Source organism: Cobetia sp. BMC6, from assembly GCF_029991385.1.
GTDB lineage: Bacteria > Pseudomonadota > Gammaproteobacteria > Pseudomonadales > Halomonadaceae > Cobetia.
In genome coordinates this window covers 632694-740466 of sequence record NZ_JAKUMF010000002.1, presented here as the reverse complement: position 1 = coordinate 740466, position 107773 = coordinate 632694, and the positions used below count along the sequence as shown (strand labels likewise).

General features: G+C 63.1%; 95 protein-coding genes, 2 tRNA genes and 1 riboswitch (1 of these 98 running past the window's edge). Of the genes, 38 read left to right on the top strand and 59 right to left on the bottom strand.

From position 1 onward, the window contains the following. Positions 1-681 precede the first annotated feature (681 nt). Complete coding sequence (locus MKZ40_RS07415; protein WP_043335079.1) at positions 682-1035, top strand: hypothetical protein; 354 nt, start codon at positions 682-684, stop codon at positions 1033-1035. 258 nt (positions 1036-1293) lie between these two features. Here the strand turns inward: MKZ40_RS07415 and MKZ40_RS07410 are convergent, their stop codons facing one another. The 6 genes from MKZ40_RS07410 to MKZ40_RS07385 form a co-directional block, all read right to left on the bottom strand. Then, positions 1294-2205: a LysR substrate-binding domain-containing protein gene (locus tag MKZ40_RS07410; protein WP_253062196.1), complete on the bottom strand. Its 912-nt coding sequence runs from the start codon at positions 2203-2205 to the stop codon at positions 1294-1296. A gap of 138 nt (positions 2206-2343) precedes the next feature. Next, entirely contained in the window at positions 2344-3888 is a 1545-nt protein-coding gene (locus tag MKZ40_RS07405; protein WP_175089877.1) for an amino acid racemase, read from the bottom strand. Positions 3889-3979: 91 nt separating this feature from the next. After that, a complete protein-coding gene (locus MKZ40_RS07400; RefSeq protein WP_175089876.1) occupies positions 3980-5302 on the bottom strand; it encodes a dicarboxylate/amino acid:cation symporter in 1323 nt (440 codons plus the stop codon). Between the two features lie 315 nt (positions 5303-5617). Next, positions 5618-6607 carry an ABC transporter substrate-binding protein gene (locus tag MKZ40_RS07395; protein WP_175089875.1) on the bottom strand — a complete coding sequence of 330 codons (990 nt, stop codon included), beginning with the start codon at positions 6605-6607 and terminating at the stop codon, positions 5618-5620. A gap of 293 nt (positions 6608-6900) precedes the next feature. Then, a complete protein-coding gene (locus MKZ40_RS07390) occupies positions 6901-7602 on the bottom strand; it encodes a pseudouridine synthase (protein ID WP_175089874.1) in 702 nt (233 codons plus the stop codon). Continuing rightward, complete coding sequence (locus MKZ40_RS07385; RefSeq protein ID WP_175089873.1) at positions 7602-8516, bottom strand: nitrilase family protein; 915 nt, start codon at positions 8514-8516, stop codon at positions 7602-7604. Before MKZ40_RS07385 ends, MKZ40_RS07390 begins: the two co-directional genes overlap by 1 nt. Before the next feature lie 330 nt (positions 8517-8846). Between MKZ40_RS07385 and MKZ40_RS07380 the strand changes: the two genes are divergently transcribed. Genes MKZ40_RS07380 through MKZ40_RS07370 form a run of 3 tightly spaced genes read left to right on the top strand, consistent with a single transcriptional unit; the run spans position 8847 to position 11283 of the window. Further along, on the top strand, positions 8847-9224 hold the full coding sequence (locus MKZ40_RS07380; RefSeq protein WP_175089872.1) for a DUF1904 family protein: 378 nt from the start codon (positions 8847-8849) through the stop codon (positions 9222-9224). Further along, a complete protein-coding gene (gene rarD, locus MKZ40_RS07375) occupies positions 9221-10171 on the top strand; it encodes an EamA family transporter RarD (RefSeq protein ID WP_175089870.1) in 951 nt (316 codons plus the stop codon). The genes MKZ40_RS07380 and rarD overlap by 4 nt, the downstream gene beginning before the upstream one ends. 47 nt (positions 10172-10218) lie before the next feature. Beyond that, entirely contained in the window at positions 10219-11283 is a 1065-nt protein-coding gene (locus tag MKZ40_RS07370; protein ID WP_175089868.1) for a YihY/virulence factor BrkB family protein, read from the top strand. Positions 11284-11450: 167 nt separating this feature from the next. Here the strand turns inward: MKZ40_RS07370 and MKZ40_RS07365 are convergent, their stop codons facing one another. Next, positions 11451-11882 carry an OsmC family protein gene (locus MKZ40_RS07365; protein WP_175089859.1) on the bottom strand — a complete coding sequence of 144 codons (432 nt, stop codon included), beginning with the start codon at positions 11880-11882 and terminating at the stop codon, positions 11451-11453. A 419-nt stretch (positions 11883-12301) separates the two neighbouring features. Here MKZ40_RS07365 and MKZ40_RS07360 point away from each other — a divergent pair, with 419 nt between their 5' ends. Together MKZ40_RS07360 and MKZ40_RS07355 are read left to right on the top strand one after the other, a co-directional pair. Beyond that, positions 12302-12799: a hypothetical protein gene (locus tag MKZ40_RS07360; RefSeq protein WP_175089858.1), complete on the top strand. Its 498-nt coding sequence runs from the start codon at positions 12302-12304 to the stop codon at positions 12797-12799. 399 nt (positions 12800-13198) lie between these two features. After that, positions 13199-14362: an NADH:flavin oxidoreductase gene (locus tag MKZ40_RS07355; RefSeq protein WP_175089857.1), complete on the top strand. Its 1164-nt coding sequence runs from the start codon at positions 13199-13201 to the stop codon at positions 14360-14362. 115 nt (positions 14363-14477) lie between these two features. Here the strand turns inward: MKZ40_RS07355 and MKZ40_RS07350 are convergent, their stop codons facing one another. The 9 genes from MKZ40_RS07350 to MKZ40_RS07310 form a co-directional block, all read right to left on the bottom strand. Next, positions 14478-15650: an NAD-dependent epimerase/dehydratase family protein gene (locus tag MKZ40_RS07350; RefSeq protein ID WP_348994693.1), complete on the bottom strand. Its 1173-nt coding sequence runs from the start codon at positions 15648-15650 to the stop codon at positions 14478-14480. Next, the gene (locus MKZ40_RS07345) at positions 15647-17431 is read right to left on the bottom strand and encodes a hypothetical protein (protein WP_175089855.1); all 1785 of its coding nucleotides are present in this window, start codon (positions 17429-17431) and stop codon (positions 15647-15649) included. Before MKZ40_RS07345 ends, MKZ40_RS07350 begins: the two co-directional genes overlap by 4 nt. Positions 17432-17544: 113 nt before the next feature. Then, positions 17545-19236, bottom strand: a complete 1692-nt coding sequence (locus MKZ40_RS07340) for a glycosyltransferase family 39 protein (RefSeq protein ID WP_254627102.1) — start codon at positions 19234-19236, stop codon at positions 17545-17547. A gap of 101 nt (positions 19237-19337) precedes the next feature. Next, positions 19338-19814, bottom strand: a complete 477-nt coding sequence (locus tag MKZ40_RS07335; protein ID WP_254627101.1) for a lipid-A-disaccharide synthase N-terminal domain-containing protein — start codon at positions 19812-19814, stop codon at positions 19338-19340. Next, complete coding sequence (locus MKZ40_RS07330; protein ID WP_282627821.1) at positions 19814-20698, bottom strand: glycosyltransferase family 2 protein; 885 nt, start codon at positions 20696-20698, stop codon at positions 19814-19816. Before MKZ40_RS07330 ends, MKZ40_RS07335 begins: the two co-directional genes overlap by 1 nt. 331 nt (positions 20699-21029) lie before the next feature. Then, on the bottom strand, positions 21030-22211 hold the full coding sequence (gene rlmF, locus MKZ40_RS07325; protein ID WP_175089854.1) for a 23S rRNA (adenine(1618)-N(6))-methyltransferase RlmF: 1182 nt from the start codon (positions 22209-22211) through the stop codon (positions 21030-21032). 86 nt (positions 22212-22297) lie between these two features. After that, positions 22298-23179 carry a siderophore-iron reductase FhuF gene (fhuF, locus tag MKZ40_RS07320; protein ID WP_175089853.1) on the bottom strand — a complete coding sequence of 294 codons (882 nt, stop codon included), beginning with the start codon at positions 23177-23179 and terminating at the stop codon, positions 22298-22300. A 141-nt stretch (positions 23180-23320) separates the two neighbouring features. Next, positions 23321-23716: a DUF393 domain-containing protein gene (locus MKZ40_RS07315; RefSeq protein ID WP_175089852.1), complete on the bottom strand. Its 396-nt coding sequence runs from the start codon at positions 23714-23716 to the stop codon at positions 23321-23323. Positions 23717-23785: 69 nt separating this feature from the next. Further along, positions 23786-24382, bottom strand: a complete 597-nt coding sequence (locus MKZ40_RS07310; RefSeq protein WP_175089851.1) for a RimK/LysX family protein — start codon at positions 24380-24382, stop codon at positions 23786-23788. A 267-nt stretch (positions 24383-24649) separates the two neighbouring features. Here MKZ40_RS07310 and MKZ40_RS07305 point away from each other — a divergent pair, with 267 nt between their 5' ends. Beyond that, complete coding sequence (locus MKZ40_RS07305; RefSeq protein WP_175089850.1) at positions 24650-25336, top strand: DUF4396 domain-containing protein; 687 nt, start codon at positions 24650-24652, stop codon at positions 25334-25336. Between the two features lie 166 nt (positions 25337-25502). Here MKZ40_RS07305 and MKZ40_RS07300 read toward each other — a convergent pair whose 3' ends face one another. From MKZ40_RS07300 to MKZ40_RS07275, 6 genes are all read right to left on the bottom strand, one after another. Continuing rightward, the gene (locus MKZ40_RS07300; RefSeq protein WP_175089849.1) at positions 25503-26231 is read right to left on the bottom strand and encodes a YebC/PmpR family DNA-binding transcriptional regulator; all 729 of its coding nucleotides are present in this window, start codon (positions 26229-26231) and stop codon (positions 25503-25505) included. A gap of 205 nt (positions 26232-26436) precedes the next feature. Further along, entirely contained in the window at positions 26437-26790 is a 354-nt protein-coding gene (locus MKZ40_RS07295; protein WP_175089848.1) for a TusE/DsrC/DsvC family sulfur relay protein, read from the bottom strand. 56 nt (positions 26791-26846) lie between these two features. Further along, positions 26847-27137: a sulfurtransferase complex subunit TusB gene (gene tusB / locus MKZ40_RS07290; protein ID WP_175089847.1), complete on the bottom strand. Its 291-nt coding sequence runs from the start codon at positions 27135-27137 to the stop codon at positions 26847-26849. A 121-nt stretch (positions 27138-27258) separates the two neighbouring features. Further along, positions 27259-27669, bottom strand: a complete 411-nt coding sequence (gene tusC / locus MKZ40_RS07285; protein WP_254627100.1) for a sulfurtransferase complex subunit TusC — start codon at positions 27667-27669, stop codon at positions 27259-27261. Between the two features lie 55 nt (positions 27670-27724). Beyond that, complete coding sequence (gene tusD, locus MKZ40_RS07280) at positions 27725-28114, bottom strand: sulfurtransferase complex subunit TusD (RefSeq protein ID WP_043335054.1); 390 nt, start codon at positions 28112-28114, stop codon at positions 27725-27727. Between the two features lie 127 nt (positions 28115-28241). Further along, positions 28242-28910 carry a Bax inhibitor-1/YccA family protein gene (locus tag MKZ40_RS07275; protein ID WP_175089846.1) on the bottom strand — a complete coding sequence of 223 codons (669 nt, stop codon included), beginning with the start codon at positions 28908-28910 and terminating at the stop codon, positions 28242-28244. 254 nt (positions 28911-29164) lie between these two features. Here MKZ40_RS07275 and MKZ40_RS07270 point away from each other — a divergent pair. The 3 genes from MKZ40_RS07270 (at position 29165) to MKZ40_RS07260 (ending at position 31013) form a co-directional block, all read left to right on the top strand. Next, positions 29165-29255, top strand: a tRNA-Ser gene (locus tag MKZ40_RS07270). Positions 29256-29488: 233 nt separating this feature from the next. Then, positions 29489-29579, top strand: a tRNA-Ser gene (locus MKZ40_RS07265). Between the two features lie 222 nt (positions 29580-29801). Further along, on the top strand, positions 29802-31013 hold the full coding sequence (locus MKZ40_RS07260; RefSeq protein ID WP_175089845.1) for a DEAD/DEAH box helicase: 1212 nt from the start codon (positions 29802-29804) through the stop codon (positions 31011-31013). A 157-nt stretch (positions 31014-31170) separates the two neighbouring features. Here the strand turns inward: MKZ40_RS07260 and MKZ40_RS07255 are convergent, their stop codons facing one another. From MKZ40_RS07255 to MKZ40_RS07245, 3 genes are all read right to left on the bottom strand, one after another. Beyond that, on the bottom strand, positions 31171-32295 hold the full coding sequence (locus MKZ40_RS07255) for a GGDEF domain-containing protein (RefSeq protein WP_175089844.1): 1125 nt from the start codon (positions 32293-32295) through the stop codon (positions 31171-31173). Between the two features lie 185 nt (positions 32296-32480). Continuing rightward, positions 32481-34190 (bottom strand): potassium/proton antiporter, encoded by a 1710-nt coding sequence (locus MKZ40_RS07250; RefSeq protein ID WP_175089843.1) that lies wholly within the window; start codon positions 34188-34190, stop codon positions 32481-32483. Positions 34191-34327: 137 nt separating this feature from the next. Next, positions 34328-35293, bottom strand: coding sequence for a hypothetical protein (locus tag MKZ40_RS07245; protein WP_175089842.1), 966 nt, complete (start codon positions 35291-35293; stop codon positions 34328-34330). A gap of 187 nt (positions 35294-35480) precedes the next feature. Further along, a riboswitch (TPP riboswitch) is annotated at positions 35481-35594 on the top strand. Positions 35595-35652: 58 nt separating this feature from the next. Here MKZ40_RS07245 and MKZ40_RS07240 point away from each other — a divergent pair. The 3 genes from MKZ40_RS07240 to MKZ40_RS07230 all read left to right on the top strand — a co-directional run bounded on the left by MKZ40_RS07240 (position 35653) and on the right by MKZ40_RS07230 (position 38600). Beyond that, positions 35653-36405 (top strand): ABC transporter ATP-binding protein, encoded by a 753-nt coding sequence (locus MKZ40_RS07240; RefSeq protein WP_253062105.1) that lies wholly within the window; start codon positions 35653-35655, stop codon positions 36403-36405. Next, positions 36402-37169: an ABC transporter permease gene (locus MKZ40_RS07235; RefSeq protein WP_175089841.1), complete on the top strand. Its 768-nt coding sequence runs from the start codon at positions 36402-36404 to the stop codon at positions 37167-37169. Before MKZ40_RS07240 ends, MKZ40_RS07235 begins: the two co-directional genes overlap by 4 nt. Before the next feature lie 138 nt (positions 37170-37307). Next, positions 37308-38600, top strand: a complete 1293-nt coding sequence (locus tag MKZ40_RS07230; RefSeq protein ID WP_254627099.1) for an ABC transporter substrate-binding protein — start codon at positions 37308-37310, stop codon at positions 38598-38600. 113 nt (positions 38601-38713) lie between these two features. On the opposite strand, the gene MKZ40_RS07225 is transcribed toward MKZ40_RS07230, so the two are convergent. The 3 genes from MKZ40_RS07225 to MKZ40_RS07215 form a co-directional block, all read right to left on the bottom strand. Further along, positions 38714-39982, bottom strand: a complete 1269-nt coding sequence (locus MKZ40_RS07225) for an MFS transporter (RefSeq protein ID WP_175089840.1) — start codon at positions 39980-39982, stop codon at positions 38714-38716. Further along, entirely contained in the window at positions 39979-40803 is an 825-nt protein-coding gene (locus MKZ40_RS07220) for an alpha/beta fold hydrolase (protein ID WP_306424376.1), read from the bottom strand. Before MKZ40_RS07220 ends, MKZ40_RS07225 begins: the two co-directional genes overlap by 4 nt. A 153-nt stretch (positions 40804-40956) precedes the next feature. Further along, positions 40957-41865: a LysR substrate-binding domain-containing protein gene (locus MKZ40_RS07215; protein ID WP_175089838.1), complete on the bottom strand. Its 909-nt coding sequence runs from the start codon at positions 41863-41865 to the stop codon at positions 40957-40959. Positions 41866-42079: 214 nt separating this feature from the next. Here MKZ40_RS07215 and MKZ40_RS07210 point away from each other — a divergent pair, with 214 nt between their 5' ends. The 3 genes from MKZ40_RS07210 to MKZ40_RS07200 all read left to right on the top strand — a co-directional run bounded on the left by MKZ40_RS07210 (position 42080) and on the right by MKZ40_RS07200 (position 45541). Next, entirely contained in the window at positions 42080-43132 is a 1053-nt protein-coding gene (locus MKZ40_RS07210) for a YeiH family protein (protein WP_253062109.1), read from the top strand. 177 nt (positions 43133-43309) lie between these two features. Further along, positions 43310-43576 (top strand): GrxA family glutaredoxin, encoded by a 267-nt coding sequence (locus MKZ40_RS07205; protein ID WP_043335038.1) that lies wholly within the window; start codon positions 43310-43312, stop codon positions 43574-43576. A gap of 207 nt (positions 43577-43783) precedes the next feature. Next, the gene (locus tag MKZ40_RS07200; RefSeq protein ID WP_175089837.1) at positions 43784-45541 is read left to right on the top strand and encodes a monovalent cation:proton antiporter-2 (CPA2) family protein; all 1758 of its coding nucleotides are present in this window, start codon (positions 43784-43786) and stop codon (positions 45539-45541) included. A gap of 147 nt (positions 45542-45688) precedes the next feature. Here the strand turns inward: MKZ40_RS07200 and MKZ40_RS07195 are convergent, their stop codons facing one another. Beyond that, positions 45689-46555: a DMT family transporter gene (locus tag MKZ40_RS07195; RefSeq protein ID WP_225348118.1), complete on the bottom strand. Its 867-nt coding sequence runs from the start codon at positions 46553-46555 to the stop codon at positions 45689-45691. 149 nt (positions 46556-46704) lie between these two features. Here MKZ40_RS07195 and MKZ40_RS07190 point away from each other — a divergent pair, with 149 nt between their 5' ends. Continuing rightward, the gene (locus tag MKZ40_RS07190; protein WP_153635428.1) at positions 46705-47487 is read left to right on the top strand and encodes a DUF1338 family protein; all 783 of its coding nucleotides are present in this window, start codon (positions 46705-46707) and stop codon (positions 47485-47487) included. A gap of 461 nt (positions 47488-47948) precedes the next feature. Here MKZ40_RS07190 and nhaD read toward each other — a convergent pair whose 3' ends face one another. Further along, positions 47949-49238, bottom strand: a complete 1290-nt coding sequence (gene nhaD / locus MKZ40_RS07185; protein WP_175089836.1) for a sodium:proton antiporter NhaD — start codon at positions 49236-49238, stop codon at positions 47949-47951. Positions 49239-49509: 271 nt separating this feature from the next. Between nhaD and MKZ40_RS07180 the strand changes: the two genes are divergently transcribed. The 5 genes from MKZ40_RS07180 (at position 49510) to MKZ40_RS07160 (ending at position 54164) form a co-directional block, all read left to right on the top strand. Continuing rightward, positions 49510-50412, top strand: a complete 903-nt coding sequence (locus MKZ40_RS07180; protein ID WP_043335030.1) for an acyltransferase — start codon at positions 49510-49512, stop codon at positions 50410-50412. Continuing rightward, positions 50402-51355, top strand: a complete 954-nt coding sequence (locus tag MKZ40_RS07175) for a LysM peptidoglycan-binding domain-containing protein (RefSeq protein ID WP_153635426.1) — start codon at positions 50402-50404, stop codon at positions 51353-51355. The genes MKZ40_RS07180 and MKZ40_RS07175 overlap by 11 nt, the downstream gene beginning before the upstream one ends. 236 nt (positions 51356-51591) lie before the next feature. Beyond that, a complete protein-coding gene (locus MKZ40_RS07170) occupies positions 51592-52749 on the top strand; it encodes a glycosyltransferase family 1 protein (protein ID WP_175089835.1) in 1158 nt (385 codons plus the stop codon). Next, positions 52721-53272, top strand: a complete 552-nt coding sequence (locus MKZ40_RS07165; RefSeq protein ID WP_043335024.1) for a phosphatase PAP2 family protein — start codon at positions 52721-52723, stop codon at positions 53270-53272. Before MKZ40_RS07170 ends, MKZ40_RS07165 begins: the two co-directional genes overlap by 29 nt. 85 nt (positions 53273-53357) lie before the next feature. Beyond that, the gene (locus MKZ40_RS07160; RefSeq protein WP_175089834.1) at positions 53358-54164 is read left to right on the top strand and encodes an alpha-ketoglutarate-dependent dioxygenase AlkB; all 807 of its coding nucleotides are present in this window, start codon (positions 53358-53360) and stop codon (positions 54162-54164) included. Positions 54165-54272: 108 nt separating this feature from the next. Here the strand turns inward: MKZ40_RS07160 and MKZ40_RS07155 are convergent, their stop codons facing one another. Beyond that, positions 54273-55169, bottom strand: coding sequence for a LysR family transcriptional regulator (locus MKZ40_RS07155; RefSeq protein WP_107335169.1), 897 nt, complete (start codon positions 55167-55169; stop codon positions 54273-54275). A gap of 399 nt (positions 55170-55568) precedes the next feature. Between MKZ40_RS07155 and MKZ40_RS07150 the strand changes: the two genes are divergently transcribed. From MKZ40_RS07150 to MKZ40_RS07140, 3 genes are all read left to right on the top strand, one after another. Beyond that, positions 55569-56270, top strand: coding sequence for a CoA transferase subunit A (locus tag MKZ40_RS07150; protein WP_043334485.1), 702 nt, complete (start codon positions 55569-55571; stop codon positions 56268-56270). A 127-nt stretch (positions 56271-56397) separates the two neighbouring features. Then, on the top strand, positions 56398-57060 hold the full coding sequence (locus MKZ40_RS07145) for a 3-oxoacid CoA-transferase subunit B (RefSeq protein WP_175089833.1): 663 nt from the start codon (positions 56398-56400) through the stop codon (positions 57058-57060). 637 nt (positions 57061-57697) lie between these two features. Next, on the top strand, positions 57698-57904 hold the full coding sequence (locus tag MKZ40_RS07140; protein ID WP_175089832.1) for a cold-shock protein: 207 nt from the start codon (positions 57698-57700) through the stop codon (positions 57902-57904). A gap of 249 nt (positions 57905-58153) precedes the next feature. Here MKZ40_RS07140 and gcvT read toward each other — a convergent pair whose 3' ends face one another. Together gcvT and MKZ40_RS07130 are read right to left on the bottom strand one after the other, a co-directional pair. Beyond that, a complete protein-coding gene (gene gcvT / locus MKZ40_RS07135) occupies positions 58154-59269 on the bottom strand; it encodes a glycine cleavage system aminomethyltransferase GcvT (protein ID WP_282627824.1) in 1116 nt (371 codons plus the stop codon). Positions 59270-59497: 228 nt separating this feature from the next. Further along, the gene (locus MKZ40_RS07130; protein WP_175089830.1) at positions 59498-60865 is read right to left on the bottom strand and encodes a sodium:alanine symporter family protein; all 1368 of its coding nucleotides are present in this window, start codon (positions 60863-60865) and stop codon (positions 59498-59500) included. Between the two features lie 868 nt (positions 60866-61733). Between MKZ40_RS07130 and gcvH the strand changes: the two genes are divergently transcribed. Together gcvH and gcvP are read left to right on the top strand one after the other, a co-directional pair. Then, a complete protein-coding gene (gene gcvH, locus MKZ40_RS07125) occupies positions 61734-62126 on the top strand; it encodes a glycine cleavage system protein GcvH (protein WP_175089829.1) in 393 nt (130 codons plus the stop codon). 310 nt (positions 62127-62436) lie between these two features. Beyond that, on the top strand, positions 62437-65331 hold the full coding sequence (gene gcvP / locus MKZ40_RS07120) for an aminomethyl-transferring glycine dehydrogenase (protein WP_175089828.1): 2895 nt from the start codon (positions 62437-62439) through the stop codon (positions 65329-65331). 195 nt (positions 65332-65526) lie between these two features. On the opposite strand, the gene MKZ40_RS07115 is transcribed toward gcvP, so the two are convergent. The 7 genes from MKZ40_RS07115 to MKZ40_RS07085 form a co-directional block, all read right to left on the bottom strand. Beyond that, positions 65527-67269, bottom strand: a complete 1743-nt coding sequence (locus MKZ40_RS07115) for an ABC transporter substrate-binding protein (RefSeq protein ID WP_175089827.1) — start codon at positions 67267-67269, stop codon at positions 65527-65529. Positions 67270-67475: 206 nt separating this feature from the next. Continuing rightward, on the bottom strand, positions 67476-69521 hold the full coding sequence (locus MKZ40_RS07110; RefSeq protein WP_175089826.1) for a DUF4955 domain-containing protein: 2046 nt from the start codon (positions 69519-69521) through the stop codon (positions 67476-67478). 143 nt (positions 69522-69664) lie between these two features. Further along, positions 69665-69937, bottom strand: coding sequence for a DUF2160 domain-containing protein (locus MKZ40_RS07105; RefSeq protein WP_175089903.1), 273 nt, complete (start codon positions 69935-69937; stop codon positions 69665-69667). A 73-nt stretch (positions 69938-70010) separates the two neighbouring features. Beyond that, entirely contained in the window at positions 70011-70811 is an 801-nt protein-coding gene (locus MKZ40_RS07100) for a carbohydrate ABC transporter permease (protein ID WP_043334505.1), read from the bottom strand. A gap of 11 nt (positions 70812-70822) precedes the next feature. Next, positions 70823-71692, bottom strand: a complete 870-nt coding sequence (locus MKZ40_RS07095) for a sugar ABC transporter permease (protein ID WP_043334509.1) — start codon at positions 71690-71692, stop codon at positions 70823-70825. Beyond that, the gene (locus MKZ40_RS07090) at positions 71692-72930 is read right to left on the bottom strand and encodes an ABC transporter ATP-binding protein (RefSeq protein WP_175089825.1); all 1239 of its coding nucleotides are present in this window, start codon (positions 72928-72930) and stop codon (positions 71692-71694) included. The genes MKZ40_RS07095 and MKZ40_RS07090 overlap by 1 nt, the downstream gene beginning before the upstream one ends. Continuing rightward, entirely contained in the window at positions 72930-74084 is a 1155-nt protein-coding gene (locus MKZ40_RS07085; RefSeq protein WP_175089824.1) for an ABC transporter ATP-binding protein, read from the bottom strand. Before MKZ40_RS07085 ends, MKZ40_RS07090 begins: the two co-directional genes overlap by 1 nt. Positions 74085-74535: 451 nt before the next feature. On the opposite strand from MKZ40_RS07085, the gene MKZ40_RS07080 reads away from it, so the two are divergent. Further along, positions 74536-76704, top strand: coding sequence for a sigma-54 dependent transcriptional regulator (locus MKZ40_RS07080; protein ID WP_175089823.1), 2169 nt, complete (start codon positions 74536-74538; stop codon positions 76702-76704). Positions 76705-76929: 225 nt separating this feature from the next. Here MKZ40_RS07080 and MKZ40_RS07075 read toward each other — a convergent pair whose 3' ends face one another. The 6 genes from MKZ40_RS07075 to MKZ40_RS07050 all read right to left on the bottom strand — a co-directional run bounded on the left by MKZ40_RS07075 (position 76930) and on the right by MKZ40_RS07050 (position 82664). Continuing rightward, positions 76930-77781 carry an ABC transporter permease gene (locus MKZ40_RS07075; protein ID WP_175089822.1) on the bottom strand — a complete coding sequence of 284 codons (852 nt, stop codon included), beginning with the start codon at positions 77779-77781 and terminating at the stop codon, positions 76930-76932. A 3-nt stretch (positions 77782-77784) separates the two neighbouring features. After that, positions 77785-79086, bottom strand: a complete 1302-nt coding sequence (locus MKZ40_RS07070) for an ABC transporter permease (protein WP_175089821.1) — start codon at positions 79084-79086, stop codon at positions 77785-77787. Between the two features lie 174 nt (positions 79087-79260). Further along, entirely contained in the window at positions 79261-80397 is a 1137-nt protein-coding gene (locus MKZ40_RS07065; RefSeq protein ID WP_225347830.1) for an extracellular solute-binding protein, read from the bottom strand. Between the two features lie 162 nt (positions 80398-80559). Beyond that, positions 80560-81708 carry an ABC transporter ATP-binding protein gene (locus tag MKZ40_RS07060; RefSeq protein WP_175089820.1) on the bottom strand — a complete coding sequence of 383 codons (1149 nt, stop codon included), beginning with the start codon at positions 81706-81708 and terminating at the stop codon, positions 80560-80562. A 368-nt stretch (positions 81709-82076) separates the two neighbouring features. Beyond that, on the bottom strand, positions 82077-82238 hold the full coding sequence (locus MKZ40_RS07055; RefSeq protein WP_043334518.1) for a YqaE/Pmp3 family membrane protein: 162 nt from the start codon (positions 82236-82238) through the stop codon (positions 82077-82079). Positions 82239-82385: 147 nt separating this feature from the next. Then, positions 82386-82664 (bottom strand): hypothetical protein, encoded by a 279-nt coding sequence (locus tag MKZ40_RS07050; protein ID WP_175089819.1) that lies wholly within the window; start codon positions 82662-82664, stop codon positions 82386-82388. A 375-nt stretch (positions 82665-83039) separates the two neighbouring features. Between MKZ40_RS07050 and MKZ40_RS07045 the strand changes: the two genes are divergently transcribed. The 4 genes from MKZ40_RS07045 to MKZ40_RS07030 all read left to right on the top strand — a co-directional run bounded on the left by MKZ40_RS07045 (position 83040) and on the right by MKZ40_RS07030 (position 87991). Further along, positions 83040-83789, top strand: coding sequence for a glutathione peroxidase (locus MKZ40_RS07045; protein ID WP_107335176.1), 750 nt, complete (start codon positions 83040-83042; stop codon positions 83787-83789). Between the two features lie 113 nt (positions 83790-83902). Next, a complete protein-coding gene (locus MKZ40_RS07040) occupies positions 83903-85387 on the top strand; it encodes a dihydrolipoyl dehydrogenase (protein WP_175089818.1) in 1485 nt (494 codons plus the stop codon). A 158-nt stretch (positions 85388-85545) separates the two neighbouring features. After that, the gene (locus tag MKZ40_RS07035) at positions 85546-85965 is read left to right on the top strand and encodes a CBS domain-containing protein (RefSeq protein WP_175089817.1); all 420 of its coding nucleotides are present in this window, start codon (positions 85546-85548) and stop codon (positions 85963-85965) included. A 604-nt stretch (positions 85966-86569) separates the two neighbouring features. After that, positions 86570-87991: a D-serine ammonia-lyase gene (locus MKZ40_RS07030; RefSeq protein WP_175089816.1), complete on the top strand. Its 1422-nt coding sequence runs from the start codon at positions 86570-86572 to the stop codon at positions 87989-87991. 10 nt (positions 87992-88001) lie between these two features. Here the strand turns inward: MKZ40_RS07030 and MKZ40_RS07025 are convergent, their stop codons facing one another. Continuing rightward, positions 88002-88586: a VTT domain-containing protein gene (locus tag MKZ40_RS07025; RefSeq protein ID WP_175089815.1), complete on the bottom strand. Its 585-nt coding sequence runs from the start codon at positions 88584-88586 to the stop codon at positions 88002-88004. 109 nt (positions 88587-88695) lie between these two features. Continuing rightward, a complete protein-coding gene (glcC, locus tag MKZ40_RS07020) occupies positions 88696-89511 on the bottom strand; it encodes a transcriptional regulator GlcC (protein ID WP_175089814.1) in 816 nt (271 codons plus the stop codon). A 413-nt stretch (positions 89512-89924) separates the two neighbouring features. Here glcC and glcD point away from each other — a divergent pair, with 413 nt between their 5' ends. The 4 genes from glcD (at position 89925) to MKZ40_RS07000 (ending at position 94556) form a co-directional block, all read left to right on the top strand. Beyond that, positions 89925-91424, top strand: a complete 1500-nt coding sequence (gene glcD / locus MKZ40_RS07015; RefSeq protein ID WP_175089813.1) for a glycolate oxidase subunit GlcD — start codon at positions 89925-89927, stop codon at positions 91422-91424. Between the two features lie 68 nt (positions 91425-91492). Beyond that, a complete protein-coding gene (gene glcE / locus MKZ40_RS07010) occupies positions 91493-92695 on the top strand; it encodes a glycolate oxidase subunit GlcE (protein ID WP_348994692.1) in 1203 nt (400 codons plus the stop codon). A gap of 28 nt (positions 92696-92723) precedes the next feature. After that, positions 92724-94070, top strand: coding sequence for a glycolate oxidase subunit GlcF (gene glcF, locus MKZ40_RS07005; protein WP_175089812.1), 1347 nt, complete (start codon positions 92724-92726; stop codon positions 94068-94070). Positions 94071-94148: 78 nt separating this feature from the next. Next, the gene (locus tag MKZ40_RS07000) at positions 94149-94556 is read left to right on the top strand and encodes a heme-binding protein (protein ID WP_175089811.1); all 408 of its coding nucleotides are present in this window, start codon (positions 94149-94151) and stop codon (positions 94554-94556) included. A gap of 147 nt (positions 94557-94703) precedes the next feature. Here MKZ40_RS07000 and MKZ40_RS06995 read toward each other — a convergent pair whose 3' ends face one another. Then, positions 94704-95609, bottom strand: coding sequence for a LysR family transcriptional regulator (locus MKZ40_RS06995; RefSeq protein WP_175089810.1), 906 nt, complete (start codon positions 95607-95609; stop codon positions 94704-94706). Positions 95610-95801: 192 nt separating this feature from the next. Here MKZ40_RS06995 and mgrA point away from each other — a divergent pair, with 192 nt between their 5' ends. Next, positions 95802-96830 (top strand): L-glyceraldehyde 3-phosphate reductase, encoded by a 1029-nt coding sequence (gene mgrA / locus MKZ40_RS06990; protein WP_175089809.1) that lies wholly within the window; start codon positions 95802-95804, stop codon positions 96828-96830. Positions 96831-96942: 112 nt separating this feature from the next. On the opposite strand, the gene xylB is transcribed toward mgrA, so the two are convergent. From xylB to MKZ40_RS06950, 8 genes are all read right to left on the bottom strand, one after another. Next, positions 96943-98460, bottom strand: coding sequence for a xylulokinase (gene xylB, locus MKZ40_RS06985; RefSeq protein WP_175089808.1), 1518 nt, complete (start codon positions 98458-98460; stop codon positions 96943-96945). Positions 98461-98484: 24 nt separating this feature from the next. Then, positions 98485-99186, bottom strand: a complete 702-nt coding sequence (locus tag MKZ40_RS06980) for a nucleoside/nucleotide kinase family protein (RefSeq protein WP_348994691.1) — start codon at positions 99184-99186, stop codon at positions 98485-98487. Between the two features lie 59 nt (positions 99187-99245). Next, complete coding sequence (locus MKZ40_RS06975; RefSeq protein ID WP_175089807.1) at positions 99246-100088, bottom strand: L-iditol 2-dehydrogenase; 843 nt, start codon at positions 100086-100088, stop codon at positions 99246-99248. A gap of 21 nt (positions 100089-100109) precedes the next feature. Next, entirely contained in the window at positions 100110-100820 is a 711-nt protein-coding gene (locus MKZ40_RS06970; protein ID WP_254627098.1) for an HAD family phosphatase, read from the bottom strand. Between the two features lie 41 nt (positions 100821-100861). Continuing rightward, complete coding sequence (ugpC, locus tag MKZ40_RS06965; protein WP_175089806.1) at positions 100862-102109, bottom strand: sn-glycerol-3-phosphate ABC transporter ATP-binding protein UgpC; 1248 nt, start codon at positions 102107-102109, stop codon at positions 100862-100864. A gap of 211 nt (positions 102110-102320) precedes the next feature. Further along, positions 102321-103208 carry a carbohydrate ABC transporter permease gene (locus MKZ40_RS06960; RefSeq protein WP_217485876.1) on the bottom strand — a complete coding sequence of 296 codons (888 nt, stop codon included), beginning with the start codon at positions 103206-103208 and terminating at the stop codon, positions 102321-102323. A 28-nt stretch (positions 103209-103236) separates the two neighbouring features. After that, positions 103237-104124: a sugar ABC transporter permease gene (locus MKZ40_RS06955; protein WP_043334545.1), complete on the bottom strand. Its 888-nt coding sequence runs from the start codon at positions 104122-104124 to the stop codon at positions 103237-103239. Between the two features lie 256 nt (positions 104125-104380). Beyond that, a complete protein-coding gene (locus MKZ40_RS06950; protein ID WP_107335189.1) occupies positions 104381-105724 on the bottom strand; it encodes a sugar ABC transporter substrate-binding protein in 1344 nt (447 codons plus the stop codon). A gap of 173 nt (positions 105725-105897) precedes the next feature. Between MKZ40_RS06950 and MKZ40_RS06945 the strand changes: the two genes are divergently transcribed. Beyond that, positions 105898-106155, top strand: a complete 258-nt coding sequence (locus MKZ40_RS06945) for a hypothetical protein (RefSeq protein ID WP_175089803.1) — start codon at positions 105898-105900, stop codon at positions 106153-106155. Between the two features lie 429 nt (positions 106156-106584). Here the strand turns inward: MKZ40_RS06945 and MKZ40_RS06940 are convergent, their stop codons facing one another. After that, complete coding sequence (locus MKZ40_RS06940; RefSeq protein WP_175089802.1) at positions 106585-107541, bottom strand: sugar-binding transcriptional regulator; 957 nt, start codon at positions 107539-107541, stop codon at positions 106585-106587. A gap of 181 nt (positions 107542-107722) precedes the next feature. Next, positions 107723-107773 carry the end of a Yip1 family protein gene (locus MKZ40_RS06935; RefSeq protein ID WP_175089801.1) on the bottom strand. 543 nt of this gene lie beyond the right edge of the window, so the window shows 51 of its 594 coding nt (coding positions 544-594); its start codon lies beyond the right edge, outside the window — the gene reads right to left on this strand; the stop codon is at positions 107723-107725.

Below are 107773 nucleotides of genomic sequence, written 5' to 3'. Positions count from 1 at the left end.
TGGTGCATAAGAGACGGTGTCAGCATCGGATCATCCATGAGCGAAAGCTGCTAAATGACCACATGAGGTCCTTTTGGTAAAGCGCTACGAGGCCCGTCGTAGAGCGGTTTTTCATGCATTTTCCCTGAGCAAGGCAAGCTCCGTTCTGGCACTGTACAACCCCAAGTCTGCTATATCAGTTCACAATCGCATACTTGAATATGCGAAATTCCATGAAAGCTAATTATAACTGACTTGACGCTCTTACGGATATAGATCGCCATCCCAAAGAGACACCCTGCGTCTCTCGAGACACACACTGTTTAAATATCCAAACCTTAACCTTTAATGGGGCTGCCGCCTGCCTTGTTCCAAACAGGAAATTTCCGCGACGTTCGCCAACACCTACGTGCCCTGTCTGACTGAACTGACACCAAGCTTCGTTAAATTCTTAGGCCTACGTAAGACATTGCCAACAAATCCCAAAATTCACTTTTCCCAGCCCCACGGGAAATTTCCGCACAGGCACGGAAAATTCCGGCTTCCCCCACCATCACCTACCGCTAACTTACTGATTTATAAAGAAAGTGGTGATAATCGAGGCTCCGAATCGCCCGATCTGGTCCCACAGTCAAAACTCATATTGCACTGCAGCAAAAACAGGCGTATCACTGTCTTCATGTTCCTTACCTGGAGAGTACAATGGCTAAACAACCTGCCTGGTCAGAGTTGGTCCCGACGACGCCGGCTGCGATGTTCGATGTCTGGAAGCTGGGCACGACGTCGGTGGAGATGTGGTCGACAGCCATGTCGACCATCATGTCGCGCACTCAGTTGTGGGGAACCCAGTCGCCGCTGGACCCGAAGATGATCACCGAGAACCAGAAGATGGTGTCGGAGAAGATCGCAGCCAGCTGGGAGATGTGGTTCGTGATGCAGAAGGCGTGGATGAACGCGATGACGGGCGGCAAGGTGGCGCCGTGGTGGACGACGGGCACCCTCTTCATCAAGCCGTTGCACAAGCGCACGACGGCCAATTCGCGTCGACTGTCGTGAGAGGCAATGCATGACTTGCCGTTGCGGCCGATGCAGTTGCAGTCGATAGCGCTGTGCGCTGAGATGCGATCAGATACGGTTGAATGCGCTCAGATGCGCTTGGATGCAGTAATGCAAGACGGGAGCCCCAGTGGCTCCCGTCTTGCGTCGTGCTCTGGCGATGATGTCAGGTCATTGTTCTGGGCTTTCTTTTCCATTTTCTCCAGCCCTATCCCCCTGAGCTTTCTTCCTCTGACCTGGTACGCCGCCAGCGAATTATCATTCTGATTCGAGGGCCTCGTCTTCGTCGGTCAGACAGGCTTGCCAGATGCGTTCGGCCACGCGCTGGTCGTGCTCGGCGTGGCGGAAGAGGCAGATATCCAGCGGCGCGGTGTGGCTGTCATCGCTGATGATGACGAGGCGCCCGGCGGCCAGCTCGTCGCGCACGGCGCGCTCCGGCACCCAGGCGATGCCGCTACCGGCGAGTGCGCCACGCTTGAGCACGTCAGACATCGAGCATTCGTAGCGGAAGTTGAGACGCGCGGCGAGGTTCTGGCGTCCGATGATCAGTGCGGTCAGTCGGCCGAGATAGCTGTCACTGGAGTAGCAGAGGTAGGGTTGCGGCGTGTCGCTGTCGAGGGAGTAAAGTGCCTGGCCAGCGTCATCGACGGCACTGACGGGCACCAGCCGCTCGGAGCCGAGCACGATGGAGGGATAGCGCACGATGTCGGTGAGCGTAGGCAGTAGCGGGCTGTTGTAGGCCAGCATCAGATCACAATTGCCGCTGATCAGGGCATCGACACAGCCGGCGACGTGGTCGGGCACGATGCGTGCCTTGAGATTGCCCAGTCGGTTTTGCAGCTGTTCATGCCAGTCGACGAAGAAGCTGACCGCCAGCGTGTGCGAGGCGGAAATCGAGACGACTTCTTCTATCTTGGGCACGAAGCCGAGCGCCTCATCACGGCCGACGCGCAATACCGAGAGCGCATCCTGGGCGGTGCGCTGGAAGGATTCGCCCGCGGGAGTCAGGCCGACGGGGAACAGGCTGCGGTCGATCAGGGTGGCGCCGACCCAGTATTCCAGATTGCGAATACGACGGCTGAAGGCCGGTTGCGTCACGTTGCGCAGGGTGGCGGCGCGCGAGAAGTTACGCGTCACCGCCAGGGTGAGGAAGTCTTCCAGCCAGTTCATTTCCACGGCGAGCACCTGAAGAGAGGCATGAATGAGGCAAAGGCACACAGCGGGCCTGCGTGAGCGCAGTATATCGCGTCGCTGGGTGTCTTTTCTTCAAGCTCTCTTCACTGGCTGATCGGATGGATGCAGCGCTGATCAAGCCTCGGCTTGCGCCAGTGCCACACAGCGCTGCGCGAGAATTTCCGCGGGGTCGAGCAGCGCTACCCGCTCACGCAGTGCCGCATCGAGCTCGATCAACGGAAGCTCGGTACAGCCCAGGATGATCACTTCTGCGCCCCGCGCCAGCAGGTGGGAAATGGCGGCCTGCAGATGCTCGCTGCACTCCCCTGTCGTATGCCCCGCCTTCACGCCGTGATGCCCGTAGATCGCCTCCATCACCTGGGTCTGACAGCGCGCATCAGGCACCAGCGTTTCCCGTCCCGAGGACTCGATGATGTCGTGGTAGACCCGACTGGCCACGGTACCGCTGGTCGCGAGCAGCCCGACCCGCGCCACCGGCGTCTGCATCGCTGCGATATGGTCAACTACCGCCGTCAACATGTTGATGATCGGGATGCCGATATAGGGCTGGATACGCGCCACGAAGGCATGCGCGGTATTGCAGGGAATCGCGATGGCATTGGCGCCATCGGCCTCCAGCCGCTGACAGGTCGCGAGCATCGGAATGCTCGGGTCTTCGCCCTTGCCGATCAGATTGGCGGTGCGATCGGGAATCTGCGGATTCTGCTCCACCACCATCTTGAGGTGATCCTGATCGCGCTCGGCACGCGTCAGGCTGACCACCTTGCGCATGAAGTCCACCGTGGCCGCCGGCCCTACCCCACCGAGCACGCCAAGCTTGAAGTTGCGATTCTCGCGCTCGCGATCCACGCCCAGTGCGTATTCGGCGTAGATGAGGTTGGAGTCGAGCAGGGGCACCGGCACCAGCGGCTGCAGCGACTCCATCAGCACCGGAATCTCGCTCAGGCCCGGCACGATGATCTCCGCGCCCCGGCTGACCAGGTCATCACAGGCCTCGAGCAACAGTTGCAGACATTCACCACCATGATGGCCGCTCTTGATGCCGCTCGGCCCATAAATGGCCTGCATCAGGGCATCACGCTGCACCGTGGCATCGGGGTAGATGACCTCGAGGCCGCCAGCTGTCGCGAGGCCATCACCTGCCACGTAGTTACCGTCTTGCGTGGCATCCGTGACAGCCATCGTGGCCTCCGGCTCCCCGAAGCGCTGCTCGAAGATACCGGAGGCGCGCACGTAGCTTGAGGTCAGCACGCCGATCTTACGCACCTCGGGATAGTCGCGGCGAATACGCGCCAGCAGCGCATCGAAGATATCGACGACGTTGACGCTGATTTCCGGGGTGATCTCGGCCAGGAAGGTGTGGGAGAGAAAGCATGGCACCATCGCGTTCTCGACCTTGCCCTGCATGTCCTTGAGCACGTTGTAGACGTAGAACTTGCGCCGCAGCGGGTCGTAGGCCTCCGCCGCGATTCCCGGGCCATCATCGAAGCGGCGTTGCTCGAAGGCGATATCCACCCCACCCGGTGGCTTGCAGTACTGCGCCGCGCGCACCGTCTTGAGCAGGACATCCGCGCTGCCGATCGCCCCCAGGCCGCCCACGACGCCGTAGCGAACGACAGAGGGGCTGGCTTTTGGTGAAGATGCGTTGAGGCGTTCCATGACGATGTTCTCCTGATGTCCTTGACACGCTTATCACGCGGATGCCGACAAGCCGATGATGATGACGCGGTGGGTGTTCAGACAAGAGCGCTCAACTGAGCTCTGAGCGCATGACGTGGGGCGTATTGAAGACTTGCTCGTCCAGCTCACCTTCGCTCTTGGCGACCAGGCAGCTGACGGCGCAGTCGCCCGCCACGTTGAGGCCAGTACGTGCCATGTCGAGCACACGATCGATGCCGGCGATGATGGCAACGCCTTCCAGCGGCAGGCCGACGGAGGTCAGCACCAGCGAGAGCATGATCAAGCCGGCACCCGGCACACCGGCGGTACCGATGGAGCCCAGCGTCGCGGTCATGATGATGGTGACGTATTCGGTCATGCCCAGATCAACGCCATAGGCCTGGGCGATGAACAGCGCGCAGACGCCCTGATACAGCGCGGTGCCATCCATGTTGATGGTCGCGCCCATCGGCAGCACGAAGCTCGAGACACCCCGCTTGACGCCCAGATTCTGCTCGGCGGCCATCATGGTCACCGGCAAGGTGCCGGAACTGGAGGTGCTGGTGAAGGCGAGCATGATCGGCTCGACACTGCCCTGGAAATAGCGCAGCGGATTCAAGCGCGCCAGAAAGCGCAACATGCCGCCATAGACCACGATGGCATGCACGAAGCAGCCCAGATAGACGATGCCGATCACCTTGGCCAGCGGCGCGAGCATCGCCAGGCCATAGGTACCGGCCACCCAGGTCATCAGGGCGAAGACACCGTAGGGCGTGAAGGCGATGATGATGCTGGTCATGCGATAGATGATTTCCGCTGCGGACTCGAAGAACACGCGTACCGGACGGGCCTTCTCCCCTACCAGCGTGATGGAGAGACCAAACAGGATCGCGAAGACGATGATCTGCAGCACATTGCCTTCGGCGAAGGCTTCGACGGCATTGGTCGGCACCAGCCCGAGCAGCGTATCGACGGCGGTCGGCGCTTCACGCACCTCGACATTGGCCGCGCTGCCCAGGTCGATCCCCACGCCCGGCTGGAAGACGGTGGCCAGCCCCAGGCCGATGGTGATGGCGACCGCCGTCATGCCCAGATAGAGCACCAGCGTCTTGACGCTCAGGCGCCCGATCTTGGAGAGGTTGTTGAGCGAGGCCACGCCAGTGACCAGCGAGATGAAGACCAGCGGCACGATCAGCATCTTGATGCCGCGAATGAACAGGTCACCCAGCGGTTTGATATCGGCGGCGATATCTGCGCGCCCGGTCTGGTTGAGCACGATACCCAGCCCCAGGCCCAGAATCAGTGCGATGAAGATCTGCTTCCACAGCGCCAGACGTGTCCAGGGAGACAGAAAGCGCGCAATGGGCCCGGGAGAGCGGGGTATCGGGGCGGAGGAAGAACCTGAATCAGCCATGAGTGTTTCCTTCTTGTCATTGTTCTTGGCTGCGCGTGGAAGCAGCGCAGAGTGCAGACTGATGGTGATACAGGCCCCTATCTCGCGACCAATTCTTTATTTGGATTTTCCATGCAAGATTTGCATGACAGTGATTTCACCCCCTGGTGCGCGACACGCCAGAGGCTATTCCCGGCTCTGACGCTGTGCGCTTTCTTGACACGTTCACTGCTGTAGAACGCACGAAGCCCGCTCATTGAGCGGGCTTCGTGTACTGACCAAAATATTCAAGGTGTTCAATCCACAAAGATCAGTGGCACCTTTTCAAGCTGTCGATCATGCCTCCGGCAGACCCAAGGCCTCCTTGACGGCCGGCCAGGCAGGTTCGCCATCACGGGTGGTCACGCCTTCCAACCAGGCCTTGACCTTGGCCGGGTTGGCCTTCATCCAGGTTCCCGCCACCTCTTCCTGCGGGCGCTCTTCCTTGCCATAGCCATAGATGAGTTCACTCTGCTCCTCGGAGGTGAAGGAGATCTGATCCAGGAAGATGGATGCATTGGGATGTGCTTCCGACCACGCCTTGTTGGCCAAGGTCTTCACATCACTGGCACCACCACCCGGGCCCCAGAGGTCTTCCGGGTCATCGAGGAAGACCATGTCGTATTCGACGCCCATCCAGTGCGGAGTCCAGCCGACGAACATGACCCACTCATCACGCTTGATGGCATTGGCGACTGTCCCAAGCATGCCGGCAGTGGAAGACTCCTTAAGGTCCCAATCGCCGAGACCATAGATATCCTCATCGACGGCACGGTTGGCGATTTCACTGGAGCCCGAGCCGATCTCGATGGAATAGATGGTCTTTTCGAACTTGTCGGCAAATTCCGGCTTGTCGACGTCATGCAGTGAGGTGACACCGGCTTCGGCCACGTAACGTGGCACGGCGAAATTGGCACGTGCGCCATCCACATTGTTGCCGAAGTCGACCATGGCATCCTTTGCCATAGCCGCCTTGTACATGGTGCTTTGACCCGGCAACCAAGCGGCCAGGTAGACATCGACTTCCCCGAGCGAGATGCCTTCGTAAGTGATTTGCGCGCCCAGTTGGCGGGTGGTGGGAGAATAGCCCAGTGCCTCGAAGATTTCGGAGGCAATCTCGGTCTTCATGGTCACGCCCGGCCATGGCGGCGCCGCGAACACGACACTGGCATCTTCCGCGGCAGTCGCCGGCGCTGACAGGGTTGCCAGCAGCAGACCACTGCCCGCCAACGCCATGCGCAGTGGCAGAGGTTTCAGCAGATGGGACTTGGTGAAGGGGGACGACATAGTGGATTTTCCTCGTTGTTGTTATGAATACGCCATTGTCATGAAAATACTGGAAACAAGCGTTTGATTGAAGGCGACATCTGTATAAACATCACTTCTGCAAAACGCGCTTCCCGCAAAGAAATCACAATGAGAGCAGACGAACAGCTACCTTAAGCGCGATCGTTGGATCGGTACAAGACACGGCGGCCAACGACGCGCACGAAAAAGCCCCCGCCATTCGTGAAAAATGACGGGGGCTTTTGATGATGCATGCGCTGATGCATCAGAAGCCAACGATAAGAAGCGTGCGATCAGAAGCTGGCGATCTCTTCCGGACGCAGGAAGCGGCATTCGCCCGGCTCCAGCTCCGGGTCCAGCTCGACAGCCCCGATGGCTTCGCGATGCAGGGCTTCGACGTGATTGCCGATGGCCGCGAACATGCGCTTCACCTGGTGATAACGGCCTTCGGTGATCCACAGCAGACCCACGGTGGCGGTTTCCATCTCGAGACGCGCCGGACGCGTCGGCTTCTCTTCCCCATCCAGCATCAGGCCGTGCTCGAAGTCCTCCACGGCGCGCGCCAGCTCATCGCCTTCCAGTGGGCGTGCCAGGGTGACGCGATAGCGCTTGGCACAGGCCTTCTTGGGCGAGGTGACGCGGTGGTTCCACTGGCCGTCGTCTGTCATCAGCACTAGGCCGGTGGTGTCGACATCGAGACGCCCGACGATGCTCAGGCGCTCGACATTGGGCAGATCGATCAGGTCATGCGCGCGCTCATAGAGGCCCGGCTTGCTGGTGCATTCCACATTGGCCGGCTTGTACAGCATCAGATAGCGCAGCCCCATCAGCTCCAGGTGCTCGCCATTCCATTCGACACGCATGCCGTCCTTGACGGCGCTCGCGGTGTTCTTGACTACCTCACCATCCACGGTGACATCGCCGCGGTGCACGACCTTCTTGGCATCGCTACGGCTGAGATCCGTGGTTTCGGTAAGGAATTTGTCCAGGCGCATCAGGCCTCCAGAGTGAAATGATCGGCGTCCATCCACGCCGGAAACTTGGTTCGAAACTCGTCGAGCGCGCCGCGTTCAAGCGTCACGGTCTCGATGAAGGGCTGGTCTGGCGCGGGGTCGAGGATGGGCTCGCCCTTGAAGTCGCAGACCATGGAGTCGCCGGTATAGTGCAGCCCGTTGGCGTCATCACCCACACGGTTGACGCCCACCACGTAGGCCAGATTCTCGATGGCGCGCGCCTGCAGCAGCGTGCGCCAGGGATGACGCCGTACGCCCGGCCAGTTGGCCACGCACAGCAGCAGGTCATATTCAAAGGCGCTGTCGGCGGCGGTCTCGGCAGCACTCACGCCACCGATGACGGGACGCTGACGCAGCCAGGTCGGGAAGCGCAGGTCATAGCAGACCGAGAGCTGGATCCGAAAGCCGTTGAGCTCGACCAGCACCCGCTCATAGCCCATGCCATAACGCTCATGCTCACCGGCCATGCGGAACAGATGGCGCTTGTCATAATGCGTCACCTCACCGTCGGGCGTGGCCCACAGCATGCGGTTGTAACACTCGCCGTCATCCAGCACCGCAATGCTGCCGGTCATCACGCAACCACGGGTGATGGCCTGTGCCTTGAGCCAGTCGACGCTCTCGCTGGACTCTATCGGCTGCGCCATCTCACGCGAATTCATGGTGAAGCCGGTGGCGAACATCTCGGGCAGCACGATCAGATCGGTTGCGGCATTGCGGCCATCGGCGCCCATGACCAGGCCAGCGGCATCCAACTGTTCGCCGAGCAGGCGACAGTTCTCCGCCGGGTCTTCCCAGCGCAGGTCCGCCTGCACCAGGCTGACACGCAATGTCGCCCCTTGCGAGGCATCGCCAGCACTCGCTTGTGAGGAAGTCGCCTGTGGCTGTGTCGTCATGGTCGTCGTGCCTCCCTGCTGACTGAATGGGCGCTTGAGTGGCGACTGGCAGATGCGCGTCGGCGCGAGCCTTGCCCACCCTGCCACTGGTCGTGCCACGCCTTGAAAGCGCTCATTCTACCGTCTGTGGCGATCAGATGTGAGAGGCAAAGCATGATCTGTCATCGCCGTACCGCTCATCACGCACACGAATCCCTGGCGACGGGTGTGAGCATCAGAAGCCAGTGATATATTGGCGATGAACGCAAGGCCGCCACGCCAGGTTGCGGCGGCGTCAGTTCACCGCGAGCTTGCTCGCCCCCTCCCCATCCCGACTCACAGGAGAGCTTCATGCCTCAGCTTCGCTTCCACGGTGTCACGCCTGCCCGTCTTGCCCCTGTCTCGCGCGCACTGATCGATCAGCTGAGCGAAGCGACCGCCACCGCGCGCGACGAATTCACGCTGGAGTGCATCACCACCCAGTATGTGTTCGATGGTCAGCTCGTCGATGCCTTCCCCTTCGTCGAGGTGCTGTGGTTCGAGCGTGGCCAACAGGTGCGCGATCAGTGCGCCCAGTCCATCGCGCAGGCCATGAACGAGGCCGGCTACCCAGAGGCCGAAAGCTTCTTCATCGCGCTTGAACCATCGGGCTACTACATCGCAGGTAAACCGCTGGCGCAGATCGCAGGCAAACCGCTGGCGCAGGATGGTTCGAGCGACTCCGCATGAGGCGGGAGCAGACAAGCCCCTCCGTCGAGAGTCTGGCGCAGGCACGCCGCGAGAGCGCCAAGGGCGTCGGCTTCGGACTGGGCGCCTATGTGATGTGGGGCTGTTTTCCGCTCTATTTCGCGCTGTTCGAGGGTATTCCCGCCTGGGAAGTGCTGCTACACCGCATTCTGTGGAGCTGCGTGTTCATGGTGCTGCTGATCAGCGTCATCCGGCGCTGGTCACCGGTGCGCGCTGCCTTCGCCGAACCCCGCAAGCTTGTGCCGGTTCTGGCCTGCTCGATCCTGATCGCGCTCAACTGGGGCATCTACATCCACGCGGTGGAGGTGCATGAGGTACTGCAGGCAAGCTTGGGCTACTTCATGACGCCGCTGGTCAATGTCGGGCTGGGCATGCTGTTCCTGAAGGAGCGCCTGACGCGCGTGCAGCTGTTCGCGCTGGGGCTGGCCGTTCTCGGCCTGAGCCTGCAGCTAATCGGCCTGACGAAACTGCCGTGGATCACGCTCTCGCTGGCTGTCACCTTCGGCACCTACGGGCTGCTCAGAAAGCGCATCGCGCTGGATGGTCTGTCGGGCCTGCTGGTCGAGACGATGATGCTCGCGCCACTCGCGCTGCTGCTGATCGGCGGTCAGTGGTTCTCCGGCGAATCGCACTTCACGGCCAGCGATGTCGGCCCGCTGGGGCTTCCCGCCAGCGTGCTGATGATGTCCAGCGGCGTGCTCACCGCGCTGCCGCTGCTCGCCTTTGCCGGTGCGGCGCGGCGCCTGCGTCTCGCCACGGTCGGCTTTCTGATGTACATCAACCCGACCATGCAGTTTCTGATCGCGCTGCTGATCTTCAAGGAAACCCTGCATCCGACGATGCTGATCACCTTCGTGCTGATCTGGACCGGTCTGGCGCTCTATACCGCCTCGACATTTTTCCAGCATCGCGCCCGACAGCGCGGCTGAAATCACCCTTGAACTGACATCACGAACCAACGCGAGGATGCCCAGCCATGCCAGACCCTGCTGCAGACTCCGTGAGCAGCCGCCTGTTGCGCTTTCTGCCGCGCCTGCTGGCCTTCGCCCTGCGCGTCATCGGACAGTTCATCGCCAACCGTGGCGTGCTGCTGGCCGGTGGCGTCGGCTACAACATCCTGCTGTCCAGCGTGCCGCTGTTCGCCTTGCTCTGCGTGCTGCTGACGCACCTGGTGGATGAAACTCGCCTGATGAGCATCATTGCCATCCAGGTCCAGCATCTGGGGCCGGGCCAGGAAGACATCCTGCTGGACGCGGTGCGCAAGCTGCTGGCCAATCGCGAGGTGATCAGCTGGATCGGCATGGGCGGCTTGCTGTTCTTCGCCGGGCTGGCCTTTCGCATGCTGGAAGACGCCATCGCGCTGATCTTCCATCAGCATCCGGTGATTCGTAAGCGCAGCGCGTGGATTTCCGCCCTGCTGCCCTACGCCTTCGTGATGGTGCTGGGCGCGGGCCTGCTGGCGCTGACCCTGCTGGTGGCGCTGGCCTCGGCGATGAATGATGCCCTGACGCTGCTGACCGGCATCGAGCTGACCCTGGGCGATGCCGGCAGCGAGGTGATCTATCTGATCAGCATCGTCGGCATGTTCGGGCTGTTCAGCGCCATCTACAAGATACTGCCCCAGACCCGCGTCTCGACCCGCCGCGCGCTGGTCGGTGGCCTGGTCGCGGCCACCCTGTGGGAGCTGACACGCCTCGCCTTGAGCTGGTACTTCACCCACCTGTCCTTCGTCGGCGCCGTCTACGGCTCGCTGGCGACGCTGATCGTGTTGCTGCTGGGGCTGGAGATCGGCGCCGTGATCCTGCTGCTCGGCGCCCAGGTGATCGCCGAGCTGGAGCAGTGCTCACGCGAGAACATTCGCTGGTACCGCACGCCAAATCGCAAGCCGCTGACGCGACTGCAGTCGCGCCGCAATGCCATGCAGCATGCCGGCGAGATCAGCGAGGATGAGGCAATGGAAATGAGCCCAGACAGGGGGTCAGGCAAGGGGGCAGAAAGCGGCTCAGCAAACGGTTCTGAAAGCGGCTCAGACAAGCGCTAGTACACGCGCTGGGAAAGCTCACCGCGCGCACAACGAAAAAACCGCCCCGAGGGGCGGTTTTTCATGCTCGCATCGCAGAGATGATGCCTGCGGTCACGCGAGTCATTGTCGTCGTGATCGGCGCCTGAGGGCTATTCATCGGCGACGGCTCGCCTGCAGGCGACGCCTCAGTTGACCAGCGAGGCTTCCAGCGAGATCTCGGCGGTGAACAGCTTGGAGATCGGGCAGCCGCCCTTGGCCTTCTCGGCGGTGGACTGGAAGTCTGCCTCGCTGATGCCCGGCACGTCAGCCTTGGTCACCAGGGCTATCTTCGTCACGCTGAAGCCGCTGTCGTCCTTGTCCAGATGAACGGTGGCGGTGGTATCGATGGCCTTGGGCTCATGGCCCGCCTCGCCCAACATCATCGAGAGTGCCATCGAGAAGCAGCTGGCGTGGGCCGCCCCGATCAGCTCTTCGGGATTGGTGCCGGCGCCATCTTCAAAGCGCGTATTGAAGCCGTAAGGCTGATCCTTGAGCGCACCACTTTCACTGCTGACAGTGCCTTTACCCTGCTTGACGCTACCTTCCCAATGCGCGGAACCGGTTTTCTTGATCGTCATGCCTGTCTCCTTGACTGGGTGAACACTCAGGGCCGTTGCCCTGTCCCTCCCACATTGTCATGGCACGCCATGACTTCAAGGGGCGTCTGCCCTTTTGCCATCACAAGTGTCTGATCGATCGCGTGCTGGCTGCGCCTCACTCGAGTGAGCAAGACATGCCACCCACCCCGGCGAGTGCGTCCGTCGCCACGGCCAATTATTGAACAAGAGTTGAATTCCCTTGGTATGCCCCGATAACTGTTCCATCGATTACCCGGCGCGCAACGCCGAGTTGCAGTCACTCACATCATCCTCTCATGTCTGGCAGCGCGCACTTGCAAGAGGGCGCAGCATTGCCGACAGCTCATACGTCGCCGGTGAATCCCTCACCCGCGCGGCTGCCGACACCGGCAGCCAGACCCGCAAGGAGTCCCCTCATCATGTTCTACAGGACCTCGACAGCCATCACTGACGACAATGCCTCTCTCCATCGCCTGCGCTCTGGTCTGCTCTCAGACAAGCGCCCTACCGCGAGCACCCGCCTGCGCCGTGGCATCGGCGCCGCCGCAGTGATGCTGGGCCTGCTGGGCCTCTCCCCGGCTCAGGCCTTCGACGAGATGAACACCGAGACAGGGACCAGCGGCGCGGCCTCCTCCCAGCATTCCTCGGATGGCCAGCCAACGCCCAGCCACTCGAAGCGCACCGCAGACGACGCAGCTGACAACGGCGCGCACTATCAACAGAACGAACAGCCCGAGGTACGCCAGCAAGCCAAGGACAACGCCACGCGCCAGGTACAGAAAAGCCTTGATGGCGGCAAGATCGGCAGCCAGGGCGGCCGCCACGCCAACACGGGCCAGGCCAAGCCGACCGAGAACTGGTTCGGCTGCCCGCCCTCCGGCAGCAGCAAGCAGAACGCCCAGTGCGACGGCAAGTGATCGCCAGCACTGAGCACTCGCCATAGGCACGATTGGCGCTCAAGACGCAGGCCCTGCAACCGACAGTTGCGGGGCCTGCGTCGTTGCGCGCATATGCTGATGTGCATGGAAAGCAGCACTGCGTTGCCACTTCATGCAGCAACCCTGAATAATTTGAGAAAAAATCTCGCAAATTCAGTTAATTACATGCATAGGTTGTCAAAACGACAACACTCTCCTTCCAGCATTCCGGCTTGTGACCCCCAGGTACGGCAGGCACGATATAAGGCATACAGATGATCCGTCGATCATTCATTCAGGCCACCACACTGCGTCGATCTTTACCTCTTCGTGCACGCAGATGCTCAGGGCCTACGACCGGATACGACAGTGGAATGCTTTCCGCGGGAGACGTACTAGATGACAGACACCACCGCACTGTTCACCCCCCATACCTTCGCCGGGCTGGAGCTCAGCAATCGCCTGGTGCTCGCCCCGATGACACGTACCAGCGCGCAGGATGACGGCCAGGTGCACTTTGACATGGTCGATTACTATCGCGATTTCGCGCGGGGCAACTTCTCGCTGCTGATCACCGAAGGCATCTACACCGATGAAGCCTTTAGCCAGGGCTACGCCAACCAGCCGGGGCTGGCCAATCAGGCGCAGCAGAACAGCTGGCGTCCGGTGGTCGACGCCGTGCATCAACAAGGTGGCCGTATCATCGCCCAGCTGATGCATGCCGGCGCCCAGACCCAGCACAACCGCTTCAAGGATGAGGTCGTCGCCCCCTCCGAGAGCCGCGCCAGTGGCGAAATGCTCAACTTCTACGGTGGTTCCGGCCCCTTCCCGCTGGCCCGCGAGATCAGCGAAGCGGAAATCCATGACGCGATCGCCGGCTTTGCCACCAGCGCCCATCGCGCCAAGGAAGCCGGGTTCGATGGTATCGAGCTGCATGGTGCCAACGGCTACCTGATCCACCAGTTCATCAGTGAGCGCTTCAATCAGCGTGACGATGCCTGGGGCGGTGACGCCATCGCGCGTCTGGCCTTCCCGCTGGCGGTCATCCGCAGCGTGCGTGAGGCGGTCGGCACCGACTTCGCCATCGGCATGCGCCTGTCCCAGGGCACCGTGACCGAGCCGGAGCTCGCCTGGCAGGGCGGCCCTGACGAGGCCCGCGAGCGCTTTGCCAAGCTGATGGAAGCCGGGCTGGATTTCCTGCACCTGACCGGCAGTGATGTCGAGGCCCCCGCCTTCCCCGAGGCAGACGACGAGCGTGAGCGCAGCCTCAGCCTGACCGCACTGGCGGCACAGGTGCGCAGCGAGAAGGCCGCCGAGGTGAGCCTGATCACCAATGGCAATGTCGCCAGTGTCGTGAAGGCGCAGGCCGCCCTGCACCACGCGGACCTGGTCGCCATCGGTCGCTCGGCGCTGGCCAATCATGACTGGCCCAAGCGCGTACAACGCGGCACCTGCCTCACCGAGTTCGACTTCTCGATGCTGTCGCCGCTGGCCACTCTGGCCAACGAGGAAGACTGGCGCATCGCCAATGACAAGCCTGCCAACTGCGAGGGTCGCTGCTGATAGCGGCTGACAGGCAAGATACAACGAGCCCCGCCAGTTCACTGGCGGGGCTCGTTGTGTTGGTAGGCTGGACGCTCCTCGACCTGAGCTCAGATATACAGCCGCTGAATCCCACTCAGGCCTTCAAGAGAGTTCCACTACTGGAGGCCAAGGCCGTCATGGCGGACATGCCGGCCTTTGTCATGCGTCCAGAATGTCCACCTGCAGCTACGCCTGCTTCGTCAGGACACCCCACCCGGGGCGATTGCTCGTCATCGGTTTCTCTCAGCAGTGACGGATACTGCTGCGCCCACTCAGCCAACTCCTCAAGCCCTGTGGCAAGACTGACACTGGGGCGAAAGCCGGTCAGCGTCTCAAGTGTCGAGGTATCTGCCCAGGTACGCTCGACATCCCCTGGCTGCATCGGCAGCAGACGCTTGCGAGCCGGGACACCCAGTGCTGCCTCGAGACCATTGATGAAGTTCCCCAATGCGATGGGCTCGCCGCGCCCGAGGTTCAGGACACGCGAGGGAGCGGCATTCACTTCCTGCGTCGGCGGCAGGTGCATAAGCCGGTAGATGCCCTCCACGATATCACTGACATGGGTGAAATCACGTGCCATCTGTCCATGGTTGTAGACATCGATCACCTCGTCGGCCAGCAGCTTGCGTGCGAAACGAAGTGGCGCCATGTCCGGGCGCCCGCGGGCGCCATAAACGGTAAAGAAGCGTAGCCCTGTCACCGGTAAACCATAGAGATGCGCGTAGCTGTAAGCCATCAATTCATTTGAGCGCTTCGTGGCAGCGTACAGCGAGAGCGGGCGTACACCCGCCTGGGATTCCTGCAGAGGCTGACGGGTATCATCCCCGTAAACGGAACTGCTGGAAGCATAGAGCAAATGGCTCGGGGCCGTGTCACGACAAGCCTCAAGAAGATTGACGAAGCCGACCAGGTTGCTGTCGACATAATCAAAAGGCTGAGTGATGGAGTGGCGCACCCCAGCCTGGGCCGCCAGATTGACGACGACATCAAACTCCTCTTCCTGCATCAATGTGCGAAGCGCCTCACGTTCGACAAGATCCAGCTTGACGAAGCGAAAGCTGCCCAGCCGGCGTGCATTGCCGGGGGCAGCAACGCACTGCCCGGCAAGTGCTTCGAGACGTGTCAGGCGGTGCTGCTTCAGCGCCAACGGATAGTAGGGGTTGAGATTGTCGAGACCGACGACCTGCAGGCCTTCCTTCAAGAGTCGCTCACACAGAGCAGCACCAATGAAACCTGCAGCCCCAGTTACCAGTATCTTCATGCTCATCGTTTCTCCTGAGCGGTCATGACCAACGCCGTTGGTGCTGATGAGGGGCCGCCCAATGCCGCTGCGGGTACCGTCAATAATCGGTGGCGTCCCTGATGAAAGACCGGCGTGGCATTGGCTCCATCGTCTACTGCCGCCTGACACCAATCACGCATGCCGGCCAGAGGGCCTGGCGTGTCGGGTAGACGCAGACATTTGTCAGCCTCGATTATCAACCAGCCATCGGGATGCGCTGCCTGCCAGGAATTCAGCTGACTCGAATCGCGCTTCAATTGCTTCAGCGGTTGGGTCAGTCGCCCCAGAAACTGCCAGGTTGCCTGATAGTCCCAGCCAACGACGGCCACCTGCTGGCCTTCCTGTTGATGGTGCTGAACCCATTGAGCCAGGGCAGTCTGATCCAGACGTGGCCATAACGGACGTAATGTCAGGGCCAGCAAGCAGGTCACCAGCAACATGCTGCCCAGCGCCAGTCGCCGCTGAGCATTTAGCGAGCTATTGCCCAGTGACTCAGCGGCAGGTGTTTGAGCCGTGATGGAGCGTCTCGCCTCATCCACGGAAGGCCATAGCCATACCATCAAGGCCAGCAAGCTAGCTCCCGCCATGAGACACGCAAGGCTTGCGTTGCCCGAAGCCACCAGCGCTGCATTGGTCGGCAGAAATGAGGCATCAGTCAGCCAGCCTGCGGGCATGACGATGACCGTCAACGCCAGGCTTGCCAGTCCCAGGCCACCGCTGATCATCGCCAGCAGTTTCAGCGATGTGCGAGCCGGAGGCTGGCGCAGAGCAGCCCAGGCCAGCAGCAGACTCACCGGTATCAGTAGCGGCATCAGATAATGCACTTGCTTGCCGGAGATAAGTGAAAAGACCAGCAGTCCGCCCAGTGCCCAGAAGCGTCCCAGCTTCAGCAAGGGTTGCTCTGACGTTGGCCGCCGAGCAACCGAGGCCAGAAACCCCTCGATCAGCAATCGCGGGCGCAGGCTGAGCGGGAAGATCAACACCGCCAGCCACGGTAGATACCACCATGGCGGTCGAGCATGATCCTGCGCGGAGACGACGCGGCTTGCCGTCTGGCCCCAAAGCAGATCCTCGACATAGTCGGGAGGGCCAGTGATGACGGCGGGAAGCAACCAGATGCACAACACCGCGATGCCCAGCAGCAGGCTCAACACCCAACCGCGCCACTCACAGACCCACACCTCGCGGGCTTGTGCTTGCGTCCACCAGGGGCGCGAGCCGACCACCAACAGAAACCACAAGAGTGCGACCGGCCCTTTGGCCAGCAAGGCCAACCCCAGCCACACACCACTCTCGAGCACGACGCTCAGGCTGAACGGCTGCCCTCCCCGTGGTGTACACCAGGGCCGCAACGCGCCCAGTAGACACGTCGTCAACAGCACATCGAACATCAAGGCCTGGCTATAGAGCCCCCACATCAGACAACCGGCGAGCATCCAACGCACCATGCGTACCCAAAGTTCATGTCTCTGCCGTTCGGCATCGGCCAGGCCAGTGGCCGGCCACAGGGTGCGGGCGACACGCCCTATCTGCCAGATACCCAGCAGACTGACCAGCGGCATCACCAATCTTGGCCAGACATCATTGACTCCGAAGACCATCCATCCGGCGTGAATCAACCAGAACAACAGTACCGGCTTGTCAGCGTAGGCCACCCCGTTCATGGTCGAGACGAACCCGCTGCCGGCATGCCACATCTCCCATGCCACCGAGACATAGCGAGTTTCATCGATGGGCAGATAGGGTCGTGCCAGCGCTGCTGACATCAGCAACACTCCCCATAGCGTCCAACATATTCGCTCGCTGGCATTCAGGTTGATCAACGAATGGGAGCCCCTTCCCACCAGGGATATCGCACATGAAAGTTGCTTCTGACACTTCATGGCTGAACCTCCGGCATCAGAGTATGGCGCTGGGGAAGTCCGATCAGCTGTGCCGCTTCATTCGAGACCGAGGTCGGTGCCAGATACATCGGCGCAACATCGGGATTGCCCTGACATTTCACGGCCGCGCTGCCAGGTAACAGTACCCATTGCTCATCCGGCTCATTCAATGTGATGGCCTGTGCGCCATCCAGACAGGCATGCCGCTTGAGCTTGCGGGGTGTCAACAAGGCCCAGCGGTTCTGCGGGGCCTCCTTCAGCCATGCATAGAGGCGCGAGAATTGGTCTTCCTCCGGCGTCTTGTAACCGAAGTGCCACAATGGCTGACGCGCCTGCAGGATGTATTGCTCACGAAAATCGGGAATGGCCAATGCCTGGTAATCGCTCTTCTCGGCAACCTGCGCCATCAGTACGGCAGGATTGCGAACCGGGTCCATCAATCGTGCCCCCCAGGTGCCCCACAGACTCCAGAACACCACGAGCCAAATCCCCAAGGCCAACAAGCCGTTCCGTGGTTTCAACCAGGTACAGAGCGCGATACCACTGACACCCAGCAGCCCCCACCACCCCCACGGCACCACCCCCTCCTTTGCAGCAAGCGTCACCAATGCCGGGTACCCGAAGACACCGAGCAGTGCCGAGATCAGGAAGATGCCTGCCAGTCCGGCGCAAAGTGCAAACCCCAGCCAGGAGACATGAGGCTTACGTGACAACCCCGGCAACATGGGTGCCAGGCAGATCACCAACAGCGGCAGCGCCGGCAGGATATAGACTCCCCGCTTGCCTGGAGACAACGAGAAGAAGACCACCATCAATGCCGCACCCACCAGGGGCAGCCAGACTCGTAGATCGCGGCGCGAGAAGCGGCGAGCGAGTGCCTTCGGCCACGAGGGTAGCGTCAGCAGCAGCGGCATCCATGCCCAGGGAATCACACTGGTCAGGAAGTAATGCCAAGGCTTCAGATGATGCCAGCTGTCGGTATATCGCTCAGCGGTCTGCTTGAGCAGGATGTTGTCGCGATAGGCGGCAAGCTCCGAATCGCCGGACACGAAGGACATCACCAGCATCGGCCCTACCCAGAGCAGCGGAGCCGCCAGCATCCAGCAGAGTCCGATCAACAGCTCGCGTGATGTCAGCTGCCCTGCGCGACGACCACTGCTGCGCCAAGTCGATGCGTGACGCGCAGCCATCAGCCAGAAAGGCAACATCAGCAACGGCAGGAACCCGACCCCCTTGGTGAGGATGCCAAGCCCCATCGCAAAGCAGCCGAGATAGAAATAGCGCACGCCATCATTGAGCAATGCATGCCGCAACAATCCCCAGCTACCCAGCAGGATGAAAGCCGTGACCAGCATGTCGATCTGAGCCGTACGAGCCTGCAAGATGAACTGCACTGACGCGAGCAACCACAGCCCGGCAATGAAGGCTGTGTGCCGGCCATGCAGGCGGCGAATCAGGTCCACGCTCAGCCCCAGAGTCGCGGCCCCGGCCACCAGCGATGGCAGGGCAAAGCCGATGCGGATATCCCCCACCAAGCCAGTGGACAAGGCACTGAGCCACATGAAGATCGGCGGCTTGTCGGGATAAAGCTCTCCCGCGCGGTGTGGCAACCACCAGTCCCCCGTGATCCACATCTCGAGACCATTGAGCGCGAAGCGTGGCTCATCGGCAGGCCACGGCATACGCATGCCAAGCCCGATGGCAGAGACAGATAGATACAACGCCCCCAGGACCCACCAGGGATGGCGGGAAAGTCTTCGGTACACACCACCAGCTGGCGTCATTGCCTTCATGCGCCTGTCCCTTGGTGCCGAACGGAATTGGCATGGAGGTGTGCCACTTCAGTCTTGAGTCGGGCGTTTTCTATCTCCAGCGACGCGAGCCTGGCCTTCAGGGAGTCGTCAGTGCTCAATGCGCATTCTTCCGTCTTGCCACAAGCGTGTTCGACGACAGTGGACTCCTGCGGGGCCTGGGACGACGCTTCGCTGCTAGGCGACGTGAGTGACCGGCGATCCCGCTTGATCAAGCTCAGATTACGCAGATAGATGAAAAGCCCTGCCCCCTGACCGGCAATGAATACCGGGTCCTCGCGATGGATGGCATACGCAAGCAGCGTCGTGCCACCGGCAAGCGAGAACCACCAGAAGGCACGAGGAACGATGGAACGACGTGCCTTCTCACTGGCCAGCCACTGAATGATGAAACGCGCCGAGAACAGCGCCTGGCCTCCAAAACCGACAGCGACCCACCACGGACTGACATCCATCAGCAGGCACCCCGCGCCACGTCGGCCTGGTCCGGGTTGCTGTCACCTGCTGCTGCATCGTGACCGTTAGCCTGATATCTAGAGGGGGAGTCAAACAGGCTTGTTGGCGCGGATGCAGAGGGCGTCGACACGTGCGTCCCCACCAACGGCAGCGAACCATGGTCGATGGCCTCACTGGCAGCATGGCCAAAGATATTCTCGAGCGGTGACGGTAGACGCGAGCGACGCACAAGCCACATCACTCCGACAATATCGGCAATACCGACCCAGAGCCGATCGAAGAAGCCGTATTTGGATACCCCTGCCACTCGTTCGCGGTGACGGACTGCCAATGACTGCACCTTGCCACCCTGGGCGCGAACCAGCGCCGGAAGAAAACGGTGCATGTGGTCGAAATACGGCAGCCGAAGGAAGACGTCACGACGCATGACCTTGATTCCGCAGCCGGTATCTGGCGTGTCATCGTGCAGCAGCGCTTGTCGGATGGCATTGGCCAAGCGTGATGACACACGCTTGACGGCATCATCGCGGCGTTGCGTGCGATGACCAGCTACCAGGTCGAGCTTTTCGAGCGTTGCCAGTGACAACATGTCCGGCAAGTCCGCTGGATCATTCTGGCCATCGCCATCCAGGGTCGCCAACCATCGACCGCGCGCCAGCCGGGCAGCCTGCCACAGCGAAGTACTCTGTCCGAAACTGGTGCCGTGGTGATAGGGACGCAATCGTGGATCTTCCTGCGCAGCCTGCTTGAGCCAACTCCAACTGCCATCACTGGAACCATCATCCACCACGATGATCTCGTAGCGCTGCCCCGCAAGCGCCTCATGCACCTCGGCAATAAGGCCAGGCAAGTTGTCACGCTCATCACGAGCCGGTATCAACACCGAAACTCCTCCGCACAAGGGCTCCTCGCCCTGCGCCAAGGGGTGGTCTGAACCAGGCGATGTCATGGTGATCGCGGACTTCATGGAATAACTCCTGAGCAATGACTGGGCGTCGAGCAAGCCGGATAGATGTCAGATCCTGCAGCGATCGGAACCGGCAGGCTGCGCGTTTCTGGCAGAAAGTTTGCCCGCAAACTATTAAGGCAGGCTTAAGTGAAGCGCGGATGACAACCGTCAATGCAAGAAGCCCCCGTCGCGCTGGGCGACGGGGGCTTCAATGCAAAGACATCATTGAGTCGAAGACTCTCTTGATACGGCTATGACAGACGCTTCACTTCCCTTGCCAGTGATCCCGCCCCCACTGCCGACGCTGGTCGGACGTGAGATACGACCAGGCGACAAAGCGGCTGACCTTCTGCCCCTGGGACATCTCGACCACCCTGACCTCGCTGACACCACTGCGCTTGAGGGCTTTCCTGATACCGGTCAGGCTCGCCGAATGCGCGACCAGCGAGGTGAACCACAGGCACTGCGTGGCGACTTTGCGGCTCTCCTGGATCATGCGGGTGACGAAGGCTTCTTCCCCGCCCGGATACCAGAGCTCGGCCGCCTGACCCGCGAAATTCAGCGCAGGCGCAGTGCGTGCCCCACCCTTGCGTGAGGCATTACCGCGCTGCCGGCGCGACTTGTCGAGCCCGCGCCATTTGCGCTGCGATTCCCGCGCCATATCGGCTTCACTGGCATGGAACGGCGGATTGCAAAGCACTAGATCAAAACGCTCATCCGCGCCCCAGATTCCAGCGAAGTGGCGCGTGCGATCGGCCTGCAGGCGCACCTCGATCTGGCCCTTGAGGCGCGCATTGGCGGACAGTATCGCGCGAGCCGAGTCGATCGCCTGCGCGCTGATATCACTGCCGACCATCTGCCAGCCAAAGCTGCGATTGCCCAGCAGGGGGTAGATGAGGTTGGCACCGGTGCCGATATCCAGCGCGCGCACGTGCTCACCCGCCGGCAGCTGACCGCCATTCGCTTCACTGATCAGGTCCGCCAGGTAATGCAGATAATCGGCGCGCCCGGGGATGGGGGGACACAGATAGCCGGCGGGAATGTCCCAGTGGGCGATGCCGTAATGGCGACTCAACAGGGCCCGATTGAGCGCCTTGACCGCCACGGGATCGGCGAAGTCGATGGACTCGCTGCCAGCGGGTGTCTTGATCACGAAGGCCGCCAGTGCCGGGCTCGCCTTGACCAGCGCGGCCATGTCATAGCGCCCACGATGCGGGTTGCGGGGGTGCAGCTGCCCCTTGCGAGCCGGGGTCACCTTGATAGAAGGCGCCTTGATGGCAGGCGCTTGGACGGAAGGTGCCTTGGCCGCGCTGGGCTTCTCGCGGGCGGCCGGATCAAGACGGTCAGCCGGGGCGGCCTGCTGACGTCTGTCAGCCGAGTCGTGTCGGGAGGATGCGCCGGACTTGGCGAGGGAAGCACCGCGTGGGCGACGCGAAGACGAGGACATGACGACATACCGGACAATGACAGGGGACGCCATCTTACCAGAAGGCGCCGATCAACACAGACCGCTGCCACTCAGGACGCTACCTATCAGGACAGGTCGCTATCGATCAGCGCCGCGCGCGAGTTGGCACGCTGATCGACCCGACGCGTCTGGGCGCGGCGAGCCGGTGCACGTTCGATGCTCAGCGGGCAATTGCTGCAATAGCCCAGACACTCGATGCGATAACGCACGCAGCACACCTTGCGCGGCGTATGCCGTTCGCCATGACGGTCCATCACGTCGCTGACCGGCTGATAGAGCGGATTGCGCCGCCCGTCGGCCAGAATTCTGGTCGCCATCAGCTGATGTGCCGGCGCCGCCTGCGCGACCCAGCCCTGCTCTTCCAGCATGCCGACGATATAGACGAAGTAGTGCGCCGCGTTGCTCCAGAAGACCTTGGGCCCCAGCGCAGTGTGCGGCACCAGGCGCTCGATGACGGCCTCAAGATGCGTCAGGTAGCCCTGAAAGCGCGCCTGGAGCCGCGTCGCCTCATCGGCCGACTCGATCTCCGCCGGGAGGCTTGTACCCTGCCCCGCCGCATCATCGAGTATCAGCTGCGTGACCACACCATGCTCGCCTAGGCGCAGCGAAAGATGCCGCAGCTCCAGCGGCAGTTGATGGTCCAGCAACAGGTTGGCCGCCAGCGGCAGCGATACCATCGAGGACAACAGGTACTTGGACCACTGGGAAAGCAGCGCCTGCTCATCGGGGGCGCTGTGGTGAGAGGCGGCGGCTGCCGGGCCGGCCTCGTACTGCATGCCATGCGCGGCGATGCACGCCGCCAGCCACCCGGGGCTGAGCACATCGCGCGCCGGCACGACACGCTGGAGCGACGCCTCATCACCTGCCTGCACCTGAGCGTAGGTAGTGATCAGGTCCCGATAGGCAACCATCGGACCGGCAAAGAGCGGGGAAAGCGCGTCGATCATCGGGAAGCTCGCAGACGTGAAGAAACAGACAGTGCCTCACATACTAACGAAAACTATTAGCATTTGCATATCAAAAGAGCATGATGAACCAGCAGGGCTTACAACAGGGCTTCCAGCAGCCTGCGTCGGGCTCGTCGGCACTCACAGCCTGCCGTCCCGACACAGTCGACGACGCACCCAGGCATCGTAGACTCGCGTCAGCGCCGGTTCGATCAGAGGCCGCGTGATCAGCCACCCCAGCCAGGCAAGACCGGGGATGCGCGCAAGCAGCAGGCGATACGCCGGCATGCCCTCACGGATCTGCCCTTGCGCTGTCTCGACATGCAACGACAGCAATGCCTGCTTGAGGCCGATGCCGCGAGCGGCGAGATGCTCGGCGTTATCCGTCGCATCCCACCACTCCACGTTGGCGTCTTGGCGCGACAGCCGCTCGTAGCGGGCGCGTTCACGACGACACACCGGGCAGCGCGCGTCGTAGTAGATCCTGATGAGTGGCAAACCGTCACGCTGAGGTCGCTGGCTGGCGGCATCCGACATGCTGGCCTCCCTCTTGTGATGAATATGCGCGGTACGCGTTCCTCAATGAGCCTTCAGCGCGACATGAGATCAGGACGCCGCGCCGATGCGGTCGGAATATTCCTTGTCTTCATAGCGATGCAGCGGCGCGTCCTCGGCACAGTCCGGGCTGGTCTGGAAGGTCTTGCGCACATCGAGCACACCCAGGCTCTGAATGGTGCGACGCCCCAGCAGCACGGGATAATTCATGCCATCACGATCGCGCAGACTGAACTGCTCCTCGTAGCGCTCGCCGCCCATGCACAGTGTCATCAGCACCACCGGGCGCGTATCACGTCCGCCTGCACCGGACACCGTCAGGTCACGATACAGGGGGCGCTCGAAGGTATTCTCGACCTTTTCACCCTTGGCTTCGTCCTCGACCTCGACATCGAAACGCACCCACTCCTCGTCATCACGCTCGAAGGTCTCGATATTCTCGGCATGCATCGAGGAGGTCAGCGCGCCGCTATCCAGCTTGGCCTTCACCATCACGCCCCACGGCTCGATGGTCGCCTTTTCCACCCAACCGAAGACTTCATCGTCTGCCGCCTGGGCCACGACTGGCGCGGCAAGCGAGGCAATCAAACCGATACCGGCGAATTGACGTGCGGCGCGTGCAAGGGATGTAGCAGCGTGTCTCGACATGATGGCTCCAGGAAAAAGTGGCGACGTTGCAAGGACAATGCCCGACATCCTTCACCATGGAGGCTTGCGGCAAGGTTAACAAGGCGTGAGAGCACACCCTCGCCTGTTCTTCTGCCCCCTGGCCCCCTGTCAGGCGAAAGCAACGGGCGGTTGCGAGCAGGCGATGACAAGCCACCCTTGATATGGCGCGCTGCCCCCACCAGCTATCATGGAGGGCCGCGCCATCAGGGGGCTGCCATCTGCAACATCCACTCGACGGAGGTCATCATGCAAGACCTGTTACGTGAGTCACTTTCCCACTGGAGCCTGCTGCTGTGCTGGCTGTTGCTGATGGTACCGGCGCTGATCTGGGTCGTGCGCGATCTGACCACGAAGAATGCCCACTTGGCCCCGATGATGAAGTGGGTGTGGGGACTGACCACGCTCTACTCCGGTGTCGTGGGCCTGCTGGTCTATCGTTTCGCCGGGCGCCGCCAGATCGCCACCAACGGTGATGCCCGCAAGGGGCTGAGAAGCGTCGCGCACTGCTACTCGGGCTGCGGACTGGGGGAATTCGTCGGCGTCAGCCTGGCGGTGGGCCTGTTGGCCATGGGCAATATCTCCACCGCCATCATCACCTTCCTCTTCGCTTACCTGTTCGGTTTTCTGCTGACGGTCGGCCCGATGCTGCAGGGTGGCAGTGATGACAAGCCGCAGGTGATTCGTGATGCCTTCAAGAGCGAGACGGCCTCCATCGTGGTGATGGAAGTGGTGGCGATCTCCGTGGACCTCTGGCTTGCGGGCGGCGCCGGCATGCATCAGCCGCTGTTCTGGAACTCGCTGATCATTTCCTTGAGTCTGGGGCTGCTCGCCGCCTGGCCCGTCAACGTCTGGCTGGTGAAGCATGGCGTCAAGGGTGGCATGGCGGACCCACGCGAGACGGACTCGCAAGCGCAGCACCATGCACATTGCTGAAGCGCGTGCACTGCTGAGACACGCCGAGTGTTGAGTATTGAGTGTCGAGACATGAAAAAGCCCCGTCGGCATGCCGACGGGGCTTTTCTCTGACTGACCTCTCACACTGACATTCGCATCCCAGTCAGAGCGATGCCGCCAGTCGCATCACGTTCAAGTTGCTGACTCAGACGAACTCGCCGTTGTGATAGACCTGCTGCACGTCTTCACAATCATCCAGCAGCTCGAGCATCTTGTTGAGCAGCTCGGCGTCATCGCCGCCGACCTCGGTATGGATCTGCGGAATGAAGCTGATCTCATCGACTTCGAAGTCGAGATCTTCACCGTAGATGGCGGTCAGTGCCCCCTTGGCCTTGAAGTACTCGGTCGTCGGCGCGAGCACCGTGATGATGCCGTCGTCGAGCTCGATATCACTGACATCGACGTCGGCTTCCATCAGCGCTTCCAGGACCTTTTCCTCGTCCTCTTCCGCACCCTTGAAGGCCAGGATGGCGCGGTGGTCGAACATGTGCGACACCGAACCCTGCGCGCCCAGCTTGCCCTTGCCCTTGTTGAAGCAGGTGCGGACTTCGCCGAAGGTGCGGTTGTTGTTGTCGGTCAGACAATCAACGATGACCATGACATTGCCCGGACCAAAGCCTTCATAGCGCGCCAGAGCGAAGTCTTCTCCGCCGGTGCCCTTGGCCTTGTCGATCGCCTTGTCGATGACGTGAGTCGGCACCTGGTCCTTCTTGGCCTTCTCGATGAGACGACGCAGGCTCAGGTTGCCGTTGGGGTCGAGGCCACCGTTCTTGGCCGAGACGTAAATCTCGCGCCCGTAACGTGAATACACGCGTGCCTTGTTGAGAGAGGTACGCGCCATTGATTCTTTACGGTTCTGGAATGCTCTTCCCATGCAAGTCGACTCTTGTCCGCCTGAATTCAAATGCCCTTGCGACCATGTCGCGGGACCTGAAGCAGTGTCGGCCTCCTGGCCGACACTGCAACGCTGTGACGAATAGTAACGCAGACAACGCCGTACGTCGCCATCCCTGCCGGGTCTTGCGCGTTGAGCGCAGCGCACCACGACGGGCAAGGCGACTCATGCATGCTGCTGGCCGTCACAGACAGTTGGTCGGCTTGGGCAGCCCGGCGATGCGCGCGCCCACCTTGGGCGGGCTGTCCGGGAACAGGCGCATCAGATGCAACGAGCGGCCCTTGTCGGAGCCAAACCGCTGGGTCATCGCCTTGCTCAGCGGGCGCATGGCCGGCGAGAGCGAGAAGCGCTGATAGAAGTCACGCAATACCTCGATCACCTCCCAGTGCTCCGGCGTCAGTTCACGCCCCTCCTCGGCGGCCAGCATTTCCGCCAGCGCCGGGCTCCAGTCATCTAGATCGACCAAATAGCCTTCCGCATCCAGTCCGATATCACGCCCATCAAGCGTCAGTGTGCGCACCGTTTCACTACTGGCCATACAGATCCTGATTCACTGTCTTGCATGAAAATTGAAAGGGAGAAGCGCCTGACGCCTCAGAACCAGCTGACGGTCTTGTCGGCGGCCTCAGTCAGGGCGACGAAACCGTCGACGTCGACCACGATGACGCTCTCCGCGCAGCGTCCCAGCAGGCCGCGGGACTCGAGGTCTTCGCGCAACGCGAACAGCCGTCCCTCAAGCCCGGCAAGGTGCTGCTCGGCGTTGTCGAGAGCGCCATTGACGCCATCCTCGATCAACAGCAGCTGGTCTTCCGGGCCCATGGCATTGAGCACATCATCATGGATGCGGCTGGAGAATGGCGAACGATTGAGTAGATGTAGATTCATGCAATTATCCAGGCAAGGAAAGCTGGGGCTGACGCTGGCCATCAATGGAGAGATATCAACGACATGGCATCAGGAAACTGATGCGAGCATATCAGTCGCCAGCGTTGGCGGCAGTGACGTGTCAGAAGCTCAGCACGCGCGAGAACGCGACTGTCAGCGCGACCACCTCGTCGTGCTCGAGCAGCGTGACCGGCAACAGCGTGACATCCTGCGCTGTCAGGCCCCGTGCGCGCAGCGCCGCTGCATCGACGTAGCAGCGCTCGACGTCATACATCTCAAGCGCCGCCAGCAGGTTGTCACTGCCCTTCTGCCCCAGCGGCCCGGTCTGCTGCCCTTCCAGCAGCGCCATCACGCCATCACCGGTGAACAGCAGCCCGACCTCGCGTCCGAAGGCCGCCGCGACCATCGCCGCCTCCAGTCCTTCGCGCAGCCAGCTGCTGCCATGCGGGCCATGGCGCAGCATGACCAGCAGGTCACCGGCGGCCATCCCGGCGTCATCACCTGCCAGGGGCGCCGTCATCACATCGCTCATGGTCTGCTCCTCACTCGATAAGTGGCGTCATCATCAGTGATGACAAGAAATGACGTCATGCAAAGGTGATCAAGTGGTCATTGTCCAACGTCGCCTCGACCAGCTGGCCCAGCCCCGTCAGCTCGAACGGCGCCTCGAGGGTGTGCCCCTGCTTGCCATGCCGCGCCGCTTCGCGCTCATCGAGCATGCCGCGCCTCAGGCCCGCAGCGACACACACCTGCAGGCGGGTAGCGTGGTTCTCGGCAAGCGACAGCCAGCGATCACGCAGATGCGGCTCGTCCTGAGGCGGCGCCATCATGTTGGCGGCGTTGTAGACGCCATCGTGATAGAAGAACACCGTGGTCAGCTGATGGCCGCGCGCCAGCAGGGCATCGGCAAAGCGCAGCGCCGAATGGCTGGCCTGCTGGCTGTAGGGGCCGCCGTAGACGGCCAGAGCATAACGCATGCGAACCTCGTGTGACTGCTCATGAATGGCCGCTATTCTAGCGCGAGTCACGCCACCTGACACCCGAACGCAAACGACCCCGCCGAGGCGGGGTCGTTTGCAGGTCTCATGTTCCTTCGCTTGACGATCAATCGTCGGAAGCGAAGCCCAGCAGGGCCAGCAGGCTGACGAACATGTTGTAGATGGAGACGTACAGGCTCACCGTCGCCAGCAGGTAGTTGGTCTGCCCGCCGTGGATGATCTGGCTGGTCTCGAACAGGATCGCCGCGGAGGCGAACAGCACGAAGCCGGCGGAGACAGCCAGTGCCAGGCCGCTGATGTTGAAGATCATCGCTGCCAGCATCGCCAGAATCAGTACGATGGCGCCGGCGAACAGGAAGTTGCCCAGGAACGAGAAGTCCTTGCGCGTCACCAGTGCCACCGCGGACAGGCCGGCGAAGGTGATGCCGGTCATGCCGAGCGCGGTCATCACCAGCTGGCCGCCGTTGGGCAGGCTCAGGTAGGCATTCAGTACCGGGCCGAGCGTGAAGCCCATGAAGCCGGTGAAGGCGAAGGTCACGAAGATACCGGCGGTGGAGTTCGCGGTCTTGTGGACCAGGAACATCAGGCCGTAGGCACCGATCAGCAGCACGAAGATGTTCATGCGGCCGACGCCCATGCTCATCGCCACGCCAGCGGTCAGCGCGGAGAACAGCAGCGTCATTGCCAGCATCATGTAAGTGTTGCGCAGTACCTTGTGAGTACTGAGCGAGCGGCTCGCGGTATCCTGCGAGACCTGCCAGGAGCTGTTAGCCATGGTGTCTATCCTCAGGTTGCTACGATGGATTCATCGATTTGACCCCAGCATGCCCTCAGGGGTTTGCCTAATCAAGAGACAGAACGATGAAAAGCCCCATTGAGGCAACCATCCGGCGCACGCAAGGCAACGACATCGTCAGTCTCCGCGGCCATTGTGGCATGTGCGACCTTTCAAGCATCTGAACGACAAGGAAATTTACGCCAAGTCCTTGACGCTGACTGAAAAATCCGTAGTATTTCATCCCGTGAGTCGGAGGGATGGCAGAGCGGTTGAATGCACCGGTCTTGAAAACCGGCGTAGGTTAATAGCCTACCCAGGGTTCGAATCCCTGTCCCTCCACCACCTTGATTCCGAAAGCCCCGTCTACCTCAGGTAGGCGGGGCTTTTTCGTGGTCATGATTCATGATCCGAGTCATGACCTGAATCATGGTCTGGTACCAGCAGGCGGCTTCCGGCGGCCTCACCCCAGCGCAACCCTGCTGCAAGTGATTGTCCGCGATGGCTTTTCCGAAGATTTTTCTTCGCTTACCTCTTGCTATTATCACCAGGTTCGGTAGTATTTCGCTCCGTGAGTCGGAGGGATGGCAGAGCGGTTGAATGCACCGGTCTTGAAAACCGGCGTAGGTTAATAGCCTACCCAGGGTTCGAATCCCTGTCCCTCCACCACCTTGAATTCCGAAAGCCCCGTCTACTTCAGGTAGGCGGGGCTTTTTCATTGTTGCCGCGCAGCGCCCATCGCCGCCACTTCGCTACCCTGCCTGAGCAGCGATGGCCAATGATGCGCCGGGCCGTCAGCGGACTTTCGGCTACAGTGAGCATCACTGCGCCAGACATTCCTTGCCGCAGACTGTGCGCTTGCCCCTCCCCCTTTAGACAAGTCGAGACACCATGCCATTTTCTGCCCTTGGTTTGAGCGATTCCATCGTCAAGGCCGTCACCGAGCAAGGCTACCAGACCCCGACTCCCATCCAGGAGAAGGCAATCCCCGTCGTGCTGGCCGGTGACAACCTAATCGCCGCAGCCCAGACGGGTACCGGCAAGACGGCAAGCTTCGTGCTGCCCATCCTGCAGACCCTGCAGCAGGCGCCCAAGGTGCGCGCCAAGCGGGTACATGCCGTCATCCTGACACCGACGCGGGAGCTGGCGATTCAGGTCGTAGACAACATCCAGCACTACGCTCGGTATCTGGAAGTCAGCTCCATGGCGATGTATGGCGGCGTGGAGATCGAACCCCAGCAACAGCGCCTGATCGAGGGCGTGGACATCCTGGTGGCGACGCCCGGCCGCCTGCTGGACATGCTGACCCGCCGCGCGATCCATCTCGACGAGACACGTACCCTCGTCATCGACGAAGCGGACCGCATGCTCGACATGGGCTTCATCGCCGACATCAACAAGATCGTCGAGAAGCTGCCCAAGGAGCGCCAGAACCTGCTGTTCTCTGCCACGCTTTCGGCCCAGGTGCGTGTGCTGGCCAAGACCGCAGTGACGGACGCCGTCGAGATCATGATCACACCGGAGAACGTCACCGCGCCCGACATCAGCCAGTATCTGATCACGGTCGACAAGGAGTTCAAGTCCGCCCTTCTGAGCCACCTGATTCACGAGAAGCAGTGGCAGCAGGCGCTGATCTTCATCGAGACCAAGCGCGGCGCCGCCAAGCTGGTGAGTCAGCTGGAGAAACGTGACATCGCCGCCGAGTCCTTCCACAGCGGTCGCAGCCAGGCCATGCGCGAGCAGCTGCTGGCCGACTTCAAGGCCGGCACCATCAAGTATCTCGTGGCCACCGGCGTTGCCGCACGTGGCATCGACATCGATGACCTGCAGCGCGTGGTCAACTACGACCTGCCGGACGCCGCCGAGGATTATGTCCACCGCATCGGGCGCACCGGCCGTGCCGGGGCCAGCGGTGAAGCCATCTCGCTGGTCTCGCGTGATGACTTCCGCAACCTGTGCGCCATCGAGCAGCACCTGGGCTATTTCGTGACGCGCGAAGTCGTGGAAGGCTTTGCACCCAAGCTCGCGGTGCCGGCCTCGAACAGCGACTACGCCCCCAAGTCCGCAAGCAAGAGTCGCCGGCGCCAGTCCAACCGCCGCTGACTTTTCTCAGGGCAAGCCTGATGACGCCCTGACACAAGCACGCCCCCGGAGACATCAACGCCATTCTCCGGGGGCGTGCCGGGTTGTATACCAGGCTTTGTGCACGAAGCTCTGCGCGCAGTGCTCTATGCACAGTGCTACGCACAGTGCATTGCGCTCAATTGATGGCGGCGATGCCCGGCCCGCCCACGGGCCCCAGCTGGGTGTCACTGACGAAGCCATTGCCGCCATCCTGCTTGGCGCGGAACAGATTGACGTCAGCCTTGGCGATCAGGCCTTCCAGGTCCTTGTCGCCGGACTGACGCTGGGCGACACCGATCGACAGATTGACATCCAGACTGTTGAGGCCGTCATTGATGACGAATGGCAGCGCCGAAGCGCCCTTGCACAGACGCTCTGCCACCTGGTCGACGCGCTCGCCATGCAGCCCCGGGCATAACAGCACGAACTCCTCGCCGCCATAGCGCCCGACCAGATCCTCCCCGCGCAGGATGCTGCGCATGCGCCGCACCAGCTCCTTGAGCACCTGATCACCGGCCTGGCGCCCCCAGGTCTCGTTGATCAGCGCCAGGTGGTCAACATCGACCATCATCACGCTCAGCGGCCCGTTGTTGATCAACATGCCGCGTCCGCTGTCGACCAGCTCCGCGCGACTCAGAGCACCGGTCAACGCATCGAAGCGCCCTCCCGTCTCGAAACGCTGCTGCAGGCGCTCCACCGACCAGCCCATCTGTACCAGCACCAGCGTGAAGAAGATGGTCAAGACCCCCAGATTGATGATGCGAAATGCCAGCATCCAGCCAGCGGGCAGCAGATGGGTCGGCCCTTCCAGCATCAGGATGATATAGGCCAGCAGCGGCATGCTCAGGCAGGCGGCACACAGAAGTACGCGCCGCATGAACGACATGCGGATCGAGTAGATGCACAGCAAGGCACCGAAGTAGAAGTAGTCGAATCCGGCCTCCGAGCCGAAATAGCTTAGCGAGAAGCTGATCTGCGCACAGGTGCCCAGCGCCATCAACGTGGCCGCCAGGGCTTCACGGCGAGCACGGTGCAGCTGCAGGCAGACCAGATCGACGATCAGCATCGCCAGATTCAGCGCCAGAATGCCCATCTCACCCAGCCACAACAGCAGGATGGCGTAGAGCAGATGGCAGCTGACCGCCAGCACGTAGACCATGTTGAAGGTGGCATGAAAGGTCTTCTCATCCGCCGTGAGCCCGGGCGGGAATTGCTCGAATCGTCGCAGAAAGCCCGCGAGATGAGGATGTGGGCTGGCCATGTAGTCACCTCCTTGTCGCTGGCCACAAAGGGTGGCCAGGCGCTGTCACGGACAAATTGGCCTGACATCAACAGAGTACGATATTGATGAGTCCAAACACGACGCCCCCATTACACGCAGTGCAATGGGGGCGTCGTAGTGCGTGAAGTTCAGACAGAGGCTAAGGCTCAGACACGGAGTCAGGCTCAGTGCAGTCGCAGCCCGACCTTGGTGATGCGATTGCCTTCCACCTCGTTCACCACCCAGTGGATGCCATGCCAGTCCACATCGTCGCCGACCACCGGCACCCCGCCGACTCGACGAGTGATGAACTCGGCGATGGTCAGGTGCTGCTCGCCCTGGGAGAGCGTCAAGCCGTAGACATCGGCGATATCCTGCATGTTGGCATCGCCTTCCAGCGTGAAGGTCCCGAAGAAAGCGCGCTGCTCATGCTGCAGGCTCTCGCCATTGAACATGCGATTGAGACTTGGCACATCACACGAGCGCCCTACCACGCACAGCACATCCTGCTGATGCAGACAGGTGCTGCCCTTGGGATGGATCAACACCTTGTTGCGGAACAGCGCCCCGACCTTGGCCCCCGACGGGAAGCGCAGCATGCGCAGCGCCACGCCTTCCAGCGCCGTGTTGTCGACGCGATAGACCAGCATCTCGTAGTCGTTGACCGGCATGATGCCGAGCAGGTTGCGGCGACTGGGCTGTGCACCCGGCGGCACCACCACCCTCAACTTGCGCGCCATCGGCGCCAGCGACGAGCCCTGTACCAGCAGCGAGATGATGACCACGAAGAAGGCGACATTGAAGTAGAGACCGGCATTCTCGACCCCGGTGATCACCGGGAAGATCGCCAGCACGATCGGTACTGCCCCTCGCAATCCCACCCAGCTGATGAACCACAGCTCGCGCCAGCGGAAGCGGAAGAACGGCTTGAGACACAGGATGACCGCCAGCGGGCGCACCACCAGAATCAGCGCCACGCTGAGGATGGCGGCCGGCAGCGCGAACTGCAGCATGGTCGACGGCGAGACCAGCAGGCCCAGCATCAGGAACAGCACGATCTGCGAGAGGTGTGCCATGCCATCATGCACCGGCAGGATGTGCTCCAGATGACGACCGGGGTGATTCCCGATCATCAGGCCGCACAGATAGATGGCGAGGAAACCGCTGCCGCCCATCTCGTTGGTGGTGGCGAACAGGCTCAAGCCAAGTGCCAGCGCCAGCAGCGAATAAAGACCGGGGGCGAGGTCCAGATAACGCATCAGGCGTGCGATCAACCAGCCGCCGGCGATCCCCATGGCGGCGCCGACACCGAACTGCAGCAGGAAGCTCATGATGCCCGACGCGACGCCGGAGAGCTGACCGGTCAGGATCTCGGCCAGCGTGATGGTCAGGAAGATCGCCATCGGGTCGTTGGTGCCGGACTCGATTTCCAGCGTCGCACCGACACGCTCATTGAGGTGAACGCCCTGGCCTCCCAGCAGCGAGAAGACCGCCGCGGCATCGGTGGAACCGACGATGGCCCCGACCAGCAGGCCTTCGATCAGAGTGAGATCAAACAGCCACATGGCCAGAAGGCCCACCAGGCCACTGGTCATGAAGACCCCGACGGTGGCCAGCACCAGCGCCGGTTTCAGGCCGGCACGAAACGTGGACAGCCGCGTACGCAGGCCGCCATCGAGCAGGATGAGCGCCAGCGCCAGATTGCCGATCATGTAAGCGGATGAGGCGTCGTCGAACTGGATGCCCAGGACGCCATCTTCACCCGCCAGCATGCCAAGACCGAGGAACAGCAGTAGCAGCGGCATGCCAAGACGCGCCGAGACGCGGCTGGCCAACACGCTCAAGGCGATCAGCGTGCCTGCCAGCAAGAAATAATAATTCAGGTTCTCTACCACGAGTGCTCCCCCGCCAAGCCCTACATCAGATCTCGAGTGACGTCCATGACGACTCACCCACAGTATTCCATGTCAGCGAAGGGGCTGCAGAGAAATTTCACACCTTTCATGTACTTGCAGTGTACAGCACGCGAATTTCACGCCAGGCTGCGCGGCGAGACCCAGGCAGGGGCTGCCGCAAGCTCAGCATAGGACCGCGGGCCGAATGCCTCCATCGCCCACAACAGCGCACGGCACAGCTCACGCTGGCCATCAAGATTGATCATGCGCCCATGGCGCGAATAGCCCTTCATGAAGGCCTGACGCTGCTCCGGCGTTTCCAGCAGCAACTCCACCAGCGCCCAGTCGAACTCGATCGGCGCCCACACCAGCGCTTCCCAATCGCTCCATACCCAGCCGGTGGCGGCGCACAGATACTGATCGGCGCGCATGTCCGGCAGACACCACACCGCGCGAGTCGGCGCCGGGAAGGTGCGCTTGAGCAGCGTGCCGAGTTCCGCGCGACGCGGGTGATGGGCCAGAAAGCGCGTGACGCGGGCATTCCAGTGCAACAGCGGCATCGGCTGCGCCAGCGGCTGACCGAAGCCCGACACCGTATCCTGATGCAGGCGACCGAGCTGGTCGCCCAGCAGCTCACAGAAGGTGATGCTGAGATTGCTCGGCTGACCGCTGGACCACGGCAGGTGCCAGATGGGCGCGCCATCGAGACGCCCCAGGAAGGTCAGGGGCAGCGGCGGAATCGGCAGGCGCGCGGGCAAGGCGCCCGCCAGTCGCGTCAAACCCTCCGGCGTCGCCCAGCGATCGGCACCGAAGACCCCGCGCATGGCGTGCCAGAAGGGGTCGTGGTCTGGCCCGGTTCGCGCCAGCTTGATCAGCCCCGGCGTGCCGCCACGCTGGCGCCACAGCCAGTTGGCGCTATCCGGCCAGGCGAGTGCCAGCGGTTCGAGCGGTTGCCCCAGATAGGTCGAGAGCCGTCGAGTCAGTGACTCCTCGGGCCAGCCCCTGGGCACGGGGTGCGGCTCCCCCGTGGCGTCAACTGCGCTCGGCCGTCGCGGGGGGACGGGATAGCTGGAACAGGTCGAGAGATCCGGTGTGTCGGGCATGATGATCTCCTTGGGCAACACGTCTTGTTACAGTCATGTTCAGCATACCCAAGGCGTGCCACATCGGCATAGTCCGTTTCGCCCCACTCAGGAAAGCCAATCAGGAAAGCCACTCAAGAAAGTCGCCGTCTCCCCTGCCCCGACTTGCGTCGGACAAGACACCGGCAAGACAGTGACGTTACACTGTCGGCCTGGATGGGGGTGCCCGAGAATGGGCTGAGAGTCGCAGCGATACGTCGCGCGACAACCCCTGGAACCTGATCCGGTTGATACCGGCGGAGGGAATCCCCGACGCGTGCCCTGCACGGCGCGTCACCTGCTTCCTCCTGCCGGCACGCCGCCTGACCACGGAATTGCCTGTGTCGCTGGGACTCACCCTCAACAACGCACGAATCGATTACGCCGGCCACACGCTGTTCCGCGATATTTCCGCGCGTCTGGAGGCTGGTAGCTGGACGGCACTGCTGGGGCGCTCCGGCTGCGGCAAGAGCTCGCTGCTGCGCCTGCTGGCTGGCCTGGAAATGTCAGATCTCCACCAGCTCGACCTCGCCACCGATGACGGTCAGCCGCTGACCGACCGCGTGGCCTGGATGGCGCAGCAGGACCTGCTGCTGCCGTGGCGGCGCGTCATCGACAACCTGTGGCTGGGCGATGACCTGCGCCGGCGGCCGCGCAATCGCGAACTCGCCCATGAGCTTCTGGCCGCGGTCGGGCTTGAGGGTCGTGAGCAGGCCTGGCCGGACGCCCTCTCCGGCGGCCAGCGCCAACGCGTCGCTCTCGCCCGCACGCTCTATCAGCAGGCGCCGATCGTGATGATGGATGAGCCGTTCTCGGCGGTGGATGCCATCACCCGTCTGGAGCTGCACGATCTGGCCAGCCGCCTGCTCAAGGGCCGCACCGTCCTGATGGTGACCCACGACCCGCTTGAGGCATTGCGCCTTGCCGATCAACTGCTGGTGCTGCGCCCGTCGAGCGCCCCGGGCCACGGCGCCGAGCTTGAGCATCTGCCGGGGCTTGGCGCCGTGCGGCCGGTGCCGCTGGATGACCCGGCCCTGCCGCCGGCGCAGGCGCAACTGATCGCCCGCCTGCGTGATAGCGAGGAGGCCGCATGAAACGTCTGCACGCCATGCGTCACCTCGTCATCAGTACGCTGCTCCTGCTGGGGCTTTGGCAGCTGATCATTGCCGTTACCGCCGTACCGCCCTACATTCTGCCCACGCCCCAGGCCGTGCTCGAGGTGCTGATCCAGAAGGCACCGCTGCTGGCCCATCACGCTGGCGTCACCATCAGCGAGATACTGGCCGGGCTGGTGCTGGGCATCCTGCTCGGGCTTTCCACCGCGCTGGCGCTGGCCTTCATCCCCCGCCTGCGCCGTACGCTGTTGCCGATGCTGCTGATCAGCCAGGTGATACCGCTGTTCGCGATCGCCCCACTGCTGGTGCTGTGGCTCGGCTATGACATGCTGTCCAAGGTAGTGATGGCGACACTGATCATCTATTTCCCGGTCGCCTCCACTGGCTACGACGGCCTGCGCCAGACCCAGCAGGGCTGGCTGGATCTGGCCCACACCCTGGGCGCCAGCCCATGGCGCAGATTGATCCACATCCAGCTGCCCGCCGCACTGCCGGCGCTGGCCTCCGGCATTCGCATGGCCGCGACCGCCGCCCCCATCGGCGCCGTCATCGGGGAATGGGCCGGTGCCAGCCAGGGGCTGGGCTATCTGATGCTCAACGCCAACGCGCGCATGGAGATCGACCTGATGTTCGCCGCCCTGCTGGTGCTGGTCGCCTTCTCCCTGCTGCTCTATTTCTCGCTGGATGCGCTGCTGCGCACCCTGATGCCCTGGCACCGCGACCGGCTGACACGTCTGAGCTGACACGCCTTGCCTTCGGAAAAATACTGCATGACCGCATTACCGAAAGACGCAACGACGCTCGACACAAACTGCAAGAGCCTGACGACTGCCGCCCACGAACGGCAGCACCACTACCCTGTGATCACAAGGAACTCCGCCATGTCTCATTCGTCATCGGCGCCACGGCGCAAAGCACAGCCGACACGTTCACCGCGTGCCTCGCTGCTGTCCACCGCCTTCGCCACCCTGCTGACCACGCTGTGCCTGAGCAGCCTGCCAGCCACTGCCATGTCGGCCCACGCCGCCGAGGCAGAACCCGCCGCGACCAGCACCCAGTCAGCGCCGGAAATCGTCGCTCAGCAAGCCGAGGTCGGAGTGAACGGCGACTCAACCGCCTCCGCGCCGGTGGCGAGTCAGGAAGCCGTGGAAGCGACTGCCGGCGCCGCCGAGCAGGCGAAGAACGGTGCTGAACCGACCGCGGAAGCCACGCCAGCCGGCGACGAACAGAGCACTGATGCTGACTCGAAGGACGTTGTCAAGGACGCTGCCACCGCCGAGCAGCCGCTGACGCAGTTCAAGGTCATGCTCGACTGGTACACCAACCCCGGTCACGCCCCGCTGGTGCTGGCACAGGAGCTGGGGCTGTTCAAGAAGCACGGCCTTGATGTCGAATTGATCGCCCCCGCCGACCCGAGCGTGCCGCCCAAGCTGGCTGCCGCCGAGCGTGTCGATATCGCCATCAGCTATCAGCCGCAACTGCACCTGCAGATCGATCAGGGCCTGCCGCTGGTGCGTATCGGCACCCTGGTCGCCACGCCGCTGAATGTGGTGGTGGTGCGCGCCGACAGCGACATCCAGTCGATCGCCGACCTCAAGGGCAAGCGGGTCGGCTACTCGGTCGGCGGTGTCGAGGAAGTGCTGCTCTCCACCATGCTGCAGCACAGCGGCCTGACGCTGGATGACATCACGCTGACCAACGTCAACTTCTCGCTGACGCCGTCACTGCTGACGCGCAAGGTCGATGCCGTCACCGGCGCCTTCCGCAACTTCGAGCTGGCCCAGATGGCTCAGGAAGGCGTCAAGGGCCGCGCCTTCTACATCGAGGAAGAAGGCGTGCCGACCTATGACGAGCTGATCTTCGTCGCCAACAGCGACAGCTACGAGCGCAAACAGGCGCAGTACGCCGGCTTCCTCGCCGCCGTCGGCGAAGCCACCGCCTGGATCATCAACCACCCGGACCAAGGCTGGGAGATGTTCCGTGACTCCGATCCGGCACTGGATACCGAGCTCAACAAGGAAGCCTGGTACGCCACCCTGCCGCGCTTCGCGCTGCGTCCTGCCGCGCTGGATGCCGGCCGCTACCGTGACTTCGAGGACTTCCTGTTCGAGCGCGGCATGATCAAGAAGCGCCAGTCGCTGAGCCACCTGGCCGTCGACGTCAACGCGCCCTGAGACGTTGAGCGCTTGAGCGCGCCCCATGCAAAACGCCCTGCCGGAATCTCCGACAGGGCGTTTTGGGTTTAGGTCCGGCTCACTCTCGCCGTCTTGTACCGATTCCACAAGCGCTAGCGGCGGGCCAGGCGACGCGACAGCCACAGGATCTGCAGCGGCTGGATCACCAGCGCGATCATCAGCACCGCGACCAGCAGCGGCATGCCTTCCAGCGCGCCACTCGGGGTGCTGACCAGCAGTCCGGCGCCCACATAGCTGCCGGCGGCAGAACTCAGATGCTGCACGGCACTCTGGGTGCTGGTGAAGGCTGCCCGCTCGTGATCGGCGGGAATGAAGCTGTTGAGCGTATTCTGGGTCACACGCCGCGCCGACGAGAACAGCATGTAGGCGCCAAAGCCGATCCAGATCAGCGACGGCCCCGGCGAATGCAGCAGGAAGGCCCAGCCGACCAGCGCCGTCATCAGGCAGGTGATGATGCCCGGCCAGACACAGCCATAGCGATCACACAGCCGCCCCGTCAGCTGCATGCCGACCAGCGACAGCCCGCCGCCGATCATGTAGAGCCCGCCGAGATCCTCCCGCGGCAGGCCCAGATTGAACAGCAGATAGCTTGCCAGGTTGGGAATCACCAGGAAGTTGCTGAACATCGCCGTGGCGATCAGCGCCAGCCCCAGGCGATGGTCGGGCTGGGCCAGGATGTTCAGGATCGTGGTGCCCTTGCGGCTGCGCAGGCGGGTCTCGGGGTTATCGAGATGACCGCGGATCGGCGGCAGTATCCAGGCCAGCAGCCCGCACACCAGCAACGCCAACAGCGCCACTGCGCGAAATGGCGCCTGCCAGCCGAAGCCCTGCGACAACCACAGCGCAAACGGCAGCCCCAGCACCGAGGCCACCGAGAAGGCACCCATCACCAGCCCCATGGCACGCCCCCGGCGGACTCCCGGCACCACGTCGATCACGATGGCCAGCGCCGTCGCCGCCGCTGGCCCACCGAACAACCCACCCAGCATGCGCGCCGCCAGCAGGGTCTCGAAGTCGGTGGCGAAGCTGGCGATCAGATGACAGAGCGCCGCACCGAACAGGAAACCCAGCACTGCCCAGCGGCGATCGAAGCGATCGGCGTGCCGTGTCCACAGCAGGGTACCCACCGCGGCGGCCAGCGGATAACTGCCGACGATATAGCCGAGGTGATCCAGCGGAATGCCCAGCGAGGTAGCAAAGTCGGGGCCCAGCGCCATCACCATGGTGAAGCCCATGATGACGGCGAACTGCAGCAGGGTGACCAGCGCCACCACCAGGCGCTCGTGGGTGGTCACCGGCGGGATGACCCGATCACTCGCGGCCGGCTGACGATTTTCGGAGTGACTGCTCGGCGTACTCAAGCGCGTGCGACGCGATCAAGAAACGCCACCACCGCCTGCTGGAACTCGCTGGCACGCTCGGCATGCAGCCAATGGCCGGCCTCCAGGGAGTCATCTTCCAGCGCAGGGAAGTGTTCGCGCATCGTCGCCAGGCCCTCGGCCTGCACGTAGTTGGAGCGCGACCCCCACAGCAGCAGCGCCGGCAGCTCGACCGGCCCCTGTCCGTGCGGCGCCTCGACGATCTGCGGGTAACCCGCGGCGATATGGTCCAGCCCGACGCGCCAGCCCATGGCGCCATCGTCGAGACGCACCAGATTGGTGGCGAGGAACTGGCGGATGGCCGGGGTATCGACATGCTGCGCCATCACCGTGTCGGCCTCCTTGCGTGAGGCCGGGCGCGCGTCACGCACCGCCTCGAAGGCAGCAAAGATATCGTCATGCCCGTGGCCATAGGCGACCGGCGCGATATCGGCGACCAGCAGGCTGCGCAGACGCTCGGGCGCCTCGAGCGCGACCTGCATGGCGACCTTGCCGCCCATCGAGTGGCCCAGCAGGTCACAGCGCTTGATGGCAAGGCGGTCGAGCAGCGCGATGACATCCGCGGCCTGCTCGGGGTAGCTCATGCCGGCCACGTGCGGGCTGCGGCCGTGGTTACGCAGATCCACCGCGATCACACGGCGCGTCCGCGACCACGACTTGATATGCGAACGCCAGTTGTCGGCACTGCCGAACAGGCCGTGAAGAATGACCAGCGGCGTCGCGTCCTGCTGGCTCGTTGTCTGTTCCTCGGCGCCATCACGAGCATCGCTCTCGTGGTAATAAAGCTCGACCGTTGTGCTCATCATCATCTCCATGGACGCTAGACAGACCGTTACGCTCCCCGTGGCTCAGGCGCTGTAGCTCAGGCTCAGCGGCGTGGCTCGGCGGCAGCCGGCTCGCGGGGAGCGCCTATGTTAGCAAACTATCAAGCGCGCGGCGGCTCCGTCCTCGACGGCTCAGCGCGGACTGGCTTCCAGATAGACCTTGACCGCCTGCCACAGCGGGCTGCGGTAACGTTCCGGGTGCCACAGCATCGAGAAGCGCCGCTTCAGGTTGAGCTGGGGCGTGGCCAGCACCACCAGCTCGCCACGCGCGATCTCGGCCGCCACCGACAGCCGCGACAGACACCCCAGCCCCAATCCGGCGAACACGGCCTGCTTGATGGCCTCGTGCTGGCCCAACTCCATTCGCACCTTGAGACGTTCGATCCGCCCATGCAGCGCACGCTCGAAGACCGCCCGCGTGCCCGAGCCACCCTCGCGCAGAATCCAGTCGGCCGTGGCGAGATCCTCATCGCTGAGCGCCGTACCGCGCATGGCCAACGGATGGCTCGGCGGCGCCACCACCACCAGCTCATCCTCGCGCCAGGTCTGGCTCATCAGGCGCGGCGCGTGGCAGTCGCCCTCGATCAAGCCGAGCTCGGCGTCATAGTTGAGCACCGCCTCCACCACCTGGTGGGTATTGCGCAGGCGCAGATTGAGCTCGGTGCCCGGATGTTCGCGCATGAAGGCCCCTGCCAGCCCCGGCAGCAACCAGGTGCCGATGGTGGCGCTGGCGGCGATTTCCAGTTCGCCACGCAGGTTGCCATCCACCACGCCGGGCTCACGGGCCTCAAGTTCCAGCGCGTGGGTCTGCTCCAGCAGTTGCTCGGCGCGCGCCAACAGGCGGCGACCATTGGCGTTCAGGGCCAGGCGGCGACCGAGGCGCTCGAACAACTGCACCTCGAGATGACGCTCCAGTTCGGATAACCCCTGACTCGCCGCCGATTGCGACAGGCCGATCTCGCGCGCCGCGGCGCTGACGGAGCCGTGGCGGGTCACCGCCACGAACACTTGCAACTGACGCAGCGTGATGTGGATCTGCATATCGGTTTTTCCGGTATGTAATAAAAGAATAATCGACTAACTGCCGAATAATATTCCCGAATAGACTAATCATCAAACCGGAGGCACTAAGCAAGCAACGCAAGCTCAAGCGCCCTTGGCGATGACAGCCGTGCCCCCCACGCCAGCGCACGCCCCATAACAAGACAGGCCATGTTCCGCACGGGATAGGCCACTTTCCTCAAGGAGAATGCTCATGGACGCACAGACCCTGACTCCCCCCGCCACTGCCGAGCGCTTGCGCCGCATGTTGCCGGGCCTCGCCCTGTGTGGCGGCCTGACCCTGGTGGGGCTGGCACTGCATTCCATTCCGGCGCTGGCCTCCACCGGCATCAGCCCGCTGGTCTTCGCCCTGCTGTGCGGTATCGTGGTCGGCAACCTGCCGATCACCAGCCGGCACGCCGCGGCGCTTTCCCCGGGGTTGCATATCGCGACCAAGAAGCTGCTGCGTCTCGGCATCATCCTGTTCGGCCTCTCCATCACCCTGCAGCAGATTCTCGGCCTGGGCTGGAGCGTCGTCTTCCTCGATGTGCTGGTGATCACCGCAGTGCTGAGCAGCGGCTACTTCATCGGTACGCGCTGGCTGGGGCTGGACCGCGACACCGCACTGCTGACCAGCGCCGGTTCCGCCATCTGTGGCGCCGCGGCGGTACTGGCGACCGAATCGATGATCAAGGCTCGCCCGGCGGCCACCGCCATGGCCGTCGCCACGGTGGTGCTGTTCGGTTCGCTGGCGATGCTGGTCTACCCGCTGCTCTACCCACTGAGCGGCATGCATGAAGGCCTGTTCGGCATCTATATCGGCTCCACCATCCACGAGGTCGCTCAGGTCGTGGCCGCCGGTGAAGCGGTCGGCCCGGACGCCCTGGCCAATGCGCTGATCGTCAAGTTGATGCGCGTGATGATGCTGGTCCCCTTCCTGCTGCTGTTGCCGAAGCTGTGGGCCATGCGTGCCCGTACCGAAGGTGATGACCGCGAGACCGGCGGCGGCATGACGATTCCGTGGTTCGCGCTGGGCTTCATCGCCATGGCCGGCATCAACAGCACCGGCGAGATTCCGGCGGCAGTGCACTCAAGCCTCTCTACCCTCGGCAGCGTGGCACTGACCATGGCCATGGCGGGCCTGGGCGTCGAGACTCGCATCGATCGTCTGCGCTCACTGGGCATGAAGCCTTTCCTGCTCGCGCTGATCCTGTTCACGCTGTTGATCGTCGGTGGCTTTGGCGCCAATCTGCTGTTGATGGGCTAGTCCCCGGCACGGCAGTGATTGATTGCCACAATGACTTTGGTAGTACGGCTCAATTGGCAAACCCGGGCAGGCTCAAGCACAATGGCGGTCATCGATTACTCACCGGCAGTGCCGGCGCCATTTTCTCGGCCCCTCCAGTACGGGCTGAACGAGAATCACGAACCTTAGGAGAATCTCATGCTTGCAGTCATTTTCGGTCGTCCGGGTTGCCCTTTCTGTGTCCGCGCCAAGGACCTCGCGGAAGAGCTCACCGCCAAGCGCGATGATTTCGACTTCCGCTACATCGACATCCATGCAGAAGGCATCAGCAAGGCCGACATGGAAAAGACCATCGGCAAGCCGGTCGAGACCGTGCCGCAGATCTTCGTCGATCAGACCCACATCGGTGGCTTCACCGAGTTCAACCAGTACGTGCAGGACGAAGCTCTTATGCCGCAGGCCTGATCGCCGCCATCAGTCGTTTCACTGCTGAAGCCCTCGCCATTGGCGGGGGCTTTTTTGTGCCTGCGTCACATCCCCTCCACTCATGCCCCGCTCACAGCAACACGCTGCGCACAAGGTCGCATCCAGCGCGTCTTGACGCTTGCGACAAAAGGAGGGGCCAGCGACAATCGCTGCCTCCTCCGCCCGTGTATGCACAAGGACACGCACATGAACATGTTGATGGAAGGCGCCGTGCTGCTGGGATGCGCGGTGGTTGCCGTGCCACTCTTCCAGCGTCTGGGCCTCGGTTCCATCCTGGGCTATCTGGCCATCGGGGTGCTGCTGGGTCCGTCGTTGATCGGCTTCATCTCGGAGCCTGGCGAAGTGTTGCACTTCGCCGAATTCGGGGTCGTCATGCTGCTGTTCATGATCGGTCTGGAACTGGAGCCCAAGCGCCTGTGGGACATGCGCCTCAAGCTTGCGGGCCTGGGCAGCGCCCAGATGCTGTTGTGCGGTGCCTTGCTCACCCCCGTCGGCCTGTGGCTGGGGCTGGAATTGCCCGCAGCCGTGTTGCTGGGCCTGATTCTGGCGCTGTCCTCGACCGCCTTCGCGCTGCAGGTATTGAGCGAGAATCAGCAGCTGGCGACGCCGCACGGCCAGTCGACCTTCGCCATCCTGCTGTTCCAGGACCTGGCGGTGATTCCGCTGCTGGCCCTGATGCCGCTGTTCGCTGACAACTTCGATGCCTCCACCGGCGCCAACTGGATCGGCATCGCCAAGGGCATCGGCATGATCGCGGCGGTCATCATCGTCGGCCGCTTTGTCGTGCCGCGCCTGCTCAAGATGGTCGCGCGCAGCGAGATCCACGAGATCTTCACCGCCGCGGCCTTGTTCGTGGTGATCAGCACGGCGCTGCTGATGGAGTGGGTGGGCCTGTCCATGGCCCTGGGCGCCTTCCTGGCCGGGGTGTTGCTGGCCGATACCGTCTACCGCCATGAGCTGGAAGCCAACATCGAGCCCTTCAAGGGGCTGCTGCTGGGGCTGTTCTTCATGGCCGTGGGCATGTCGGTCGACGTGTCGCTGGTGATGGAGCGCCCGCTGACCGTGCTGGCGCTGACGCTGGCGCTGATGTTCGGCAAGGTCATCGTCATCACGCTGGTCGGACGCGTCGCACGCCTCAAGATGGCCGAGGCCCTGCCGCTGGCCGCGGTCCTGTCACAGGGTGGTGAGTTCGACTTCGTACTGCTGACCGCCGGCATGGCTGCCGGCATCTTCGATCAGACCCTCACCAGCCTGGTGATCAGTGCGGTGACCCTGTCGATGGCTGCCACGCCCTTCCTCTATCGCTATGCCCGCCACCTCGGCGCCACCAGCGAAGCCAAGCGTCCCTATGATGAGGACTTCGGTGAGGAGACGCCGCAGGTGGTCATCGCCGGCTTTGGCCGCTTCGGCCAGATCAGCGCGCGCATGCTCAAGAGCCAGGGCATCAACTTCACCGCGCTTGACCCCAATATCACCCAGGTCGAGTTCGTGCGTCAGTTCGGGTCGCGTATCTTCTACGCCGATGCCAGCCGCGCCGAGTTGCTGCGGGCGGCGGGTGCCGAGCAGGCCAGGATCATGCTGGTGGCGGTCGATGATGCCGAGACCTCGACCGGCATCGTGCGCATGGTGCGTCATCAATTCCCGCACCTGAAGCTGTTCGTGCGTGCCCGTAACCGCCACCACGCCTGGGAGCTGATGGAGCTGGGCGTGGAGCACGTGATTCGTGACACCTATGCCAGCAGCCTGGAGATGGGCGGAGAACTGCTGGTGGCGATGGGCTACCCCAGTGCTCGCGCGGCGGAAGTGGCGCGCGCGTTCCGGGAAATGGATGACAACATGCTCAAGCAGAACTACGAGCACCGTCACGACCAGAAAGCACTCGTCAACAGCGAGCAGGCCGCCATGGTCGAACTCAAGCGTCTGTTCCAGAACAATCAGGACTGACGTCGCACGACTCGCCAGAGCGCTACGTGGCGCCTGAAAAGACACAAGGGCCGCCCCGGCAGGGGCGGCCCTTGTCGTTGGGGCACTCGGCAAGGCCTTGCGTACTGGCCCGCCTCCCGAGGGGCAGGCGAGCGGCCCGAGGCCTGCTCAGCCCTGCGACAGACGGCGGGACGTCAGGCGCGCCCGCCACTGCGGGCCGAACAGATAGGCGCACAGCCCGATCACGATCAGCAAGGCCCCAGCGAGCACGCGGCTGGAGATCAGCTCATCATTGAGCACCGCGCCCAGGCTCATGGCGAAGATGGGGGTGATCAAGGTCGCCAGCGCCACCGTGCTGGCCGACAGGCGTGACAGCACGAAGTAGTAGCACAGGTAGCCGATCAGCGAGCCGAAGATGCCAAGATAGAGGATGGCCGCCATCGGACGCCCCTCCGGCAGGGCCTGCGGCACGCCATCGACGATCAGCGCACACACCAGATAGAGCGGCAGAGAGACCAGCAGCGCACCCTCCGTCTGCACCAGCGGATGCAGCCCTGCCCGCTCGCGCTGCACCAGTACCCCCGAGGCCGCGAAGCAATTGACGGCCAGCAGCATGGTCAGCACTCCCTTCCAGCTGCCCGGCGGCAACGCCAGGGAATCCGAGACCGCGACGGCCAGTCCACTCAATGCCAACGCAAACCCCATCCACTGCAACTTGTCAAGTGGAGCACTTTTCAACCACCAGCGTGCATAAAGCCCTGATAGCAAAGGTGCCAGTCCAAACAGTAACGACATGATACCGCTTGGTAACCATGCCGCAGACAGGTAGGCGAAGTACATGCCACCCCAGATACCCAGAGCGGCTGCCGAGTAGCTGCGCAGTGCCCCCCGCGAAAGGTCCATTTTCAGCCCCATCATGCGTAACAATGGGTAACCAAGACATGCGGCAATTAACATTCTGCCCATCGCCGACCAGGCAGGCAGCCAGCCCGAGGCGCTCCACGAGATGGCCAGCGGTGTCGTCGACCACACCATGAGAACCACGCAATACGCCACCAGCACTGGCATTTTTACTCTCCGATCAAGAAACGCGAAAAAACGGATAATGGCGTTGAATACCCCTTTGCACGACTACCTATAATCGCTCCAGCACTGAGGTCATAGGGGCCGTCCAAGGAGGCATCATGCAACGCAAGGAATTCCAACAGCAGCTATGGCTGGACTTCGTCCATCGCCATCCCGACATCGGGGCGCTGGATATCTGGCCAGACAGCATCAACCCTGAATATCTGATGTTCCTGACGCTGAATCAGGGGCCTTTCAGAAGCGAGAAACTGTTACCCAGCCTGTATCACCAGGGCTATCGCCGCGTGAAACAGTACGCCATGGCCGACCGCGGCCTGCTGGTCGATCTGCTGCTTCCCCCGGATGGTGGCGCTGCCGTCATGCTGGCGGAACTGCAGGCCAACAGCCTGCCGCCGATGCACCGCGACCTGCTCAAGCGCCTGATCAGTCAGAGTCATCGTGATGACTGCAAGGGACAGAACCTGCTCGCGCCCTGCCGTCCGTGGGACATGCCGGACTGGCCAACCTTCGAGCGCCTGCTCGAGGCCAATCCGCTGGCTGCCTGGCTCTCCGTGATGGGGCCGCGCCTGCACCATGTCGGCTTCAATGCCGAAGAGCTTGGCGAAACGCTGGAAGCGGTCTGCGAGGGCATGCTGGCCTACGGCATGGCTCCGCAGACCGGGCGCCATCATGCGGTACTGCCCATCAATCCCAAGCTGCAGTATCACTACTACCCGGCCCACGCCCAGCGCATGGTGTTCGCGGATGGTGACGAGCATATGGTGGTGCTGGGTGGCATCGCCCTGCTGGCGACGGCACCGGTGACGAATCAGCAAGAAGGAAAGCAGCGTCCCGCAGAACAACTGCTGCCGGAACATACGCTGTGCCAGCTCAGCGCGTAACGGCTTCTTGGCAGCACTGCGCAATGAGATGAGTCGCATTCAGCCCCCTGCGCATGCGTAGGGGGCTCTTGTGTTCAGAGGGTGACATGACCTGTCATGCCATACCCTTCACACCCTCTCTTGCCATCACTCTTCATGGCATCACCCCATGATGTCATCACTGCACGACTCGCCGCTTTCCCCCACCATGCCTGCGCCTTGTGTCTGAGCCTCTAAACCTAACGTCGCAGACAGGTTATCAACAGAAGCTGTGGAAAAAGCTGTGAAGAATCTCTGTACATCTAGGTATCGCCATCGAGATCAGGCGAGCGCAGACAGATTGATCAAAAAATGATCAGCCGGCCTAAAACAGCGCCAATTCCCCTTCCGACCACGCATCTGGCAGTGCATCAGAAGGCCACTGTGGCAGCGACTGCGGCAGCGGCTGTGGCCGTAGTAAACACCCCCATCAACCACCCACATCAGCTCAGAGACGACAGCGCCAATGTCACTGGCGTATTCGTGATCTGCCCGCCCAGCCAGTATGCCCCCAGATAGCCCACGCTGTAGGCCAGCAACAACGCCGGGAAGAAGCGCAGATAACTCATGAAGCTCACCTCGCGCACCTTGGAAAGCGCGATCACCCCGGCGGCGGAGCCAATCACCAGCAGCGAGCCACCCACGCCTGCGGCATAGGTCAGCGCCAGCCACTCCGCATCGTTCATGCTGACATCCGCCTTGAGCACTGCGGCGGTCAGCGGCACGTTATCCACCAGCGCCGAAAGCAGCCCGACCAGATAATTGGCCTGCATCGCCGGCATCAGGGCATAGAGCTGTGCCAGGCCTTCCAGCAGACGAGCTTCCTTGAGCGCCCCGACCATCAGCAGGATGCCGAGGAAGAATAGCAATGTATCGAATTCGATAATACGAATGTAATCAAGTATGCGGCGCTCTTCGCTGTCGCTGCGTCGTTCGGCGACATGCCCGAGCAAGAACATCAACGACATCCCGAACAGGAAGGTCAGCAACGGCGGCACGCCAAACAGCACGTTGAGGCCGAGGGTCGACAGGATGGTGGCCAGAAACAGCCAGGCGACCAGACGATCAAGACGTCGGGTCTCGCGCGGCTTGCGCACCAGGTTCACCTCGCCTCCCAGCCCGGGCAGCAGTAGCGTCGCCAGCAGCATCACGCTGAGGAAGGACGGCAGCGCCAGCAGCATCAGCTCGCTGATGCGTACCTTGCCCGCCAGGAAGATCATCAGCGTGGTCACGTCCCCGGTGATCAGCGCCACGCCGCCGGAGTTGACGGCGAATACCGCCAGCACCGCAAAGCGCAGCGTCTTCTTCGGCGCCAGGCCCAGCGACAGCACCAGGGTCAGCGATACCAGCGTCGCGGTGATGTTGTCAGCCAGCGATGAAAAGGCGAAGGCAAAGAGCCCCGTCAGATACAGCAGGCCGCGCTCCCCGATGCGTTTCGGCAGCAGGCGGTAGATCAGATTGGCGATCAGCCCCTTGGCATTGAGAAAGGCCACGAAGGTCATCGCCGCCATCAGAAACAGCCACAAGGTGGCGATCTCGAGCAGGTTCTCGTTCAAGGCCTCGGGGACATCATCCACCGCCAGGGCCGCGGGGCCGAAGATGAACAGCAGCAGCCAGCTGAAGGTGCCCAGCAACAAGGTCGTCTTGGCCTTGTTGAGATGGATCACATCCTCGATGGCAATCAACACGAAGGCGGCCAGCGCCAGCCCGATCAACAGTCCCTGCAACCACATGCCACTCGCACTCCCTGAGATATCGCCGCGCAGCGGCGGCGATGATTGACGGTGCCCGGCGTGACTTCAGCGTGAACCCTGCCACGACCTTTCCCTTGCACCGACCCGTCACACGACCGGCGATGCATCTCATCACAGCTGCGTGCGCCCCGCCATTCGACCTGAGGGGCGTTCGCTTCGTGCAACGCAGGGTTGCCATCCCCCACGCAAGCGGGGTGGGCATCCACTCCTGGGTGAATTACGATGGCGCCACCTGATGAAGGAGTCATGCATGTCGAGTATCAGAGGTGTCATCAGCCTTGTCTTTCTGATCATCAATACCCTGTGCTGGGCGCTGCCGCTGTACCTGCTGGCCGCACTCAAGCTGATCACGCCATCGCGCCGCCTGCAGTTGCACATGCTGGAGGGGCTCAACCGCCTCGCCATGGGCTGGATCGGCACCAACAACCTGTGGATTCGCCATGTGCTGCGCCCGCGCTGGGACATCCACGTGCCGCCATCGCTGCGCGATGGGTCTGCCCGACGTCGCTGGTGGCTGGTGATCGCCAATCACCGCAGCTGGACTGACATCTTCGTTCTCCAGTACGCCCTGCACCGTCGTACGCCGATGCCCAAGTTCTTCCTCAAGCAGGAGCTCATCTGGGTGCCGGTGATCGGCCTTGCCTGGTGGGCGCTGGAATTCCCGTTCATGCGCCGTTACAGCCAGCAGAAACTGGCCAGCAATCCGCGGCTCGCCGAGCGTGATCGCGAAGCGACGCGACGCATGTGCGAGCGCTCGCGTCAGGCGCCGATGGCGATCTTCAACTTCGTGGAAGGCACTCGCTTCACGCCCGCCAAGCACAACCAGCAGCAGAGCCCTTTCCAGCACCTGCTCAAGCCGCGTGCCGGCGGCAGTGCCCAGGTGATCAACACGCTTGGCGATCGACTTTCCGGTATTCTGGATGCCACCCTCGATTACCGGCATGCCGATGCCAGTTTCTGGCAGTTCCTGTGCGGTCACGGGGGCGACATCACGCTCGTCATCACTCAGCGGCCGTTGGAGCCCTGGATGCTGGACGGCAACTATCATGCGGACGCCGCCTATCGCGAGCGCTTCCAGCAATGGCTCAATCAGGTCTGGAAGGACAAGGATGCCCGACTGTCACGTGCAGGGAATGACATTGATGAACACTGAATACGGCCTGAATGCCGCGGACTTCTCGGCACGAGCGCAGGCCGAACCTGACGTGAACCGTCCACTTCTGCAGCGGGCCGGCCTCGCGCTGCGTTGGTTGGCGCTGATCTGTCTCGGCCTGTGGCTGAGCGGCTGCGCGACCGGCAGCTACTCCGGCTCGCCGGCCGGCCAGTGGGTCACCATCCAGAAGGGCGATACCCTGGGGCAGATCGCGCGCGATGCCGACATTCCCCTGCTGCGCCTCACGCGCTTCAATCCGGGCGTCAAGATTCGTGACCTCAAGGTCGGTCAGCGCATCCTGGTGCCCACCGCGCGTGAGCGAGCGCCTTCCGGCGGCCCATATCGCTATCAGCTGCGCCCCGGCGATACCTACTCCAAGGTCGGTCGCTATTTCGGTGCCAGCCCGCAGCGCATTCAGGCCGCCAACCCCGGCAAGGACCCCAATGATCTCGATGTCGGCATGCTGATCTCGGTGCCGCTCAACGGTGGCCCGAGCCGCAGCGCCCCGGCCGCACGCGCCAGCGGCGGCAGCCTGGTCGCCCGCCCGGACCCCGGCCCGCTGCAGAAGCCGGGCCAGTCATGGCGCTGGCCTGCCGCCGGCAGCGTGACGCGTGAATTCGGCACCAACGGCAATGGCCAGCTGGCGCCCATGCAGATTCGTACCGCCGCCAGCGGCATCGCCAGTGCACCGGCGCGGGGCGAAGTGCGCTTCGCCGACTCCATGCGCCAACTGGGCAACGTGGTCATCCTGCACCACTCCGGCAACCTGCAGAGCGTGCTGGCCCAGTGCGGCGAGATTCTGGTCAAGGTGGGGCAACAGGTCACTCCGGGCACGCCGCTTTGTCGCGTCGCACGCGGCAACAACGGTCAGCATGAATTGCTGTTCGACGTGCGCCACGGCGGCAAGCCGATCGACCCGCGCGAGATTCTCGAGAAGCGCTGAACCAGCGTTGCTTCACGGCGCCAGCCCGACATGGCGCCACCTCCAATCCCCGCCAGATGACGACAGCGCCGGTGCCACGCCGGTGACTGTCGTCCTTGCTTGACGATTCATGAGACAACCCTCATACCTCTGAGTTGTGAGGGGTTGAGGGTGTGTCATCGCTTCGTCACCTGCTTGTTATGCCGCCGTCACTCCCTCTCTCGATAATGACCACAATAGTCATCTAGGGAGACGTCATGGAGCGCATTGCCTTCGTCAGTGAAACCTGGCATCCGGAGATCAATGGCGTGGCTCATACCTTGAGTCATCTGTGCGATCAACTCATCGCACGCGGCTGTGAGCTCCAACTCATTCGTCCCGCCACCCGAGATGGCAGCCTGGAACCGCGGGTCCAGCAGGAGCTTCAGGTACGCGGCTTCCGCCTGCCCGGATATGACACCGTGCAGGTCGGCGTGCCGGCACCGCAGCGCCTGATGCGCATGTGGCGCGAGCATCGCCCCTGTGTCGTCTATATCGCCACCGAAGGCCCGCTGGGCATCAGCGCACTGATGGTCGCCCGCCGTCTGGGCCTGCCGGTGGTCGCGGGCTTTCATACCAATTTCGATCAATACAGCACCCACTACCGGCTCAAGGCGCTACGCCCGCTGGTACGGCGCGGCCTGCGCCGCTTCCACAATGCCGCCAACATGACGCTGGTACCGACCCGCACCCAGGCAGACAGCCTGATGCAGCAAGGTTTCGAGCATGTGCAGGTGGTGGGACGCGGCCTGGATTGCGAGCGCTTCTCGCCCAGTCATCGCAGCGAAGCATTGCGCAAGTCATGGGGCGTCAGCTCACAGCAACCCGTCGCGCTGCACGTCGGGCGCCTGGCCGCCGAGAAGAACATCGAGCTGCTGATCCGCACCTATGAGGCCATGCTGGCCGTGCAACCGGACCTCGCCCTGGTGCTGGTGGGAGACGGCCCGCTGCGCGAGCGCCTGGAACAGCGTCTGCCCGAGGCGATCTTCGCCGGCCTCCAGACCGGTGAGGCGCTGGCCGCCCATTACGCCAGTGCCGACCTGTTCGTCTTCCCGTCACTGTCGGAGACCTTCGGCAATGTGGTACTGGAAGCCATGGCCAGCGGACTGGCCGTGATCGCCTTCGATTACGCGGCGGCCGCCGAGGTGATCCGCGATGATCACCAGGGCCTGCTGGCGCCCTGCAGCCAGCCGGAGCGCTTCATCGAACAGGCGGTGGAGGCCTGCCAGCGGCCGGCCCGCATCGCCAGACTGGGACGTGCCGCCCGCGTGCGCGTCGAACCATTGGGCTGGAGCCGCATCGCCGAGGGCTTTCTGACCTGCCTGCGTCACGCCGAGGAGAAGCCCGATGCACGATCGCAGCCTTCCCGTCTTTGAGCGACTGGACCTTCTGGAGTGGCGCCTGTGCCGCCAGGTCGCGCGCCTGGCGCTGTTCCGGCCGATACTCACCCTGTTTCGTATCGTCTCGCGGCTGGGCGACTGGCCGGTATGGGCGCTGCTGACGCTGAGCCTGCCGCTGCACCATGCCATGGGCGGCTGGCTGTTTCTGGAATTCGGCCTGGCGGCAGGCGCCGGGGCGCTGCTCTACCGCGCGCTCAAGACACGGCTATGTCGGGAGCGCCCGTTCATCACCTTCAATACCATCAACTGCACCATGCCGCCGCTGGACCGCTACAGCTTCCCCAGCGGTCACACCCTGCATGCTGCCCTCTTCGCCAGCCTGACCGCTCAGCAGCTGCCGGAGCTTGCCATCCTCGTCACGCCGCTGGCGCTGCTGATCGCGCTTTCCCGAGTGATCCTCGGTCTGCATTACGTCAGTGATGTGCTGGCCGGCGCGCTGCTGGGGCTGGGCCTTGCCGAGGTGGCCATCCTGACCTTCGAGGCGCTGCTGACGACCTGATGCTCGCGAGGCATGCGTCAGCCCGGGGTCGGCGCGAATCGAGAGCCACTTGCCCAACCTGACGCGGCTCTGGCACTCTCGCCGCATGACGACTCCTTCTGCTGGCGATGATCTCTTCGCCGCCCTCTCGACCTCTGATTCGACGCCCGCAACTGATGGGGCTGCGCGCCAGGCGGCGCATGGCTCGGTCCTGGCAGCTCGCCCGCGCGAGCTGCCCGAGGACTGGCTTACCCTCGCGCACGGCTGGTACCGCCACCCCCTGCATCCGCTGTATCTCAAGCCGCGCGCCCTGACGCCGCTGCAGGCCGATCAGGCCCTCGTCACGCTGGAGGGCGATCTCGACTGGCAGCGCCCCAGTCTGAGCGTGCATGGCAAGACGCACCCGATTCCACGCCGTCAGGTGTGGATGGGCGATGTCGGCGCCCGCTATCGCTACTCCGGCAGTCTGTTCGAACCCAACCCCTGGCACATGACCGCCTGGCAGCTGGGCGAGCTGTCGCGTCATGCCATCAATCACGAGCTGAGCCCGCAACGCGATGACCTGGGACGCAGCGAGCCCGTGATCCCGGAGCATTTCAACAGCCTGCTGGCCAATCGCTACGCCGATGGCGCCGACCGCATGGGCTGGCACAGCGACAACGAGCCGGAGCTGGGCACTCGCCCGATCGTGCTCGCCATCTCGCTGGGACGAGAGCGCCCCCTGCGCTTCAAGGGCCATCCGCGCAGCCCCTATGCCGACACGCCGGCGTTCAATCTGTGGTTGCCGCACGGCTCGCTGCTGGTGATGGGCCGTGGCTGTCAGGACCGCCTCCATCATGCGCTGCCGCCGCGCAAGCTCGAGGGGCTGCGCATCAGCCTGACCTATCGCCAGTTGCTGACGCCCTCGCGCTGAGGTCATCTTTCTTGTTGCTCTCTTCTCGTGGCCCTCTTACTTGCTCTCTCCCTGCTCTATCGCCCTCTCTCTTGTTTCTTCTCTCTGCTTCACTTTGCCACCCCACATTCATTCCGCCGACGGATAACGCGCGCGCAGGGTCTCCAGCATCGCCTGTACCGCCACCGACAGCTCATGGCGGCCGCGACGGATCACCCCGACCCGCTGCTGAATCTCGGGGCCTGTCAGCGGCAGGCACTGACAGCCCAGCGCACTCATCTGCGCCGCGCTCATCGCCGGCACCGCGCTGACGCCCAGGCCTTCCGCCACCATGCGCCCGCAGGTGACCAGCTGGTGAGTCTCGAAGGCGACATGCAGCGCCATGCCCGCATCCTCGAGGCGTTTCTCGAGCATGCGACGCACCCCCGAGGGCCGCTGCAGCGTGATGAAGTCTTCCTTGAGCAGCCGTGACCACTCGATGGAGGTCGGCGCCTCTGCCAGCAAGGCATGGCCGGGGGGAATGATCGCCACATAGCGGTCCTCGAACAGCAGCTCGAATACCAGGTCCTGCCGCACGCCGGGGTCGAAGCAGATCCCCAGCTCGACGCGACCATCGGTGACCCGCTCGACCACCTCTTCGGCGATGACGTCATTCACTTCGATGGTGATCTCCGGATATTGGCGGCGAAAATCGGCCAGTACCCCGGGCAGCAGATTGCCGGCAAAGGTCGGCATCGCGGCCAGGGCCACGCGGCCGCGCCCGAGACTGAAGCGCTGGCGCATCTCATCCTCGGCATGCTCCCAGTCCGACAGCAGACGCCTGGCCAGCGGGAAGAAGGCGCGCCCTTCCGGCGTCAGGCTGACCTGTCGGGTCGAGCGCTGAAACAGGCGCCCGCCCAGCGACTCCTCCAGATTCTTGACCGCCAACGACAGGGCCGGCTGCGAGAGATGTACCAGCGTGCCCGCCTCGGCGAAGGACAACGTGCGCGCCACGGCCACGAAGGCCTTCAGCTGTTTCAGAGTCATGTCGTGTCCTGTCCCGGGGTTGTTTCAAGAGATGTCACAAGAGATGTCACAAGAAGTGATGCGGCGCAGTTCGTCGTCTGTCGCTCGCAGGGCAGGCGCTCGCAGGTCAGGCGCTCGCAGGGCATCTAGGCCATTGGTCATAGATGACAGCCACGAAGCTCTCACATGACTGCCCGCACAGTTCAGGCCATTCCGCCCCGCTACCGCGTCAGCCCCGCCATCATGGGGTTTGGCGGACTTTTTCCTCGCGAGCAGGCTCGATAAACAGCAGATCAATTCTTATCAAAAACTGATCAATGGATAGAAAAAACAAACTTATTAAATATATACAGACTCAGGATTGTCGGCAATGATGAAGACATCCCGACAACAACAGCTTGGATACTCAAGGAGATTCGCATGGCAGGATTCAACAAGGTGGTGACCAGCTACGCGGAGGCCATGGCAGGCCTCGAAGATGGCATGACGGTAATCGCCGGTGGCTTCGGCCTGTGTGGTATCCCGGAGAACCTGATTGCAGAGATCAAGCGCCTCGGCGCCAAGGACCTCACCGTGGTATCCAACAACTGCGGCGTCGATGGCTTCGGGCTCGGCATCCTGCTGGAAGACCGTCAGATCAAGACCATGATCGCCTCCTACGTCGGCGAGAATGCGCTGTTCGAGAAGCAGCTGCTCGACGGCGATCTGGAAGTGATCCTCACCCCCCAGGGCACGCTGGCCGAGAAGATGCGTGCTGCCGGCGCCGGTATCCCCGCCTTCTTCACCGCCACCGGTTACGGCACACCGATCGGCGAAGGCAAGGAAGTGCGCGAGTTCGATGGCCGCCCCTACATTCTGGAAGAGTCCATCAAGGGCGACTTCGCCATCGTCAAGGCCTGGAAGGCGGACCGCTACGGCAACGTCGTCTACCGCCATACCGCGCGCAACTTCAATCCGCTGGCCGCCACCGCCGGCAAGATCACCGTGGTCGAAGTCGAAGAGCTGGTCGAGCCGGGGGAACTGGACCCCGCCGACATCCACACGCCCGGCATCTATGTGGATCGCGTCATCAAGGGCAACTTCGAGAAGCGCATCGAGAAACGCACCGTCCGCTCGCGTTGAGCCCAGGGCTCCGCCGGCATGAATCGCCGCCATCAGGGCGACAACCCTCACGGCGAACTTTCTCGACCGCCTTCACGACACGGCACAGTGCCTCATGGCTGATGGCACCCAAGACAAGGAAACAATCATGGCTTTGACACGCGAACAGATGGCCCAGCGAGTGGCTCAGGAAATCCAGGACGGCTCCTACGTCAATCTGGGGATCGGCATCCCGACACTGGTGGCCAACTATATCCCCGACGGTATCGAGGTGATGCTGCAGTCCGAAAATGGCCTGCTCGGCATGGGCCGCTACCCCTATGAAGACGAAGTCGACGCCGACATGATCAATGCCGGCAAGGAAACCGTGACCGCCATCGATGGCGCCGCCATCTTCGATTCGGCCGAATCCTTCGCCATGATCCGTGGCGGCCACGTCGATCTCACGGTGCTCGGCGCCTTCGAGGTGGATGTGAACGGCAACATCGCCAGCTGGATGATTCCGGGCAAGCTGGTCAAGGGCATGGGCGGCGCCATGGACCTGGTCGCCGGTGCCGAGAACATCATCTGCACCATGACCCACGCCTCCAAGCACGGCGAATCCAAGCTGCTCAGCCAGTGCGAACTGCCGCTGACCGGTGCCGGCTGCATCCGTCGCGTGCTGACGGACCTCGCCTTCCTCGAGATCAAGGATGGTGCCTTCCACCTGCTGGAGCGCGCGCCAGGCGTGAGCGTCGAGGAAATCAAGCGTCTGACCGCAGGCAAGCTGGTCGTCCCGGAACACGTGCCGGAAATGCAGCTGGATGCCTGAGGCACTTTCTGCCTCCGACCACTGGCCACCCTCGCGCCGCCTTTGGCCTTCGAGCCACTTTTGACTCACGAAACAATTGCGCTCGAGGGTGACGAATCACGGCCCCGGCATCCCACGGATTTTTGCCGACCCTTTTGAGGAAAATCTCTCATGATGTGATGGGCGCATCACATCCTCTCTCCGAGAGCCTTGATGGCTTCGACGCCATCCGCCGGCAGCGCTGCCATCGCTGCCGGCTTTTTTGTGTCTATCGCCCGTCGTACGGGGCTTTGCGCCATTCAAGCTCCTGCACAGGCAAAGCCGCACCATGGTCTTTTTCCTACAGGCGTCATCGCTCATACCAAGATAACGGGATAAAAAAACAAGCGAGCTCCCCGCCCTTGATGTGGCGAAATTCTCAGCACTATTGGCACGGATTTGCGGGCGAATTCTGCACACGATCATTAGGCAAAAGGATAAGTTTTTGATATTTCATTTGACCTTGCCGCCCGAGCAGCGCAGTATTGCTCTCGTTGGTTAGCAAGTCGAATATCGTCAGTCGTGATCGAAGCACTTCGGTACCTGGTGTATATCCTCCTTGTTTTACCCACGTTTATCGGGTAACTCCCGGCAATATCATCAGTAAGGAATTACGATCATGGCAACTGGCACAGTCAAGTGGTTCAACGACACCAAAGGTTTCGGCTTCATTTCTCCGGACGACAACGGTGACGACCTGTTCGCACACTTCTCCGAAATCCAGGCTGAAGGCTTCAAGTCTCTGCAAGACGGTCAGAAGGTTTCCTTCGACGTCACCCAGGGCAAGAAAGGCCTCCAGGCCGCCAACATCAAGATCGTTGACTGATCATGATCTGGCTGGAAGAGGCTAACCCCTCCTCCGACAGAAAAGCCCGCTTCGGCGGGCTTTTCTGCGTCTGGCGTTCGCGCACGGCGCGGGGCATCGCCCCCTCCCACATGCCCGTCTGCCAGACATGAAAAAGGGACTGCCTGGGCAGTCCCTTTTTCATGTCTGGTCAAAGTGCGTCCAGCAGCGGGTGATCGTCACGCCTCGTTGGCAATTCCGCTGACTGTGTCTCATCTGGCCACGGCGTGCTCAACCCCGATAGTAGCGCTGCTCGACGAACGGCATCTTCGTCACCGTCATCGGCAGGCGCTTGCCACGCACATCGGCAAACACTTCGGTCTCGAGTGCGCTGTGAGCGATGCTCACATAGCCCATCGCCACCGGCTTGCCATAGGTCGGCCCGAAGCTGCCGGAGGTCACCACACCGATACGATTGTCCTGGGCATCATAGAGCTCAGCCCCTTCGCGGATAGGCGCACGCCCGTGCGCGACCAGCCCTACCCGCTTGCGGGTGTGATCCTTGTTGGCGATCTGGGTCAGGATGACATCGGCCCCCGGGAAGCCGCCTTCACGCTCGCCACCCTGACGACGCACCTTGCCCAACGCCCAGGTCAGGCTGCCTTCCACCGGTGAGGTGGTGGTATCGAGATCGTGACCGTACAGGCACAGCCCCGCCTCGAGACGCAGTGAATCCCGCGCGCCAAGCCCGATGAACTCCACCTCTTCCATCGCCAGCAACAGCCGCGCGAAGCGCACTGCGTCGGCATCGGGCACGGAGATCTCGAAGCCATCCTCGCCGGTGTAGCCACTGCGACTGACCCAACACTCGATACCCTCGATGGTGACATGGGCATGATGCATGAAGGTCAGCTCGCAGGCCTCGGGCGACAGACGCTGCATCACCGCATGAGCCATCGGCCCCTGCAGTGCGAGCAGCGCCCGATCTTCCAGCACCTCAAGCTCGATATCCATCGGCAGTCCTACCCGCAGATGTGCGATGTCCTGATCCTTGCAGGCAGCGTTCACCACCACGTAGAGGTGTTCACCGCCATTGACGATCATCAGGTCGTCCAGGATACCGCCGGTGTCGGAGGTCAGCAGGCCATAGCGCTGCATGCCCACCGGCAGGTCGATGATATCCGTCGGCACCAATGCCTCCAGCGCCGCCTGCACATTCTCGCCCCGCAGGATCAACTGCCCCATGTGCGAGACATCGAACAGCCCTGCCTTGGCGCGCGTGTGTTCATGCTCCTTCTTGACGCCAAGCGGGTACTGCACGGGCATGGAATAGCCGGCGAACTCGACCATCCTGGCCCCCTGCTCGACATGCAGGTCATGAAGGGCGGTCTGCTTGAGACCCGTCACTGCGGCGGAATCGGACATCGTCATTCTCCTGGTTGGCTTGCGATGACTCTCAGAGATGGCACACGAACGGCACACGCTCTCTGGAGGCTTGTTGTCATGGACACTGCTCACAAGAGCACCGTCGACTTGAACAGGGCGCCCTGCGCCTGCACCGCCCAGATCAGGTGGCCCGGGCGATGCACAAGGCAGTCAGTGGCACGGTAGGGCCAGGCGAGTCATCAGCGTCGTTCAGCGATCTTCGCCAGCCAGCACTTCCTTGCCATCAAAATAATCACGCGTCAGCTTGAAGACCACCGGCGACAGCAGCGCCAGGCCGATCAGGTTCGGGATCGCCATCAACGCATTGAAGGTGTCCGCCATCAGCCAGATCAGGTCGAGCTTGGCCATCGCACCCAACGGAATCGCGATCACGAACACGATGCGATACAGCATGATGGCACGCGTACCGAACAGGTACTGGAAGCACTTCTCACCATAGAAGGACCAGCCAAGGATGGTGGTGAAGGCGAAGACCGCCAGCGCGATGGCCACCAGGTGGTTGCCCACACCCGGCAGCGCCTGATCGAAGGACATCGAGGTCAGGGCCGCGCCGGTCTCCCCGGAAGACCACAGGCCAGAGGTGATGATCGCCAGCGCCGTGATGGTGCAGATGATGATGGTGTCGATGAAGGTCCCCAGCATCGCGACCAGACCCTGGCGTACCGGGTTCTTGGTCTGCGCCGCCGCGTGGGCGATGGGCGCACTGCCCAGACCCGCTTCATTGGAGAAGATACCGCGCGCCACACCGAAGCGGATGGCGGCCATCACTGCTGCCCCGGCAAAGCCGCCGGTAGCCGCGACCGGATTGAAGGCATAGGTGAAGATGAGGCCGAAGGCATGACCGATCTGGTCGGCGTTGATCACCAGGATGATGATGCCGGCCAGGAAGTAGGCGATGGCCATGAACGGCACCAGCTTGCCGGCCACGCTGGAGATGCGCTTGATGCCACCGAGAATCACGGCGCCAGCCAGCACCATCATCACCACACCGGAGACCCAGTGCGGAATGGCGAAGGATGTTTCCAGCGCATCCGCGACCGAGTTGGACTGCACGGTGTTGCCGATACCGAAGGCCGCGAAGCAACCGAAGAAGGCGAAGGCACCGCCCAGCCAGCCCCACTTGGCACCCAGACCGTTGCGGATGTAGTACATCGGGCCACCGACATGGTTGCCGGTGTCATCAACTTCACGATAACGCACGGCACACACGGCCTCGGCGTACTTGGTCGCCATGCCGACCAGCGCGGTGATCCACATCCAGAAGATCGCCCCCGGGCCACCCAGCGCGATGGCGGTTGCCACGCCCGCGATGTTGCCGGTACCGATGGTCGCCGACAGCGACGTCATCAGGGCATTGAAAGGAGAAATCTCGCCGTCGCCATCCTTGCCCGGCGCACGACCATTCCACAACAGCTTGAAGCCGGTACCCAACTTGCGGATCGGCATGCCCTTTAGGCCTGCCTGAAGATAGAAGCCGACCCCGAGCAGCAGGATCAGCATCAATGGGCCCCAGACGACGCCATTGATGGCACTAAAGACGGAACTGATCATTTCCACGCAGATTTCCTCCGCTGAATTGTTGTTATCACACGATGCGCAGTGACTCGTGGCGGTGCCATCCCCAGGTGGGTGATCGACCCGCGACGAGCCTCCCACGGCATTTTCACCGTTGGGACAGCTCACATTAGCGGAAGCTATCTCACTTCACTAGCCTAACAGGGCTTTACGCTGGCAGGTGAGGCAATCATTGCGTAAAAAGTACGATGAGACTGCGCCAACTCGCATGTTTCATCGCCTCATCGTGTCTTCTGGCAGCAGATCCTTCGCCCGGTGATCTCGAGACTGTCGAAAAAGGTCTCACAACAAACCGAACCGAATGACGAGCTAGATGCAGAGCCGCATGCCCGGCGCGGTCACGCTCAGGGGAACCTCGTTCAGCGTCTCCAGCGCTCTCATCAGGTTCGCTTTGCTTGAACGCATCAGGCATTGACAGCCGAGTCTTCACGACACAACATGGAAACAAGTTTCCGATAAGAAACTGTCGGCACCATAACGCGAGTTTGAGCGCCTCGCAACAGTGACCCGGACATCCTCGCCCACTGGCGCGATCCATCTCCCGCACTGCTGCGAGGTACTCAACCTCTCACGAGGTGTCACGGCGCACTGGCAAGGCGCCGGGCGGCCCGGCCAACGATGCATAGCAATGGGCCAGGCAGGCCCATGATGGCGGGCTTCATGAGTGAACCACGCAAGACACTGGACGCCCGAGGAGTGACAGACCACGATAGAGGGACGGCCGTCAGCAGCACACGCCCAAAGTCGTAGCATCACGCGGCAGTCTGCCACTGCCACACGCTGGGACCTTGGGGCATAATGACGTACCGATTCCCTGAATCAGAAAATCTTTTCACATAGGAAAACACTCATGAGCAATATTCCCGCCACGCTGAAGTACACCGAGAGTCACGAGTGGGTTCAGGACAACGGCGATGGCACCGTGACCATCGGGATCACCGACCACGCCCAGGAGGCGCTTGGCGATGTCGTCTTCGTCGAACTGCCGGAAGTCGGCCGTGAGCTGGCACTGGAAGAAGAGTTCGGGGTCATCGAGTCCGTCAAGGCGGCCTCCGATCTGTACGCACCGCTGGCCGGTGAAGTCATCGCCGTCAACGAGAGCCTCGAAGACGCGCCGGAATCCGTCAACGAGAGCCCCTATGACGATGCCTGGATTCTGAAGATGAAGGTCGCTGACAGCGCCGAACTCGAAAAGCTGCTCGACGCTGATGCCTATTCTCAGCTGGTCGAAAGCGAAGCCTGATCGCCGTCAACCTCCTGTCCAGGCCGCAGTCACTCAGGGCAGGAGGTTTCAGCGAGTATCCGTGCTCGCATAAGTCACACTCGCGCACAGCCACCTTCGTGATTGCGCTACCCCGTTTCGATGGCACGACACCCCTGACACGACCGCCCTTGCAGGTCGCGCGGGGAGTGAAGCAACTGCAGCATGCTCGGCAGTGATGTCGATGCCCCCATGATTCCCGACGCCCTGCCCGCAGCCTCCTCGCTGGCACGGTGATGTTCCTCCCGCGGACTGCCCTCTGCAGTCCCCGTTGCAGCACAGGATTTCTTGCATGGCTCACGAGACGCTTACCCTGGCCCAGTTGGCCGGACACGACGATTTCATCTCCCGCCACAATGGGCCGACCGATGCCAATGTGACGCGCATGTTGGCGACGCTGGGCGAAGAGAGCATCGCCACGCTCATCGACCGCACGGTGCCCACCGCCATTCGTCTGGGCCGTGAGCTGGATCTCGAAGGGCCACGCACGGAATCCGAAGCACTGGACTACCTGAAGCGCCTCGCGCGTCAGAACAAGGTGTTCAAGACCTATATCGGCCAGGGTTACCACAACACCCACCTGCCGGCAGTCATCCAGCGCAACGTGCTGGAAAATCCGGGCTGGTACACCGCCTACACGCCGTATCAGCCGGAAATTGCCCAGGGCCGTCTCGAAGGACTGCTCAACTTCCAGCAGGCAGTGATGGACCTGACCGGCATGGAGCTGGCCAACGCCAGCCTGCTGGACGAAGCCACCGCCGCTGCAGAGGCCATGGCGCTGTGTCAGCGCGGCAACAAGAAGAGCAAGAGCAAGCGCTTCTTCATCGCCGATGATGTCCTGCCGCAGACCCTGGACGTCATGCGCACCCGCGCCGACTACTTCGGCTTCGAGCTGGTCATCGATGCCGCAGAGAACGTCGGCGAGCACGACATCTTCGGCGCCCTCTTCCAGTACCCGGGCAACACCGGCCAGGTGCGAGACCTCGCGCCGCTGCTGGACGCCGCGCGCGCCAATGGCGCGATGACCGTGGTGGCCGCCGACCTGCTGAGCCTGGTGCTGCTCAAGTCGCCGGGCAGCCTCGGTGCCGATATCGTCGTCGGTACCTCCCAGCGTTTCGGCGTGCCGATGGGCTTCGGCGGCCCGCACGCGGCCTTCTTCGCCACCACCGACAAGCTCAAGCGCTCCATCCCGGGCCGTATCATCGGCGTCTCCAAGGACTCACGCGGCAACCCGGCACTGCGCATGGCGATGCAGACTCGCGAGCAGCACATCCGCCGCGAGAAGGCGACTTCCAACATCTGTACCGCCCAGGCGCTGCTGGCCAACATCGCCGGCTTCTACGCCGTCTATCACGGTGCCGAGGGCCTCAAGCGCATCGCTACCCGCGTGCATCGCCTGACCAGCATTCTCGCCGAGGGCGTCAGCCGTTGCGGCATGGCACTGGCCCACGACAGCTGGTTTGACGCCATCACCGTGACCGGCGTGGATGAGGGCAAGATCCACGGTCGCGAACTGACCCACGAGATCAACCTGCGCCACCATGGCGACGGCCGCATCACCATCAACCTCGACGAGACCACCACCGCCGCTGACGTCGGCGTGCTGTTCGACGTGCTGCTCGGCGAAGAGCACGGCCTGTCCGTCGCCGCGCTGGACCAGGACCTGCTGGCCAAGGGCGCAAGCGCGATTCCGGCGGCCTGCCAGCGTGACAGCGACTTCCTGACTCACCCGACCTTCAGCCGCTACCACTCGGAAACCGAGATGCTGCGCTATCTGAAGCGTCTGGAGAACAAGGACCTGTCGCTGACCCACGCGATGATCCCGCTGGGCAGCTGCACCATGAAGCTGAACGCCACCACCGAGATGATCCCGGTCACCTGGCCCGAATTCGCCAACGTCCACCCCTTCGCACCGTCGGATCAGGTGGTCGGTTACAAGCAGATGATCGATGAGCTGGCGGCCTTCCTGGTCGAGATCACCGGCTACGACGCCATTTCCATGCAGCCGAATTCCGGCGCGCAGGGGGAATACGCTGGGCTGGTCGCGATCCGTCGCTACCAGGCCTCCATCGGCGAAGGCGCACGCGATATCTGCCTGATCCCAAGCTCCGCTCACGGCACCAACCCGGCTTCGGCCGCAATGGCCGCGATGAAGGTGGTGGTGGTCGAGTGTGACGCCAACGGCAACATCGACATCAAAGACCTGCGTGCCAAGGCCGAGCAGCACAGCGACAAGCTGTCCGCGATCATGATCACCTACCCGTCCACCCACGGCGTGTTCGAGGAAACCGTGCGCGAAGCCTGTCAGGTCGTTCACGACCACGGCGGCCAGGTCTACATCGACGGTGCCAACATGAACGCCCAGGTCGGCATCTGCCGCCCGGGGGACTTCGGCGGCGATGTCTCGCACCTCAACCTGCACAAGACCTTCTGCATTCCCCACGGTGGCGGTGGCCCGGGCATGGGCCCGATCGGCATCAAGGCCCACCTGGCGCCGTTCGTCTCCAACCACGTGGTCACCCCGCTGGAAGGCGTGAAACCGGAGTGCACCGCCGTCTCGGCCGCCGCCTTCGGTTCCGCGGCGATCCTGCCGATCTCATGGGCCTACATCAAGATGATGGGCGCGCAGGGGCTGCGTGAAGCCACCGAGCTTGCGATCCTCAACGCCAACTACATCGCCACGCGTCTCGATGGGCACTATCCGGTGCTCTACCGCGGCAAGAACGGCACCGTGGCGCATGAGTGCATCATCGATATCCGCCCGCTGAAGGCCGCTTCCGGCATCAGCGAGGAGGACATCGCCAAGCGTCTGATCGACTACGGCTTCCACGCGCCGACCATGTCGTTCCCGGTGGCGGGCACCCTGATGGTCGAGCCCACCGAGTCCGAGTCGCTCTACGAGATCGACCGTTTCTGTGAGGCGCTGATCGCGATCCGCGCCGAGATCGCCCGTGTCGAGCAAGGCGAGTGGACACTGGAAGACAACCCGCTGGTGCACGCGCCGCACACCCAGGCCGACCTGATGGACGCCGAGTGGACGCGCAGCTACTCCCGCGAGATCGGCGCCTTCCCCAGCGAGCACGTCAAGGCCGCCAAGCAGTGGCCGGCGGTCAACCGGGTCGACAACGTGCACGGCGATCGTCAGTTGATCTGCTCCTGCCCGAGCATCGATCTCTACCGTGATTGAGAGCGGCGATTGAGGGCCGTGACTGAGAGCGGTAATGGAAGGCCGTAACGGCAAGCCAGCCATGAGGCAGTGATGAAACGCTGTCGCTGATCGCTCTGGCACAAGAACGCCCCTGCCGGGAAACCGGCAGGGGCGTTGTCGTTGCTGCTGTCTTTCACGAGACTGCTCGAAGGCGCAGTGTCGCGCCAGTCGCGTTTACTCCTTCCAGCTCTTGAGCAGCTCGTCGTAGGCGATGGTCTCGCCCTTGGGCTTCTCGTTGTCCAGCTTGGCCTTCGGCGCACCCGGCTGGGCGAACCAGTACTCCGCATCACGCTCCTCGTTGAGCTTCGGACCACAGTTGTCCATCACCTTGGCGCGCTCGAGACGCTCGAGAATGCGGTCCTGTGCCTTGGCCAGGCCATCGAGGGCTTCCTGTGGCGTGGCTTCGCCACTGGCGGCCTGGGAGATGTACTGCCACCACAGCTGAGCAAGCTTGGGATAGTCCGGCACGTTGGTCCCGGTCGGCGACCACTGCACTCGCGCCGGGCTGCGATAGAACTCGACCAGACCGCCCAGCTTCGGCGCGGCATCGGTCATCGCCTGGGACTGGATATCCGACTCGCGGATCGGCGTCAGCCCTTCCAGGGTCTTCTTGAGCGAGACGGTCTTGGCAGTGACGAACTGCGCGTACAGCCAGGCCGCGTGACGATTCTTCTCCGGCGTGGAATCGAAGAAGGTCCAGGCGCCCACGTCCTGATAGCCAAGCTTCATGCCCTCTTCCCAGTACGGGCCATGCGGCGACGGCGCCATGCGCCACTTCGGGGTGCCATCGTCGTTGACCACCGGCAGGCCATCCCGCGTCATGTCGGCGGTAAAGGCGGTGTACCAGAAGATCTGCTGGGCGATGTTGCCCTGGGACGGCACCGGACCGGACTCGGAGAAGGTCATGCCCTGGGCTTCCGGCGGTGCGTACTTGCCCAGCCAGTCGACATACTTGGTGGTGGCATAGACGGCCGCCGGGCCGTTGGCCGCGCCGCCACGTGTCACCGAGGAGCCCACCGGCTGACATTCCTCGACACGAATGCCCCACTCGTCCACCGGCAGGCCATTGGGCAGGCCCTTGTCGCCGGCACCCGCCATGGAGAACCAGGCATCGGTGAAGCGCCAGCCGAGTGACGGGTCCTTCTTGCCGTAATCCATGTGGCCGTAGACGCGCTCACCGTCGATTTCCTTGACGTCATTGGTGAAGAAATCGGCGATGTCCTCATAGGCCGACCAGTTGACCGGCACCCCCAGCTCGTAGCCGTACTTGTCCTTGAACTGCTTCTTCAGGTCTTCGCGCTCGAACCAGTCGGCACGGAACCAGTAAAGGTTGGCGAACTGCTGGTCCGGCAGCTGATAGAGCTTGTCATCCGGGCCGGTGGTGAAATCCAGCCCGATGAAGTCGTCCAGATCCAGCGTCGGCGAGGTGAAGGCCTTGCCGTCGCCTTCCATCATGTCGCTGATCGGCACGACCTTGCCATAGCGGAAGTGCGTGCCGATCAAGTCGGAATCATTGACGTAGCCATCGTAGATATTACGCCCGGATTGCATCTGGGTCTGCAGTTTCTCGATGACGTCGCCTTCCTGAATCAAGTCGTGGGTCAGCTTGATGCCGGTGATCTCGCTGAAGGCCTTGGCCAGCACCTTTGACTCATATTCATGGGTGGTCAGGGTTTCCGAGGCCACCTTGATTTCCATGCCGCGCAGCGGTTCAGCGGCCTTGATGAACCACTCGAGTTCGGACATCTGCTCGTCCTTGCTCAGCGTGGAGGGTGAGAACTCCTGATCGATCCACTTCCTTGCCGCATCCTGATACTGATCGGCCGTGGCCTGGCTGGAGAGGCCGGCGAGCCCCGCCGCCGTGGCGAAGGCGATGGCGTAACGCAGGCGTGCGGGTCGAATGATGTGCTGACTCATGGGATGTCCCTTCATTGGCGTTATTGTTGTGTCGCGTCTTCCAACAACCACTTCCGTCAATCACGTGTCGCGCGGCGCGATTCGCCGCCTTGCTTGCTCTCGGTGCTGCTCGTCCTCCTGCCGTTCCAATCTGCTGTCGTTGGCTGCTGCTCTGTTGTCCTCGTTGCACTGCGGCCCTGCTGCTCGATGGGCCGAGCGGCTGGCTATCACTCTTGCGTCTCATGCAACAGCTCGCGTTGGGCGCGGTAGAGCGAGGCAGGCTTCACGGCCTCGCCCGGTGACTCGACGCGTGCCTGCAAGGCATCCATCGGCGGCAAGGGGTCATACTCGGTCACGCCCTTGGCATTCATCACCCGGGCATAGTCATGACGATTGGCGATGCCCAGCGCATGCCCGGTCGCCCCGACGACCGTCGGCATGATCACCTTGCCGAAATGAGAATCGGCGCGCATGAAGGGCCAGGCAGCATGTGGCTTGCCGGTATTGACCGGATTCCACAGCACCAGCCCGCGCAGATGATTGGGCTGATGGCCGACACTGGCGCCCCAACGGTCGCGCACATGACCACCGCGCTTTTGATCGAACACGTTGTCGCGCGATTGCTGACCATGCAGTTCGATACCACTGTCACCGGCGTGCTCCAGTTCAAGGTAGACGTTATGGGTCGCGTAGCGGGCCACTCCCGGTGCATGCCAGGCATGACTTTGGTCGACTACCTGGCGAGCCAGTACCTGATTGCTGTCACTGATCGTCATCGCGATATGCCCGGGCTTGCCGGTCATCGTCACGTCTTCGAGTGTCAGCTGTGAGCTGTGGCGCACCTTCACCCCCTGATTGAAACTGTCGAGCCGTACGTCACGCACCCAGCCATCCGTGATGCCATCCAGGTCCAGAAGGCCGAAGCCGCTGTCATCCTCGGCGCTGCGGTGATGCTTGAAGTGCCCACGCCAGTTGCCCTTGAGCGTGATGCCCTGCACCCCGACTTCCCGCGCCGGGTGCAGACGAGCGATGCGCCACTGCTCACCGGGAAAGCGCTCATGCACCACCGGCAGCGAGAGCGTGAGGCGGTGGCCGTCACGTGCCACCACGCGGTAGCGCGCCCGCTTGAACACTCCATCACGCTCGATCAACCAGCGTGACTCGCCGGTGCTGGCGTCCTTTTCCATCTGATAGGGCGCCAGGGCACGGGCCACTGCCTCAGGCCGCTTGTCGATGCTCTCAAGCAGCACCTCATCGCCTGGCGCGAGCGCTGCGTCATCTGATTCATCCGTCTCATCCGCCAGCGTGATCGTGTCCTGCGTATCCGCCGGCTGCCGGTGACTCGTCGGCGTGACGGCTTGCCATGCTTCCTGCTTGCCACCCTCGGCCAGATTGCCCAGATGGAGCAGCCAGGGAGTGCTCCAGTACCAGCTGGCGTGCAACGGCAGCATCGGCCGGGTCTGCCTGAGGTGCGTGACATCACTGCCCGCGCCCATCAAGGTCCAGTGACTGCCTGCCAGACTCAAACCCTGCATCTTGAGCAGTGCCTCGCGCAGCGCCTGCTGGCGTTCTGAGTCCGCCACCGCGGCTTTCAGTGCCACCAGGCGGGCGTAAAACCAGTCGCGTTCGGCCGCCCCATACACCACGTACTCCCCCGCCGGGAAATACAGCACGCCGCGGCGCGCGGGGCGGTCGGCGTCATCACTGCCCTGGCGCTGCCAGTCACGCATGGCGGCATGCGCCTTGAGAATGGCGCGGCGATCACTCAGGGTGTCACTGCCATCCGCGCCGTAGGCCGTGACATCGAATCGGCGCAGCGCGCCTTTTTCGCTCTCGTCTGGCGTGACCTTTTCTGCCTCGCCCTTTCCTGGCGCTTCACCAGCATCATGTGGCTCAAGCGCAAGTGCCGGCAGTGCCTCGCCCTGATGGTAGCCGGCGCGGGAAACATCAGGCAGTGGCAGTGGCTTGCGCGCCTCGGCTGGGCGGGTCTGATTGGCCTGCCACTGGAGCTGATACTGCTGCCACAATGTTGATTGCCCTGCATCTTCCGTTTCGCCATTCCCGACCTGCTGATCAGGCGTCGTGGCGTCCAAGGTGGCGAGCGGTGTACCGGCCCACCAACCGAGGACGACAACGCAGGCAATGCTCAGCCCTGTCACGCCCGTCCAGAGTCGACGGCGGTTCTTGCGGCCCGGCGAGGGAGAATCGCCATTCAAGGCCCCTTTTGAGGCACTATCTGCAGACGAGCGATGCGGTGAGCGAGATGACGACATGCAACGAGATTCCAGAGCGGCGAATGTCACTGGCGGATGCCAGTCAGAACCGCTTGGGACTCCCCTCAGGCTGTCCAGTTCCGTGTTGCCACCGGGCGACGCTGCCTGTCGTCAGCGCTCTCCTCTCCACATCTCCCCGCATGTCATCCCCACTTCATCAACACCAGCATCCAGACGACACACACGATGCTGATGATCCACAACACCTGGTCGGTAAAGCCCAACCACAGCAGATGCAGCCAGCCACTGGAGAGCAGGCCGATGAACAGTCTGTCGCCCCGCGTGGTCGCGATGGGCAGAAAGCCCTGACGACTCAACGTCGGGGTCACGAGCTGCCAGGCGGTCATGCCCAGCAGCAGGATGCCGATACCGGCAAAGAAGAGTGACGTGGGCAGTGTCCAGGCCATCCATTCCATCATCATGTCCTCTTGTGAGCCGCCAGCAGAGACTTGCTGACGGCAATGACAGCGGCGCTCGACCTGGTGCCGATCATACCCGGCCCAGGGCGAAGCCCTTGGCGACATGGTTGCGCACGAAGTAGATCACCAGTATGCCGGGAATCAGCGTCAGGGCACCGGCGGCGGCCAGCACGCCCCAGTCGATGCCCGAGGCCGAGACCGTTCGCGTCATTACCGCCGCTATCGGTTTCGCCTCCGTCGAGGTCAGGGTTCGCGCCAGCAACAGCTCCACCCACGAGAACATGAAGCAGAAGAAGGCGGTCACCCCGATTCCCGGGCGAATCATCGGAATGAACAACGTCAGGAAGAAGCGCGGGAAGCTGTAGCCGTCGATATAGGCCGTCTCGTCGATCTCCTTGGGCACGCCGGACATGAAGCCCTCCAGAATCCAGACCGCCAGCGGCACGTTGAACAGACAGTGCGCGAGCGCCACCGCCAGCGGGGTATCGAACAGTCCCACCGAGGAATAGAGCTGAAAGAACGGCAGCAGGAAGACCGCCGGCGGCGCCATGCGATTGGTCAAGAGCCAGAAGAACAGATGCTTGTCGCCCAGGAAGCGATAGCGCGAGAAGGCATAGGCCGCCGGCAGCGCCACCGCCAGCGAGATGAGCATGTTGAGCACCACGTAGCTCATCGAGTTGAGATAGCCCATGTACCAGCTGGGGTCAGTGAAGATCACTCGATAGTTGTCGAAGGTGAAGTTCTCGGGCCACAGGGTCAGGCCGCCGAGAATCTCCTGATTCGACTTGAAGGACATGATCAGCAGCCAGTAGATCGGCACCAGCAGAAACAGCAGATAGATCGTCATTACCAGACGCTTGCGTGTGGTCATCACTCGTCTCCTCAGGCGTCGTCACTGTCCTGATGGGTCATGGCGGTATAGAACAGCCATGAGACCAGCAGGATGATGAGGAAGTAGATCAGCGAGAAGGCAGCGGCACGTCCGAGATCGAACTGGCCGATCGCCATCTGGGTCAAGGTCTGGGACAGGAAGGTGGTGGTGGTACCCGGCCCGCCACCAGTGAGCACGAAGGGCTCGGTATAGATCATGAAGCTGTCCATGAAGCGCAACATGATGCCGATCAACAGCACGCTCTTGAGCTTGGGCAGCTGGATGTAGCGGAACACGGCCCAGGGCGAGGCACGGTCGATGCGCGCGGCCTGGTAATAGACATCGGGAATGGCACGCAGCCCCGAATAGCACAGCAGCGCCACCAGCGACGTCCAGTGCCAGACATCCATCACCAGCACCGTCACCCAGGCGTCGGCCGGATTGGAGGCGTAGTTGTAGTCGATGCCCAGCTGGCCCAGCGCCCAGCCATAGAGGCCGATGTCCTCACGACCGATGATCTGCCAGATGGTGCCGACCACATTCCAGGGAATCAGCAGCGGCAAGGCCAGCAAAATCATGCACAGCGAGACCATGAAGCCCTTGCGCGGCATCGAGAGCGCCACGGCGATCCCCAGCGGAATCTCGATGGCCAGCACCGCGAAGGAATAGACGAACTGACGGATCAGCGAGTCGTGCAGGCGCTCGTCACGCAGGATCTCGCGATACCATTCGGTGCCGACGAAGAAACGCGTGGAGGGATCGAAGATGTCCTGCACCGAGTAGTTGACCACCGTCATCATCGGGATGATGGCCGAGAACGCCACCACGATGACCACTGGCAGCACCAGCCACCAGGCGCGATTGTTGTGTGTGCGTTGCATCAGGCGTTTCCTCCCGGCTGCTCTCCACTTTCCCCTCTGACAGAGCCGCCACTCTCCCCCCTGGCAAAGCTTTCTGCCTCACCACTGTCGGACGCACCGGCCTGTGACAGATCCAGCAGATGCTCATCGAGATAGAAGCGCTGCCAGCGGGCCGGCAGGCGCAGACGCACGCGGCCTTCCGGCAGCGGCGCATCTTCCTCGATACGCGCCTTGAACAGGCAGCCGCCGCCGATGTCGAGGTCCACCACCTTGTAGGTCCCCAGGTCCTGCACCAGCGTGACCTGACCACTCAGCCAATGCTCGCGGGTGTCGGGAACCACCGCCGCCGATGAGCTGTCGCTGGCCTCGAGCTCGACGAACTCCGGCCGGATGCCCAGCTTCAGCTCGCCCTTGCGCTCCGCCAGTGTCGCCAGCAGCGCTTGTGGAAGATGCAGCAGGGGTGCGCCCTCCCCCGTGCCGAGCCGCACGCCCTGCGATTCCAGCGTGATACTCGCCAGGTTCATGCCCGGCGAGCCGATGAAGTAGCCCACGAAGGTGTGAGCGGGGTCCTCGAACAGCTCGCGCGGGGTGCCGAACTGCACGATGCGGCCTTCATACATCACCGCGATCTTGTCGGCGAAGGTCGAGGCCTCCAGCTGATCATGGGTGACGTAGACCATGGTGATGTTGAACTGCTCATGGATCTGCTTGAGCTTGCGGCGCAGCTTCCACTTGAGGTGGGGGTCGATGACCGTCAGTGGTTCATCGAACAGGATGGCGGCCACGTCATCGCGCACCAGGCCACGGCCCATCGAGACCTTCTGCTTCTCATCGGCCGTCAGGTTGCTGGCACGTCGCGTGAGCAGGTCTTCCAGCTCCAGCACCTGAGCGATCTCACGCACCCGGGACTGCACCTTGTGCTCCGGCTGGCGCTGATTGCGCAGCGGGAAGGCCAGATTGTCGAAGACCGTCATGGTGTCGTAGACCACCGGGAACTGGAACACCTGGGCGATGTTGCGCTCTTCCGGCGGCAGCCGATTGACCACTCGATCATCGAAGCGCACCTCGCCCTCGGAGGGGGCCAGCAGCCCGGAGATGATGTTGAGCAGCGTGCTCTTGCCACAACCCGACGGGCCGAGCAGTGCATAGGCGCCGCCCTGCTGCCAGACATGATTCATGCGCCGGATGGCGTAATCACTGTCCGCGGAGGGCGCCGCCAGGTAGCTGTGCGCCAGATCATTGAGGTGTATTTCCGCCATCAGGCCAGCCCTCCGCCAGTCGTGGTGGGTCGCTCGGGCGAACGGATCAGTGCCCCATCGCCACGCTGTCCCGCACCGTCACCGCCATCGGCGGCGTAGACGAACAGCTTGTGGGCGGGGGCATAGACGCGGATGGCGTCATCCACGGCGAAGTCGTGAATGCCGGCCAGATGCAGGACCAGCGAGTGGTCGGCATTGCTGACATGCAGGAAGGTCTCGGAGCCGGAGATCTCGGCGATATCCACCGTGACAGCGAACTCCAGATCATCATCGGCCAGCGGCGCCAGCCCCAGGTGGCTGGGGCGGATACCGAAGCGATAGGCCCCGCTCTCGATCCCCGCCAGTGGCGCGGGTAGCACGAAACGGCTGCCCTGCTCGCCGGCACTGGCCGCGCCGGAGAACGCCAGCTCACGCCCGCGCACCTCGGCCTCGAACAGATTGATCTGCGGCTCGGAGTAGAGCTTCGCCGCCTCGACACTCAGCGGATGATGGTAGACAGCCTCGGTAGGGCCGGACTGCAGCACTCGCCCTTCATGCATCAGCGTGGTGGTGCCGCCGAGCGCCAGCGCCTCGCCGGGCTCGGTGGTGGCGTAGACGGCGATGGTGTTGCGGGTCGCGAACAGGCTGCGCATCTCGTGGCGCAATTCTTCGCGCAGCTTGTAGTCGAGATTGACCAGCGGTTCATCGAACAGCACCAGGTCGGCGTCCTTGACCAGCGCCCGCGCCATGGCCGTGCGCTGCTGCTGGCCACCGGACAGCTCCGCCGGCTGACGCGCAAGGAACTGCTCGATATGCAGCATCTCGGCAATCTCGTGTACGCGGCGGCGGATTTCCTCAGGCGCCATGCGCGCCAGCTTCAAAGGCGAGGCGATATTGTCGTAGACGCTCAGGCTCGGGTAGTTGATGAACTGCTGATAGACCATCGAGATGTTGCGCTCGCGCACCGGACGGCCGGTCACGTCCTCGCCGTTCATCACGATGCGTCCGTCACTGGGCACATCGAGACCCGCCATCAGGCGCATCAGCGACGTCTTTCCGGACAGGGTGCGTCCCAGCAGCACATTGAAGGAGCCGGGCTCGAAGGTCAGATCCACCCTGTCGATATGGGTCTCGCGGCCAACCCGGCGGGTGACCGCCTCAAGGCTCAAGGACATGGCGCTGTCTCGTCTGGTGAAAGTCATCGGGGCAAGGACACGGCCAACCACTGCCGAGTGTTCACGCCCACCTGGTGACCCTCCTCAAGCGAACCCTATGCCAGCCGCGCGCAGACACCTGCCCACAGACACCCTCCATCGACCACCGGAGGTCGCCAGATTCCTCTCTTTTGTCGATCATTCAGTGACTTGCCAGATGCGACCAAGGCAGGGGCAGACCATGGTCTAGCCCGTCATCCGCCGCGTCTGCCGCTACTCTGGTGAACAATGTCTGAACACCAAAGTTCTCGGAACTGAACACTCACCACGCACAAGTGAACATTGCCGTGAACACTCCCCCCAGACCGATAAAAGCACCGACAACAGCACCGACAACAGCACCGACAACAGCACCGAAAACAGCACCAATAACAACAGAGGCCTGAAAGGCCCGCCGCACAAGGGACATCGCATGCCACTACCTCAAGCCGCCAAGCACTCAGCGCGCCACGCTGCCCACAACTCGGCCAAGCATCCAGCCCGCCACGCGGAGGATCAGGTGCTCGATCCAGGCGCCGCCTCCGCAACGCCTGCGGCGGCTCTCTCCTCTGCGCTTCCCTCTTCTCCCTCTTCTTTCCCCTCGGCGCTGCCGGCCTCAACCCTCAGGTGCCCGCCGGAGGAGCTCGTCTGGCGTCAGCGTCAGGCCGCCAGCCTGATGGAGACGGTGGCATCAGCAGTCACCGGTCATACTCTCAACCTGCTCGATCACTGGCAGGCGTGTCTGGTGCTGACCGACCGCGACGGCGTGGTGCTGGCAAGCTACGGCCATCAACAGCTGCTGGGCAATGATGCCCCCCTGTTGCACCCCGGCGCGCGCTGGCGTGAGGAGTCATTGGGCCACAACGCCATCGCCGAGACCCTGAATGCGCCGCGCGCCAATCGCCTGGCACGCATCGCGCTCGAGGCGCATGACGCCGAATGCCTCAAGGGCCTGGCCAGCGCCAGTGCCGCACTGCTGGCCCCCGCCAGCTGGAGTGCCAGTCGCGGCCTGACGCCCGGCGCCTGCGAGGGGTGCCTGGGACTGATCTGCGATCCCTACCGTGTGCGCCAATACAGCCTTGGCATGCTCGGCGTACTGGCGGATGACATCGAGCAACGCCGTCTGGGCGAGGCCCACGGGCACGACCATCACCTGTTGCGCCTGCATCTCAACCGCTCGCAGCTGGATTCGCCCAGCGCGGCCCTGCTGGCCATCACGCCGCAAGGTCAGGTCGCGGCTGCCAGTCGCCGGGGACTGCAGCTGCTGGCGGCTCACCTTGAACTCACGCCCGCCTCCGACAGCGCAGACAACGCATCTCACAGCGCAGCCAATGCATCGAACAGCGCGGCCAATGCAGTGGACAGCGACAGCTGCGCCACCCGCGATGACATCCACCTGCTGCTGGGCCAGCCGCTGGCACGCTGGCAGCTGGACTGGGCGCCGCTGGCCCAGCTCGCCGATGCGCAGTGTGTGACGCTCACCCAGCACCCACGCTTCACTGGCTACACCCTGCGCGCAGTCCTGCCCAGGCCACGGGTCGTGGCCCGCGCACCGGCTGAGCCCCCGGAAAGCCAGACACCGGCCGAGACCACCACTCGCGAGGCAGCGTGCCACCCGAGCCTTGCGCGCCTGCATCATGGCGATGCCGGCTGGGCCAGGGTCTGCGAACTGCTGGCGCGGCTGGTGAACGCACGCCTGCCGCTGCTGCTGCAGGGCGAGACCGGCGTCGGCAAGGAGGAAGTGGTCAAGGCGCTGCATCAGGCCAGTCATCGCGCCCATCAACCGCTGGTCGCCATCAACTGCGCCGCCTTGCCTGATGAGCTGGTCGAGGCCGAGCTGTTCGGCTATCGGCGCGGCGCCTTTACCGGTGCCGACCCCGCCGGACGCGAAGGCCGCCTGCTCGAGGCCAATGGCGGGCGCCTGTTTCTGGATGAGATCGGCGACATGCCGCTGCATGTGCAGGCGCGCCTGCTGCGCGTGTTGCAGGAGCGTGAAGTCACCCCACTGGGTGGCGGCAAGCCGCAGCGGGTCGATTTCGAACTGGTCGCCGCCACCCATCAGCCCCTCAGTGAGCTGGTCAAGGCCGGGCGCTTCCGGGCAGATCTCTACTATCGCCTGTGTGGCGCCACCATCGCCCTGCCGCCGCTGAGGGAGCGTCACGACATCGCCGGACTGAGTCGTGCCCTGCTGACACGGCTGTGCCGGGAGCAGCGACGTGAGCCGCCGCGCATCACGCCCGCCTTCCTCGATCGCCTCACCCGTCATGACTGGCCCGGCAACGTGCGCGAGCTGGACAACGTGCTGCGTCTGGCGCTGGCACTGTGCGATGGGTCAGCCCTGGAGCCGTGCCATGTGATGCTGGCGGGCGACTGTCTCGCATCACAGAACGACTGCCTCGCGGTAGAAGACGACTGTCCCGCAGCAGAGAGCGAGATTGCTCACCATCCCTCGCAACCGAGCCGCCTGTCCTCGCTGCCGGATCTTTCCAGTGCCGAGGAGCTGCAGAGCGCGCTGGATGCGCTGGGCGGCAACGTCTCGCGTCTCGCGCGGGAACTGGGCATAAGCCGCACCACGCTCTACAAGCGACTCGGCGCGGCCTGACGCAGCAGGCTTTTCCTCAAGCCCTGTCTCCAAACCCTATCTCCAAGACCTATCTTCAAGTCCTATCTCCAAGCCCTATCTCCAAGCCCGACACTGAAACGCCCGCGCCCCCGCAGACAGACTCTGCGGGGGCGCGGGCGTTTCTTGCGACTCCTGTTTCTCACCGCCATCAATCGCCCGGCACTCAAGAGCAGAGGGCTGAGGGCTGAAGGCTGAGAACAAAGATCAGCTCGGCGTCAGGCCGCGCAGTCGTTCATTGCGACGGCGAATCAGCTCCAGTGTCGTCAGCAGCAGGACCGAAACCAGCACCAGCAGCGTGGCCACCGCCAGGATCGTCGGGCTGATCTCCTCGCGGATACCGGACCACATCTGGATCGGGATGGTGGTCTGCGCCGGCCCGGCGATGAACAGCACCACCACCACCTCATCAAACGAGGTGATGAAGGCGAACAGAGCACCGGACACCACCCCCGGCGTCACCAGCGGCAGGATGATGCGGAAGAAGGTACGGCTCGGACTGGCCCCCAGCGAGTGTGCCGCACGTGTCAGCGAGTGATCGAAGCCGGACAGTGTCGCCGTCACCGTGATCACCACGAAGGGAATGCCCAGCGCCGTGTGCGCCAGGATCACGCCCAGATAGGTCTGGGTCAGCCCCAGTTTCGAGAAGAAGAAGAACATCGCCGCGGCGCTGATGATCAACGGCACGATCATTGGCGAGATCAGGATCGCCATGATGGTATTGCGAAACGGCATGAAGCGACTGGAAAGCCCCAGTGCGGCAAGCGTGCCCAGTACCGTGGCCAGCACCGTCGCGCACACCGCCACGATGATGCTGTTCTTGATCGAGCGCATCCACTCATCCGAGGTGAAGAACTCCTGATACCAGCGTAACGAGTAGCCATCGGGGTCCAGAGACAGCATCTTCTCCGAGAAGGTGAAGTAGGGTTCGGCATTGAACGAGAGCGGAATGATCACCAGGATCGGCCCGATCAGGAACAGGAAGATCAGCGCGCAGAGCACGCAGAACACCCAGTGCCAGATCCGCTCACCACGAGTTGCATAGGAAGGTATGGCCATCTGTCACCCCAGTTTGACCTTGTCCACACCGATCAGACGGTTGTAGACGAGATAGAAGAGGATCACCACGACCAGCAGAATCGAGCCAATGGCCGCTGCCAGCCCCCAGTTGAGCGAGGTCTGCATGTGATAGGCGATGAAGTTGGTGATGAAGCGGCCCGACTGCCCGCCCACCAGTGCCGGCGTGATGTAGTAGCCGATGGAGAGGATGAAGACCAGAATCGAGCCCGCCCCGATGCCCGGCAGGGTCTGCGGGAAGTAGACGCGCCGGAAGGCGGTGATCGGCCCGGCGCCCAGCGAGCGCGCCGCATGCATGTAGCTGGGCGGGATGGTCTTCATCACCGAGTACAGCGGCAGGATCATGAACGGCAGCAGGATGTGGGTCATCGCGATGATGGTGCCGGTCTTGTTGTAGATCATCTGGATACGCGCCTCCTCGGCGAGCATCCCGACACCCACAAGCATGTCATTGAGCACCCCCTGCTGCTGCAGGATCGCGATCCAGGTGGTGGTTCGCACCAGCAGCGAGGTCCAGAACGGCAGCAGCACCAGGATCATCAGCAGATTGCCGCGACTGGCCGGCAGGGTCGCCAGCAGCCAGGCCACCGGATAGGCCAGCAACAGACACAGCCCGGTGATCGCCGCGCTCATCCAGAAGGTGCGGATGAACAGCGAGACGTGGATCTGCAGATACTCCGGTTTCTCGACGATCTCCCCTGTCGGTGAGAACTGGCGATCCACCGCCGCCAGATAGTAGGAAGCGGTGAGAGGCGACGATTCGCGCTTGATCAGACGCCAGATATCCGGGTCCTCCCAATCCTCATCGGCCTTGATCAGCGCGGCCTTGTAAGGGGCCTCCATGCGGCCGGCACGGCGGGCGCTTTTCATGAACAGCGACCGCATGCCGGACTTTTCGTAGTTGAGACGCGAGGCGACGCGCCCGAGATTGCGCGCCTTGAGTCCCGCGGCCAGATCCTGCGCCAGGGCGGCGTAGGCGGCCTCTTCCGGCAACCCTTCGCCGTTCCAGTCGACCAGCACCTCGCTGGTGCGTGGCAGATAGGTGGAGACTTCCGGGTTGTCGACACTGCGTGACAGCATGTCGAAGATGGGCATGACGAATGCCAGCCCGATGAAGACCAGCAACGGTGCCACCAGCAGCAACGCCTTGATGCGGCTGCGGCGGATGGCGCGATTGAGGCTCTGTTTCAGCGGCACGCCATCGGCAGTGGTCAGCGCCGCGCCGGGGGCGCCATTGGGGTCATGTGCTGCGCTTCCGGACGTGGCCGGGGCGGAGGAATCGCTCATCCTGCACTCCTTGATCGGCTATCCGAGGATGCCTGGGCCGCCAGCCGGCTTCCGCGTGACAGTGACGGAAGCCAACCTGGCGGAATAGAGCATGGCCGAGGGGCCATCAGGCATGATCAAAAAGGCCCCGGCGCGCGGGTGTGCGCCACCGGGGCCAGCGGGTCAGTGCAGGGGTCAGCGCGCCAGCCAGGCGTTGAAGCGCTGGCTCAGCTCATCGAGGTTGTCGGCCCAGAATTCGTCATCCTTGGGGATGGCGGTCTCGAAGTTGGGGCCATAGGTGGGCATGTGCGGTTTCATGTCGATGCCGGTGTCCGCATGGGTCGAGACCAGTGCCGCGGAGGAGGTACGCGCCGGGCCGTAGGAGATGTACTTGGCCTGATCCGCCAGACGCTGGGTATCGGTGGCAAACATCAGGTAATCCTTGACCTTGTCGAGCTTGCCGGTCGGCACCACCCAACCATCCAGCTCGAAGACCTGGGCATCCCAGACGATGGAGAATGGCTGCTTCTCGTTGACCTCGGCATCGAAGATGCGTCCGTTGTAGGCCGAGGCGAAGGCCACTTCCTTGTCCGCCAGCAGCTGCGGCGGCTGTGCGCCCTCTTCCCACCAGATCACGCTGTCCTTGATGGTATCGAGCTTGGCGAAGGCACGTTCGATGCCTTCCTCGGAATCCAGCATCTCGTAGACATCTTCCGGGGCCACGCCATCGGCCACCAGCGCCCACTCCATGTTGTTGATCGGCTTCTTCTGCAGGGCACGCTTGCCGGGGAATTCCTCGAGATTGAAGACGTCATCGATGGAATCCGGCTGCTTGTCCTCGGGGAACATCTCGGTATTGAAGGCCACGATGTTGGAGTAGACGATCTGCGGCACGAAGCACTCGCTGAGCGAATTCTCGATGAAGTCCTCGCTGGCCGGCGTGCCATCCGGCGCTGCCGCGAACAGGGTGTCCGGGTCCAGCGGCTCGATCAGGCCTTCCGAACAGGCGATCAAGGCATCACTGGGCAGCATGTCGACCAGGTCCCAGGTGACGTTGCCGGCCTGGACCTGCGCACGCAGACCGGAAAGCGCATTGGATGACTTGTCGATATTGACGACGGTGTCACCGCTCTTCTCTTCCCAGGGCTCGTGATAGGCCTTGTTCTGGCTGTCGGTATAGGCGCCGCCCCATGAGACGATATTGAGCGTCTCGGCCTGGGCCGCACCGGCGCTCATGCCGGCCGCTGCCACGGCAACCGCCAGCAGACTGCGCAGCGGCATGCCCGGGCGCGAGGTAGTGAATGACGCGGTGAACTGATTGATGACTGACATGGATGAATCTCCCTGATTTCTTGTTGTTGTGCTGCACTCTTGTCGCGAAACCTGCTCTTGCTCTGCTGAGGAAGCGTACTTCACCTTCCTTGCTGTCTTGTCTTTACTCGCCTGTGCTTTTCTAGTCTGTCCTTAACTGGCCTGTTCTGACCTTTCCTGGCCTCAGGCATCCAGCGCCCGGCAGTCGCAGGCGTCCCATCCCACCTGCAATGTCTGCCCGGGCCGCAAGGGCGGATAGCCCTCGGCGTTGGGTGTCTTGATGATGAATTCGTCACTGCCACACACCGCCACGCGCGTGCGCAGATGATCTCCAAGATAGATCACCTCGAGCACCTCGGCGGAGAAGACATTGTCGGGAGGGCTTGGCGTGCCCGCGGCGCCTGGCTCTTCCGCCGACAGCAGGCGCACCCGCTCCGGGCGCAGTGACAGCTGGGTGCGCTCGCCGACCTCATTGACGGCCACCTTGAGTGCCCGTACCTGCTCGCCGCTGTCGAGGGTCACAGTGCAATGCTCCCCCTGAGCGTCGAGCTGCGATACCTGGCCGTTGAGGCGATTGTTCTCGCCGATGAAATAGGCGACGAAGGCATTCTCCGGCGCTTCATACAGCGCCTCGGGGGTTGCCAGCTGCTGGACGATGCCGTCATTGAAGACCGCGATGCGGTCCGACATGGTCAGCGCTTCCGTCTGATCGTGGGTCACGTAGAGCATGGTGACGCCGAGTCGCTGGTGGATGCGCTTGATCTCGAACTGCATCTCCTCGCGCAGGTTCTTGTCCAGTGCCCCCAGCGGCTCATCCATCAGCACCAGCTCCGGCTCGAAGACCAGCGCACGTGCCAGGGCGACCCGCTGCTGCTGCCCACCGGAGAGCTGCCCCGGGCGGCGATCGCCGAATTCGCCGAGTCGCACCATGTCCAGCGCGTTGGCTACCTTGGTCGAGATTTCCTCCTTGCTCATGCCGCGCACTTCCAGCGGGAAGGCCAGGTTCTCGGCCACGCTCATGTGCGGAAACAGCGCATAGTTCTGGAAGACCATACCGATACCGCGCTTGTGCGGTGGCAAGTCATTGATGGGAGTTCCGTCGAGGAGGATGTCGCCGTGGGTCGGCGTTTCGAAGCCTGCCATCATCATCAGGCAGGTGGTCTTGCCGGAACCGGACGGCCCCAGCAGGGTGACGAATTCGCCGCGCTGGACTTCAAGATTGAAGCCCTTGACCACCAGCGTTTCGCCGTCATAGCTCTTTTGTACATCATTGAAGATCGCGAAGCAGGAGCTGGTCTCCTGCGGCGCGTCGGGCTCAGCAGTCGTGACCATGCGGGGTATCCATACGTGTTGTTGTTATCGTGGAGCAAGTGATCGAACAGGCTTCATTGGCCCTGATCGCTGCCCTCAGTCCCATTTGACCCTACGGTGACAGTCGAGAGGCGACAAGCGCCGCGCTCGCTGAAAAGCGTTGAAATCAGGCTATGCGAAAGTCTAAATATTGAACTACCGCCGCCAGCCATTCGCCGAGGGCCCTCGACAAGCCCCGCCGCTGAATCACCGACGCCACATGGCGCCTCCCCGGTGTGCGCCCACTGAAAAGCCCCCGCTGCACACAAGGCAGCGGAGGCTTTGGGTCTTTCAACTCTGGGTTGCCCGAGGTGGGCAGCCATATCAGAGCATCGGGAGCTCAGCGGCGGTCAGAACTTGGTAATGACCCATACCGCGTGGATGATCCCCGGCAGGAAACCGAAGCAGGTCAGGATGATGTTGATCCAGAAATGCTTGTTGGCGACACCCACCTGCATGAGAACGCCCAGCGGCGGCAGGATGATGGCCAGAATGATGCGAATGATATCCATGAGTTGCTCCTTGCGATTGTGACAACCGTGACTCCACGGAGGTCATGAATGTTCGATGCTCGTGTTGATCAGCGTCCTTCTTGATCACTGTCCTTCTTGATCAGTGTCTTCTATAACAGCTCCCGTCTTGAAGACTGACGGTCTTGATCACCGTTTTTCTTTATCAGCGTCGGCCTTGTCGACGTCATCGTCGTGCGCAGAGGCCGATCCACCGGCGCGGGCCTGACGATCGATCTTCTGGGACAGCTTCTCGGAGTCCGCCGCCAGCTGCTCGTGGTAGCGCTCCCAGTCTTCCCAGTCATGCGGCGTCCCGGTGCGTGGCCGATGGCTGCCGGACTCACGTGCACGTGCCCAGGCATGTTCTTCCAGACTCTGAGGCTTGTCCTCCTCCTTGTCCTTGTCGCCGTCCAGGCCGTGCTTCGCCATGTACTCTCGTGCGTTCATCTATTGCCTCGCTTGCCAGACTCGACGCCTGACGATGCTGTGACGTACCCACTACCTATGGCTGACAGGGTCAAATATCAAGTCTGTATAACTATTTCCGGCAAAAAAGCCGCTTGCCGGCCAGCACGTTCCTGCCGAAAACAAGGCCATGCGCCAGCCCACGCCTGACTGGCAGCATGATCATCAAGAAAAGCTATCGCCTCGCTTGATGCAATCAAATTCACCCGCGAGAGGCTTGCCCCTAGACTGGCTCCAGTTTCGCAAGGCACTGATTTCTCATGCACTCGACAGCATCATCGAGCCTCAGTCGCCTGCCATTCCTTTTAGATACGTCTCATCGAGACCGGAGCCAATTCCATGCAACTCGAATCACACGAAGGCCAGCAGGTCCCGAACGTCAGCTTCAAGATCCGTCGCGACGGCCGTCTGGTCGAGCGCACCAGCGAGGAGATCTTCTCGGGCCGCAACGTGGTGGTCTTCGCCCTGCCGGGGGCCTTCACCCCGACCTGTTCCTCCACTCACCTGCCGCGCTACAACGAGCTGGCCGATCGCTTCTATGCTGTCGGCGTCGACGAGATCGTCTGCCTGTCCGTCAATGACGCCTTCGTCATGGAATCCTGGGGCGAGCATCAGGAAGCCGAGAACCTGAGCCTGATCGCCGACGGCAACGGCGACTTCGCCGCCGGCATGGGTATGCTGGTCGACAAGAGCGACATCGGTTTCGGCAAGCGCAGCTGGCGCTATTCCATGCTGGTACGCAACGGCGTGGTCGAGAAACAGTTCATCGAGCCGCAGAAGCCGGGCGACCCCTTTGAAGTCTCCGACGCCGATACCATGCTCGATTATCTGGACCCCGACGCCGGTCGTCCCAGCTTCGCTACCCTGTTCAGCAAGCCGGGCTGCCCGTACTGCGCACGTGCGAAGCAGATGCTCGACGAAGCGCGCATCAGCTACGAAGTCATCGAAGTCGGCACCCGCGGCGTGACCTCACGCACCCTGCGCGCCATGACCGGCCAGGCCACCGTGCCGCAGGTCTGGATCGACGGCGAGCATGTCGGCGGCAGCGATGAAGTCGCCCGCTACTTCGGCAGCCTGACCAGCGCTTGAACGCTACACGCTGACAGGCCCCGATAACTTTCTCTTTTCATCACGCGCGGGCCACGCCCGCGCCTGAGACCCCATTGTCAGGTGCGCTGCTGGCGCGCCTTGAGGAGTACGACGTGAACGAACGCCAGGTTGAAGTCGCCATCATCGGTGCAGGCAGTGCCGGTCTGGGTGCCTATCGCGCCGCCAAGGCACACACCGATTCCGTGGTCATGATCGAAGGTGGCCCCTACGGCACCACCTGTGCCCGTGTCGGCTGCATGCCGTCCAAGCTTTTGATCAGTGCGGCAGAAGCCGCGCATCACGCCCGTGACACCGCACCGTTCGGCATCAATGTCGAAGGCGAGGTCAAGGTGGATGGCCGCGCCGTGATGGACCGCGTCAAGCGTGAGCGCGACCGTTTCGTCGGCTTCGTGGTCGAGTCCGTGGAAGGCATTCCCTCCCACGACAAGCTGCGCGGCAATGCGCGTTTCGAGACCGCCAACAGCCTGATCATCGGCGACAACGAGACCCGCGTCACCTTCGAGCGTGTCGTGATCGCCACCGGCTCACGCCCCAGCTATCCGGGCTTCTTTGAGAATGCCGGTGACCGCCTGATCATCAACGACAGCGTCTTCGACTGGGACGACCTGCCGGAATCCGTCGCCGTCTTCGGCCCGGGCGTCATCGGGTTGGAACTGGGCCAGGCGCTCACGCGCCTCGGCGTGCGCATTCGCATGTTCGGTGTCGGCGGCGCCATCGGCCCGCTGCGTGACGAGAAGCTGCGTGCCAATGCCGATCGCGTCTTCAACGAGGAGTTCTATCTCGACCCGGACGCCAAGGTCGAGAAGATCGAACGCGTCGAGGACGAGAACGGCGCCGGTGTCGAGATCACCTTCATCGAGCGTGGCAGCGAAGCGCGCCTCACCGAGCGCTTCGACTACCTGCTCGCGGCCACCGGCCGTCGCCCGAACGTCGACCGCCTCAATATCGAGGCGCTGGGCCTGAAGCTGGACGAGCGCGGCGTGCCGATCTTCAATCGTCACACCCTGCAGACTCGTCTGAGCGACGACACGCCGAGCCATGTCTTCATCGCCGGCGACGCCAACAACGACCTGCCGCTGCTGCACGAAGCCTCCGATGAGGGCCGTATTGCCGGTGACAACGCCGGTCGCTTCCCCGACGTGCGTGCCGGGCAGCGCAAGAGCACCATCGCTGTCGTGTTCAGTGATCCGCAGATGGCCACCATCGGCCTCTCGACCGCCGAGATCGAACAGCGCTACGGTGCCTGCGACTGCTACGCGGTGGGCGAAGTCGACTTCACCGGCCAGGGTCGCTCCCGCGTGATGCGCATGAACAAGGGCATGCTGCGCGTCTATGGCGAGCAAGGCACCGGCCTGCTGCTGGGCGCCGAGATCTTCGGCCCGCGTGCCGAGCACCTCGCCCACCTGCTGGCCTGGTCCCATCAGCAACGCATGACCATCGAGCAGATGCTGGAAATGCCCTTCTATCACCCGGTGATCGAGGAAGGTCTGCGCACTGCGCTGCGTGACCTCAACGCCAATCTGCAGCTGGGCCCGGCCATCGTCGAGCGCTGCATGGAGTGCGGTCCGGGTGACTGATACACCCTCAAGGCAACGGGACGCGCAGCTCACGCAGTGATGCCCTATGCTCTGAACAGAGGTTGAGTGTCGCCGGCAGTCACGAGAGTGGCTGCCGGCATTCATCGCACGACTCCCTCACCGGAGAGTCGAAGAGCAGTGACGCAGGAGATCTGCCCATGAAAGCCACCCAGCTCAAGGTGCCCTCGACCATTCGCGATATCATGTCCCGCGACTGTTATCGCGTGAAGGCACGCACCAGCATTCTCGAACTCGCCCAGGGCCTGACCCACCACCGTCTGCCCGGTGTGCCGGTCGTGGATGATCTGGACCGTCTGATCGGCTTCATCTCCGAGCAGGACATCCTCGGCAAGCTGCTCGACAGTGCCTATCACTGCGGCCAGCATGCCCAGGTCGGTGATCTGATGCGTCACGAAGTCCTGAGCGTCGGCCCGAACGACAGCATCACGGATCTGGCGCAGCACATGAATGGTCAGCGTCCCAAGGTCTATCCGGTGGTCGAACAGGGCCGCCTGATCGGCATGGTCACCCGCCGCGATGTCCTGAGTGCTCTGCTGGTGATGCAGAACGGCTGTTGAGACAGTTCGCCAATCAAGAAACTGCCTGGCGCCAGGCCTTGTGCACAGAGCCCCCAGCGGTCATCGCCGCTGGGGGCTCTGTGCGTGATGAAGAGAAAACCGAGAGCGTCTTCAGCACGCTTCAACCAGCAGACCAAATCCTCGAAGATTATCCAATGGCTAATCCATCTCCGCCGCCAGCCTGACGCTCATCAATAGTCGAGCAGCAACCCGAGGCGATGACATTCGCTGGAGGGCGCTGTGCCGTGCTCTGCCACCAAGGCCTCTGGTCATGGTGAAAGTCGCTGAAAGTCTGGGAGAATCCGAAAGCCCCAGCGAAAACCGGCAAAAGCCCACGTATTTCAGGCATAAAAAAATCCGCCAGGAAAACCGTGGCGGACCAAAGAACAGTTAAAGCCAGACATAACATCGCGATAACATCATGTCCTTGCTTACTATGACTGCGCCTTTTGCATTTCTATCCCGACGGTTGCCAAAAAATCCGGTCTTTTTTGTCACTGACCTTTACGGAATGTGAAAGCTGGGCTACGTGCGTTGCCAGTGGAAGACGCGCTAACCTGTGACCTGACCTGATCGCAGGATCGAACCGCCACAAGGACACCGCATGTCTGCCACGCCCCATGACCTCCACGCCCTGGCGCTGCGTCACCCGGAAATCACCAGCCTGATGGCCGGCCGCGAAATCGGCTGGCTCAACCCTGAACGCGTCGCGACCGCCAAGGCGCTTGCCTCACCAGCGCTGCAGACGAGTAGCGTGGAAGCCCAGGACATCGAGGATGCCGACGCACGCCTGATGCGTTTCGCTCCCTGGATTGCCGAAGCCTTCCCCGAGACCGCCGCGGCGTCAGGGCGCATCGAATCGCCGCTGGTGGCAGCGCCCGGCTTGCAGCAGGCGCTGAGCGGCATAGCCTCGACCGCATCTCCCCTCAACTCAACCGAATCCTCGCTGCCCGGACGCCTGATGATCAAGTGCGACAACGCCCTGCCCATCTCGGGTTCGATCAAGGCGCGCGGCGGCATCCACGAGGTGCTCAAGCATGCCGAGCGTCTGGCCATGGACGCAGGGCTGCTGCGTCAGGACGACGACTACCGCGTTTTCCAGCGTGATGAGATACGTGCCCTGCTGGCCGGCCAACAGGTCGTGGTGGGCTCTACCGGCAATCTGGGGCTCAGCATCGGCATCATGAGCGCGCGGCTCGGCTTTCGCGTCACCGTGCACATGTCGGCAGATGCCAAGCAATGGAAGAAGGACCTGCTGCGCGCGCGGGGCGCGGAGGTCGTGGAGCACAGCGGGGATTATGGCAAGGCTGTCGCCGCTGGGCGCCAGGAAGCGCAGCAGCCCAACGCCCACTTCATCGATGACGAAAGCTCGCGGGACCTGTTCGTGGGTTATGCCACGGCGGCCAGCCGCCTCGCGGAACAGCTCTCCGCGCAGGGCATCCCGGTGGATGCCCGCCATCCGCTCTGCGTCTATCTGCCCTGCGGCGTCGGCGGCGGTCCGGGCGGCGTGGCCTACGGCCTCAAGCAGGTCTTCGGTGACGCCGTGCACTGCTTCTTCGCTGAACCGGTCAACTCCCCCTGCATGCTGCTGGGCATGTTGACCGGCGAACATGATGGCATCGCGGTGGAGGATATCGGGCTGGACAATCGCACCTGCGCCGATGGCCTGGCGGTGGGTCGCGCCTCGGCCTTCGTCGGGCGCGTGATGGCGCCCTTGCTCAGCGGCATCCATACCGTGCGTGATGAGCATCTGCTCGAACTGCTCGCGCTGGCGCATGACAGCGAAGGCCTCATGCTTGAGCCCTCCGCGCTGGCTGGCGTGCCCGGTATTCATCACGTGCTGTGCAATGACGCCCCCGCCTGGCAAGCGTGGCGGGCGGCCAACGGACTGGATGACGGCGAGGTACAGGCCAATACCACCCATGTCGTCTGGGCTACCGGCGGCAGCATGGTGCCCGAGGCGATCTGGCAGGCCGACTATCAGCGCGGCAAGGCGTTGCTCTCCCAGGTCAGCACAAGCCGGTGAGAGTGAGCCATCAGGCGATGAAGGCCTGCCACAGCCACACGCCGGTCAGCGCAAGCCCGATCACTCCCAGCGGGCGCGAATAGCGCTGCCAGAGCGCCAGCGCCTGATCCTCGACCAGTGCCACCAGGGCTGCCAGTCCGAAATAGCGCACCCCGCGCCCGACCAGTGCCGCCAGCAGGAACAACGCGACCGGATAACCGCTGGCACCGGCGACCAGCATGGCACTCTGGAAGGGAATCGGCACGATGCCGATCAGCATGATGGCAAGGAACCCCTGCTCGCTGAAGCGCTGCTGGAAGGATTCGAAGGCCTGCTGCCCGCCGAAGAAGCCGATCAACCCATCACCCCACGCCGCCAGCGCGTAGGCCCCGAGATAGAAGCCCAGCAATGCCGCGGTCAGGTTGCCGGCGAGCGCCACCGCGGCCACGCGCCAACGGCGCTCGGGGTGGCGCAGCATCCACGGAATCAGAACGACCTCGATGGGAATCGGAATCAACAGGGTTTCCAGCATCGAGGCGATGAACAGCCACAGCATGGCGTGGCGGGAGTGATTGAGGCGGTCGAGCCAGTCACTCGCGGAAGAGAGTTTCCACATGAAGGCAGCACGTTGTCCTGGACGATGAGCTGACCACTTTGCCTTGAGTCCGTCCCGCTTGCCAGCCTGCTCGACCACCAGCGCACACCTGAGCCAGAACCCTGACGCGCTACTCGAAACCTTCCAGACGCATGGCCGAACGCACCAGACGCTCGTCCTCCTCCTCCAGCTCGCGCAGGTTGTCGCGAATGCTGTGCAGGTGCTCCAGCGCCGCCTTCTCCGCCGCCTCCGGCTGCTGGTCCATCACCGCCCGGTAGATGGCCGTGTGCTGGGCATTGATCTGACCGCGGGGAATCGGGCGATGGTAGAGATTGCGCAGCGAGGCGAACACCGAGCTGAGCAGCAGGTCATTGATGCCCTTGAGCGTATGCACCAGCACCGGGTTGTGGGACGCCTCACAGATGGCGTGGTGGAAGGCATGATCGTGACGTGCCAGCTGCTGGGCATCCGGCAGCGCCACATCACCCGGCGCTGAGGATTCAAAGTCGGGCGGATACTCGCGCACACAGGCCGCCATTGCCTCGTAATGACGCCGGATCAATACCCTGTCCGCCGGCGTGCCGCGCAGGGCAGCCAGCCGCGCCGACTGCCCTTCCAGCAGGGCCCGCACTTCCAGCAGGTCATACAGGGTGCGCGGCTGATCCCGAAACAGATGCATCAGCGGGCTGATATCACCGCTCGGCAACAGCGCCGCGACGCTTGAGCCCTTGCCGTGTCGTGTCTCGATGATGCCCTTGCCACGCAACAGCCTTAGCCCCTCGCGCAGCGAAGCCCGCGAGATCCCCAGTCGCTCACATAGCCGGCGTTCCGAGGGGATCATCTGCCCGGGCTTGAGCACGCCGTCCAGAATCAATTGCTCCAGACGCGCCGCTACCTGATCCGCGGCGCGGGGATCCGCTCCTGACTCTGCGATGGTTTGCAGCATCCCGCCCCTCCCCCTTCATGTGCTCGATCTTCGTGTGCCCAACCTTCGTGTGCAGGACCTTGATCAACACCCTCGTGGCGCTTGATCGACTCGCTGGCAGCGCCTGGCGATTCTCGACTGGTCAGACCTGTCGATCAGCGGACGCAAAGGCACCTGACGGCAGCAATCGTCTGGCCAGTAAAGCGTGGTTTTCCTTGCGCAAACACTAGACGAATGTCTGGTCAGACCACTGATATGAAGCATGGACAAGGCCGGGGAGGCAGGCCAGATTGTGTGCAGATCGGGTGCGGCAGGTCAGGCAAGACGGGCCCCTCTCGCCGGTCGAATCGACAGGCGACTCGCTCGCCCCCGCATCAGCCGACAGTAATGACAGACAGCAGCCGCGCAGACCCCAACCTCCCGGGAGGCAGTGCATGAATATCCTCTATGACCCGACGCTGGATGGACCGCTGGTCCAGCACGACAAGGGCCAGGTGCTGGCGCATCTCACCACTCTGCTGCCGGACCTGACGCTGCTGCACCGCGAGGAGGACCTGCACCCCTTCGAATGTGATGGCCTGTCCGCCTATCGCGTCATGCCGATGCTGGTCGCCCTGCCGGAGCGGGTCGAGCAGGTCGCCGCCCTGCTGCGTGAATGTCATGCGCTGGGCGTGCCGGTGGTGACACGTGGCGCCGGCACCGGGCTGTCCGGCGGCGCCTTGCCGCTGGCGCAGGGCGTGCTGCTGGTGATGTCGCGCATGGCGCGGATTCTCGAGATCAACCCCGACGCCCGCACCGCACGCCTGCAACCCGGGGTGCGCAATCTCGCCATTTCCGAGGCCGCCGCGCCCTTCGGACTCTACTACGCGCCGGACCCCTCCTCGCAGATCGCCTGCTCCATCGGCGGCAACGTGGCCGAGAATGCCGGTGGCGTGCACTGCCTCAAGTACGGCCTCACCGTTCACAACCTGCTCAAGCTCGAGATGCTGACCATCGAAGGCGAGGCGATGACGATCGGCGCCGACAGCCTCGACTCGCCCGGCCTGGACATGCTGGCGCTGATGACCGGCTCCGAAGGCATGCTGGGGGTGGTCACGGAAGTCACGGTGCGCCTGCTGCCCAGGCCCGAGACCGCCAAGGTGCTGATGGCGAGCTTCGCCGATATCGACAAGGCCGGCCGCGCGGTGGGCGACATCATCGCCTGCGGCATCATCCCCGGCGGGCTCGAGATGATGGACAACCTGGCGATCCGCGCCGCCGAGGACTTCATCCACGCAGGCTATCCGGTCGAGGCCGCCGCCATTCTGCTCTGCGAACTGGATGGCGCCGAGGCCGATGTCGTCGATGACTGCGCACGGGTCCGTGAGGTGCTGGAGCGCGCCGGCGCCACCGAGATCCGCCAGGCACAGGATGAGGCCGAGCGCGCGCGCTTCTGGGCCGGACGCAAGAATGCCTTCCCCGCCGTGGGCCGCATGTCGCCGGACTACTACTGCATGGATGGCACCATTCCGCGTCGCGAGCTGCCCGCCGTCCTGAACGGCATCGCGGAGCTCTCGCGCCAATCGGGGCTCGCGGTGGCCAATGTCTTCCATGCCGGTGACGGCAACATGCACCCGCTGATCCTGTTCGATGCCAACCAGCCCGGCGAGCTTGAGCTGGCCGAGGAGATCGGCGGCAAGATTCTCGAACTGTGCGTGGCCGCCGGCGGCAGCATCACCGGCGAACATGGCGTGGGCCGCGAGAAGATCAATCAGATGTGCGCCCAGTTCAATCACGAGGAGATCAGCGTCTTCCATGCCGTGAAGGCCACCTTCGACCCCGCAGGCCTGCTCAACCCCGGCAAGAACATCCCGACGCTGGCGCGCTGCGCCGAATTCGGTGCCATGCATGTGCATGACAACCAGTTGCCGCACCCCGAACTGCCACGCTTCTAGACAGCTGCGGCGGGACCTTTCGCTACCTGACGTTCGCCACTTCATCGCCACTTTAATAGAGGCATGCCATGCCAGAGTCAGATGATTCGCTACAGGATCAGGTGCCGAGCCACGCCGAGTGCATGACACCTGCCACCAGCCAGCCCCCGCAGCAGCAGGATGCCAGCGAGGCACTTTGCGCGCAGGTCCGCGCCGCCCATGAGGCGAGGCGCCCGCTGCGCATCGCAGGCAGTGGCAGCAAGACCTTCCTCGGCCGTGAAGTGGCCGCCGAGGAGGTACTCGACATGCGCGCGCATCATGGCATCACCCACTACGACCCGGTGGAGCTGATGGTCTCGGTGCGCGCCGGCACACCGCTTGCGACGCTCGAGGCCGTGCTCGCCGAGCAGGGTCAGCACCTGAGCTGCGAGCCGCCCCACTTCGGCCCTGCGGCGACCATCGGCGGCACCCTAGCTTCGGGACTCAACGGCCCGCGCCGCCCCTGGAGCGGTAGCCTGCGCGACCTGGTGCTGGGCACCCGCATCATCAGCGCCGACGGCAAGTCGCTGCGCTTCGGCGGTGAAGTGATGAAGAACGTGGCGGGTTACGACCTGTCGCGCCTGATGTGCGGTGCCCAGGGCACGCTGGGCGTGATCAGTGAAGTCTCGCTCAAGGTGATGCCGCGCCCGGTGGCAAGCGAATCGCTGTGTCTGGAGCTCAGCCTCGCCGAGGCGTTGACTCGCCTGAATGCGTGGGGGCGCACGCCGCTGCCGATCACCGCGACCAACTGGCATGACGGCCGCCTCACCCTGCGCCTGGAAGGAGGCGAGCGTTCGGTCCAGGCCGGGTGCGAGCAGCTGGGTGGCGAAGCCCTGACGACGGATCAGGCAACGGCGTACTGGACTGAGCTGCGTGAGCACCGCCTGCCCTTCTTCAGCGCGCGCGCACCGCATCAGGCACTGTGGCGACTGTCGCTGCCGCTGGCGCTGGATCACCTCGAGTGGCAAGCCGCCGTCAGTGAACTGCTGGGCCCTCTGGGGGATGCCGATTTGCTGTGTGACTGGGCGGGTGCCCAGCGCTGGCTTGCAAGCGATGCCCCCGCCCAGCGCATCCGCGCGCTGGCCAGTCGGCTGGGCGGCCATGCCATCTGCTATACCCCGGATACCGTCGCCGCCGAGGACAGTCCGCTGATGCCGCTGGCCGCCCCCAATGCCCGCTACCACCTTCAGCTCAAGCAGCAGCTGGACCCCCACGGCATCCTCAATCCCGGTCGCCTGTATGCCGAGATGTGACTCACGCCACGACAGGAGACGCACCTGAATGCAGACCCACTTCAGTGACGCCGCACTTGCCAGACCGCATATCCAGCGAGCCGACAAGGTGCTGCGCAGCTGCGTGCATTGCGGCTTCTGCAATGCCACCTGCCCCACCTACCAATTGCTGGGCGATGAGCGCGACGGCCCACGCGGGCGCATCTATCTGATCAAGCAGCTGCTGGAAAGCGATCCCGAAAGTCCCGACGAGGCAGTTCGCGAGCAGGCCAGCGAGATCACTCGCGAGACCCAGCGGCATCTGGATCGCTGCCTGAGCTGTCGTAGCTGCGAGACCACCTGCCCATCGGGCGTGCAATATCACACCCTGCTCGATATCGGGCGTCAGGAGCTTGAGCGTCGCGTCGGCCGCCCGTGGCGAGAGCGCCTGCTGCGCAGTGGCCTGCGCCATGCGCTGGTCGATCCCGCGCGCTTCAAGGCCTTGCTGGCACTTGGCGTGCGCTTTCGCCCTCTCGCGCCTGGCGCGCTGGCTGACAAGATCCCGCTGGCTCGCGAGCGTCAAGCCAAGCGCCCGGCCGCCCCCGTCACCGCGACGCCTTCTGATCAGGCGCTTTCACGCCAAGAGCTTTCTCGGCAAGTGCTTTCGCGCCAGGTGCTGATGCTGGAGGGCTGTGTGCAACCGGGCCTGGCCCCCAACATCAATGCCGCCACCGCCCGCGTGCTGGCGCGCTTCGGCATCGGTGTCACCCCCATTCAGGAGGCCGGCTGCTGCGGTGCCATCGACTATCACCTCAACGCCCAGCAGGCCGGTCGCGCGCGCATGCGTGCCAACATCGATGCCTGGTGGCCGGCCATCGAGGCCGGCGCGGAAGCGATCGTGCAGACCGCCAGTGGCTGCGGGGCCTTCGTCAAGGAATATGGCGAGATGCTGGCCGATGACCCGGACTATGCTGAGCGCGCCGCACGCGTAAGCGCCCTGGCCCACGATATCGTCGAAGTGCTCGGCGAGGAGATCGCTCGCGATGATCGACAGAATCTCGCGGCCGCGCCCGACCAACAGCCGCTGGCCTTCCATTGCCCCTGCACCCTGCAACATGCCCAGGGACTGGGCGGCGAGGTGGAGAAGATCCTGTCGCAACTGGGCTTCACGCTGACCCCTGTCATGGAGGGCCATCTGTGCTGCGGTTCCGCCGGCACCTACTCGATCACGCAACCGGAGTTGTCACGCCAGCTGCGAGACCGCAAGCTTGAGGCGCTGGAGGCCAACGGGCCGGCGCGCATCGCCACCGCGAACATCGGCTGTCAGACGCATCTCTCGAGCGCCGGACGCACGCCGATAAGTCACTGGATCGAGCTGGTGGATGATGCCCTGCCCGAGACGCTCCCGCAGGAATGAAGCGTCACTATCTGTTTCACTATCTGTTTCACCATCTCTTTCACTGTCCTTTTCCCTCACCACTGCCAAGGAAGCCCGATGATCACTCGCCACGTACTGACCCTCGCTGACGTCAATCAGATGCTGGACGCAACCCAGAAGGAAGCCGAGGCCAATGGCTGGGCCGTGTCCATCGCCGTTGCCGACGACGGCGGCCACCCGCTGGGTCTGCGTCGCCTCGACGACACCCCGGCGATGACCGGCTACTTCGCCCAGGAGAAGGCCAAGAGTGCTGCTCTGGGGCGCCGCGAGACCCAGCTGTTCGAGGACTCCATCAACGGCGGGCGCACCGCCTTCCTGTCAGCGCCGCAGCTTGAAGGCATGCTGGGCGGCGGCGTGCCGGTGATGGTCGAAGGCCAGATCGCCGGCAGCATCGGCGTGTCCGGCGTCAAGCCGGAGCAGGATGCCCAAATCGCCAAGGCCGGGGTCGCCGCGCTGGACCTCTGAGGCGCCGCCAGCCTGGATAAAGAGACCTCACCGGTTTGGATAAAATGCCCTCACCGGTCTAAATAAAAGGCGAATAAAAAGACCGCCGCGCCCCTCGGGGCACGGCGGTCTTTTTGCATATGCCTCTTTTGCATCCGTGTCTTTCGATCACGCACTACGAGGTGGCATGGCGGCTTCCACCGCCGCCATGAAGGCACGCAGTTTGCCCGACTGCGGCAGGCGCTGGGGATAGAGCATGTAGATGCTGTTGGGTTCGCCCTCCTCATGCGCCAGCAGACGCACCAGACGGCCTTCGGCCAGTTCACGATCAACCAGATAATGGGCGACCCGGATGATGCCGGCATGACCCAGCGCCTGCTGCTTGAGCAGGCGATGATCATTGATGGCCAATCCCCCCGCGAGACTGACCTCACCACTGGCCAGCGGCCAGCCGGACTGCCCCGACCAGACATGGCAGCGATGATCGCCAAGCGCCGCGGCCGTGCGCGGCGTGCCATGCGCGGCAAGATACTCGGGCGAGGCGCAGCAGCAATGGACGTAATCGAGCAGGCGACGCGCGATCATGTTGTCCGGTGGTGTGCGCGTGGCACGAAATGCCACATCAAATGGCTCACGGGTCAGGTCATGGCTCTCGTAACTGACGTCCAGACGCAGCTCGACCGCCGGATGACGGGCCTGAAAGGCATTGCAGACCTCGACCAGATAACGCTCGGCGAACAGCACCGGTGCCGTGATACGCAACACGCCGCTGTAGCCCTGACGCTCCGACTCGCTCGTCTGCTCCAAGTCATGTTCAAGCTCCCGCTCCAGTGCCAGCAGCTCGCCGTGTACCGACTGCATGCGCTTTCGAATGCGCTCGCCCTCCTCGGTGAGACGGACCGCCCGCGTGGTGCGGATCAGCAAGGGCGCCCCGATGTCCTGCTCCAGTCGCCGCACCTGCTCGGAAAGATGAGCACGCGACACGCCCAGCGCCTTTGCCGCCCGGGTGAAGCTGAGGGTTTCCGCCACCTGAGCGAACAACATCAGTCGCTCCACCTGCTTGTGATGTCGCATCCTGCCTGCTCCTCATGCCAGCCATCCGGAATTTGAGCGATCGAGCCTGCCACATAATTGTACGCTCTGGCGAACAATCTATTCGTTCGCATGTGCTTATCAGACCTGCAGACGCGACCTAGACTGAAGGCGTCATTAGATGTCACTTCACCTCTGCGACATCGACGCCTCCACTCGCGAAAGGACTCCGCCATGCGCTATACCCCGGCTGAAGATCGCTATGAACGCATGCACTACCAGCGCTGCGGCAAGAGCGGCCTCAAGCTGCCCCGCCTGTCACTGGGGCTCTGGCACAACTTCGGCAACAACGCCCACGAAGGCAATGCGCGCGCCATCTGCCAGACCGCCTTCGATCTGGGCATCACCCACTTCGATCTGGCCAACAACTACGGGCCGCCGCCGGGCAGCGCCGAGGAAATGTTCGGACGCATGCTCAAGCGCGACTTCGCCGGCTATCGCGATGAGATGGTGATCTCCACCAAGGCGGGCTATCACATGTGGCCTGGCCCCTACGGCGAATGGGGCAGCCGCAAGTACCTGCTCTCGAGCCTGGACCAGAGCCTCAAGCGCATGGATCTCGATTACGTCGACATCTTCTATTCGCACCGCTTCGATCCGGACACGCCGCTGGAAGAGACGATGGGGGCGCTTGACAGCGCCGTGCGTTCCGGCAAGGCACTCTATGCGGGCATTTCCTCCTACAATGCCCAGCGCACCCGCGAAGCCGCCGCCATCCTGCGCGAGCTGGGCACGCCGTGCATCATCCATCAGCCCAGCTATTCGATGATCAATCGCTGGATCGAGGAAGACGGCCTGCTCGACACCCTCGATGACGAAGGCATCGGCTCCATCGTGTTCTCACCGCTGGCCCAGGGCGTGCTGACCAACAAGTATCTGGGCGGCGTGCCACAGGATAGCCGCCTGGCGCGCGGTGGAGCGATCAAGGAAGATCACCTCACCGAGGACAATCTGGAGCGGGTTCGCGCCCTCAACGCCATCGCCGAGCGTCGTGGCCAATCACTGGCCCAGATGGCCCTCGCCTGGGCGCTGCGCGGCAACCGTGTCACCACCGCACTGATCGGCGCCAGCCGCCCGGAACAGGTCAGCGATTGCGTCAAGGCGCTGGATCATCTCGACTTCACCCAGGCCGAGCTCGACGAGATCGACCGCTACGCCGTCGATGGCGGCGTCAATCTATGGGCGCGTTCGTCCAATGCCTGAGCTAGCGCCTGAGCCACGACTGAAGCAGTGAAGGACCTGAAACACATCGCCCCCACCGAGTGAGTCTCGACGGGGGCGATGTGCTTTGGCGTGACGTGCTCATGATATGAGTTCAGCCGCCGGCGGGAATGCCGTGCTCGCTGGCCAGCAGCGTACGATAGTCGGCGTAGCCCTTGCGGTAGGCGGCCACGCCTTCGGCCTGGGGCTGGGCGAGAGTCGCATGATCCAGCGCGACCAGCCGCTCACACAGTTGCTCAAGCGTCTCGCTGGGGCGACCCTTCCCTGCATCGCCTGACTGGCCCAGACACCAGCCCGCCTGAATGGCGGCGCCTAATGCTGCGGCCTCGGTCACCTGCGGGCAGACCACCTCGAGGCCGAGAATGTCGGCCAGCATCTGACGCCACAGCGGGCTTTTGGCGCCACCGCCCACCAGACGGATCTGGCGCGCTTCATTGGCCAGCGGCCCCATGCACTCCAGTGCGTAACGCAGGCCGTAGCTTGCGCCTTCCATGGTCGCGCGACACAGGTTGGCCGGGGTGGCATTGCGACTGTCCAGACCATGGAAACTGGCCTGGGCACGCGGCAGCATCGGCACGCGTTCGCCATTGAAGAACGGCAGCACCTGCACACCCTCGGCTCCGCGCGGGGCGCTTGCCACCTGAGCGGAGAAGGTGGCGATGTCGAAACCGAAAATCTCGCGCACTCGGGTGGTGGCCGACGTCACATTCATGGTGCACACCAGTGGCAGCCAGCCACCATCGCTGGCGCTGAAGCTGGCCACCTGAGGATCACAGCCCACCGGATAGTCCGCCGACCAGGCGCATACCGTGCCGGAGGTGCCCATGCTGAGCGTCACCCGCTCCGGAGCGATATTGCCGGTGCCGATGGCGCTCATCATGTTGTCACCGCCGCCGCTGGAGACGATGACGTCGTCACGCAGCCCGAAGCGCGCGGCGACCTCGGAGCGAATGCGCCCAGCCGGCTCGTGGGACTCGATCAATCGGGGCAGCACGCGCCGGGCGTCAAGCTCCGGGGCGATCTGCGCGAAGACATCCTGATGCCAGCAGCGCCGACGGGTATCGAAATAGCCGGTGCCCGAGGCATCGCCGTATTCGGCGACGCGCTCACCGGTCAGCCAGAAGTTGAGATAGTCATGCGGCAGCAGGATGCTGGCGATGCGCTGGTAGCGCTCGGGATGCTGCTCACGCAGCCAGGCGAGCTTGGAGGCGGTGTAGCCGGTCTGCAGCACCAGGCCGAGCGTCTCCAGGCAGCCCGCCTCACCTCCCAGCGCCTCGACCAGCGCGGCATTGTGCTCGCTGGTCTCGGTGTCACACCACAGCTTGGCCGGATGGAGCGGCACGCCGGCCTCATCCAGCACCACCATGCCATGCTGCTGGCCGGACACCCCGATCGCCGCGATGCGCTGCGGGTCCAGCCGCGAGATGGCCAGTGCATCATCGAAGGCGCCCTCAAGCGCCGCCACCCAGTCCTGAGGGTCCTGCTCGCGGCGCCCGTTGGCGCCTTCCTGCAGCGCATGACTGCGCTGGCCCTGGGCCACGATGCTCCCGCAGGCCGGATCGACGATCACCACCTTGGTACTCTGGGTCCCGCAATCAACACCTACCCACATGCGGCTCTCCCTGCCATCCATCATTCAGCTGCCCTCCCCATCGGGGCCGATGGGGGTATTCGCGAGACGCCAACGCCAGTCGGCGTTGAGCGAGTCCTGCTTGATCAGGTGCGCGTTGAGCATGTCCTTGTGATGGGTACGCTCATGGGCACCACGGGCATCCTGGCCCATCTCGCGCCAGCGGTGCAGCAGGCGCGGCACCAGCACCTCATCCTCGATATCCAGGAAGATGCTGATGTCGAACAGGCCGAGCAACGTATCCCAGGGCGCGTGGCGCAGCAGCAGATAGTTGCCCTCGACCAGCACGATGCGGTGGTGATTCTCGACCACGCGGCCACCGGCACGTGCCAGGTCCAGCGGGCGATCGAAGACCGGCACGGCGACCGGGCCATCATTGGCGCGCACCCTGACGAGATCATGATAGAGCCCGCGCGCATCGAAGGTTTCCGGTGCGCCCTTGACGTAGAGCAGGCCCTGGGGCGCCAGCACGGCGTTGTCGTAGTGGTAGCCATCCATCGGCACCACCACGGCGATGCCGGGTTCCAGCGCATTGAGGGTCTCGCACAGGGATTCCGACAGGGTCGACTTGCCCGCCGCAGGCGGACCGGCGAGGGCCACGATGGTACGTGTGCGCTGACTGGAGGCGTGTTCCGCCAGCACACGGCTGGCCATGTCGTCCAACGAGGGCGACATGTGGGCCAGGCGGGAATCGGATAAAGATGTCACGTGACTACCTCATTCATGGATGCGCACCCTTGCAGCAGGACGGAAGGCGTCTCTCATCCTTAGCTCATCCAGTTGCCACCGTCGACATTGAGTGTCTGGGCGACGACGAAATCGCTGTCTTCACAGGCCAGAAATACCGCGGCACCGGCGTGGTCGTCCGGCAGCCCCATGCGCCCATAGGGCACCGCCTCACCGACCAGGCGCTTCTTCTCGCCCAGCGGACGCTGTTCATGGTGGGCGAACAGCGCATCGACCTGATCCCACATCGGCGTATCCACCACGCCCGGCGCGATGCCATTGACATTGATGCCATGGCGGATGAGATCAAGCCCGCAGGACTGGGTGAGGCTGATCACGGCGGCCTTGGAGGCACAATAGGCGCTGACCAGCGCCTCGCCGCGTCGTCCGGCCTGCGAGGCCATGTTGATGATCTTGCCGCCCTGACCACGCTCGACCATCGTCCTGGCCACCGCCTGCAGAGTGAAGAACAGGCCTTCGACATTGACCGCCAGCTGGTGGCGCAGCATGCCCTCGCTGACCTCCAGCACCGGCGCCATGGCGAAGACGGCGGCATTGTTGACCAGGATATCGATCGGCCCCAGCTGTGCCTGCACGCATTCCAGCATGCTCTGGCGTGAGACGCTCGACGTCACGTCCAGCGTCACTGCCAGCACTCGTGCCTGCGGCCCGGCCTGCTCGCGCAGCTGCTGGGCGGCACGCTCCGCCGCCTCACCGTTGATGTCCGCCAGTGCCACATAAGCGCCTTCGGCGACATAGCGGGTGGCGATGGCCAGGCCGATACCGCCCGCACCGCCGGTGACCACCGCCACCTTGCCGGCGAGCCGGGCGCTGCGTGGCGAGGTCAGCGGTTCACCGCTGGCCGACTCGGATAGCGTCTGCATGGTGTCACCCCCTGACGGTGCTCATGTGGCGCTCAGGTCGCTGGCCTGACCGATACGCAGCTGACTGATCAAAGCGCTGACCTCATCCATGCTCGCACGGCTCTGCCAGGCACCCGCCTCCTGCTGACGCTGGGCGTGGCCCGGCGGAATATGCCCGGCGCCGGTGAAGCCGATCACACGCAGACCGGCCGCGACCGCCGCGCTGACGCCGGCGAGGCTATCCTCGACCACCACGCATTCCTCGACATCACGTCCCAGCTGACGCAGCGCCAGCTGATAGACATCCGGTGCGGGCTTGGGTCGCGCGACCTGCTCGGCCGTGAAGAGCGGCACCGAGCCCAGCCAGTGATCCAGGCCGGTGGCGGCCAGCGAGGCGCGCACGCGGCGCTCGGCACTGTTGGAAACGATCGCCACGGCCACGCCATTCGCCAACAGCCTTCCAAGCAGTTCCGCCATGCCGGTGATGGGCGCAAGTTCCTTCGCCAGACGTGATTCGATGGCGTGATCGATGCGCTCCATTGCCTGCGGTGGCAGGGTGTGAGTACTCATGGCCTCCAGATGGCCCAGGATGGCCTCGGTGGTCATGCCCAGCGCCGCACGCAGCTCAGCCTCGGTGTCGAGGTCCGGCAGCCATTCCCCCAGCTGGCGCGACAGCTCCTCCTCGGCCAGCACTTCGCTGTCCACCAGCACGCCGTCACAATCGAAGATCACCTGCTGCAAGGGGGTACTCATCTCATCATCCTCTCTGGCTTCCAGGTTCGCGGCTGCCCGGTTCATGCGCGGGCTTCCTGTGCGGCGCTGGCACTGGACAGGGAATTGTCCTGACGCGTCAGGCTGGTCAGCGGGTGACGGTTGAGATTCTGCAGCGCCAGCCCTTCACGGGTGAAGAGGTGTGCGCGCTCGACATCGAAGCCGTAGCGGATGCTGTCACCCACCCGGCTGTTGACGTCGCCATCCGCCATCAGGATCCAGCCGCTGTCGGACTGCTCGTCGGACTTGAGGCCGCCGATCGGCACATCGCCGGAGCCATCCGGAGTCGCCAGATAGAGTGACGTCACCCCGCCCAGACGCTCGATGACCTGAACCTGACCCGTGAACGGGCCTTGCTCATCGAGCATCAGATGCTCGGGGCGCACGCCCAGCGTCAGGGTGTCGCCGACGTTGACCGAGGCGCCATCTTCAGTCTGGCTCGCCACCGGAATCAGGCGCTCGCTGCCGTCGGGCAGGCGCACCGTGACGCCCTCGCCGGCCACGCCAGTGACGGTGATGTCGAGGAAGTTCATCTTCGGCGAGCCGATGAATCCGGCCACGAAGCGGTTGCGCGGGTGATGGTAGAGCTCCATCGGCGAGCCGACCTGCTCGACCACGCCGCCCTGCAGCACGACGATCTTGTCGGCCATGGTCATGGCTTCGACCTGGTCGTGGGTCACGTAGATCATGGTCGCCTTGAGCTCGGCATGCAGGCGCGCCAGCTCGATGCGCATCTGTACACGCAGTGCGGCGTCCAGGTTGGAGAGCGGCTCATCGAACAGGAAGATGCTCGGGTTGCGCACGATGGCACGACCGATGGCGACACGCTGACGCTGCCCCCCGGAGAGTGCCTTGGGCTTGCGGTCCAGCAGTGGTCCGAGCTGCAGCACCTCGGCGGCAGCATTGACCTTCTCGGCGCGCTCTTCCTTGGAGACACCGGCGAGCTTGAGGCTGAAGCCCATGTTCTCGCCCACCGTCATGTGCGGATAGAGCGCGTAGCTCTGGAACACCATCGCCAGGCCGCGCTCGGCCGGGCCGATATCGTTCATGCGCTTGCCATCGATCAGGATGTCACCGGAGGTCGCGTTCTCGAGACCGGCGATCATGCGCATCAGCGTGGACTTGCCGCAACCGGACGGGCCGACGAAGACCACGAATTCCTGGTCCTTCACTTCCAGATCGACTCCCTTGATGACCTGGGTGGTGGAGGCGCTGGCGCCGCTGCCGGAGGTGAATTCCTTGACGATGTTCTTGAGCGTGAGTGTGGACATGGGAAGTTTCCTTATCCGCACCTGCCCGAGGGCAGGTGATGGCAAATTTGGGTGGCATGGCAAGGGTGCAACATGCGTATGGCTCTCGGCCGCCTGCGCTGATCTGCTGTCAGGCAATGTTCATCAACCAATAATGTTCATCAACCAATGTTGCGCAGGCGGCGTACCTCTCCGTGAGTGACGCGTCTTGCGTGTCTCTGACTGGCGCGGGTTACTTGACGGCGCCGAAGGTCAGGCCGCGTACCATCTGCTTCTGGGTCATCCAGCCGAAGATCAGGATCGGCGCGATGGCAAGCGTGGAAGCCGCGGACAGCTTGGCCCAGAACAGTCCTTCCGGACTGGAGAAGGACGCGATGTAAGCGGTCAGCGGTGCGGCGTTGGAGGTGGTCAGGTTCAGGCTCCAGAACGCCTCGTTCCAACTCAGGATCACGCACAGCAGACCGGTGGAAGCGATGCCCGGCAGGGTCAGCGGCAGCAGCAGGTGGAAGATCTCCTGCAGGGTGCTGGCGCCATCCATGCGCCCGGCTTCGAGGATGTCCTTGGGGATGTCCTTGAAGAAGGTGTATAGCATCCAGACCACGATCGGCAGGTTCATCAGCATGTAGATGATGATCAGGCCGGTGCGGCTATCCAGCAGCCCCAGATCGCGGAAGATCAGGTAGACCGGCAGCAGCACGCCCACGGACGGCAGCATCTTGGTCGACAGCATCCACAGCAGTGTCCCTTGGGTACGCTTGGTGGGCAGAAACGCCATCGAGTAGGCGGACGGAATCGCGATCAGCAGCGCCAGCAGCGTTGCCCCGAGCGAGATCACCACACTGTTCATGGCGTACTTGAAGTAGTCCGCGCGTGCCTGGATCTCGATATAGCCCTCGACGCTGGGCGTGAAGAACAGGCTCGGCGGCGTGGCGATCGCCTCGACCTCGGTCTTGAAGCTGGTGAGGATCATCCAGAAGATCGGGAAGAACATCACCAGCGCGATGGTCCAGGCCACCAGGGTCAGGACAAGCTTCTTGTTGATCACGCTGCGGCGCGCGCGACTGGCGCTGACGGCAGCGCTGGCGGCGGCCACGGAATTGGAAGTTGAAGTCGACATCATTGAGTCTCCCTGTGCTGAGCGCTTGTCATCAGTTCTCGAGATTCTTGGCGACGGTACGCACCAGGAAGAAGGCCACGATATTGGCCAGGATGATGGCGATCACGCCACCGGCGGAGGCACCACCCACATCGAAGTCCAGCAGAGCGCGGATGTAGATCAGGTACGCCAGGTTGGTCGAGGCAAGACCCGGGCCACCTGAGGTGGTGACGAAGATCTCGGCGAAGATGGTCAGCAGGAAGATCATCTCGATCATCACCACCACGCTGATGGCGCGCTTGAGGTGCGGCAGGGTGATGTAGAAGAAGATCGCTACCGGCCCTGCCCCGTCCATGCGCGCCGCCTCGACCTGGTCATCATCGAGTGACTGGATGGCGGTCAGCAGGATCAACACCGCGAACGGCAGCCACTGCCAGGTGACGATGATCACGATGGAGGTCAGCGGCAGGCTGGCGAACCAGTCGATGGCCGGCAGACCGAACAGCCCGGCGACCCAGGCCAGAATGCCGTTGACCGGGTGCATCATCATGTTCTTCCACACCAGGGCACTCACGGTGGGCATGATGAAGAACGGCGCGATCACGAACAGGCGCGCGACGCCGCGGCCGAAGAATTCCTGCTGGAGCAATACCGCCAGCAGCGTGCCGCCGACCACGGTGGCGACCAGCACCCAGCCCACCAGCAGCAGGGTATTGCCCATGGCGGTCCACAGGGACGGATCGGTCAGCAGGTAGTAATAGTTGTCGACGCCGGCGAAACCGGACACCGACGGCATCATCAGGTTGTAACGCTGGAAGGAGAACCACAGGGTCATGACCAGTGGTACCAGCATCCACATCAACAACAGGCTTACGGCTGGGGCTTGCAGCGACAGGGTTCGCAATCCCCCGACGGTGCGTCCGGATGCTCTCGTGCGCATGGTGAGTCCTTCGATACGGTGAGGAAGTCAGGCAATGCGGTGGGCTTCAGGCCGAGGCTGTCCGTGCCACGCCGCGAGGGCGTTGCAGGAGTCTCGAGAGGAAGGGGTACCGCGGGCGCCGGACGGGGCTCCCGCCGTGCTTCGAGTCAATCTCTGTTGAGGCTCAAGGCAAGGCGGGAGGCCGTTGCAACATCATTCAGATCAAACCCGTCCATGTCAGATCAGATCCGTCGGGATCAGATCCGCCGGGCTCAGATCAATAACCTGACTGACGCATGGTGCGCTCGGTGGAACGCTGGGCGGAGGACAGTGCCTGCTCGACCGACATCTGGCCGGCCAGCGCCGCGGCGATCATCTGACCCACCTGGGTACCGATGGACTGGAATTCCGGAATGGTCACCATCTGCACGCCGACATAGGGCACCGGCTCAAGGGTCGGATCGGTCGGGTCGGCACTGGTGATGGCATCCATCACGAAGCCGGCGAAGGGTGCGGCGTCCTTGTAGGACTGGTTCTCGTAGGTGGAGACACGTGTGCCCGGCGGAATGCTGGCCCAGCCTTCACGCTCGCCGACCAGGTTCACGTATTCCTGGGAAGTGGCCCAGGTGATGAAGGTCTGGGCGGCATCCTTGGACTTGGAGGATTCCGGAATCGCCAGCGCCCAGGACCACAGCCAATGCGAGCCCTTCTCCGTCTTGGCGATCGGTGCCGGCGCGAAGCCCAGCTTGTCGGCCACGGACGATTCCTTCGGGTTGTAGAGCTTGCCGGCCGCCGAGGTAGCATCGACCCACATGCCGCACTTGCCACTGGAGAACAATGCCAGGTTCTCGTTGAAGCCGTTGGAAGTCGCGCCCGGCGGGCCGTACTTGCCCATCATGTCGACGTAGAAGTTGATGGCCTCGCTCCAGGCCGGGGAATCCAGCTGCGGCTCCCACTCCTCATTGAACCAGCGGCCACCGAAGCTGTTGACCATGGTGCCCAGCACCGCCATGTTCTCGCCCCAGCCCGGCTTGCCGCGCAGGCAGATGCCGTAGACGCCTTCATCCGCGGAGTTGAGCTTGGCGGCCCAGTCGTTGACCTGGCTCCAGGTCGGCTGCTCGGGCATCTCGATACCGGCCTGCTCGAAGAGGTCCTTGCGGTAGTAGAGCATGGAGCTTTCGCCATAGAACGGCAGCGCGTAGAGGCCCTTCTTCTCGCCTTCGGTCACGCTCAGACCATCACGCACCGGCTTGATCAGGTCATCGACCTGATAGTCCTCCGGCAGATTGTCGAGCTTGGTCAGCCAGCCATGCTTGGCCCAGATGGGCACTTCATAGGTGCCGATGGTCATGACGTCGAACTGGCCACCCTGGGTCGCCACATCGGTGGTCAGACGCTGACGCAGCACGTTCTCTTCCAGTACCACCCAGTCGAGGGTGATGTCCGGATGCGCCTTCTCGAATTCGCTGGTCAGGCTCTGCATGACCACCATGTCGGCGTTGTTGACGGTCGCGACGGTGATGGTCTCGGCACTGACCTGAGCGCTGAGCGGCGCCAGGGCAGCGACACTGGCGAGCGAGAGCAGATGACGGCGGGACTTGGTGATGTGAGGTAGGCGCATGGGGGCACTCCATCGGGGCGTTATTGGCATTGTTCTTTTCGAGGGCAGCGGCGCCTTGGGCACCGATACCTTCCCATCAACCGGCTTGGTGAACGGATGTCCTGGCGAGACATCGCGACGCAAACACGTTCGATCAAAACGTCATTCAGTGAACAAATGATCGGATCAGACCTGTGAAAAAGCAAACCCTGAAGCGCTATACCTTGGGCTATACAACCTTGGGATCTGATCCTTTGGGTGTAGGCCACAAGGCGGCATGGCCACTGAGCTTGCGTGCAATTCAGCATAGACAGACATTAGCGTTAAACGAAACAACGCTGGCCACGATTGCCGGCCCAATTCTCTATCAAGAAGGCGAACAAACGCGCTGGATTGTCAGACAAGAGAAGGCGGCGTTCGCCCTGAAAGTCGTGACTCCGACGCAAGGGTGAGAGAACGAAAGAAGAATAGATAACGAACCAGGAGAAGGATGAGAGCAAAGCAAAAGAAAAAACGCAGGTATCGCGGAGAAATAGCAAAGGAATGGCGAAGGAATAGCGAAAGAGTGACGAAGAAATAACGGAGCAATAGCGCCGAATAGGTGACGGAAACGCCTGGGCATCGAGCGGGCATCACGCGAGCAATGACAATGCTGAACCCTGACCACGATAACGACACCGTGAACGGCACCAGGAGCAAGGCCTGGGGCCATACGCCCCGCCCTGCTCCCGATGACTCGCTCGGCGCCTTGTACGGCGCCTTGTGCGGACTGTATCCACGGGAGCCTGTCATCGGGAACCAGTCGTCAAGCGCAAGCCATCAGCAGAAAACCATCACACTGCGGCCATCACAATGACGCTACTCGAGAGAGAGCCCCCTGCTCACTCCTTGAGGGCCGCACAGACCCGCTGGGCAGCCACCTCGTCGATGATCAACCCTTGCAGCCAACCACCGCGCAACGCACTCAGGATGGCCGGCACCTTGTCGTGGCCGCCCGCCAGCCCGATCAGCGGCTGCGCCTTGAGCGAGGTCAGCGGCACACTGGTGATGCGCTGCGCCAGCGGGCAATCGATCAGCCGGCCATGGGTGTCCAGCGGCCAGCCCATCAACTCGCCCACGGCACCGACTTCCATCAGCTCATCGCGCTCGGCGGCGCTGATGAACTGATCCTGGAACAGCGTCGCCTGGGCATCGAGACGCCCGATGCCGATCATGCCCACATCGGCCTCACAGGCGACCTTGAACACCGCCTTGACCAGATTCTGCCCCTGCAGCGACTCCTTCTCCTCGATGCTGGCCGCCACCACGGGCGCGGGCAGCAGGAAGCGATCAGCGCCGATCTTGTCCGCCAGCAGCATCACGCCGTCATAGCGGTTGGAAGAGCCATCCAACGCCACATTGCCGACCAGTGACACGATACGATGCTGAGGACGCTCGCTGCGACTCAGTGCTTCCACCGCCGCGCGTACCGCACGCCCGGTACTCAGCGAGATGGTCTGCGGCTGCTGGCGACCGAGATAGAACGCCAGGCGTTCGGCACCCGCCACCGCCAGATATTCCGCGATGCATTCCGGTGACTGGGTGTCAGAGGGCACCACATCACAGAAGCTCAGCCCGAAGTGCTCCACCAGCGTATCCGACAGCGCCATGCTGCTGGCCACGGGGTGATCGATGGAGATCTTGACCAGCCGCTCCTGACGCGCCAACGACAGCAGGCGCTGCACGCCGGGGCGCGACACCCCCAGCTGAACCGCGATGTCGTCCTGGGTCCGTCCACCGACATATGACAACCATGCAGCCCGCGCAGCCTGCTCCAGTCGCTGTTCAAACTTGTCCATGCGCTTTCTTCCACACTGTCGATTGAGTCCAACACTTTCCACGCCACCGCCACCGAGCACAAGTGCCACGCGCCAACCCGCGCACGAAACGACAACGCCCCGCCGATGAAGGCGAGGCGTTGCAGAGGCGCTTTTCTCGCGCCGAGGCATCAGCTGACTGAGGCCGGTGTACCGCGGAGGACTACATGAACCAGCGTGCGCCATACCCCCACAGCAGCACGGTGACCGCCAG

Coding starts and splice junctions, on each gene's coding strand:
- MKZ40_RS07070 (WP_175089821.1), bottom strand. CDS start 79,086: ATGAGCGATTCCTCCGCCCCGGCCACGTCCGGAAGCGCAGCACATGAC.
- MKZ40_RS07370 (WP_175089868.1), top strand. CDS start 10,219: ATGCCAGACCCTGCTGCAGACTCCGTGAGCAGCCGCCTGTTGCGCTTT.
- MKZ40_RS06970 (WP_254627098.1), bottom strand. CDS start 100,820: ATGAGTACCCCCTTGCAGCAGGTGATCTTCGATTGTGACGGCGTGCTG.
- MKZ40_RS07200 (WP_175089837.1), top strand. CDS start 43,784: ATGAACATGTTGATGGAAGGCGCCGTGCTGCTGGGATGCGCGGTGGTT.
- MKZ40_RS07025 (WP_175089815.1), bottom strand. CDS start 88,586: ATGTGGAAACTCTCTTCCGCGAGTGACTGGCTCGACCGCCTCAATCAC.
- MKZ40_RS07340 (WP_254627102.1), bottom strand. CDS start 19,236: ATGCGTATGCCGTGGCCTGCCGATGAGCCACGCTTCGCGCTCAATGGT.
- MKZ40_RS07075 (WP_175089822.1), bottom strand. CDS start 77,781: ATGGCCATACCTTCCTATGCAACTCGTGGTGAGCGGATCTGGCACTGG.
- MKZ40_RS07000 (WP_175089811.1), top strand. CDS start 94,149: ATGATCACTCGCCACGTACTGACCCTCGCTGACGTCAATCAGATGCTG.
- MKZ40_RS06995 (WP_175089810.1), bottom strand. CDS start 95,609: ATGCGACATCACAAGCAGGTGGAGCGACTGATGTTGTTCGCTCAGGTG.
- MKZ40_RS07100 (WP_043334505.1), bottom strand. CDS start 70,811: ATGACCACACGCAAGCGTCTGGTAATGACGATCTATCTGCTGTTTCTG.
- MKZ40_RS07245 (WP_175089842.1), bottom strand. CDS start 35,293: ATGCCCGACACACCGGATCTCTCGACCTGTTCCAGCTATCCCGTCCCC.
- MKZ40_RS07310 (WP_175089851.1), bottom strand. CDS start 24,382: ATGTCGAGACACGCTGCTACATCCCTTGCACGCGCCGCACGTCAATTC.
- MKZ40_RS07140 (WP_175089832.1), top strand. CDS start 57,698: ATGGCAACTGGCACAGTCAAGTGGTTCAACGACACCAAAGGTTTCGGC.
- MKZ40_RS06955 (WP_043334545.1), bottom strand. CDS start 104,124: ATGCGCACGAGAGCATCCGGACGCACCGTCGGGGGATTGCGAACCCTG.
- MKZ40_RS07215 (WP_175089838.1), bottom strand. CDS start 41,865: ATGCAGATCCACATCACGCTGCGTCAGTTGCAAGTGTTCGTGGCGGTG.
- MKZ40_RS07190 (WP_153635428.1), top strand. CDS start 46,705: ATGCAACGCAAGGAATTCCAACAGCAGCTATGGCTGGACTTCGTCCAT.
- MKZ40_RS07035 (WP_175089817.1), top strand. CDS start 85,546: ATGAAAGCCACCCAGCTCAAGGTGCCCTCGACCATTCGCGATATCATG.
- MKZ40_RS07090 (WP_175089825.1), bottom strand. CDS start 72,930: ATGGCGGAAATACACCTCAATGATCTGGCGCACAGCTACCTGGCGGCG.
- MKZ40_RS07155 (WP_107335169.1), bottom strand. CDS start 55,169: ATGACTCTGAAACAGCTGAAGGCCTTCGTGGCCGTGGCGCGCACGTTG.
- MKZ40_RS07355 (WP_175089857.1), top strand. CDS start 13,199: ATGACAGACACCACCGCACTGTTCACCCCCCATACCTTCGCCGGGCTG.
- MKZ40_RS07145 (WP_175089833.1), top strand. CDS start 56,398: ATGGCTTTGACACGCGAACAGATGGCCCAGCGAGTGGCTCAGGAAATC.
- MKZ40_RS07210 (WP_253062109.1), top strand. CDS start 42,080: ATGGACGCACAGACCCTGACTCCCCCCGCCACTGCCGAGCGCTTGCGC.
- MKZ40_RS07165 (WP_043335024.1), top strand. CDS start 52,721: ATGCACGATCGCAGCCTTCCCGTCTTTGAGCGACTGGACCTTCTGGAG.
- MKZ40_RS07260 (WP_175089845.1), top strand. CDS start 29,802: ATGCCATTTTCTGCCCTTGGTTTGAGCGATTCCATCGTCAAGGCCGTC.
- MKZ40_RS07295 (WP_175089848.1), bottom strand. CDS start 26,790: ATGGCCAGTAGTGAAACGGTGCGCACACTGACGCTTGATGGGCGTGAT.
- rarD (WP_175089870.1), top strand. CDS start 9,221: ATGAGGCGGGAGCAGACAAGCCCCTCCGTCGAGAGTCTGGCGCAGGCA.
- MKZ40_RS06975 (WP_175089807.1), bottom strand. CDS start 100,088: ATGCAGACGCTATCCGAGTCGGCCAGCGGTGAACCGCTGACCTCGCCA.
- MKZ40_RS07180 (WP_043335030.1), top strand. CDS start 49,510: ATGTCGAGTATCAGAGGTGTCATCAGCCTTGTCTTTCTGATCATCAAT.
- xylB (WP_175089808.1), bottom strand. CDS start 98,460: ATGTGGGTAGGTGTTGATTGCGGGACCCAGAGTACCAAGGTGGTGATC.
- MKZ40_RS07395 (WP_175089875.1), bottom strand. CDS start 6,607: ATGTCGTCCCCCTTCACCAAGTCCCATCTGCTGAAACCTCTGCCACTG.
- MKZ40_RS07055 (WP_043334518.1), bottom strand. CDS start 82,238: ATGGATATCATTCGCATCATTCTGGCCATCATCCTGCCGCCGCTGGGC.
- MKZ40_RS07170 (WP_175089835.1), top strand. CDS start 51,592: ATGGAGCGCATTGCCTTCGTCAGTGAAACCTGGCATCCGGAGATCAAT.
- MKZ40_RS07050 (WP_175089819.1), bottom strand. CDS start 82,664: ATGGCGAAGCACGGCCTGGACGGCGACAAGGACAAGGAGGAGGACAAG.
- tusC (WP_254627100.1), bottom strand. CDS start 27,669: ATGAGCGATGTGATGACGGCGCCCCTGGCAGGTGATGACGCCGGGATG.
- MKZ40_RS07255 (WP_175089844.1), bottom strand. CDS start 32,295: ATGGCCAGCCCACATCCTCATCTCGCGGGCTTTCTGCGACGATTCGAG.
- MKZ40_RS07275 (WP_175089846.1), bottom strand. CDS start 28,910: ATGGCTAACAGCTCCTGGCAGGTCTCGCAGGATACCGCGAGCCGCTCG.
- rlmF (WP_175089854.1), bottom strand. CDS start 22,211: ATGTCCTCGTCTTCGCGTCGCCCACGCGGTGCTTCCCTCGCCAAGTCC.
- MKZ40_RS07365 (WP_175089859.1), bottom strand. CDS start 11,882: ATGACGATCAAGAAAACCGGTTCCGCGCATTGGGAAGGTAGCGTCAAG.
- MKZ40_RS07405 (WP_175089877.1), bottom strand. CDS start 3,888: ATGGAACGCCTCAACGCATCTTCACCAAAAGCCAGCCCCTCTGTCGTT.
- MKZ40_RS07305 (WP_175089850.1), top strand. CDS start 24,650: ATGCAAGACCTGTTACGTGAGTCACTTTCCCACTGGAGCCTGCTGCTG.
- MKZ40_RS07115 (WP_175089827.1), bottom strand. CDS start 67,269: ATGAGTCAGCACATCATTCGACCCGCACGCCTGCGTTACGCCATCGCC.
- nhaD (WP_175089836.1), bottom strand. CDS start 49,238: ATGTGGTTGCAGGGACTGTTGATCGGGCTGGCGCTGGCCGCCTTCGTG.
- glcE (WP_348994692.1), top strand. CDS start 91,493: ATGCCAGAGTCAGATGATTCGCTACAGGATCAGGTGCCGAGCCACGCC.
- MKZ40_RS07045 (WP_107335176.1), top strand. CDS start 83,040: ATGCAACTCGAATCACACGAAGGCCAGCAGGTCCCGAACGTCAGCTTC.
- tusD (WP_043335054.1), bottom strand. CDS start 28,114: ATGCGTTATGCTCTGGCCGTCTACGGCGGCCCCTACAGCCAGCAGGCC.
- MKZ40_RS07150 (WP_043334485.1), top strand. CDS start 55,569: ATGGCAGGATTCAACAAGGTGGTGACCAGCTACGCGGAGGCCATGGCA.
- MKZ40_RS07390 (WP_175089874.1), bottom strand. CDS start 7,602: ATGCGCCTGGACAAATTCCTTACCGAAACCACGGATCTCAGCCGTAGC.
- MKZ40_RS07160 (WP_175089834.1), top strand. CDS start 53,358: ATGACGACTCCTTCTGCTGGCGATGATCTCTTCGCCGCCCTCTCGACC.
- MKZ40_RS07195 (WP_225348118.1), bottom strand. CDS start 46,555: ATGGTGTGGTCGACGACACCGCTGGCCATCTCGTGGAGCGCCTCGGGC.
- MKZ40_RS06950 (WP_107335189.1), bottom strand. CDS start 105,724: ATGCGCCTACCTCACATCACCAAGTCCCGCCGTCATCTGCTCTCGCTC.
- MKZ40_RS07235 (WP_175089841.1), top strand. CDS start 36,402: ATGAAACGTCTGCACGCCATGCGTCACCTCGTCATCAGTACGCTGCTC.
- MKZ40_RS07300 (WP_175089849.1), bottom strand. CDS start 26,231: ATGGGAAGAGCATTCCAGAACCGTAAAGAATCAATGGCGCGTACCTCT.
- MKZ40_RS07345 (WP_175089855.1), bottom strand. CDS start 17,431: ATGTCAGCAGCGCTGGCACGACCCTATCTGCCCATCGATGAAACTCGC.
- glcD (WP_175089813.1), top strand. CDS start 89,925: ATGAATATCCTCTATGACCCGACGCTGGATGGACCGCTGGTCCAGCAC.
- gcvP (WP_175089828.1), top strand. CDS start 62,437: ATGGCTCACGAGACGCTTACCCTGGCCCAGTTGGCCGGACACGACGAT.
- glcC (WP_175089814.1), bottom strand. CDS start 89,511: ATGCTGCAAACCATCGCAGAGTCAGGAGCGGATCCCCGCGCCGCGGAT.
- MKZ40_RS07230 (WP_254627099.1), top strand. CDS start 37,308: ATGTCTCATTCGTCATCGGCGCCACGGCGCAAAGCACAGCCGACACGT.
- MKZ40_RS07060 (WP_175089820.1), bottom strand. CDS start 81,708: ATGGTCACGACTGCTGAGCCCGACGCGCCGCAGGAGACCAGCTCCTGC.
- MKZ40_RS06960 (WP_217485876.1), bottom strand. CDS start 103,208: ATGATGTCGACTTCAACTTCCAATTCCGTGGCCGCCGCCAGCGCTGCC.
- MKZ40_RS07315 (WP_175089852.1), bottom strand. CDS start 23,716: ATGTCGGATGCCGCCAGCCAGCGACCTCAGCGTGACGGTTTGCCACTC.
- MKZ40_RS07410 (WP_253062196.1), bottom strand. CDS start 2,205: ATGAACTGGCTGGAAGACTTCCTCACCCTGGCGGTGACGCGTAACTTC.
- MKZ40_RS07030 (WP_175089816.1), top strand. CDS start 86,570: ATGTCTGCCACGCCCCATGACCTCCACGCCCTGGCGCTGCGTCACCCG.
- MKZ40_RS07175 (WP_153635426.1), top strand. CDS start 50,402: ATGAACACTGAATACGGCCTGAATGCCGCGGACTTCTCGGCACGAGCG.
- MKZ40_RS07415 (WP_043335079.1), top strand. CDS start 682: ATGGCTAAACAACCTGCCTGGTCAGAGTTGGTCCCGACGACGCCGGCT.
- ugpC (WP_175089806.1), bottom strand. CDS start 102,109: ATGTCCACACTCACGCTCAAGAACATCGTCAAGGAATTCACCTCCGGC.
- fhuF (WP_175089853.1), bottom strand. CDS start 23,179: ATGATCGACGCGCTTTCCCCGCTCTTTGCCGGTCCGATGGTTGCCTAT.
- MKZ40_RS06940 (WP_175089802.1), bottom strand. CDS start 107,541: ATGGACAAGTTTGAACAGCGACTGGAGCAGGCTGCGCGGGCTGCATGG.
- MKZ40_RS07065 (WP_225347830.1), bottom strand. CDS start 80,397: ATGTCAGTCATCAATCAGTTCACCGCGTCATTCACTACCTCGCGCCCG.
- MKZ40_RS07085 (WP_175089824.1), bottom strand. CDS start 74,084: ATGTCCTTGAGCCTTGAGGCGGTCACCCGCCGGGTTGGCCGCGAGACC.
- MKZ40_RS07105 (WP_175089903.1), bottom strand. CDS start 69,937: ATGGAATGGATGGCCTGGACACTGCCCACGTCACTCTTCTTTGCCGGT.
- mgrA (WP_175089809.1), top strand. CDS start 95,802: ATGCGCTATACCCCGGCTGAAGATCGCTATGAACGCATGCACTACCAG.
- MKZ40_RS07385 (WP_175089873.1), bottom strand. CDS start 8,516: ATGACGACACAGCCACAGGCGACTTCCTCACAAGCGAGTGCTGGCGAT.
- MKZ40_RS07205 (WP_043335038.1), top strand. CDS start 43,310: ATGCTTGCAGTCATTTTCGGTCGTCCGGGTTGCCCTTTCTGTGTCCGC.
- MKZ40_RS07220 (WP_306424376.1), bottom strand. CDS start 40,803: ATGAGCACAACGGTCGAGCTTTATTACCACGAGAGCGATGCTCGTGAT.
- MKZ40_RS07095 (WP_043334509.1), bottom strand. CDS start 71,692: ATGCAACGCACACACAACAATCGCGCCTGGTGGCTGGTGCTGCCAGTG.
- MKZ40_RS07360 (WP_175089858.1), top strand. CDS start 12,302: ATGTTCTACAGGACCTCGACAGCCATCACTGACGACAATGCCTCTCTC.
- MKZ40_RS07335 (WP_254627101.1), bottom strand. CDS start 19,814: ATGGATGTCAGTCCGTGGTGGGTCGCTGTCGGTTTTGGAGGCCAGGCG.
- MKZ40_RS07400 (WP_175089876.1), bottom strand. CDS start 5,302: ATGGCTGATTCAGGTTCTTCCTCCGCCCCGATACCCCGCTCTCCCGGG.
- MKZ40_RS07110 (WP_175089826.1), bottom strand. CDS start 69,521: ATGTCGTCATCTCGCTCACCGCATCGCTCGTCTGCAGATAGTGCCTCA.
- gcvH (WP_175089829.1), top strand. CDS start 61,734: ATGAGCAATATTCCCGCCACGCTGAAGTACACCGAGAGTCACGAGTGG.
- MKZ40_RS07350 (WP_348994693.1), bottom strand. CDS start 15,650: ATGAGCATGAAGATACTGGTAACTGGGGCTGCAGGTTTCATTGGTGCT.
- MKZ40_RS07380 (WP_175089872.1), top strand. CDS start 8,847: ATGCCTCAGCTTCGCTTCCACGGTGTCACGCCTGCCCGTCTTGCCCCT.
- tusB (WP_175089847.1), bottom strand. CDS start 27,137: ATGAATCTACATCTACTCAATCGTTCGCCATTCTCCAGCCGCATCCAT.
- MKZ40_RS07080 (WP_175089823.1), top strand. CDS start 74,536: ATGCCACTACCTCAAGCCGCCAAGCACTCAGCGCGCCACGCTGCCCAC.
- glcF (WP_175089812.1), top strand. CDS start 92,724: ATGCAGACCCACTTCAGTGACGCCGCACTTGCCAGACCGCATATCCAG.